Annotated in this window: 109 protein-coding genes, 1 tRNA gene, 1 other RNA gene, 1 pseudogene and 1 riboswitch (2 of these 113 cut by a window edge); of the genes and pseudogenes, 85 read left to right on the top strand and 27 right to left on the bottom strand. The window is 51.6% G+C overall.

Annotated elements, in window-relative coordinates; all coding sequences use genetic code 11:
* The 10 genes from DPQ25_RS03785 to DPQ25_RS03740 all read left to right on the top strand — a co-directional run.
* Positions 1 to 23, top strand: partial view of an IspD/TarI family cytidylyltransferase gene (locus DPQ25_RS03785; RefSeq protein WP_112331813.1) — the final stretch only. The gene continues 694 nt to the left of window position 1, outside the view; 23 of the gene's 717 nt are visible here — the last part of the coding sequence; its start codon lies off the left edge, out of view; its stop codon occupies positions 21 to 23.
* Complete coding sequence (locus DPQ25_RS03780) at positions 16 to 1,029, top strand: alcohol dehydrogenase catalytic domain-containing protein (RefSeq protein ID WP_112331812.1); 1,014 nt, start codon at positions 16 to 18, stop codon at positions 1,027 to 1,029. Before DPQ25_RS03785 ends, DPQ25_RS03780 begins: the two co-directional genes overlap by 8 nt.
* 76 nt (positions 1,030 to 1,105) lie before the next feature.
* A complete protein-coding gene (locus DPQ25_RS03775) occupies positions 1,106 to 2,566 on the top strand; it encodes an O-antigen polysaccharide polymerase Wzy family protein (protein WP_177576821.1) in 1,461 nt (486 codons plus the stop codon).
* Between the two features lie 10 nt (positions 2,567 to 2,576).
* Positions 2,577 to 3,338: a GumC domain-containing protein gene (locus DPQ25_RS03770; protein WP_146740519.1), complete on the top strand. Its 762-nt coding sequence runs from the start codon at positions 2,577 to 2,579 to the stop codon at positions 3,336 to 3,338.
* Entirely contained in the window at positions 3,331 to 3,726 is a 396-nt protein-coding gene (locus DPQ25_RS03765; protein WP_112331809.1) for a hypothetical protein, read from the top strand. The genes DPQ25_RS03770 and DPQ25_RS03765 overlap by 8 nt, the downstream gene beginning before the upstream one ends.
* A gap of 29 nt (positions 3,727 to 3,755) precedes the next feature.
* Positions 3,756 to 4,661: a LicD family protein gene (locus DPQ25_RS03760; protein WP_112332035.1), complete on the top strand. Its 906-nt coding sequence runs from the start codon at positions 3,756 to 3,758 to the stop codon at positions 4,659 to 4,661.
* A gap of 6 nt (positions 4,662 to 4,667) precedes the next feature.
* Positions 4,668 to 5,864, top strand: coding sequence for a DegT/DnrJ/EryC1/StrS family aminotransferase (locus DPQ25_RS03755; RefSeq protein ID WP_112331808.1), 1,197 nt, complete (start codon positions 4,668 to 4,670; stop codon positions 5,862 to 5,864).
* Positions 5,865 to 6,297: 433 nt separating this feature from the next.
* Complete coding sequence (gene secA / locus DPQ25_RS03750) at positions 6,298 to 9,051, top strand: preprotein translocase subunit SecA (protein WP_112331807.1); 2,754 nt, start codon at positions 6,298 to 6,300, stop codon at positions 9,049 to 9,051.
* A gap of 609 nt (positions 9,052 to 9,660) precedes the next feature.
* Positions 9,661 to 10,713 carry an inorganic phosphate transporter gene (locus DPQ25_RS03745; protein ID WP_112331806.1) on the top strand — a complete coding sequence of 351 codons (1,053 nt, stop codon included), beginning with the start codon at positions 9,661 to 9,663 and terminating at the stop codon, positions 10,711 to 10,713.
* A 56-nt stretch (positions 10,714 to 10,769) separates the two neighbouring features.
* Positions 10,770 to 11,393: a DUF47 domain-containing protein gene (locus tag DPQ25_RS03740; protein ID WP_112331805.1), complete on the top strand. Its 624-nt coding sequence runs from the start codon at positions 10,770 to 10,772 to the stop codon at positions 11,391 to 11,393.
* A 93-nt stretch (positions 11,394 to 11,486) separates the two neighbouring features.
* On the opposite strand, the gene DPQ25_RS03735 is transcribed toward DPQ25_RS03740, so the two are convergent.
* Both DPQ25_RS03735 and DPQ25_RS03730 read right to left on the bottom strand, forming a co-directional pair.
* Entirely contained in the window at positions 11,487 to 12,533 is a 1,047-nt protein-coding gene (locus DPQ25_RS03735; protein WP_112331804.1) for an alcohol dehydrogenase, read from the bottom strand.
* Positions 12,534 to 13,815: 1,282 nt separating this feature from the next.
* Positions 13,816 to 13,891, bottom strand: a tRNA-Pro gene (locus DPQ25_RS03730).
* A gap of 234 nt (positions 13,892 to 14,125) precedes the next feature.
* Between DPQ25_RS03730 and DPQ25_RS03725 the strand changes: the two genes are divergently transcribed.
* The 3 genes from DPQ25_RS03725 (at position 14,126) to DPQ25_RS03715 (ending at position 18,289) form a co-directional block, all read left to right on the top strand.
* Positions 14,126 to 15,505 (top strand): glycine--tRNA ligase, encoded by a 1,380-nt coding sequence (locus DPQ25_RS03725; RefSeq protein ID WP_112331803.1) that lies wholly within the window; start codon positions 14,126 to 14,128, stop codon positions 15,503 to 15,505.
* Positions 15,506 to 16,237: 732 nt separating this feature from the next.
* Positions 16,238 to 16,471, top strand: a complete 234-nt coding sequence (locus DPQ25_RS03720) for a hypothetical protein (RefSeq protein WP_112331802.1) — start codon at positions 16,238 to 16,240, stop codon at positions 16,469 to 16,471.
* Positions 16,472 to 16,489: 18 nt separating this feature from the next.
* Positions 16,490 to 18,289, top strand: a complete 1,800-nt coding sequence (locus DPQ25_RS03715) for a leucine-rich repeat domain-containing protein (protein ID WP_112331801.1) — start codon at positions 16,490 to 16,492, stop codon at positions 18,287 to 18,289.
* 480 nt (positions 18,290 to 18,769) lie between these two features.
* On the opposite strand, the gene DPQ25_RS03710 is transcribed toward DPQ25_RS03715, so the two are convergent.
* A complete protein-coding gene (locus DPQ25_RS03710) occupies positions 18,770 to 19,654 on the bottom strand; it encodes a phosphotransferase (protein ID WP_177576820.1) in 885 nt (294 codons plus the stop codon).
* Positions 19,655 to 20,079: 425 nt separating this feature from the next.
* On the opposite strand from DPQ25_RS03710, the gene DPQ25_RS03705 reads away from it, so the two are divergent.
* Complete coding sequence (locus DPQ25_RS03705) at positions 20,080 to 20,526, top strand: zinc ribbon domain-containing protein (RefSeq protein WP_112331799.1); 447 nt, start codon at positions 20,080 to 20,082, stop codon at positions 20,524 to 20,526.
* Between the two features lie 157 nt (positions 20,527 to 20,683).
* Here the strand turns inward: DPQ25_RS03705 and DPQ25_RS03700 are convergent, their stop codons facing one another.
* A complete protein-coding gene (locus DPQ25_RS03700; RefSeq protein ID WP_112331798.1) occupies positions 20,684 to 21,721 on the bottom strand; it encodes a hypothetical protein in 1,038 nt (345 codons plus the stop codon).
* A gap of 167 nt (positions 21,722 to 21,888) precedes the next feature.
* On the opposite strand from DPQ25_RS03700, the gene DPQ25_RS03695 reads away from it, so the two are divergent.
* Both DPQ25_RS03695 and DPQ25_RS03690 read left to right on the top strand, forming a co-directional pair.
* A complete protein-coding gene (locus DPQ25_RS03695; protein ID WP_146740518.1) occupies positions 21,889 to 22,218 on the top strand; it encodes a GNAT family N-acetyltransferase in 330 nt (109 codons plus the stop codon).
* Positions 22,161 to 22,361, top strand: a complete 201-nt coding sequence (locus tag DPQ25_RS03690) for a GNAT family N-acetyltransferase (RefSeq protein ID WP_112331796.1) — start codon at positions 22,161 to 22,163, stop codon at positions 22,359 to 22,361. The genes DPQ25_RS03695 and DPQ25_RS03690 overlap by 58 nt, the downstream gene beginning before the upstream one ends.
* 25 nt (positions 22,362 to 22,386) lie before the next feature.
* Here DPQ25_RS03690 and DPQ25_RS03685 read toward each other — a convergent pair whose 3' ends face one another.
* Positions 22,387 to 22,824 (bottom strand): hypothetical protein, encoded by a 438-nt coding sequence (locus DPQ25_RS03685; protein WP_112331795.1) that lies wholly within the window; start codon positions 22,822 to 22,824, stop codon positions 22,387 to 22,389.
* A gap of 275 nt (positions 22,825 to 23,099) precedes the next feature.
* On the opposite strand from DPQ25_RS03685, the gene DPQ25_RS15205 reads away from it, so the two are divergent.
* The 6 genes from DPQ25_RS15205 (at position 23,100) to DPQ25_RS03660 (ending at position 31,760) form a co-directional block, all read left to right on the top strand.
* Complete coding sequence (locus DPQ25_RS15205; RefSeq protein ID WP_262510502.1) at positions 23,100 to 23,489, top strand: helix-turn-helix domain-containing protein; 390 nt, start codon at positions 23,100 to 23,102, stop codon at positions 23,487 to 23,489.
* Positions 23,474 to 25,285 (top strand): Dam family site-specific DNA-(adenine-N6)-methyltransferase, encoded by a 1,812-nt coding sequence (locus tag DPQ25_RS15200; RefSeq protein WP_262510501.1) that lies wholly within the window; start codon positions 23,474 to 23,476, stop codon positions 25,283 to 25,285. Before DPQ25_RS15205 ends, DPQ25_RS15200 begins: the two co-directional genes overlap by 16 nt.
* A gap of 238 nt (positions 25,286 to 25,523) precedes the next feature.
* On the top strand, positions 25,524 to 27,083 hold the full coding sequence (locus DPQ25_RS03675; protein ID WP_112331794.1) for a hypothetical protein: 1,560 nt from the start codon (positions 25,524 to 25,526) through the stop codon (positions 27,081 to 27,083).
* Positions 27,084 to 27,418: 335 nt separating this feature from the next.
* Positions 27,419 to 29,278: an ABC transporter ATP-binding protein gene (locus tag DPQ25_RS03670; protein WP_242978209.1), complete on the top strand. Its 1,860-nt coding sequence runs from the start codon at positions 27,419 to 27,421 to the stop codon at positions 29,276 to 29,278.
* Positions 29,256 to 31,184, top strand: coding sequence for an ABC transporter ATP-binding protein (locus DPQ25_RS03665; protein WP_242978208.1), 1,929 nt, complete (start codon positions 29,256 to 29,258; stop codon positions 31,182 to 31,184). Before DPQ25_RS03670 ends, DPQ25_RS03665 begins: the two co-directional genes overlap by 23 nt.
* A gap of 102 nt (positions 31,185 to 31,286) precedes the next feature.
* Entirely contained in the window at positions 31,287 to 31,760 is a 474-nt protein-coding gene (locus tag DPQ25_RS03660) for a TspO/MBR family protein (protein ID WP_112331792.1), read from the top strand.
* Positions 31,761 to 32,148: 388 nt separating this feature from the next.
* On the opposite strand, the gene DPQ25_RS03655 is transcribed toward DPQ25_RS03660, so the two are convergent.
* The 3 genes from DPQ25_RS03655 to DPQ25_RS15195 form a co-directional block, all read right to left on the bottom strand.
* On the bottom strand, positions 32,149 to 32,523 hold the full coding sequence (locus tag DPQ25_RS03655) for a hypothetical protein (RefSeq protein WP_112331791.1): 375 nt from the start codon (positions 32,521 to 32,523) through the stop codon (positions 32,149 to 32,151).
* Positions 32,524 to 32,570: 47 nt separating this feature from the next.
* Positions 32,571 to 32,900 carry a cupin domain-containing protein gene (locus tag DPQ25_RS03650; protein ID WP_112331790.1) on the bottom strand — a complete coding sequence of 110 codons (330 nt, stop codon included), beginning with the start codon at positions 32,898 to 32,900 and terminating at the stop codon, positions 32,571 to 32,573.
* Positions 32,901 to 33,018: 118 nt separating this feature from the next.
* Positions 33,019 to 33,213: a helix-turn-helix domain-containing protein gene (locus tag DPQ25_RS15195; protein ID WP_262510500.1), complete on the bottom strand. Its 195-nt coding sequence runs from the start codon at positions 33,211 to 33,213 to the stop codon at positions 33,019 to 33,021.
* Here DPQ25_RS15195 and DPQ25_RS03640 point away from each other — a divergent pair.
* A pseudogene (locus DPQ25_RS03640) lies at positions 33,188 to 33,379 on the top strand (transposase); the annotation flags it as partial. The gene DPQ25_RS15195 and the pseudogene DPQ25_RS03640 sit on opposite strands and share 26 nt — an antisense overlap.
* Before the next feature lie 1,365 nt (positions 33,380 to 34,744).
* Here the strand turns inward: DPQ25_RS03640 and DPQ25_RS14895 are convergent.
* Positions 34,745 to 35,362, bottom strand: coding sequence for a hypothetical protein (locus tag DPQ25_RS14895; protein ID WP_207657289.1), 618 nt, complete (start codon positions 35,360 to 35,362; stop codon positions 34,745 to 34,747).
* Positions 35,363 to 35,534: 172 nt separating this feature from the next.
* Between DPQ25_RS14895 and DPQ25_RS03630 the strand changes: the two genes are divergently transcribed.
* From DPQ25_RS03630 to DPQ25_RS03600, 7 genes are all read left to right on the top strand, one after another.
* Positions 35,535 to 36,089: a hypothetical protein gene (locus DPQ25_RS03630; RefSeq protein WP_112331789.1), complete on the top strand. Its 555-nt coding sequence runs from the start codon at positions 35,535 to 35,537 to the stop codon at positions 36,087 to 36,089.
* A gap of 323 nt (positions 36,090 to 36,412) precedes the next feature.
* Positions 36,413 to 37,549, top strand: a complete 1,137-nt coding sequence (locus tag DPQ25_RS03625; protein ID WP_112331788.1) for an efflux RND transporter periplasmic adaptor subunit — start codon at positions 36,413 to 36,415, stop codon at positions 37,547 to 37,549.
* Positions 37,533 to 38,636, top strand: a complete 1,104-nt coding sequence (locus DPQ25_RS03620; protein ID WP_112331787.1) for an efflux RND transporter periplasmic adaptor subunit — start codon at positions 37,533 to 37,535, stop codon at positions 38,634 to 38,636. Before DPQ25_RS03625 ends, DPQ25_RS03620 begins: the two co-directional genes overlap by 17 nt.
* A complete protein-coding gene (locus DPQ25_RS03615) occupies positions 38,623 to 39,717 on the top strand; it encodes an efflux RND transporter periplasmic adaptor subunit (protein WP_112331786.1) in 1,095 nt (364 codons plus the stop codon). The genes DPQ25_RS03620 and DPQ25_RS03615 overlap by 14 nt, the downstream gene beginning before the upstream one ends.
* A 13-nt stretch (positions 39,718 to 39,730) precedes the next feature.
* Positions 39,731 to 42,559, top strand: coding sequence for an FtsX-like permease family protein (locus DPQ25_RS03610; protein WP_112331785.1), 2,829 nt, complete (start codon positions 39,731 to 39,733; stop codon positions 42,557 to 42,559).
* 2 nt (positions 42,560 to 42,561) lie between these two features.
* On the top strand, positions 42,562 to 43,239 hold the full coding sequence (locus tag DPQ25_RS03605) for an ABC transporter ATP-binding protein (protein WP_112331784.1): 678 nt from the start codon (positions 42,562 to 42,564) through the stop codon (positions 43,237 to 43,239).
* On the top strand, positions 43,232 to 44,149 hold the full coding sequence (locus DPQ25_RS03600; RefSeq protein ID WP_112331783.1) for an ABC transporter ATP-binding protein: 918 nt from the start codon (positions 43,232 to 43,234) through the stop codon (positions 44,147 to 44,149). The genes DPQ25_RS03605 and DPQ25_RS03600 overlap by 8 nt, the downstream gene beginning before the upstream one ends.
* 89 nt (positions 44,150 to 44,238) lie before the next feature.
* Here the strand turns inward: DPQ25_RS03600 and DPQ25_RS03595 are convergent, their stop codons facing one another.
* The gene (locus tag DPQ25_RS03595; RefSeq protein WP_177576818.1) at positions 44,239 to 48,945 is read right to left on the bottom strand and encodes an EAL domain-containing protein; all 4,707 of its coding nucleotides are present in this window, start codon (positions 48,943 to 48,945) and stop codon (positions 44,239 to 44,241) included.
* Positions 48,938 to 49,189, bottom strand: a complete 252-nt coding sequence (locus DPQ25_RS14510) for a hypothetical protein (protein WP_146740517.1) — start codon at positions 49,187 to 49,189, stop codon at positions 48,938 to 48,940. The genes DPQ25_RS03595 and DPQ25_RS14510 overlap by 8 nt, the downstream gene beginning before the upstream one ends.
* A 109-nt stretch (positions 49,190 to 49,298) precedes the next feature.
* Positions 49,299 to 49,382: riboswitch (cyclic di-GMP riboswitch) on the bottom strand.
* A 377-nt stretch (positions 49,383 to 49,759) separates the two neighbouring features.
* Here DPQ25_RS14510 and DPQ25_RS03590 point away from each other — a divergent pair.
* Positions 49,760 to 50,371 (top strand): YczE/YyaS/YitT family protein, encoded by a 612-nt coding sequence (locus DPQ25_RS03590; protein WP_242978206.1) that lies wholly within the window; start codon positions 49,760 to 49,762, stop codon positions 50,369 to 50,371.
* 90 nt (positions 50,372 to 50,461) lie between these two features.
* Here DPQ25_RS03590 and DPQ25_RS03585 read toward each other — a convergent pair whose 3' ends face one another.
* Both DPQ25_RS03585 and DPQ25_RS03580 read right to left on the bottom strand, forming a co-directional pair.
* Positions 50,462 to 50,773: a helix-turn-helix domain-containing protein gene (locus DPQ25_RS03585; RefSeq protein WP_112331781.1), complete on the bottom strand. Its 312-nt coding sequence runs from the start codon at positions 50,771 to 50,773 to the stop codon at positions 50,462 to 50,464.
* Positions 50,766 to 51,083: a helix-turn-helix domain-containing protein gene (locus DPQ25_RS03580; protein ID WP_177576817.1), complete on the bottom strand. Its 318-nt coding sequence runs from the start codon at positions 51,081 to 51,083 to the stop codon at positions 50,766 to 50,768. Before DPQ25_RS03580 ends, DPQ25_RS03585 begins: the two co-directional genes overlap by 8 nt.
* A gap of 266 nt (positions 51,084 to 51,349) precedes the next feature.
* Between DPQ25_RS03580 and DPQ25_RS03575 the strand changes: the two genes are divergently transcribed.
* From DPQ25_RS03575 to DPQ25_RS03525, 11 genes are all read left to right on the top strand, one after another.
* Positions 51,350 to 51,571 carry a sporulation initiation factor Spo0A C-terminal domain-containing protein gene (locus tag DPQ25_RS03575; RefSeq protein ID WP_112331779.1) on the top strand — a complete coding sequence of 74 codons (222 nt, stop codon included), beginning with the start codon at positions 51,350 to 51,352 and terminating at the stop codon, positions 51,569 to 51,571.
* Between the two features lie 366 nt (positions 51,572 to 51,937).
* A complete protein-coding gene (locus tag DPQ25_RS03570) occupies positions 51,938 to 52,615 on the top strand; it encodes a Crp/Fnr family transcriptional regulator (RefSeq protein WP_112331778.1) in 678 nt (225 codons plus the stop codon).
* A gap of 131 nt (positions 52,616 to 52,746) precedes the next feature.
* Complete coding sequence (locus DPQ25_RS03565) at positions 52,747 to 53,088, top strand: cupin domain-containing protein (RefSeq protein WP_112331777.1); 342 nt, start codon at positions 52,747 to 52,749, stop codon at positions 53,086 to 53,088.
* Positions 53,089 to 53,103: 15 nt separating this feature from the next.
* On the top strand, positions 53,104 to 53,808 hold the full coding sequence (locus DPQ25_RS03560) for an ATP-binding protein (protein ID WP_112331776.1): 705 nt from the start codon (positions 53,104 to 53,106) through the stop codon (positions 53,806 to 53,808).
* A 336-nt stretch (positions 53,809 to 54,144) separates the two neighbouring features.
* The gene (locus DPQ25_RS03555; RefSeq protein ID WP_112332031.1) at positions 54,145 to 55,026 is read left to right on the top strand and encodes a phosphate ABC transporter substrate-binding protein; all 882 of its coding nucleotides are present in this window, start codon (positions 54,145 to 54,147) and stop codon (positions 55,024 to 55,026) included.
* A 128-nt stretch (positions 55,027 to 55,154) separates the two neighbouring features.
* The gene (gene pstC / locus DPQ25_RS03550; RefSeq protein ID WP_112331775.1) at positions 55,155 to 56,069 is read left to right on the top strand and encodes a phosphate ABC transporter permease subunit PstC; all 915 of its coding nucleotides are present in this window, start codon (positions 55,155 to 55,157) and stop codon (positions 56,067 to 56,069) included.
* On the top strand, positions 56,066 to 56,944 hold the full coding sequence (gene pstA / locus DPQ25_RS03545; RefSeq protein ID WP_112331774.1) for a phosphate ABC transporter permease PstA: 879 nt from the start codon (positions 56,066 to 56,068) through the stop codon (positions 56,942 to 56,944). The genes pstC and pstA overlap by 4 nt, the downstream gene beginning before the upstream one ends.
* 12 nt (positions 56,945 to 56,956) lie before the next feature.
* The gene (pstB, locus tag DPQ25_RS03540) at positions 56,957 to 57,712 is read left to right on the top strand and encodes a phosphate ABC transporter ATP-binding protein PstB (RefSeq protein WP_112331773.1); all 756 of its coding nucleotides are present in this window, start codon (positions 56,957 to 56,959) and stop codon (positions 57,710 to 57,712) included.
* Positions 57,712 to 58,356, top strand: coding sequence for a phosphate signaling complex protein PhoU (gene phoU / locus DPQ25_RS03535; protein ID WP_112331772.1), 645 nt, complete (start codon positions 57,712 to 57,714; stop codon positions 58,354 to 58,356). The genes pstB and phoU overlap by 1 nt, the downstream gene beginning before the upstream one ends.
* Before the next feature lie 168 nt (positions 58,357 to 58,524).
* Complete coding sequence (locus DPQ25_RS03530) at positions 58,525 to 59,205, top strand: response regulator transcription factor (RefSeq protein WP_112331771.1); 681 nt, start codon at positions 58,525 to 58,527, stop codon at positions 59,203 to 59,205.
* Positions 59,202 to 60,863 carry a sensor histidine kinase gene (locus DPQ25_RS03525; protein ID WP_112331770.1) on the top strand — a complete coding sequence of 554 codons (1,662 nt, stop codon included), beginning with the start codon at positions 59,202 to 59,204 and terminating at the stop codon, positions 60,861 to 60,863. The genes DPQ25_RS03530 and DPQ25_RS03525 overlap by 4 nt, the downstream gene beginning before the upstream one ends.
* Before the next feature lie 147 nt (positions 60,864 to 61,010).
* On the opposite strand, the gene DPQ25_RS03520 is transcribed toward DPQ25_RS03525, so the two are convergent.
* On the bottom strand, positions 61,011 to 62,051 hold the full coding sequence (locus DPQ25_RS03520; protein WP_242978205.1) for a polysaccharide deacetylase family protein: 1,041 nt from the start codon (positions 62,049 to 62,051) through the stop codon (positions 61,011 to 61,013).
* 246 nt (positions 62,052 to 62,297) lie between these two features.
* Between DPQ25_RS03520 and ffs the strand changes: the two genes are divergently transcribed.
* The 6 genes from ffs to DPQ25_RS03495 all read left to right on the top strand — a co-directional run bounded on the left by ffs (position 62,298) and on the right by DPQ25_RS03495 (position 65,595).
* Positions 62,298 to 62,396: signal recognition particle sRNA small type (ffs, locus tag DPQ25_RS03515), an RNA gene on the top strand.
* A 132-nt stretch (positions 62,397 to 62,528) separates the two neighbouring features.
* Positions 62,529 to 63,755, top strand: coding sequence for a DNA polymerase III subunit gamma/tau (gene dnaX, locus DPQ25_RS03510; RefSeq protein ID WP_242978204.1), 1,227 nt, complete (start codon positions 62,529 to 62,531; stop codon positions 63,753 to 63,755).
* The gene (locus DPQ25_RS14985; protein WP_242978203.1) at positions 63,682 to 64,149 is read left to right on the top strand and encodes a hypothetical protein; all 468 of its coding nucleotides are present in this window, start codon (positions 63,682 to 63,684) and stop codon (positions 64,147 to 64,149) included. The genes dnaX and DPQ25_RS14985 overlap by 74 nt, the downstream gene beginning before the upstream one ends.
* A gap of 84 nt (positions 64,150 to 64,233) precedes the next feature.
* Positions 64,234 to 64,584 carry a YbaB/EbfC family nucleoid-associated protein gene (locus DPQ25_RS03505; protein ID WP_112331769.1) on the top strand — a complete coding sequence of 117 codons (351 nt, stop codon included), beginning with the start codon at positions 64,234 to 64,236 and terminating at the stop codon, positions 64,582 to 64,584.
* A 5-nt stretch (positions 64,585 to 64,589) separates the two neighbouring features.
* Positions 64,590 to 65,192: a recombination mediator RecR gene (gene recR, locus DPQ25_RS03500; RefSeq protein ID WP_112331768.1), complete on the top strand. Its 603-nt coding sequence runs from the start codon at positions 64,590 to 64,592 to the stop codon at positions 65,190 to 65,192.
* Entirely contained in the window at positions 65,182 to 65,595 is a 414-nt protein-coding gene (locus DPQ25_RS03495) for a DUF2752 domain-containing protein (RefSeq protein ID WP_112331767.1), read from the top strand. Before recR ends, DPQ25_RS03495 begins: the two co-directional genes overlap by 11 nt.
* A gap of 190 nt (positions 65,596 to 65,785) precedes the next feature.
* Here the strand turns inward: DPQ25_RS03495 and DPQ25_RS03490 are convergent, their stop codons facing one another.
* Positions 65,786 to 67,009: an MFS transporter gene (locus DPQ25_RS03490; protein WP_242978202.1), complete on the bottom strand. Its 1,224-nt coding sequence runs from the start codon at positions 67,007 to 67,009 to the stop codon at positions 65,786 to 65,788.
* A gap of 61 nt (positions 67,010 to 67,070) precedes the next feature.
* On the bottom strand, positions 67,071 to 68,084 hold the full coding sequence (locus tag DPQ25_RS03485) for a glycoside hydrolase family protein (protein WP_112331766.1): 1,014 nt from the start codon (positions 68,082 to 68,084) through the stop codon (positions 67,071 to 67,073).
* Positions 68,085 to 68,356: 272 nt separating this feature from the next.
* On the opposite strand from DPQ25_RS03485, the gene DPQ25_RS03480 reads away from it, so the two are divergent.
* From DPQ25_RS03480 to DPQ25_RS03445, 8 genes are all read left to right on the top strand, one after another.
* The gene (locus tag DPQ25_RS03480; protein ID WP_112331765.1) at positions 68,357 to 69,205 is read left to right on the top strand and encodes an amino acid ABC transporter substrate-binding protein; all 849 of its coding nucleotides are present in this window, start codon (positions 68,357 to 68,359) and stop codon (positions 69,203 to 69,205) included.
* A 90-nt stretch (positions 69,206 to 69,295) separates the two neighbouring features.
* A complete protein-coding gene (locus tag DPQ25_RS03475) occupies positions 69,296 to 69,937 on the top strand; it encodes an amino acid ABC transporter permease (protein ID WP_112331764.1) in 642 nt (213 codons plus the stop codon).
* A gap of 14 nt (positions 69,938 to 69,951) precedes the next feature.
* Positions 69,952 to 70,716, top strand: a complete 765-nt coding sequence (locus DPQ25_RS03470; protein ID WP_276527370.1) for an amino acid ABC transporter ATP-binding protein — start codon at positions 69,952 to 69,954, stop codon at positions 70,714 to 70,716.
* Positions 70,717 to 70,961: 245 nt separating this feature from the next.
* Positions 70,962 to 71,318 carry an ArsR/SmtB family transcription factor gene (locus DPQ25_RS03465; RefSeq protein WP_242978201.1) on the top strand — a complete coding sequence of 119 codons (357 nt, stop codon included), beginning with the start codon at positions 70,962 to 70,964 and terminating at the stop codon, positions 71,316 to 71,318.
* 157 nt (positions 71,319 to 71,475) lie between these two features.
* Positions 71,476 to 71,694, top strand: coding sequence for a cation transporter (locus tag DPQ25_RS03460; protein ID WP_112331763.1), 219 nt, complete (start codon positions 71,476 to 71,478; stop codon positions 71,692 to 71,694).
* A gap of 30 nt (positions 71,695 to 71,724) precedes the next feature.
* Positions 71,725 to 73,575 (top strand): heavy metal translocating P-type ATPase, encoded by a 1,851-nt coding sequence (locus DPQ25_RS03455; protein ID WP_112331762.1) that lies wholly within the window; start codon positions 71,725 to 71,727, stop codon positions 73,573 to 73,575.
* Positions 73,576 to 73,604: 29 nt separating this feature from the next.
* Positions 73,605 to 74,327 carry an ABC transporter ATP-binding protein gene (locus tag DPQ25_RS03450; protein WP_112331761.1) on the top strand — a complete coding sequence of 241 codons (723 nt, stop codon included), beginning with the start codon at positions 73,605 to 73,607 and terminating at the stop codon, positions 74,325 to 74,327.
* 2 nt (positions 74,328 to 74,329) lie between these two features.
* Positions 74,330 to 75,247 carry a SufB/SufD family protein gene (locus tag DPQ25_RS03445; protein WP_112331760.1) on the top strand — a complete coding sequence of 306 codons (918 nt, stop codon included), beginning with the start codon at positions 74,330 to 74,332 and terminating at the stop codon, positions 75,245 to 75,247.
* A gap of 93 nt (positions 75,248 to 75,340) precedes the next feature.
* Here DPQ25_RS03445 and DPQ25_RS03440 read toward each other — a convergent pair whose 3' ends face one another.
* Positions 75,341 to 75,709, bottom strand: coding sequence for a metal-dependent transcriptional regulator (locus DPQ25_RS03440; RefSeq protein WP_112331759.1), 369 nt, complete (start codon positions 75,707 to 75,709; stop codon positions 75,341 to 75,343).
* A gap of 403 nt (positions 75,710 to 76,112) precedes the next feature.
* Here DPQ25_RS03440 and DPQ25_RS03430 point away from each other — a divergent pair, with 403 nt between their 5' ends.
* The 7 genes from DPQ25_RS03430 (at position 76,113) to DPQ25_RS03400 (ending at position 82,467) form a co-directional block, all read left to right on the top strand.
* Entirely contained in the window at positions 76,113 to 76,325 is a 213-nt protein-coding gene (locus tag DPQ25_RS03430; RefSeq protein ID WP_112331757.1) for a FeoA family protein, read from the top strand.
* A 101-nt stretch (positions 76,326 to 76,426) separates the two neighbouring features.
* Positions 76,427 to 76,648: a FeoA family protein gene (locus DPQ25_RS03425; RefSeq protein ID WP_112331756.1), complete on the top strand. Its 222-nt coding sequence runs from the start codon at positions 76,427 to 76,429 to the stop codon at positions 76,646 to 76,648.
* 246 nt (positions 76,649 to 76,894) lie between these two features.
* The gene (feoB, locus tag DPQ25_RS03420; protein ID WP_112331755.1) at positions 76,895 to 79,369 is read left to right on the top strand and encodes a ferrous iron transport protein B; all 2,475 of its coding nucleotides are present in this window, start codon (positions 76,895 to 76,897) and stop codon (positions 79,367 to 79,369) included.
* 37 nt (positions 79,370 to 79,406) lie between these two features.
* Complete coding sequence (locus DPQ25_RS03415) at positions 79,407 to 79,577, top strand: FeoB-associated Cys-rich membrane protein (RefSeq protein ID WP_112331754.1); 171 nt, start codon at positions 79,407 to 79,409, stop codon at positions 79,575 to 79,577.
* 51 nt (positions 79,578 to 79,628) lie between these two features.
* Positions 79,629 to 80,009, top strand: a complete 381-nt coding sequence (locus DPQ25_RS03410) for a helix-turn-helix domain-containing protein (protein WP_177576816.1) — start codon at positions 79,629 to 79,631, stop codon at positions 80,007 to 80,009.
* Positions 80,010 to 80,332: 323 nt separating this feature from the next.
* A complete protein-coding gene (cysK, locus tag DPQ25_RS03405) occupies positions 80,333 to 81,271 on the top strand; it encodes a cysteine synthase A (RefSeq protein ID WP_112331752.1) in 939 nt (312 codons plus the stop codon).
* Between the two features lie 23 nt (positions 81,272 to 81,294).
* Complete coding sequence (locus DPQ25_RS03400) at positions 81,295 to 82,467, top strand: MalY/PatB family protein (RefSeq protein ID WP_112331751.1); 1,173 nt, start codon at positions 81,295 to 81,297, stop codon at positions 82,465 to 82,467.
* 155 nt (positions 82,468 to 82,622) lie between these two features.
* Here DPQ25_RS03400 and DPQ25_RS03395 read toward each other — a convergent pair whose 3' ends face one another.
* From DPQ25_RS03395 to DPQ25_RS03385, 3 genes are all read right to left on the bottom strand, one after another.
* The gene (locus DPQ25_RS03395) at positions 82,623 to 84,206 is read right to left on the bottom strand and encodes an ASKHA domain-containing protein (protein ID WP_112331750.1); all 1,584 of its coding nucleotides are present in this window, start codon (positions 84,204 to 84,206) and stop codon (positions 82,623 to 82,625) included.
* A 142-nt stretch (positions 84,207 to 84,348) separates the two neighbouring features.
* Positions 84,349 to 84,987 carry a corrinoid protein gene (locus DPQ25_RS03390; RefSeq protein WP_112331749.1) on the bottom strand — a complete coding sequence of 213 codons (639 nt, stop codon included), beginning with the start codon at positions 84,985 to 84,987 and terminating at the stop codon, positions 84,349 to 84,351.
* Positions 84,988 to 85,095: 108 nt separating this feature from the next.
* The gene (locus DPQ25_RS03385; RefSeq protein ID WP_112331748.1) at positions 85,096 to 86,304 is read right to left on the bottom strand and encodes an AraC family transcriptional regulator; all 1,209 of its coding nucleotides are present in this window, start codon (positions 86,302 to 86,304) and stop codon (positions 85,096 to 85,098) included.
* A 333-nt stretch (positions 86,305 to 86,637) separates the two neighbouring features.
* Here DPQ25_RS03385 and DPQ25_RS03380 point away from each other — a divergent pair, with 333 nt between their 5' ends.
* The 15 genes from DPQ25_RS03380 to DPQ25_RS03305 all read left to right on the top strand — a co-directional run bounded on the left by DPQ25_RS03380 (position 86,638) and on the right by DPQ25_RS03305 (position 103,249).
* Positions 86,638 to 89,223 (top strand): alpha-L-rhamnosidase, encoded by a 2,586-nt coding sequence (locus tag DPQ25_RS03380; RefSeq protein WP_177576815.1) that lies wholly within the window; start codon positions 86,638 to 86,640, stop codon positions 89,221 to 89,223.
* 570 nt (positions 89,224 to 89,793) lie between these two features.
* Positions 89,794 to 91,542 (top strand): ABC transporter ATP-binding protein, encoded by a 1,749-nt coding sequence (locus DPQ25_RS03370; protein WP_112331745.1) that lies wholly within the window; start codon positions 89,794 to 89,796, stop codon positions 91,540 to 91,542.
* Positions 91,532 to 93,316: an ABC transporter ATP-binding protein gene (locus tag DPQ25_RS03365; protein WP_112331744.1), complete on the top strand. Its 1,785-nt coding sequence runs from the start codon at positions 91,532 to 91,534 to the stop codon at positions 93,314 to 93,316. The genes DPQ25_RS03370 and DPQ25_RS03365 overlap by 11 nt, the downstream gene beginning before the upstream one ends.
* Before the next feature lie 153 nt (positions 93,317 to 93,469).
* On the top strand, positions 93,470 to 95,212 hold the full coding sequence (locus DPQ25_RS03360) for a putative polysaccharide biosynthesis protein (RefSeq protein WP_112331743.1): 1,743 nt from the start codon (positions 93,470 to 93,472) through the stop codon (positions 95,210 to 95,212).
* A gap of 169 nt (positions 95,213 to 95,381) precedes the next feature.
* Positions 95,382 to 96,047: a MazG family protein gene (locus DPQ25_RS03355; protein WP_407928149.1), complete on the top strand. Its 666-nt coding sequence runs from the start codon at positions 95,382 to 95,384 to the stop codon at positions 96,045 to 96,047.
* A gap of 66 nt (positions 96,048 to 96,113) precedes the next feature.
* Complete coding sequence (locus tag DPQ25_RS03350) at positions 96,114 to 96,389, top strand: HU family DNA-binding protein (RefSeq protein ID WP_112331741.1); 276 nt, start codon at positions 96,114 to 96,116, stop codon at positions 96,387 to 96,389.
* Positions 96,390 to 96,518: 129 nt separating this feature from the next.
* Positions 96,519 to 96,770, top strand: coding sequence for an RNA-binding S4 domain-containing protein (locus DPQ25_RS03345; protein WP_112331740.1), 252 nt, complete (start codon positions 96,519 to 96,521; stop codon positions 96,768 to 96,770).
* 67 nt (positions 96,771 to 96,837) lie between these two features.
* Positions 96,838 to 97,116, top strand: a complete 279-nt coding sequence (gene yabP / locus DPQ25_RS03340) for a sporulation protein YabP (RefSeq protein ID WP_112331739.1) — start codon at positions 96,838 to 96,840, stop codon at positions 97,114 to 97,116.
* Positions 97,117 to 97,129: 13 nt separating this feature from the next.
* Positions 97,130 to 97,699, top strand: coding sequence for a spore cortex biosynthesis protein YabQ (yabQ, locus tag DPQ25_RS03335; RefSeq protein WP_177576814.1), 570 nt, complete (start codon positions 97,130 to 97,132; stop codon positions 97,697 to 97,699).
* Between the two features lie 4 nt (positions 97,700 to 97,703).
* Positions 97,704 to 97,967: an FtsB family cell division protein gene (locus DPQ25_RS03330; protein WP_177576813.1), complete on the top strand. Its 264-nt coding sequence runs from the start codon at positions 97,704 to 97,706 to the stop codon at positions 97,965 to 97,967.
* Positions 97,968 to 97,999: 32 nt separating this feature from the next.
* Positions 98,000 to 98,443, top strand: coding sequence for a S1 RNA-binding domain-containing protein (locus DPQ25_RS03325; protein WP_112331736.1), 444 nt, complete (start codon positions 98,000 to 98,002; stop codon positions 98,441 to 98,443).
* A gap of 139 nt (positions 98,444 to 98,582) precedes the next feature.
* Positions 98,583 to 99,740: an amidohydrolase gene (locus tag DPQ25_RS03320; protein ID WP_112331735.1), complete on the top strand. Its 1,158-nt coding sequence runs from the start codon at positions 98,583 to 98,585 to the stop codon at positions 99,738 to 99,740.
* A 13-nt stretch (positions 99,741 to 99,753) separates the two neighbouring features.
* Positions 99,754 to 100,593, top strand: coding sequence for a fumarate hydratase (locus tag DPQ25_RS03315; RefSeq protein WP_112331734.1), 840 nt, complete (start codon positions 99,754 to 99,756; stop codon positions 100,591 to 100,593).
* Positions 100,594 to 100,888: 295 nt separating this feature from the next.
* Entirely contained in the window at positions 100,889 to 101,440 is a 552-nt protein-coding gene (hpf, locus tag DPQ25_RS03310; RefSeq protein ID WP_112332027.1) for a ribosome hibernation-promoting factor, HPF/YfiA family, read from the top strand.
* A 120-nt stretch (positions 101,441 to 101,560) separates the two neighbouring features.
* Positions 101,561 to 103,249 carry a M3 family oligoendopeptidase gene (locus tag DPQ25_RS03305; protein ID WP_112331733.1) on the top strand — a complete coding sequence of 563 codons (1,689 nt, stop codon included), beginning with the start codon at positions 101,561 to 101,563 and terminating at the stop codon, positions 103,247 to 103,249.
* Positions 103,250 to 103,315: 66 nt separating this feature from the next.
* Here the strand turns inward: DPQ25_RS03305 and DPQ25_RS03300 are convergent, their stop codons facing one another.
* Entirely contained in the window at positions 103,316 to 103,828 is a 513-nt protein-coding gene (locus DPQ25_RS03300; RefSeq protein ID WP_112331732.1) for a ferritin, read from the bottom strand.
* Positions 103,829 to 104,128: 300 nt separating this feature from the next.
* Between DPQ25_RS03300 and DPQ25_RS03295 the strand changes: the two genes are divergently transcribed.
* The 5 genes from DPQ25_RS03295 (at position 104,129) to DPQ25_RS03275 (ending at position 109,763) form a co-directional block, all read left to right on the top strand.
* Positions 104,129 to 104,611, top strand: coding sequence for a MarR family winged helix-turn-helix transcriptional regulator (locus DPQ25_RS03295; RefSeq protein WP_112331731.1), 483 nt, complete (start codon positions 104,129 to 104,131; stop codon positions 104,609 to 104,611).
* Positions 104,608 to 106,320, top strand: coding sequence for an ABC transporter ATP-binding protein (locus tag DPQ25_RS03290; protein ID WP_207657288.1), 1,713 nt, complete (start codon positions 104,608 to 104,610; stop codon positions 106,318 to 106,320). The genes DPQ25_RS03295 and DPQ25_RS03290 overlap by 4 nt, the downstream gene beginning before the upstream one ends.
* Complete coding sequence (locus DPQ25_RS03285) at positions 106,317 to 108,104, top strand: ABC transporter ATP-binding protein (RefSeq protein ID WP_112331730.1); 1,788 nt, start codon at positions 106,317 to 106,319, stop codon at positions 108,102 to 108,104. Before DPQ25_RS03290 ends, DPQ25_RS03285 begins: the two co-directional genes overlap by 4 nt.
* A gap of 79 nt (positions 108,105 to 108,183) precedes the next feature.
* Entirely contained in the window at positions 108,184 to 109,566 is a 1,383-nt protein-coding gene (locus tag DPQ25_RS03280) for a carboxylesterase family protein (protein WP_112331729.1), read from the top strand.
* On the top strand, positions 109,491 to 109,763 hold the full coding sequence (locus DPQ25_RS03275) for a carboxylesterase family protein (protein WP_112331728.1): 273 nt from the start codon (positions 109,491 to 109,493) through the stop codon (positions 109,761 to 109,763). The genes DPQ25_RS03280 and DPQ25_RS03275 overlap by 76 nt, the downstream gene beginning before the upstream one ends.
* 459 nt (positions 109,764 to 110,222) lie before the next feature.
* Here DPQ25_RS03275 and DPQ25_RS03270 read toward each other — a convergent pair whose 3' ends face one another.
* The 6 genes from DPQ25_RS03270 to DPQ25_RS03245 form a co-directional block, all read right to left on the bottom strand.
* Positions 110,223 to 110,462 carry a helix-turn-helix domain-containing protein gene (locus tag DPQ25_RS03270; protein WP_112331727.1) on the bottom strand — a complete coding sequence of 80 codons (240 nt, stop codon included), beginning with the start codon at positions 110,460 to 110,462 and terminating at the stop codon, positions 110,223 to 110,225.
* A gap of 4 nt (positions 110,463 to 110,466) precedes the next feature.
* Positions 110,467 to 110,886, bottom strand: a complete 420-nt coding sequence (locus DPQ25_RS03265) for an RNA polymerase sigma factor (protein WP_177576812.1) — start codon at positions 110,884 to 110,886, stop codon at positions 110,467 to 110,469.
* Positions 110,887 to 111,161: 275 nt separating this feature from the next.
* Positions 111,162 to 111,935 carry an ABC transporter permease gene (locus DPQ25_RS03260; protein WP_112331725.1) on the bottom strand — a complete coding sequence of 258 codons (774 nt, stop codon included), beginning with the start codon at positions 111,933 to 111,935 and terminating at the stop codon, positions 111,162 to 111,164.
* Positions 111,919 to 112,875 carry an ATP-binding cassette domain-containing protein gene (locus tag DPQ25_RS03255; RefSeq protein ID WP_112331724.1) on the bottom strand — a complete coding sequence of 319 codons (957 nt, stop codon included), beginning with the start codon at positions 112,873 to 112,875 and terminating at the stop codon, positions 111,919 to 111,921. Before DPQ25_RS03255 ends, DPQ25_RS03260 begins: the two co-directional genes overlap by 17 nt.
* Before the next feature lie 87 nt (positions 112,876 to 112,962).
* Positions 112,963 to 113,595 carry a TetR/AcrR family transcriptional regulator gene (locus DPQ25_RS03250; RefSeq protein ID WP_021421296.1) on the bottom strand — a complete coding sequence of 211 codons (633 nt, stop codon included), beginning with the start codon at positions 113,593 to 113,595 and terminating at the stop codon, positions 112,963 to 112,965.
* 341 nt (positions 113,596 to 113,936) lie between these two features.
* Positions 113,937 to 114,557: a helix-turn-helix domain-containing protein gene (locus tag DPQ25_RS03245; RefSeq protein ID WP_456237270.1), complete on the bottom strand. Its 621-nt coding sequence runs from the start codon at positions 114,555 to 114,557 to the stop codon at positions 113,937 to 113,939.
* A gap of 208 nt (positions 114,558 to 114,765) precedes the next feature.
* Between DPQ25_RS03245 and DPQ25_RS15190 the strand changes: the two genes are divergently transcribed.
* Together DPQ25_RS15190 and DPQ25_RS03240 are read left to right on the top strand one after the other, a co-directional pair.
* A complete protein-coding gene (locus tag DPQ25_RS15190; protein ID WP_262510499.1) occupies positions 114,766 to 114,900 on the top strand; it encodes a hypothetical protein in 135 nt (44 codons plus the stop codon).
* Between the two features lie 180 nt (positions 114,901 to 115,080).
* Positions 115,081 to 115,343, top strand: the start of a protein-coding gene (locus DPQ25_RS03240) for a replication initiation factor domain-containing protein (RefSeq protein ID WP_112331722.1). Its footprint extends 880 nt past the window's final position; the window shows 263 of its 1,143 coding nt (coding positions 1-263); its start codon is at positions 115,081 to 115,083; its stop codon lies beyond the right edge, outside the window.

Raw genomic sequence — 115,343 nt, 5'->3', positions numbered from 1 at the left:
TAGGAGGAATTGCCATTGATTAATTATGTATATCAATTGGTGAGCCCTCATGTTTTCTCCCTGAAGTATGAGGAGGTCGACTTCAAAAAAGAGGTCATCATCCGCCCGAAATGTATGGCGGTTTGCCATGCGGACCAGCGCTATTTCCTGGGGCGGCGGGATGCGAAGATCCTGCGGCAAAAGCTGCCCATGGCGCTGATTCATGAGTGCTGCGGGCAGGTTGTATGGGATGGCACAGGCTCCTTTCAAAGAGGCCAGAAAGTCGTGCTCATCCCCAACGTTCCCGGCAGGGATGACGGTGTTACCTATGAAAATTATGCTGAGGGCAGCCGCTTTCTTTCCAGCGGCTGTGACGGCTTTATGCGCGAATATGTCAACCTTTCGCCCGACCGCGTGGTGCCGTTTGAGCAGGTGCCTCTGCCGGTGGCAGCCATCACGGAATTTGTCAGCGTAGCAGTCCATGCCGCCGGCCGTTTTATGCGGGCGGCGCACACCCGGCGTGAGACCATCGGCGTTTGGGGCGACGGCAGCCTCGCTTATGTGGTGTGCTGTGTGCTGCGCCAGCTCCTGCCGGAAAGCCGCATTTTCGTGGTGGGAAAGCACGAGCGCAAGCTGCTTCAGTTTTCTTTTGCAGACAGAACCTTCCTCTTTGACAGCTTGCCGGAGGGTTTTCATATTGACCATGCCTTTGAGTGCACGGGCGGCGAGGGCAGCTATTATGCAATTGACGACATTATAACGGCCGTCAGGCCGCAGGGGGCGGTCATGCTCATGGGCGTGAGCGAAAACCGCGTTCCCGTTCGTACCCGCGATATTTTGGAGAAGGGGCTGACCTTTACCGGCTGCAGCCGGTCCGGGCGCGAGGATTTTGTCAAGGCGGTGGAGCTGATGGAGCAGCCCCAGTTTCAAAAAAGGCTCAGCGCCATCATTTATGAGGATCGGCCCGTCCATACGGTTGCGGACCTTTCCCGTGTGTTTGAGACGGATTTGAACACACCCTTTAAAACGGTTTTTCGCTGGGAGATTTAAGGCCTGTGAAATGTTCTGACCAATACGAATGATAACAGCAGATAATCTTATCGCAGTAGATAAAAAGGAGATGTCAATGGCGAGATACTTACGATATTGTTGTTTGATACTTTCCTGGATGCTTTTTGGGATAGGACTTTGCCTCGGCAATTTTAATATATTACTTTGTGCTAATTTATGCTTGCTGATAAGTAATTTATTGTTTGCAGCTGAGAATATAAGAGATCGCATTTTTTTTCTGTTTTTTAATTTGACGTTTTTTGTTTTTCTTTTGTCCAGACCCGTTATTAGCATGTTTCGTAATGTTAAGTGGTGGAATTTTGAAGTTTCAGCCGTATATTTTGCTTTGATAGCTATTTTTGTTTCTTTGTTCTGTATACAGATTGGGGGCATTGCGGCTGATAGATTTATAGCAAAAAAAATAGCGATAGTTCCCAAATGGTTCTCAATGGATGAGTTTGATTTTCAGCGTGCTTTGCGTATTGTTTCTTTTGGGTTCTGGATAATTACAATGTTATGCTTTTTGATTGAAGAAGCGGATAAGTTAGTTTTTATGCAGGGGAAAGCGTATGAAGATTACTATATTTTATATCACAACTCTTTACCGTTTTATATTCATATTCCAGCTTCCTTGATGATCTATGCCTTATGTATTTATTTGGCCACGCTTCCGCAAAAGCATTGGGCTTTTTTTGTCTTGTCAGTATATGTGTTATCTGCTGTGCCTTCCCTTATTATTGGTATAAGGAATCCGATAGTGGAGAATGCAATTTTTGCATTTCTGTATTTTTTTGTTCGTGATACTCTTGGTGATGAAAAAAAATGGATTGGCAAATTAGAAAAGGCGTTATTAATTTGTATAATACCCGTTTCTTTGGTGTTTTTATCAGCATATAATTATATTCGGCAAGGCGAAGCAGTTGCCACTTCGGGTTTATGGGGATCAATTGTTGATTTGTTTTATAAACAAGGGGTTTCTTTTGAGGTTTTGTGTATAGGCTTCCAGTCAATTCCTAGTTTGCCTAATTCTGCTTTCAAAAATTATACTTTTGGCCCTTTTATTGATTATTTTACGCATAGTGGCTTATCAAGTAAATTGTTCGGGACTATGGATCTAAGTGGCAACAGTGTTGAGCATGCTGTCTATGGGAACTCTTTTGCGCACAGCATGTCATACACTGCTCGTAGTGATTATTTACAAGGACACGGTTGGGGTTCTTCTTTTATTTTAGAAGTTTTTACAGATGGCGGAATATGTGGGGTAATTTTATTTAGCCTTCTTTTAGGACTAGGCCTTCTTTTTTTAATGAGGTTGTTAAGAGGAAAAACTTTCGCAAGAATAGTTGCTCTAACATCATTATTATCGCTGTTTTTTATGCCTAGAGGGGAAGCAACTGGGAGCTTCTTGTTCATCGTGTCCGTGCAGTTTTGGATTACATTTATTATTTGCTTTTTTGGTGCTGGCCTATGTAAAAGGCCTTACACGCGATTTAATTGCCAGCGCTTATTTAATAAAAGGTATATAAACGTCAAATGATGATAAGGAGATGGATTATTTGTTTGAAAAATGTGGATTCCGAGATGTAATGGCGAGAATATGGAGATATAAAATATTTATCCTAATAGTTACCGCGCTCTTCGTGATACTGGGAATAGGTATCAGTGCGATGAAATCTTCGGGCCAATCAACGCTGGAGCGTGAGGGAAATTGGATTGCCACCGCTTCTTATTTAACAGAGGATCAAGCCGCGACAGCGGAGGGTGATCGGTCAATCCAGTTTGCTGCTACGGTTGCGGGCGTATTAGGGTCCGATTATGCACGCTATCAAATTAACGAGATTTTGCTGCAAGCTTTTACCAAGGAAGATATTATCAAATATGCAGGCCTTTCTGTGCCGGCTGACGAATATAGCTCTTCTTCCTTAACTGATTTATACGAAGTGAAGACAACTTCAAACACTCCTATATTTACAATTACGATTAAGGCAAAGGATGAACAGTTTGTCAATGCAGCATTGAAGGCCTGCACGGCGACTTTGGAACAATCCGTGCAAAGTCTTTCAGAGGCTTCCATTAAGCTGATCGGTGAAACGACAGAACAAACTATGGAGACGGTCAGCGCCGCTTATACTCCGAAGAAGATGATTATTGCCGCATTTGGCATTCTGGGACTGGGACTTAGCTTACTTGTTACATTATTTATGGCGATGTTTTTCCCAACAGTTAATAGAAAAGAGGATTTTGCACTTTATGGGGTACCGGTTTTAGGTGAGCTCCCGATTGCAAAAGGAGGAGAAAATCATGGCTAAAAATAGAACAATGTCCGCTGCTTTTTGTGCGCGTATGCTTCTGGATTTGCAGCAGAAGCATAATGCCCACCGCATCGTTGTAACATCCAGCATCCGAGATTCTCAAAGACAGGAGCAGATACTTCGCGGCCTTGCCGTAGTACTGGGTGAACAAGGGAAAAGAGTGGAAGTAACAAAAAGCTTTGAAAAATTGCCTGAGGGCACGGACTTTACGCTTTGCTTGGCTCCCTGTGCCCAGGAGGATTTTTCTGCGTTTGAAACCTGCCGTTCAGGAGATATTACTATTTGTCTTGAACGATTAGGGAAGACGAGGCACAAAGCCTTTGAGGCGCTGATGGATTATCTCAGAGAAGGCGGCATATTGGTCGGCGGCGTCATTACGTATTGAATTTGATTATCTATCAAGGGGTGTCTGGCTTGGAAAATGGGCAGCAGCTTGAGTACCATGAAGTCTCTATAAAAGACCTTCAAAAAAAGTGTCTTGAGATCCTGGTCTATTTCAAAGAATTTTGTGAAAAGCACAATTTGCTCTTTTATTTTTGCGGCGGCTGTTGTATCGGCGCAATTCGCCATCAGGGGTTTGTGCCATGGGATGACGATATCGACGTCTTTATGCCCCGCGCGGATTATGAAAGGCTGAAAAAGCTTTGGGCGGAAGAAGCTGACACTGAGAAGTATGCATATTGCCGTTCTGACCAGGGACATTATTTACGCTCGCTGCTGACAGCAATAACAGATGAGGACACAACCTTTATTAAAGAGCGGCAAAGGGATCTTGATATTCAGCATGGCGTCCGCCTGGAGATTCTCCCCTTGGACGGCTGTCCAAAATCCCGTTGGGCGAGAAAATTCCAGATTATGTGGGCTTTACTGTATTCTATGTTTAATAATAATGAGGCGCCGACGAGTAAGGGAAAAGGTTTTTACATTTTAGGAAAGTTCCTTCTGGCATTGGCGCCGTCCCAGAAGATGCGCTATCGGGTTTGGCGTTTCGCGGAAAAGAAGATGTCTCAATATCCGATCACACCCGAGACTCAATATATCACCGAACTTTGCGCACGTTATAAATACATGGTCAATCAATACCCAGCTGAAATTTTTGCAAAAGCGGAATGGGTGGATTTTGAAGGCTTGAAGATGCCGGTTCCGGCTGGGTATGATACTTATTTAAAGATGGCCTTTGGCGACTATATGCAGCTGCCGCCCGAGGAGGACCGCGTCCCGGCCCATGAAGCCGTCAAAATAGACCTGGACCACAGCTATAAAATCTACAAGGGCAAATATTACTGTGTTGCCGGCGAAGAGAAAAACGCCAAGGAGTGATTGAATATGAAAATACCATTTTCCCCACCGGATATTGGCGAAGAGGAAATCGCGGAGGTTGTCGATACGCTGAAATCCGGTTGGATTACCACCGGGCCGAAGACGAAACGGTTTGAAGAGGCGCTCTCTGTCTATTGCGGCACAAAACGGACCGCCTGCCTAAATTCGGCGACCGCGGCCGCGGAGATGACGCTGCGCCTGCTTGGCATAGGCCCGGGTGATGAGGTCATCACCTGCGCTTACACTTATACTGCCTCCGCCAGTGTGGTGTGCCATGTGGGTGCTCAGCTGGTGATGGTGGACACGGCAAAGGATTCGTTTCAGATGGACTATGACCGGCTGGAAGCTGCAATCACGGAAAAAACTAAGGCGATTGTGCCGGTGGACCTCGGCGGTGTTCCCTGTGATTATGACCGGATTTATGAGATCGTGGAGAGGAAAAGGGCGCTGTTTCGCCCGGCGAACGCACTTCAAGAGGCCATTGGGCGTGTCATTATTCTGGCGGATGCCGCGCATGCGCTCGGCGCAGAATATCACGGCAAGCGGGTAGGCTCCATTGCGGATTTCACCACCTTTTCCTTCCATGCCGTCAAAAATTTGACGACGGGTGAGGGCGGCGCGGCAACGTGGCGGGAGATTCCCGGTGTTGACAGCGATTCGCTTTATCAGCAATATATGCTGCTTTCGCTGCATGGGCAGAATAAGGATGCCCTGGCAAAAACAAAGCTTGGCGCCTGGGAATACGATATTGTCGAGCCCTATTTTAAGTGCAATATGACGGATATTATGGCCTCTCTGGGGCTGGTACAGCTCCGGCGCTATCCGGGGCTGCTGGCCCGCCGCCAGGAGTTGATTGCACGCTATGACGCGGCTTTTGCCGGGGAGGCAGTGCAGAGCCTGGCGCACCGGGGCGAGGGCTTCCTCAGCAGCGGCCATCTTTATCTGATGAGGCTGCTGGGAAAGGACGCGGCATACCGGAACCGCTTTATTGAGCGGCTGGCAGAGCGGAATATCGCGGCCAATGTACATTATAAGCCCATGCCGTTGCTTTCCGCTTACCGCAAGCGCGGCTTCCGCATCGAAGATTATCCCAATGCCTATGCGATGTTTGAAAACGAGGTTTCTCTGCCGCTGCATACCTGCTTGACGGATGAACAGGCAGATTATCTACTGCATACCTGCCTGGAGCTTCTGCACGAATGAGCGGCTGCGGCAAGGCCATAAAGCGGACGCACTCTGCCTGGAGCTGCGTCCGCTTTTTGGCTTTGCAGGCAGGAGCAGCTTTCGTCCGGCTGTGCGGGCCGGGGTTCGGGGAAAAGTGCTTTCTTTTTCAGAGATGATGTGATATAATGACTACAAAATCATGTGGCCGTTTATTATTGCGGGCGCATGCTTGCGTTTTAACCGGAAGCCCTCTTTATAAAAATTTGGGGTTATTAGCATCAGCGGCGGAGCCCGGCGGTTTTTGCGGGCGACAGGCCGCATTTCATGAAAAGCCGGCTTTGCGGCTTTTTAATAGTCAGCGGTACAATTTTCTTAAATCTCAAAGCTTTATGGGAAAATTAGCCGCCGGCCTCGGTTGCCGCTGCCTGACGGCAAGGCCCGGCGGAATGAGGAAAGGTATGGTAAGTGACACATGGCGAATATTTTAACCGCGTTTTTCGGCAATTACAGTAAGCGCGAGCTGAAGCGCATCCAGCCGGTTTGTAATAAGGTGCTGGCGCTGGAGGATAAGTATAAGGCGATGACGGAGGGTGAGCTCAAGGCTCAGACCCCGGCGCTGAAAAAACGTCTTGAAAACGGCGAAACCTTGGACGATATCCTGCCGGATGCCTTTGCTGTCTGCCGCGAGGTTTCAGACCGTGTATTGGGAACCCGCCATTACCCGGTCCAGATTATCGGCGGCATCGTGCTCCACCAGGGACGGATTGCGGAGATGAAAACCGGCGAGGGAAAAACGCAGACGGCTGTGCTGGCGGCGTATTTAAACGCGCTTTCCGGGAAGGGCGTCCACATTGTTACTGTTAACGATTACCTGGCCCGCCGCGACTCAGAGTGGATGGGCAAGGTTTACCGCTTCCTGGGCCTCACGGTCGGCCTGATTGTGCATGATATGGACAATGCCGGGCGCAAGGCCGCCTATGCCGCCGATATTACCTACGGCACCAACAATGAGTTCGGGTTCGACTATCTGCGCGACAACATGGTGATTTACAAGGAAAACAAGGTGCAGCGCGGGCATAACTTCGCCGTCGTGGACGAGGTCGACTCAATCCTCATCGACGAGGCACGGACCCCGCTGATTATATCCGGCCAGGGCGACAAATCGACAGACCTGTACAACAAGGCCGACCATTTTGCCAAAACCTTGCGTTTGGTAAAGGTGGCGGAGCTCAATGACAAGGAAGATAATGACGAGCTTTACAAGGATGCCGATTATATTGTGGACGAGAAGGCCAAGACGGCGACGCTGACCCCATCCGGCGTGAAAAAGGCAGAGGCGTATTTCGGCCTGGAGAACCTGACCGACGCCGCCAATATTACGCTTCAGCACCATATTAACCAGGCGATTAAAGCGCGCGGCGTTATGCAGAAGGATATTGATTACGTCGTTAAGGACGGCGAGGTCATTATTGTCGATGAATTTACCGGGCGCCTGATGTACGGCCGCCGCTATAACGAGGGCCTGCACCAGGCCATTGAGGCCAAGGAGGGGGTCAAGGTTGCCCGCGAGAGCAAGACCCTGGCGACAATTACCTTCCAGAATTTCTTCCGTTTATATAACAAGCTGTCCGGTATGACCGGTACGGCAATGACGGAGGAGGCCGAATTCCGTGAGATTTATAAGTTGGATGTCATAGAGATTCCCACCAACCGCCCCATGGTACGGAAGGACATGCCGGATGTCGTCTATAAGACGGAGAAGGGCAAGTTTAACGCGGTCATTGAAGACATTGCCGCCCACCACCAAAAGGGCCAGCCTATTTTGGTCGGCACCATTTCCATTGAAAAGTCGGAACAGCTGTCGGCATTGCTGCGTAAGCGCGGCATTAAGCATGAGGTGCTGAACGCAAAATACCATGATAAGGAAGCGGAGATTGTCGCGCAGGCCGGTAAGCTCGGCGCCGTAACCATAGCTACCAATATGGCCGGGCGTGGTACCGACATTAAGCTGGGCGGCAACGCCGAATTTATGGCCAAGGCTGAGATGCGCCGCATGCAGTTTTCAGAGGAGCTGATTGGCGAGGCCACCGCTTATTCGGAGACGGACGATGAGGAAATTTTAAACGCGCGGAAGACCTTCCGGGAGCTGAACGAGAAATACGAGCATGAGATAGAGCGGGAGAAGGACCGGGTCCGCGAGGCGGGCGGCCTGTATATCATCGGCACGGAGCGCCATGAATCCCGCCGGATTGACAACCAGCTGCGCGGCCGCTCCGGCCGTCAGGGCGACCCCGGCATGAGCCGGTTCTATATTTCGCTGGAGGATGACCTCATGCGCCTGTTCGGCGGCGAGCGCATCACCATGCTGATGGACCGCCTGAATGTGGATGAGGATACGCCGATTGAGACGAAGATGCTCAGCAATACCATTGAGGGCGCCCAGCGGAAGATAGAGGGCCGGAACTTTGGCATTCGTAAAAACGTGCTTCAATATGACGATGTCATGAACCGCCAGCGTGAAATTATCTACACGCAGCGCGACCAGGTGCTCAACGGTGAAAATATCCATGACCAGGTCATGAAGATGATCGAGCAGGCCATTGAGAACCAGGTTGCGCAATATATCCCGAAGAGTACGCTCAAGGACGACTGGAATATTGAGGGCCTGCGGGACCACTATATGGGCTGGATGCTGACGCCGCAGGACTTAGTTTATACGCCCGATGAGCTGGAACGCCTGGAGCCGGAGTTCCTTGTTGAGGAGCTGACAAAGCGTGCCAAGATGATTTATGAAAAGCGTGAGGAGGCTTTTGGCGAACCGCTGATGCGGGAGCTTGAGCGGGTGGTTCTGCTCAAAAACGTCGATACAGAGTGGATGGACCACATCGATGCAATGGAGGAGCTGAAAAAGGGAATCCGGCTGCGCGCCTATGGCCAGCATGACCCGGTGGTGGAATACCGGGTTGAGGGCTTCGACATGTTTGACCAGATGATTGCCACGATTCGAGAGAACACGGCCCGGATGATGCTGACCGTTCAGATCCGCACCAAGGAGGAGCCCCAGCGCGAGCAGGTGGCAAAGCCCACAGCGACAAGCGCCGACCAGACAGATGAAAAGCGCCCGATGCGCAAGGGCAAGAAAATAGGTCCCAACGACCCATGCCCGTGCGGCAGCGGTAAAAAGTTTAAAAAGTGTACCTGTGCGGAATATCACCCCAATAATTAAACCCATCAATAAATGAAGGCCTGTGCCATGGGCGGCGCAGGCCCTTATTATTTGGCAAAGGCTCCAGCGGCGCGGGCGTGGGAAATACCCCATCAGGCCGGAGAAAAGGAAAAGCGGTTGGCGAAGATTCAGTGCCTAAGGGGGCAGAAATATGGGTTTTATGCGGAGAGAAAGCACGGCCGTTTGCCTTAAAAGCGCGGAGGTGGCTTACAGTCAAACCGTGCCGCATAGAACACGCTGCTTGTAGGATATTGCTTTTTAATTGTAAAACAATATAAACTACATTTTTATTGTTTACTATAAATAAAATATTTATTTTACAAAAATTTTTGCTGCAAAAAATAGAAGCGAATCACATAATAGCATTGACGGAATGCGAATTTGGTGTTATTTTATATCTATGTGTTAAATGCATGTAAAAGCTGGAATAAGTGGTGGAGTCTGTCATAGAGCGCGCGAGCGGCTTTATTTATTCACAGTTATTGGTATGCCGGGTTGACCCAGCCGGATATTCTTTAGCACCGTGGAGGCAGGACTTCTTCTTTGAGAGGTTCTGCCTTTTTGGACTGCCGGGCTGTTTCCGTAATAAAGAGCAGGAGTGTAAAATTTATGGATGTATCATTTAATCACTTTCTTCAGGAGATGGCGGGCAATCCGATTCTCCTCATCACGGTGGTGCTTACGCTGGGCGTCATTTTCGTCAACGGTTGGACGGATGCGCCCAACGCCATTGCAACCTGTGTGACAACACGCTGCATGGGGGTGCGTTCGGCAATTCTCATGAGCGCGGCCTTTAACTTTTTAGGCGTGTTTATCATGACGCAGATCAACAGCTCGGTGGCTACAACCATCAGCAATATGGTGGATTTCGGCGGAAATACCCACCAGGCGCTGATTGCGCTTTGCGCGGCGCTGTTTTCCATTGTCGTTTACAGCACAGGGGCTTCTTTTCTGGGTATTCCCACCAGTGAAAGCCACAGCCTGATTGCCGGCCTTTCCGGCGCTGCAATTGCCATACAGGACGGAATCGGCGGCATCAACCTGGGCGAGTGGGTAAAGGTGCTCTATGGCTTGGTGCTGAGCCTGGTGCTGGGCTTTGTCACCGGTTGGGTGGTTTGCAAGCTGGTGACCATTGTTTGCCGCCGCATGGACCGCCGGAAAACAAATCCGTTTTTCAAAGCTGCTCAGATTTTCGGCGCTGCCGCGATGAGCTTTATGCATGGGGCGCAGGACGGCCAGAAGTTTATCGGCGTTTTATTTTTGGGGCTGGCCTTTGCCACCGGTCAGGACGGCGCCGGCGGGGTGGCTATTCCCGTGTGGCTAATGCTGCTGTGCAGCATTGTCATGGCGCTGGGAACAAGCGTCGGCGGAGAGAAAATTATTAAATCAGTTGGCATGGATATGGTCAAGCTGGAAAAATACCAGGGTTTTTCCGCCGACCTCGCCGCCTCCTTCTGCCTTTTATATTCGAGCCTGTTTGGCATTCCTGTGTCCACAACCCACACTAAGACGACTGCTATTATGGGTGTCGGCGCTGTCAAGCGCTTGTCCGCCATTAACTTTGGCGTGGTTAAAGACATGGTATTGACCTGGATTTTCACTTTCCCGGGCTGCGGCCTGATCAGCTTTATCATGGCAAAACTCTTTATGGCCATTTTTTAAAAATACCCGGTGTCTGTCCTCTGCAACTGAAAACAGATGAAAAGGAGCTTATAAACATGTCAAAAAAACAGGACTCATTTTATTTTGAAAATTTTATTTCCTGTACGGATTATGCCTGCCAGGCCGCCCACCTGCTGGCGGCTGAAATGGAAAATTTTGACCCCAACAACCTGCGCCGCAGCTTAGACGAAATCCATGCCGTGGAGCATGCCGCCGATGAAAAAAAGCATGACCTGCTGAACGTGCTGGCAAAGGCTTTCATGACGCCCATAGAACGGGAGGATATCCTACAGCTCAGCCAGAATATTGACGAGGTCACGGATAAAATCGAGGATGTGCTGCTACGGATATACTATAATGATATCAAGTCCATTCAGCCGGATTCCCTGGCTCTGGCGCAGGTGGTTATCCGCTGCTGTGAGGCCGTGAAGACCATGATGGCGGAGTTCTCCGATTTTAAGCATTCGAAAAGCCTGCACGAGCATATTGTACGAATCAATACAATGGAGGAGGAGGCCGACCGGCTGTTTATTGACAGCATGTACCATCTTCACACCTCCTGCAAGGACCCCCTCACTGTCATTGCCTGGCGGGAGATTTACAGCTACCTGGAGAAATGCGCGGATGCCTGTGAGCATGTAGCGAACGTGGTGGAAAGCATCGTGATGAAAAATTCCTGAGCGCTTGGCGCGCCAGCTAATAAGCCGCCGGAGTATCCCCTTACAGGGCGTCCTCCGGCGGCTTATTTTTGCGTGGTGGGGCCTTTCCCGAGCTTATGGGGTAACGACCCATTTTATACAGTGCTCCAGGCGCTTCTCAAAAACACGGTAGCCCTCCAGAATATCCCGAAGAGGGGCGCGGTGAGTAATGAGGAACGAGGTGTCCAGCTTCCCCTGCTCAATGAGGTGCAGCAGCTCGCCGCAGCGGCAGGCATCGACCCCTCCGGTCTTGAAGATGAGGTTTTTTCCATACATCTCCGGCAGGGGCAGCGTCTGTGGGGCCTCATACATGGCAACCAGTACGACGACGGCGTTGGGGCGGGCAATCCTCCAGGCGGTTTCAAAGCTGGAGGCAGAACCGGCGGCCTCTATCACGGAATCCGCGCCGCGTCCATGGCTTTGGGCACGGATTTTTTCTGAAAGCTCCGGGTCGGCAGGGTCCAGCGCAAGGCCGGCAAGCCTGTTTGTCAGGGCTACCGTGCGCCGGAAGGGGTCCGGCTCTATGCAAATAACCGTTCCCGCGCCAAGCAGGCGGGCGCACGCCATGGAACAAAGGCCGACGGGGCCTGCGCCCAGAACGGCGACGGTATCGCCGGTGTGAATTTCCGCAAGCTGAGCGCCCCAATAGGCGCTGGAAAGAATATCGCCGGTAAAGAGCGCGGCCTCGTCGCTGACGCTGTCCGGCAGTTTGACCAAGCCGGTGTGCGCGAAAGGCACGCGCACATATTCAGCCTGGCAGCCGTCGATGCGGCAGCCGAGCTCCCAGCCGCCCCGTTCACAATTATTAACATAGCCATGCCGGCAGTACCAGCATTCCCCGCAGAAGGTCTCGCAGTTGGCGGCTACGCGGTCACCGGGCTGGAGTTGTGTAATTCCGGATCCTACGGAGACGACCTCCCCAACAAATTCATGGCCGAGCACCACCCCGGGCCGCGCACGGGGAACGGCGCCGTTGAGGATGTGCAGGTCGCTGGTGCAGATGGTGGACCTGGTAACCTGGACGATGGCATCCAAGGGATCGCGCAGCACCGGAACCGGGCGCGGCTCCAGACGGATATCGCCGGCGCCGTGATAGACGACGCTCATCATGTTCTTTTTCAAAGCTGGTCAGCTCCTTTACAGATTTTTATCTAAAAATTTTTATCTAAAAACGCGTTATTTCTAAAATTTATTTATTGGTATTTAAACGCTTGAAAGGCGTTATAAAAAAGGTTTGCACATAAAGGAGGGACGGGATTTTTATGCTGAACGACATGCCCTACGAAACATTAAAGGAAAACAAAAGGGCAGATGAAATGCTGCTGCCCCACGACCAGAATAAGCTTATGCTGCCATTGCACGAAGGCTTGGCCTAGCGTATACCTAGCCTCCCATAGTCCGGGCTTGCGCTCGCGGATAGAGCCGGACCCCTGGGCGTTTCTCTTCGCCATAGCTCCACCTCCTTATTGATTTTATGGATTGGATATGATATATTAGCCGTGGGTACTGTCACGAACGGCAGGCGGTTAGCCACTCCCCTATTGAAAGGGGGTGGTGCTTATGGTTACATATGAGGGTCTTTTTGCCTTCTGCATGGTAATCATCAGTATTATTGCTCTTTTTCTGAGCAAAAAGAAATAACCGCCCCATCGTCCAAATGCAGCGGTTATTCTTTAATCACTCTTCTGGGCTAACCGTCGGCTGACAGTACCCTTCCTGTATTTTAAGTATAGCCGCTTTCCACACACTTGTCAATATTCTATTTAGGCCTTTACGGTTTTATTAGCCGTAAGGTTTTTTATTTTATCCTAGTGAAGATCGTATTTGCTACAGCGCTTTGGGTAACGGTATCACACGACAAAATTTATGGGCAATTAGAACGGATTCCCCTGGAACAGGGAATATAGGGGTGTGCTGCCGTAAAAAGCCGCAGACCTCATCAAGAAAGCGCACCTTGCCTCGGTTTTCTCCTATCAGGTCGGTAACCGTTGTGCGGGCGTTTATAAGCGAGCAGGGGAACTGGTAATGTGTTGCATTTTTACCCTATTTTGATAGATTTTTACCATATCATTTTCCTGCTCAAGGTATCAAAAAACCCGCATGGTTACTGAATAAATCAGCACTTATGCGGGTTCCGTTATTGGTACCGATGTTCATAACGAAACTGGAGAAATAAAAATCCGAGTGTCCATATAGACACTCGGACTGGAAGGGTACTACGAAAAAGATGCACTGCCCTGCGTCCCCGCAAAAGGTTGGTAGTGAGCCAAAGCCGTCGTGAGCGCGTTTACAAGCGAACAGGCGACGCGAACGCGACCTTTTGCGGAAAAGGAGGAGCAGCGGAATGAGTATGCTCTGACTTTTGAAAAAAGTCAGAGCAAGCGATATACAGCTTGCTCCGACGTGGTCGAGGTGACAGGACTCGAACCTGCGACATCCTGCTCCCAAAGCAGGCGCGCTACCAACTGCGCTACACCTCGATATAATTTATATAAGATCTTTTTTATTATAAGGAAAAAGCGGCATGAAGTCAAGTTTTTTTAAATTAATCTTGCAAGGAATGTTAGATGATGGTAAACTTATCTAAAAGATGTCTGGCTGGGGTTGAGGGAGTAAAACAGCTTTTTACCAGGTATCTGCCGCCCCAAGGGCAGGCAGTCATTGTGTTGTCCCAATCCATGGATATAAATGAATGATTGACGGAGGAACTAGCTATGAAAGCAACTGAAAAAACGATGGAAAAGATCGTCGCACTCTGTAAAAACCGCGGGTTTGTGTACTCGGGATCCGAGATTTACGGCGGACTGTCTAACACATGGGATTATGGCCCTCTGGGCGTTGAATTTAAGAATAATGTCAAACGGGCTTGGCATAAAAAGTTTGTTCAGGAAAGCCCCTGGAACGTCGGCCTTGATGCTGCAATCCTGATGAACCCCCAGGTGTGGGTAGCGTCCGGCCATGTGGGTGGTTTTTCCGACCCGCTGATGGATTGTAAGGACTGTAAAACGCGCCACCGTGCGGATAAGCTGATTGAGGATGACGGCGCGGATGCCAATGGCATGACCTTTGAGCAGATGAACGCTTACATCAAAGAGCATAACGTCAAATGCCCGGCCTGCGGATCTGCGAATTTTACGGATATCCGCAAATTTAACTTAATGTTTAAGACCTTCCAGGGCGTGACGGAGGATACCAAAAATGAAATTTTTCTTCGCCCTGAAACCGCGCAGGGGATCTTTGTGAACTTTTCCAATATCCAGCGCTCTACACGGAAAAAGCTGCCCTTTGGTGTGGCGCAGATTGGAAAAAGCTTCCGCAATGAGATTACCCCCGGTAACTTCACCTTCCGCACCCGTGAATTTGAACAGATGGAGCTGGAATTTTTCTGTAAGCCGGGGACAGACCTGGAGTGGTTTGATTACTGGAGAGGCTTCTGCCGCGACTGGCTGCTGAACCTCGGCATGACAGAGGAGAATATGCGTCTGCGCGACCACGAAAAGGAAGAACTGGCCTTCTATTCCAAGGCAACTACAGACATTGAATTTCTCTTCCCGTTTGGCTGGGGCGAGCTTTGGGGGGTTGCCGACCGGACGGACTATGACCTCAAGCAGCATATTGACCATTCTGGGAAGGATTTGACCTATTTTGACCAGGAGGCCAACGAGCACTATATTCCTTATGTAATTGAGCCGTCTTTGGGCGCCGACCGTGTGGCGCTGGCTTTCCTCTGCGACGCCTATGACGAGGAGGTCATCGATGCTGAAAAGAATGACACACGCGTTGTCCTGCGCCTTCATCCATACCTGGCGCCCTTCAAAGCTGCTGTTCTGCCGCTTTCTAAAAAGCTGAATGATAAAGCGCAGGCTGTTTTTCAGGAGCTTTCTAAATTCTTTATGGTGGACTATGACGACGCGGGTTCCATCGGCAAGCGTTACCGCCGCCAGGATGAAATCGGCACACCGTTCTGCATCACCTATGATTTCGACAGTGAAAACGATCAATGCGTGACCATTCGTGAACGCGATTCCATGAAGCAGGAGCGTGTTTCCATCGAGAGCCTTGCCCATTGGCTCACTGAAAAGGTGCAGTTCTAACCCCCTTCCGGCTGTTCCTGTCGGCCCACCTCAGGGCGGTATGGCGTTTTACGGGGTTGGATCCAGTGGAATGCTTAAAGGGTTGATCCCTTCAGCATAGGCTTAAGGCCCGCAGGAAAAGCTGCCGGTATCCTGTATGTGGAATATGGATATAAAAATGTGCCGTTTGGCGAAGCGTAAAACCGGCAGTTTCAGCGTTTAGCTGGCTCCGCACACAATAAGTCCCCCGGAACCGTTTATTTGCGCGGATGTTCTACGGTATCGAAGAGGATATCGTCAAGCTTGCCGGTATCTTGGGTCACAGCAGTATTGACACTACTCGTATTTATATCATTTCCACAGGTTTGGAACACCACAGACGTATGGAAAATATGCGGCTGATTCTATAAAAAACTACTGTAAACGGCGGCAATAGCATACTCTGCATTATGTTATATTGAGTAATCAAATTTTTGGCGCACAAAAGCAAGCCTTTTCTGCATTCTAATTTTACAATGTCAGAAAGGGCTTTATTTTTATACGATTTTCAACAATTTCAACGATCTTCATGTTTTTGGGAGCAGAATTCCTTTACAATTCAGCTTTTTCGTAGTAACATTTATCTGAATAATCGGGTAAATTTTGCCGATTTACAAATCTAATATCATAATGCGGATTATGGTTGCTAAATGGATTTGGCGGGAGAAATTTGAATATGGCACTCGCAAAAAAAGGATTGAAAGGGAATAAGATATGTATACTGTATATTATGATAAAAACGCTCAATATGCTGACCAGTCAAGTGATTATGTAAAAATACATAAGGGCGGCTGTGGACATTATACCAAAAACGGTACTGCTGTAGATAATCACTCCGGCGAACGGCAAACGTTTACAACACTTATTAAAGCGTGCGAATATGTTGAAGAAAAAACCGGTAAATTATCTTCAAAGTTCTTCTGTAAGCATTGTTTTGGTAAAGACTGAAAATGAGGAGGTTAGAACGTGTTTTGTGAAAAATGTGACGCACAAATAGATGAGAATTCTGTTTTTTGCCCAAAGTGCGGCAAAAAACAAACGAAAGCTATTGATATAAGCGGTAATAATGAGGCCTTAGATAAGAAGCGATCTAAAAAAAACAAAACTATAATTGCTGTTATAATATTATTTTTGACTGCTGCAATAGTTGCCATTGTGTTCATTGTTAATGGTGGAAATAATAGCTATGGTGAGAATAACAATCCTCCAATAGGTTTGGCCGAAGCTTCAGCAAGTGATTTTGAGTATGAGTATGATGCGGATTTAGGCGGCGTTGTTATTACAAAATATCTTAGAATTGCTCCAAAAGTACGGATACCTAAAAAAATAGAGGGCAGGCCTGTTGTAGGAATTGACGGTGCATTTTCAGGAACAGATGTTACGGAAGTTTATATTCCAAACAGCGTAACAAAAATAGGGGGCAGCGCGTTCGCCCATTGCAAAGACCTTACAAATCTCACGATACCCGACAGCGTGACTGAAATAGGAGCCTTTGCATTCGAGGGCTGCACTGCGCTGACGAATATCGCAATGTCCGATAACAGCGTGACCGAAATATGGCAATACGCATTTAAGGATTGCATAAGTCTGACAAGTATAACCTTACCCGACGGCTTATTGCAAATAGGGAGCAATGTATTCAACGGCACAGGGTTGACAAGTATTACCTTGCCCGACAGTGTGACTATAATAGACAGCGGAGCCTTCCAAGGATTTACAAATTTGATAAGAATCACCATGCCCAAAAGCTTGAAAGAAATAAGAAGTTATGCATTTAAAGATTGTATCGGTCTGACAAGCATCACAATACCTAACGGTGTGACAGAAATAGGACCCGAGGCGTTCATGGGCTGCACAGGTCTAACAAGTATCATAATACCCGACAGCGTAACTGAAATAGGAAACAGTGCGTTCTCCTACTGCGAAAACCTGACAAGTATTACGCTACCGGAAAACATGAATAATATTATTGACTTTTGTACGTTCAAAGGTTGCATAAATCTGACAAACATCACAATACCTAATGGTGTGACTACAATAGGAAGCGGTGCATTCTCTGACTGCACAAGCCTAACAAATATTACCTTACCATACAGCTTGACCGCAATAGAAGATGAAGCGTTCAGGAATTGCACAGGTCTGACAAGTATTACCATGCCCGACGGCGTAACTACAATCGAAGAGTACGCATTTTACGAGTGTAGAGGTTTGACAAGCGTTATAATGCCCAACAATGTGACTGAAATAGAGCAAAAGGTGTTTTTTGGTTGCACAAATCTGACAAGTGTTACAATACCTAATGGAGTGAAAAGAATTGATTTTAGTGCGTTCGCTGAAACAAGTTTGGAAAGCATTGCATTGCCAGATAGTGCGGAAAGCTTTGATGTGGGTTATGGCGACGGATTGCCAGACGTTATTACCTATAAAGGTAAAATTTACACAGGCTATGAATTTTACGATATAGTTACAAGGGGGAGATCGTTTGATAATTCGGGTGGACAAGCCTCTTCTCAAAATCCGAATCATTTAAACGATCCCTTATCTGACTCGACTTGCCCTCGTTGCGGCAGGGAAATAACTTATGGGAACTCGTGTGACTGTACTTGGTGTGATATATGCAACGCATGGATGCTTGGACATGGGCATGGAGAAGGAGAAGAGCCTGTTGACGGGCAAGTTCTTTCCCAAAATTCAGATTATTCAATCGGCAATTATATTCGAGTAGTTCCGGAGCTTAACGGAATGATGCTTGAAGACGCAAAATAGAAACTTATAGGTTACGATCTTTTCTATGGTGGATGTACGGAAGAAGAAAGCTCTGCACCAAAAGGAACGGTATGCGGTAGTCTCCCAAATCTGGTACAGAAGTTACCAATGGAACAACGGTCACTTTAGTCATAAGTTCAGGTTCATAACCGGCAAGCGCGAGCCAAGTGCAAAACGGTACTGATTCAACGGAGAATTTTGTCCCGCTTGCGCCAGAAGTATTGTCCGTAACACAACGTATGAATGTAGCTGGCAATACTTTCTATATTGCTTGATATTATTGTCTCTGATTTATCCCTCGGAGAGGGAAATCTTTATGCTACCTACAACGAAAATAGTCGAGATAAAATTTCGACAAACAAACTGTCCTCAACCAAAAGGTTGAGGACAGTTTGTTTGTATCCTATTCAGTTGTTCTGGTAATCTCCCTTAAGGATACCACACTTTATGCTCCGGGGGACTTATTGTGTGCGGAAGGGGTTAGAAGTGGTTCTGGTCTTTTTCTAAAAGGCTGACAACAAAATGGGCAAATTCTGTGTAATTAAAGGAGTCGCTGTGGCAGCCGTCCTGTAGGGCAGAGTGGAAAAAGGCCCACACGGCCTCAGAGACGACGCCGACATATTTCATTTGCTGAAGGCTGTTCCACATTTCCATTTCAAAGAACCCGAAATACTCCGTCAGCATCAATTTTTCCTCATCAAAAGAGGTAACCTCCAAATAGGGGATTCGGGCTAAGTCAAAATAAGCATCGCCGTAACCGCAGAGCTCCCAGTCAATGATGACCATTTGCTCGCCGTTTAATAGCAGGTTGTTTTTCCAGACATCATTGTGGCAGAAAACGTGGCTGTATTTCCGGTCCCGGCTGCGCTGATAACGAATTTTTTCCACCTTATCCAGAATGCGGTGGTAAGAGTCCGGCACAGGCACCTTGAATTCCTTGATCTGACGCACATAGCCGTCAATGAGGTCAAACGCACTGAAGCTGCGGTCAACCGCCATTTTCTCATGGATGGTTTTAACAATGGCGACCACTTTCTTTAGATTATCCGGATCGTGAATATTCCTTTCGTCCAGTGGTTTGCCGGCGAAAAAGTCCGTCACCAAATAGCCGGCAGAATCCCCGCCGGTTTCATAGACATACGGTGAAATTCCCAGCTGCCCTGCTTTTTTACAGGCCTCTACTTCAAGAGAACGGTCCAGCCCCAAATAGTCCGCCTGAGTGCCGTGAACCCGCACATAGTAGTCCTTGGAAGTGTCCATTACGCGATAGGAACGATTGACCAGGCCGCCTTCAAGCGTTTTGTATGGCGCCTGCTTATTTTGGAATATGGCTTCCCGCTGAATAATCTCCTCAATATTTATCAATTTATTGTCCCCCATCTATCTTCAAAGATTTGTTTCATTATAGGAGGGAATGAAATGGATGTCAATGGAAATAGATTGGTAGAGCCAAAGAACTTTCTCCTTTGGCTCTAGTGGACTGCCGGCTTTTACCTTATTTCAATAGCTCGATGATGCTTATACGGTAATGGAATTTGGATTGCTTGGTTTCACTTGCGGAAATCTGTATTTTTGTATCAATCAAAGATCATATGCGTAATTTTACATTGCCATCTTACTGCTCAGGAAATTCTTTGTCAACTACGGAAACACTCCGCTCTTGCCGTTTTTAAGTTAGGGCTGGACAAACGAAGGCAGCTATGACTCCGGGACGCGGAAGCTTTCGCAACAGCGTGTTGCTTGTAATCGCGACCGTGTACGGTATAATAAAAGAAAAGGAGGGGTATATCATGGAAACAAAAGAGGTTTTGGTTTTACTGCGCAATGCCCACGGCCTGACACAGGATGAGCTGGCGGAAAAGCTGTTTGTAACGCGGCAGGCGGTCTCACGCTGGGAGACCGGTGAAACCATCCCCAACACAGAGACATTAAAGCTTCTTTCAAGGCTTTTTGACGTGTCGATCAATACCTTGCTGGGGTCACCGAGAAAGCTGGTTTGTCAGTGCTGCGGCATGCCGCTGGAGGATGAATCCATCAGCCGTGAACCGGATAGTTCTTTTAATGAAGAATATTGTAAGTGGTGCTATGCCGATGGAAAGTTTGTTTACCAGTCCCTGGAGCAGCTGACCGATTACCTGGCGGAGCATCTCTCCAATGAAGGCTGGCCCAAGGCACAGGCGCGTGCTTTTTTTGAAAAACAATTGCCGGAGCTGCATTATTGGAAGCAGAAAATATAGAACCGGCCCCGGAACAAAGCCCGTCCTGCCGCACAAGCTTGTGCGGCAGGACGGGCTTTGTTGTTCTTTGAAAATTCGTCAATGCAATGGGCGATATATGACCCAAAAGATAAGCGCTGCAATACGTGGCAGGCGAGAGCCTGCGTTCGCCTAGAAGCTAGAAGATTGCCTGCAGCAGATGGATTTTCTGTGCTTCAATTACGTCCTCATCCAGCGGGTACAGGTAAGTGCGCTGGAATGCGTCCATGTGGCCGATGGCCTTTCGCAAAAACTCCGTGGCAACGCGGACCTCCGCCTTGTACTCACCGGCGGCATCCGTAAGCCGGGCGGCATATTTTTCGTCCGTACCGGGGACAACAGCGGCCTTGTAGATGTCGATGATTTCATCGCCCGTGCGGGAGGGGAAGTACTCATGGGGAGATGTGCTGTCAAAGATGCAGAAGTCCAGCTCCCGTACCACCACCATGTCAAAGCTGTTGGGGTCGAGCGCACAGCGGTAGGCCTCGGTGTCATAGCCGCGTTTTCTGGCCTGCGCGGCAATTTTTTTCAAGAAGGTTGACTTTCCGGTACCCGGACGTCCCTTGAGAAAATAGCGCCTGGAAAGGGTTTGTGTCAGGTTTTGGATGTAATCAAAAGAGCCGTCAACGGTAGCGGCGCCAAAGAAGCGCTCCACATAGGCGGCCTCCTTATCGAGCTTCTTATCCTGAAACAAGAGCTCCGTGACCTCGTCTGTCAGGGCATCGGCTGCCAGGATATCCAGGTTGGCGATGTAGATTTTCTCCCAGCGGTCATGAATGATTTTTGCCCGCTCAAAGCCCTCCCAGGCGGCTCTCAGCGCTTCTTTCACGGCATTGAGTTCAGGGTGGTCAAGTGCTGCCGTCACGCTGAGCGTACCGGGATACCAGGGCTCCTGAAACACGATACCGGCGGAAAGCTCCGGCAGGACTACCCCTTTAAGCTTATTGGAAAGGCAGTTATGTATGTGTTCTACCTCAAGCCCCTTTTCAAGCGCATAGGAGGAAACAGCGGAAAGTATTTCATCGACAGCCGGCTGTGGATAGTCGTTCAGCCGAATCAATTGCTCCAGGCTGCCAAGGCTGGCTTCAGAGAGGTCCGCATACCCCTGCGAGCTGTTGGAATCCACAAAATAGTGGCGGATCATACGGTCGTTCATGCCCATCAAACCTTTCTTCATCAAAAATACCTGCTCTATCTCTTACGGTTATTTATATGCCGCGTTTATATGCCGCATGCCCGGTAAAAGCGGCAGTCACGCTAAATATTTCTATTAGCCGGCGCTTTCTTTCGCCGGCTGACATCTGGTATAATAAAGAAAAATCGGATGAAGGATGGCGCTTAAAAATGGATTTAAAGCTTGATTATCGTGAAATCCCTTGGCGGAGCGCGGCATACCAGGCAGAACTGGAGCTGCGGCAGGATATTCTGCGGCGTCCGCTGGGACTGGACCTGTACCAGGAGAACCTGGCGGCCGAGGAACAGGACACGCACATCGGCGCGTTCTGCGCAGGGACCCTGGTGGGGACGCTGCTGGTGAAGGCGCCGCATGACGGCCGGGTGCAGCTGCGGCAGGCCGCCGTACGGGCGGACTGCCGCGGGCGGGCATCGGCGCAGGGATGTTTCGGTTTGCCGAGACGCTTTGCAGAGCGCGCGGCCATCGACTGCTCTGGCTGAATGCTCGCCGTACGGCGGAGGGGTTTTATCTGCGCCTGGGCTACCGGCGTACAGGAGAAGAATTTTTAGAGCTGGGTATTCCGCATATCCGTATGGAGAAAAGGCTGCTGCCAGGCGCATGCCGGGTGGACGGTGCGCAATAAAATGGGCCGAATGGAGCAGCGGGCATCAATCCTCGGAGCCCAGCCTTAGAAACAATGGAATCGCGGCAGAGATGCAGATCCGCCCCTCTTCACCGGGTTCTATGCTGAGCGCATCGCAGGAGGTGAGCAGATCCATGATCACCAGCTTTACACTGTCGCTGCGCAGGGAGAGGCGTTCGCTCTGCCAGCAGATGGCACAGGTGAATTTTTTGACATCGATTTTCAGCGTTACCCGCCCGTAGAATATTTTTGCAAGCCATATAAAGCTTTTCCACGCAGCCCGGAGTGTTTTTTGGCCCTCGGGGTCGATTATATAAATGGTCCGGCGATCTTGCAGATGCTCCTGCTGAGCCACCTCGTCAAGAATTTGCTGGACGAGGTGGGCGATCGGTGAAGCGCTTTCCTCTTCCGCCGGGCTGGGGTAATAAACCTCATGGATGTAAAACTCGCTGGCCTGTTCCATTATGTGCTGCCCCCTTCTGTGGCCGGGCGCTGACAGCCGGCCGGAAAAATAAAGCCTGCGCGCAGGCGCTGGAGTCACGCTGGAACGGGCTCCCAATGGTTATTTTATGCCGGCGCTTTTTTGGGCGTGCATGGCTTTTTACTGTCTGCCGCCGTAGAAGTGCAGCCGTCCTTTCAGCTGAAAATTTTCCCATTTTATTCTCGTTGTAATTCCCCCGGCTTCATGGTACAATGTACAAAGATGAAAAATTTTGTTGCATTGAGGATGTGTAGGGGATGGCTTTATTGACAACGGTTCAGGTCTGCCGGAAATTGGGTATCCCGCGGTCGACGCTTTACTACATGCTGCGTTCCGGTGTGCTTGAGGCCCCGGAAAAAAGCGCCAACCGCTGCCGCTGGAGTGAGGAAGAGGTTGCCAACCTGAAAAAGCTGCTGAGGCAAAAAGCCTTGAAAAAGGCCGAAAAAATAAAAAAGGCCGGACAAAAGCGCGAAAAAGCGCCCTACAAGACGGTTTCCATCAACAATAGGCGTTTCCTCGGCAGCAAATATAAGCTGACCCCCTTTATCCGCAAAATTGTTCAGGAGCACTGCCGGGGCATATGTACCGTGGCAGATATTTTCGCGGGTACCGGCGCGGTGGCGCGGCCTTTATGGATAAGGATTTGATTGTCAATGACAATCTGTACAGCAATTATGTCTGCCACCTGGCATGGTTTGGCACGCAAAGGGTGTCCCGGCGCAAAATAATTGAGCAGGTGCAGGCCTATAACCGTCTGGAGGCCACGGAGGAAAATTATATGTCGCAGAATTTCGGCGGCGCCTATTTCAGCCGGGCTGTTTGCAGGAAAATTGGCTTTATCCGGGAGAATATTGAGCAGAGCTATGCCCAGGGCCTGTTCAATGAACGGGAACGCGCTGTTTTGCTCACCTCTCTTTTATATGCGATGGACAAAATTGCAAATACCTGTGGACATTATGATGCCTACAGAAAAAATGGAGATTTAACGGCGGAGCTGGAGCTGGCGGTGCCGGATGTGAGCAACGGGAACCATCCGGCAAACCGCTGCTGCCACCGGGATGCCAATGAATTGGTGCGCGAAATACAGGCCGACCTGGTCTACATTGACCCGCCGTATAACTCCCGCCAATACTGTGACAGCTACCATCTGCTGGAGAATGTGGCCCGCTGGGAGCAGCCGGAGGTCAGCGGAGTGGCGCGCAAGATGCCGCGCGGCGAGCTAAAAAGCGCTTATTGCACCCAAAAGGCCGCGCAGGCGTTTGAGGACCTGGTGCAGCACATCGATGCAAAGTACATCCTGCTGTCCTACAACAATATGGCGGAGAAGGGCGATGGGCGCTCCAATGCAAAAATCAGCGACGAAGACATCTACCGTATTTTATCGCAAAAGGGAAGGGTCTCTGTCTATTCCATGGATTATAAGGCCTTTTCCGCAGGGAAATCCAATATTACCGGCAACGAGGAACGACTGTTTTTATGCTCATGCCGTAAAAAAAAATCTGTAAAAAAAGAAAAATATTTGCAATCGCCGCTGAATTATACGGGCGGCAAGTACCAGCTGCTGCCGCAGCTGCTGCCGTATTTTCCCAAGAACGTACACACGCTGGTGGATCTTTTCTGCGGCGGCGGCAATGTGGGCGTAAATTTTCCCGCGGAGAAGGTGGTGCTCAACGACAGCAGCAAGCCGCTGCTGGAGCTGCTGGAGCTGTTTTGCAGCACCGGGGTGGAGGAACTGCTTCACCGTATAGACGCGGTTATCGGCCGCTATGGGCTCTCTAAAAGTGCAGAGCGGGGCTATGCTTATTACGGCTGCAGCGGCTCCTCAGGGCTGGCAGGCTATAACCGGGAGCCCTATTTGAAGCTGCGCGGCGATTTCAATGCGCTGCCTCCGCGGCACGCGGACTATGCGCTTTTGCTCTATGTCCTGGTGGTCTACTCCTTTAATAATCAGATTCGCTTTAACCGTGAGGGCGCGTTTAACCTGCCTGTGGGCAAACGTGATTTTAATCCCCGTATGCGGGCCAAGCTGGAGGCCTTTGTCAAGCGTCTGCAAAGCGGGCGCTTTGAGCTCAGCTGCAAGGATTTCCGGCAAGTGGATCTGTCCGCGCTGGGGCGGGACAGCCTGGTGTATTGCGACCCGCCCTACCTGATCACCTGCGCCACCTACAATGAGCAGGGCGGCTGGAATGAGGACTGCGAGCGGGACCTGCTGGCATTTTTAGACGGCCTGCACCGGCGGGGCATCCGTTTTGCCCTCTCCAATGTCTTGCGCAGCAAGGGCCGCGAGAACCGGATTTTGATGGGCTGGCTGGCGGCGCACGCGGAGGAATACCGGGCCATCCGGCTGAATTACCACTATGCCAACTGTAATTACCACACCAAGGATCGTTCGGAAAAAACGGAAGAAGTCCTCATTGTCAATTATAGCGAGGATGGAACATGAGCGGCAAACCCTTCCTTAAGGGGCTCCGCCGGCGCCCATGCGCCGCGCCCCCTGCTGCGGAAGGCAGGCGCAGCGGGAAATGAAGCCGCTCCCTGCCTGGCGCTAATTTTGTGCTGCCGGGTGGGTTTTACAGGGCGGTGGGAACTTTATTTCAGATTGACGGAGCGCAGGGATTATGGTATAAAGGGCTTGATAAAATCTTCCCGGACAGTGGGGCCGGGCTAAAGGGGGAGCTGCTGTGAAAAACATAGTCAACATCATTCATTTTGTCCGCGCGGTCGAACCGCGCGAGGGGCGGGAGATCGACCTGCCCGGCACCTTAAGGGAAGAGCTGGAGCTAGGCCGGAAATATGGGTTCCCGGCGACGGTTTTGCTGCAGTACGATGCCCTGATCCTGCCGGAATACATCGCGCTGCTGGAGGAGTACCGCGATCAGATAGAGGCCGGCCTGTGGCTGGAGGTGGTCCAGCCCATGGCGGAGGAAGCCGGCATACCGTGGAGGGGCCGCTGGGCCTGGGATTGGCACACAGATGTCGGGTTCCTGGTCGGCTACCTGCCTGAGGAGCGCAAAAGGCTGATTGACGTTGCCTTTCAGCGCTTTCGGGAGATTTTGGGGTATTTTCCGCAGGTTGCGGGCTCGTGGCACATCGACGCGCTTTCTCTGGCCTATATGAAGGAACGGTATGGTATTGCCGCCAGTTGCAACTGCAAGGACCAATACGGCACCGACGGCTATACCATGTGGGGCGGCTACTACAACGGCGCCTATTATCCGTCGAGGATGAACATGCTCTGTCCCGCGCAGACGCGGGAAAACCAGATTGACGTGCCGGTTTTTCGCATGCTGGGCGCCGACCCCATCCATCAGTACGACCTGGGCCTGGGCGAGCCGGGCGGCTATAACCCCAGCAATTGCCAGGGTGTGGCGTCGATGGAGCCGGTATATGCCGGTTCCGGCGGCAGCAAGGACTGGGTGCGGTGGTATTTGGATGAAAATTTCAACGGCAAGAGCCTGTCCTTGGCTTATACGCAGGTTGGGCAGGAAAATTCCTTCGGTTGGCAGGAGATTGAAAAAGGGCTGTGCATGCAGTATGAGTTATTGAAGGAATATGCCGCCGGGGGGAAAATTGAGCTGATGACGCTCGGGGAGAGCGGACGCTGGTTTTCCGGGCATTATGCCCAGACGCCGCCCGCCGCAATGTGCATCGACCGGGACCACGGGGCGGCGGGCAATAAAACCGTGTGGTATAATGATCGTTTTTACCGCCTGAACCTGCTCTACCAGGATGGCATGCTCTGGGTTCGGGATCTCTACCTGTTCGACGAGCATTTTGCGGAAAAATATTTGGATCAGCGTGAGCCGAAGAATCAGTGCGCCTTTTACAATCTGCCGGTAATGGACGGCTTCCGCTTCAGCCTCGGCTCCATTCGGGCCGGCCTCTACCCCTGCCAGAACGGGCAAAAGCTGGCCTTCTCGGAGGAGCCCTATTGGAGCCGCGCGGAGGGGAACGACACGGTGTGCGCGGGCTTGGGAGAGCGGCTGTGCTATTGCGCGCAGCCGGGGCAGGTCGGCATCCGCTGTACAGAGCAGGACTGGTACCTGGCCTTTGCGTTCGCGGAGACGGCGCAGACGCCGTACCGGGAGGTTCTGCCCAAGGAGCTGCGCCTGTCTTTTGCCGGGGGAACCGAGAACCCGTACGCCTACAGCCTGCGGCTGAAAAAGGGCCGCTTTGTCAGGGACGGACAGGGCCTGCGCTGTTTGCCGGAGGACGGCGAAATCATCCTGCTGGCCCGGTGACAGGAGCGGGGAATGTTCTCGCTGTGCCATATGTTCCGCAGCCTGTAAACAGCCGCGCCGGTTACAGCCGTCTGCACGCTGGATGGATTTACAATTCTGCTGATTTTGTGACTGCTTGGTATGCACCTCCCAAAGTGTCTAGCTTTCGGAGGTGCATACCATTTAATCGGGGGCTTCGGCCTGGAGAACGAACCAGGAGCAGGCGGTATTTTTGTAGGCTTGTATGGCGCTGTGAACATAATTTTTACCATTTGCGCTCAAAAACATACCGTTCGTGCAGAAATGCACGATTGTATGTCTGCCTATGCTAAAATGACGGCAGGAGGTGTGGAGATTTGAAAAAGGAAGCAAAACAAAAGCAACCGCCCAAAGAGCGGCCGCGCTATAATCTCTGGCAGAATACCGCTTACATGGCCGGGCTGGCTTGGCAGGAACAGAAGAGCGTTTTAGCGCTCTGCCTGCTGCAGGCGCTATTCTTTGTGGGCCTGAACCTGGTCAACCTGTTTATTGCCCCGTCCATCCTCGGCGCGGTTGAGGACCGGGTACCGCTGGAGGGGGTGCTCGGCACCATTGCGTTTTTTGTGCTGGCGCTGCTGGTTCTCAATATACTGAAAACCTGGGTGGCGACCAATACGCTTTTCGGGCGCATCGCCGTGCGGCTCAAAATCTTGGCAGAGATCAATAAGAAGTTTGCGCGGACCTCATATCCGAATACGGAAGACCCGGCCGTGCTGAAAAAAAGGGACAAGGCGGGCGAAGCGGTTGGAGGAAATTCCCAGGCAACAGAGGCCGTATGGGACACGCTGGCGGAGCTGCTGCAAAGCACGGCGGGCTTTGTCATTTATCTGCTGCTGCTCTCCGCGCTGGATCCTGTCCTCATTGTTATTACGGCTGTTACCACCCTGGCCGGCTATTTTGCCGGAAAGCGCATCAACGGCTGGGGCTGGCGCCACCGTGAGGAAGAGGCGCAATATATACACAAATTAAATTATGTGGGCGTAAAGGCGGACGACCGTGCGCTGGCCAAGGATGTACGTATTTTCGGCATGCGCGGCTGGCTGGAGGAGATCCACCAAAAATACGATAGGCTGTACCAGGACTTTATCGGTCGCCGTGAGCGGGTTTATCTGTGGGCGGATGTTGTGGACGTCCTGATGACGCTGCTGCGCAACGGCGCGGCCTACGCCTATTTGCTGGGCATTACGCTGACGCAGGGGTTGACGGCGGCGGAGTTTTTGCTCTATTTTACGGCGGTAGGCGGTTTTACCGCCTGGGTGACCGGTATTCTCTCAGGCTTTACTACTCTGTATAAGCAATCGCTGGACATTTCGACCGTCCGCGAATTTTTGGAGCTGCAGGAACCGTTCCGCTTTGAGGACGGCGAAGCCCTGGAGCCCGAAGCCGACAAGCCCTATGAAATCGAACTGAAAGACGTGCGCTTCCGCTACCCCGGTGCGGAGGCCGACACGCTCAAGGGCATCAACCTGAAAATCCGAGCCGGGGAAAAGCTGGCGGTTGTCGGGCTGAACGGAGCCGGGAAAACGACCCTGATTAAGCTGATCTGTGGGTTTTACGACCCAACGGAGGGCGAGGTCCTCATGAATGGGGAGAATATCAAACGGTGGAACCGGCGGGATTATTACCGCCATTTTTCCGCGGTCTTTCAAAGCTTTTCCATACTGGCAGGCACCTTGGCGGAAAATATTGCCCAAACGGATGAGGGTATAGACCCGCACAGGCTGGACGGCTGCGTGCGCAAAGCAGGCCTGGCCGAGAAGCTTCAGGCACTGCCGCGGGGGGCCGAAACCCACATCGGCAAGGAGGTGTATGAGGATGGAGTAGAGCTTTCCGGCGGTGAAAAGCAGCGCCTGATGCTGGCCAGGGCCCTCTATAAGGATGCGCCGGTCATTGTACTGGATGAACCGACCGCCGCGCTCGACCCCCTTGCGGAGAGCGAGCTCTATCAAAAATATAACGAGCTGACAGAGGGGCGCACCTCCGTCTATATCTCTCACCGGCTGGCCTCCACACAGTTCTGCGACCGGATTGTTTACCTGGAGGACGGAAAGATTATGGAAGAGGGAACCCATCGTGAATTGCTTGGAAGAAACGGGGCCTATGCCCGCCTGTTCGAGCTTCAAAGCCGCTATTACCGGAAGGGAGGAGTACCGGATGCCGAAACGGTCAGCCCATAAAAAACAAACAGACAAAGTCCCCCTAAAGGAAGCGGCTGCGCTGAACTGGCGTGCCTTTCAAATCTGGTGGGAGCTGTCTCCTAGATTTTTTATTTCCACAACACTGTTTGCCCTGGTCAGCGTGCTGGCGCCTTATGCGGAGCTTTACCTTTCCGCGCTGATCCTCAATGAGCTGAGCGGTGCGCGCGACCCACAGGCTCTGCTGCGCCTGGCGGCGGTTACGCTGGCGCTTGCGGCCGGCCTAGCATTACTGAAGGCCGGACTGAGCCGCTGGAAAAACGCTTGCAGCGATTGGGGGATTCAATGGTTTCAACGAAGAAGCGTTTACACCCAAAAGCTGCTGTCGATGGATTTCAGTAAAATGGATGATGCCCATACCCATGACCTCCTCTCACAAATCAGACAGAATGACCAGTGGAGCGGCTGGGGGCTGGCGAGGTTCCTCTGGAACTTCGAGGAGGGCCTCACGGCTGTGCTCAAGGTCGGCGGCGGCATTGCGCTGACCGTCAGCCTGTTTACGCTGCCGGTTCCGGCACATGCGGGGGAATTGACGGCGCTGAACCATCCCCTCTTTGTGGTGCTGGTTATCGGCCTGTTATTGGCAGTGACCTTTTTGGCGCCACTGCTTGCCAATAAGGCGGAGCGCTATTGGGTCGAGGCCGCCGGCCAGGCCAAGTTTGGCAACCGCTGCTTTAATTTTTTCGGGATGTTTCCCTTTGACCGCGAGCGGGCGCTGGATCTGCGCATCTACCGGCAGGAGCGCTTCTGCATAAAAAAGCTGATGACGGAAAGCGTCTTTTGCCCAGGGTCGCCGATTGCCCGCGTCGCCAAAGGGCCCATGAGCGCGTACCGGGCGCTGGGGGCCGCTGTTTCCGTGCTTTTTACCGGGCTTGTCTATGTGTTTGTCTGCCTCAAGGCTTGGGCGGGCGCCTTCGGCGTTGGGTCCATAGCGCAGTATGTAGGGGCCGTTACTGCCCTGTCCGGCGGCCTTTCCGACTTGGTTTCCGCCCTCGGCTCCATGCGCAATAACGCGGCTTTTCTGCGCACTACGTTTGAATTTCTCGATATTCCCAACGAGATGTACCGCGGATCTCTTCCAGTGGAAAAACGGGCATTCTGCGAGAAGGGCGACAATGAGTATGAAATTGAATTTCGCAATGTCGGCTTTCAATACCCGGGCAGCAGCCAATGGGCGCTGCGGCATGTTTCATTAAAATTCACCGCCGGCGAGCGCTTGGCGGTGGTTGGGCGGAACGGATCTGGCAAAACCACGTTTATCAAGCTGCTTTGCCGCCTGTATGATCCGACGGAGGGTGAAATCCTGCTCAATGGCATCGATATCCGAAAATACCAGTATGACGAATATCAATCGATCTTTTCCGTTGTATTCCAGGATTTTCAGCTGCTTTCTGTGCCGCTTGGCGAAAACGTGGCGGCCCGGGCGGCTTATGACCTGGCCCGGGCTGAGGCCTGCTTGGAAAAAGCCGGGTTTGACGGGCGGCTGGCTGAGCTGCCCGAGGGGCTGGACACCTGCCTTTACAAGGATTTTGACGAACAGGGCGTAGAAATTTCCGGGGGCGAGGCACAGAAAATAGCGCTGGCACGCGCACTCTATAAGGAGGCGCCCTACATCGTGCTGGATGAACCGACCGCCGCGCTCGACCCGGTGGCCGAATTTGAAGTGTACGCTAAATTCGATGAGATCGTCGAGGATAAAACCGCAATTTATATCAGCCATCGCCTTTCCTCCTGCCGCTTCTGCAGCCGGATTCTGGTTTTTGACCAGGGAGGAATTGTTCAGCAGGGCAGCCATGAACAGCTTGTTGCCGAAGCGGGCGGTAAATACCACGCACTTTGGCATGCACAGGCGCAGTATTATGCCAAGCCGGAGGCGGAGCCTGTCTAGCGGGCGCCTTCGCCGGGCTTTCCCCGATTCTGCCTGTCTGGCCCCCACGGATACATAATTGACGGTGTGTCAACATATAGTAACAAAAATGGGGGTGGTTTATTGAAGAAAATCAATTGGTTTGAGCTGTTGACCAGCATCGTCCTTGCGGAGCTGGTTGGTGCCCTGTCGGCTTTGCTGTCGGGCAATTCGGGGGGACTCTATCCGGAGCTCAATAACCCGCCGCTTTCTCCGCCGGGGTGGCTGTTCCCTGTTGTATGGGGAATTTTGTACGCACTGATGGGCATTGCGGCCTATCTTGTCTATGCCTCCGACGCGGATGGGGACAAAAAGCGGGAGGCGCTGAAGTATTATGCCGCCCAGCTGGCGGTGAACTTTTTGTGGAGCATCGTGTTTTTTCGCTTTCAGGCTTTTTGGGCTGCGGTTGCGGTCATTGTGGTGCTGGATCTGCTGATTGTGGCGACCATGCTGAAGATGCGCCGCGTTCGGAAGGCGGCGGTTTACCTGATGGTTCCGTACCTGATCTGGACCTTATTTGCCACTTATCTCGCCGCCGGTGTGGCGGTTTTAAATTAACAAGCAACAAGGAGCGCTCTATGGCGCTCCTTGTTGTTTGTTATACTTGCCTTTAACCCTTTACCAGAGGGAGCAGAAAAACAGGCAGACGAATGAGTGAGCAACCGGCGGAATCAAGCGGGGCCGTCCCATTGCCCGTAAAGAAGGGGGCGGGTGGATGATAACGCTGTCCCAAACGGGTAATATACCAGTTATGCCGGCCTTTACGGCAGGCTGCGAACGTGCTCGCCGCAGGCTCGCTCACAGCCGAAGTGAAACAGACGTTTGACAGCTTCGCTGTCATGGCTCGATGTCTTCGACCGCCACCACGTCTGGATCACTGTGTCTGTCTGAAAGATTTTGAACTTATCTACGCATAAACTGTGATTTGCTGATTTATTTCAGTAAGTCACTCCGCACTTTCTACTACGAATTTAACGCTTCCTTTTGTTTTTTCTCCTGTTACTGTTACTGTATATGTTCCGCTTTCTTCTACCTCAACATCATAGTCTACTGAAAAGAAAATGCCTTCACTTTCAGCGATAGGTTCATCATCATTTTTCTGAATTTTATATGATAACTGACCGTCCTCAATTACAATTTCCGTATGAATAATATCCCCAGCTTCAACAACTAAATCTTGAGAATCAGTAGTATTAAACGCTGTATATTCCATAATTAGTTGCTTGTCATTTCCTGTTCTGCTTCCATTGAAGTCTGGCGAACAGGCTGTTAGTGATGTAATAAGAACTATAACACTAAAAATAGTTATAATTTTTTTCATTGTTTTCTCCTTTCAAATTCTAATTTTTCTTTCAGTTAAACTAGGATTTATCGTTCTACCACTACTGTAATAAGAAGTAAATCTTCACTGCCAGTATTGATGATACTGTGTTCAGAGCCTTTCTTACAAATATGGCAGGTTCCTTTTTCCAATATTTCTTCTTTTCCATCACAAATTGCTTTCCCAGTTCCAGATAATACATAGTTAATATCATCACTTGTTTCGTGTTTATGCAAACCAATAGAATCACCTGCATGAATGGCACAAGGAATGATTTTTCCTTGTTCGTCCATATACATTTTTGCTGTCATCATACCTGTTCCACTATTCATACCTGGAATTGTGATTTCTTTTATATCGTTAAAATCTAATAACATATTTGTGCCTCCGAATTCTAATTTGTTTTCACACTTATTATATCATTCCTCTTCAAGAATTGTCATTTCTTTTCTGCTTAATTCTTTTATTCGCAAGCAGGTAAACACAGGTTATTCCTTAATATCCTTTTGTTTGGGAAAATCCGTTTTCCCATTTAGAGATGGCCTGCGGGGAGACGTTGAGCGCCTCCGCCGGTTCGTCCTGCATCATGCCCTGCGCCTTTCGGAGCTCTGCAATCTTTTTTTGCCGATCAATAGATCCATAACCTTCACTCCTTTGTTTTGGTATAGCACAGTTCGTGGGGACACTCAAGAGTAAAAGCGCACTGATGATCTTCGACAGACACGCAAACCTGAAGTATAAATATGGAAGCCGAAATTTTTGGAGCAGGGGATCCTTTGTAGATACGGTAGGAAAGAATGCGAAGATGATCCAGGAGTATATCCAAAACCAGTTGGAGGACGATTTGGCAAGTGAGGGTATTGCAGAATATCCAAATAACTTTGCGTTATTGAATAAACTGATGCATGCATTATTTATTGCAGGAGATGATGACGGCAATATTCCGGAATGGAAAGAAAACCTGGAAAAATATGATGCGGAAATCACTGCCTTGGGCGAAAGGATTATGAAATATTGCCCTGATCAGAACATTCGTCTTGAAGCAACAGCTAGACTTGCTTTTAATCACTGTGAAATGGGAAGAAAAGAAAAGGGCAGAAGGATCTATGAATCCCTGCCGTCGGCTGAATTCTGTAAAGAAAATCAAATGTGGTGGAGTTTGACTGACAACGAAAAGCTTCCTTATTTAAGAAAGAAAATAAAGCGTGACTATGAAGCGTTAAGAAGCTCCATATGGTTATTGGCAAATTCCAGCTGTATTTCAGATGAGCAGTCCATTGTTGTAATAAATAAAGTATGGGAACTTGAAAAAATTGTGTACGACAACGCCATCACACCGGATGGTTGGGGTGCCGCCAAGTTGCAACTGGATATAGCAAAACTATTTGCAAGACTCGATAACAACTTGGCGGCTCTTGAGCACCTAAAAATTGGAGCAACAGCAGCCAGACTGTTTGACAGACGACCGGAAGAACAAACTTTTTCCAGTATATTACTGGGAGATATTACAGCAAGAAAAATCGATTTTGAAACATCGGACACAAGGACACTTTGTGAAATCATGCGCGACAAATGGTTATTATCTCCGGAGTTTGATAAACTTCGCGATACGGGTGAATTCAAAGAAATCATAGAGATTCTATACTAAATCTAAGGAGAGTTCAACCCCACCAGCCGAATTGCGAAAAATATCTTTTTCATAGTCCTTTGGCATATCGGAACGAGTTACGCTCGTTCCGATTTTTTATTTCATAAAAAGTCAGTCACCGCTTCATTGCTTCTCCCTTTTCGCAAAAAGTCACGCTGCGCCTGCGCTGTTCGCTTGTAAACACGCTCACAACGCTTCGGCTTGCTACCAACCTCTTGCGGGTTGGTACTACGGTCCCTTACTGGCATCTTTTTTGTAGCGTAAACTCAAATTAAAAGCTACATCTTGAAACATTAAGATGTAGCTTTTTCTGTTGTTATGCGATTCTTTGCTGAAAATCAAAAAACGGGACATTCGAATTTTGACTTCTTTTGTTCTATTGAAACTTGGAATCTATGCCGGCTTTTCGAAGAGGTCCTCTTCTCGTAGTAATGGAATATTAAAAGCTTATAAATTTTTTTACCAGAAAGACTGCGTGCTGAAAAGTTAGTATGCAGCCTTTTGAAGAATATGCACCTTTATTTGAAATTAGCGCCTGGTGGATTATATATGTCAATTGAAGCCTATGGCATGCTAAAGCGGCCGGTTCAGGCGCAGTATAGTCAGGTTAATATCTCCTGCTCTAGCTTCGCTGGAGCCGGAATAGGTTAGCGTAAACACGGTCTGGGCAGGAGCGCGGATGATAATGAAAGCCGAACCGCTGGCACTTGTTCCGCCGGTTGATGTGGCAAAATAGATCCCTGCATCCAAATGAGCTGTACCGTTGTATGAAGGAGTAATTTGCATATAGCTTGCCGCTTGAAATAACACCGATGCCTTGTAGGATACAAGATAATAGCCGGGAGCCAGCATAATGTGCGTGGGGTCTGCTGCAACAATACTCCCTGTAGGATCGCTGATATCGGGGTATAGAGAAATAAGGGACCCGACAGGTAGTAGGGCCTGAAAGGTATTAAAGGAGGCGAAAATATCGTTGGGAGCCTCTCCGGTTGCGCCAGTGGGCCCAGCCGGGCCAGTAATGCCCTGAGGCCCCTGAGGCCCGATGGCTCCGGCCTCGCCTGCAGGTCCTGTAGCGCCAGTGGGTCCGGTTGGACCGGTTGGACCGGCCAATCCGATCCAACAAGTGTTTTGGCAACAATAGTACGGATAGTAGGGACAGCCTTTGTTATTACAAAAAAAGTTTTGCTTCATGGAGTAATTCCAGCTTTCCTACTGTTTTTATACTATTATATTTTAGGAGCCGGTAAAAGGTTCTAAAATTTCATTTAATGGAAAAATTGCTAACATTTAAATAGCTTCAATTATGACTTTGTGATAATATAATCGGCATAAGCTTATTAAGACAGGAGAGAGGGAGAGAAAGATGAATATAATGCTGGTAAATTACAGACATCCAAGCAGCCGGCCATATCGCAGTATTATGCACCTACCTCGAGAAAGGGCTTTTGAAATAGCCGATCAATTGTACAAATCAAGTCAATGCCGGGCACATAAACGCTTTGGGCCGGATTTTGAGTTTTATTATGCGTACCGCCTGCAAGTAGAGCAAGCATTATATAACGAGTTTATGGAGTTGGGCGGCAAACCGCAGCTGAAACATCCATTTTATTTTGTTCTGGAATATTGCGATGCTTTTTACGAGAATTTCGATCACGGCGTATGTGTGAAGCTGCCGTTAAATGAAATCGATCCCTTCGACATCAGCTTTACCTTTGGCGACAGTATGGCTCAGTTTGAAAGTGATGATAGGCAGCCGGTGTTTTTAGTAGATACGCTATATTCATACATTAAAAATTATAATCAGGATATACGCCTGTTTTTAAATAAAATCATACCTAAATATAAATGCATAGAGGCTCAGCTATGGACGAATAAATATTTTCCATGTGAGAGCCGTGATAGCAACGAAAGCCAGTAGGCAGGCCGTTCCGGTGTCAGGCCATGCTTCACAGGTGCCTGCTTGTGATTCTGTGCGCATCTCTATGCGCGCTTACCCCCATTTATGCCTTTGAAGACGGGCGCGCATAATCTCGGCCTGTAATTGATGCGCGGTGCTTTTACAGGGTACCTAAGGGTACAGATGGTTTTATAGCTGATATAAAAACCAGTTTTATTTTTGTGTATTATGATGAGAATGCAAAAAAATTATAGAATATTTTTAAATAAAATTGCGATTAAATGATTGTGCAAACAAAATGAGTATGCTAAAATAAATAAATCTTGTGAAAATGAGGTGGGGTTATGAGGAAAAAGTGGCTGCCGATTTTGGCAGGAATCGTCCTATTATCCTGCACATCCTGCGCCATTTTGCCCGAAGAGGAGGAGCTGCCTGCGGCCCCTGTAGTCCGAGACTACGAGGTGGAGGAATATGAGCAGACACCGGTGCTGCGGGGGGACCTACAGCTGAGCCAGAAGGTGAGCTGCACCTACCGGCCGGCTAAAGCCGAGGATTTGAGCTTTGCGCTTGGCGGCGAGTACATCTCAGCGGTCTATGTGGAGACAGGGCAGACGGTGAAAAAAGGCCAGCTGCTGGCGGAGCTGGAGCAGGGGAATATTGACGAGCAGATAGAAGCGCAGGAATATACCCTATCTCAGTCCCAGGTAAAGCTGAAGCATGCCAAAGAGGACAAGGCGCTGGACCTGCAAAAGCAGGAGCTGCTGTGCCAATCACTGGAAGAACAGCTTCAGGCGGCAGGGCAGGATACAGACACGGCCGCACTGAAGAGCCAGCTGGAGGCTCAGCGCATAGAGAAAAGCCGTTTGACGGTTCAATATGATAATCAGATAGAAGCTTTGAACGACGATATTTATATCCAAAATAAAAAGCTCAGCCAGCTGCGGCAGGAGAAGAGCCGCCGGCAGATTTACGCCTCCATCGACGGAACAGCCACCTATGTCCAACAGGTGGAAGAAGGCGAGCGTTCCGTGAAGGATGAGCGCTTTATCACCATTTCAGACATGGAAACATCGGTGTTCGTTGTAAAAGGTGAGGACTGTGAATATTTTAAAACGGGCGATGAGGTAGATGTCGTCTATAAAAAGGAGGCTTACCCGGCCCGGGTGGTGGACGCAGCCAGTCTGGGCCTGACGGAGCAGGAGGAGGGCGAGGCCCGCTGCTATTTACAGCTGCTGCATCCGAACCCAGAGCTGGAGAGCGGGAACGCCGGCGCGGTAAACGTGGTTTTGGATGAGCGGAAGGGCGTTTTGTACACCTTGGCTGAAGCGGTTAAGACGGCCAACGGGCAAAAGATTGTATATTGTCTGGACGAAAATGGCATGAAGATTATGAAAAATGTGGAGACCGGCCTGAAAGCGGGCGAGTGGATTGAAATTGTAAGCGGTTTGGAAGAAGGTGACAGCGTTGTATTGGACTCTTAAAAGAACAGCGGCGCTGTTTTTAGCTCTGGCGGGAATCCTGCTGCTGCCCGGCTGTCAGGGAACGGCGGAGCAGCAGGCCCCCGAGCTGCTGGAGCCGGTCGGGGTGCAGATGGATACAGCCGCCGTAACCCGGGGTGAAATCTATAATATCCAGTATCTGGACGGGGAGATAAAGCCTGCGGTGGAGGCGCTTTATTTCAAAACCGAGGGAACACTGGAAAAGAAAAACGTCAATGTCGGAGACTTGGTTACCAAGGGCCAGGTACTGGCGCAGCTGGACGAATCCGCCTTGCTGGAGCAGATTGACGCCTTGCAAAAACAGCTGGATTATCAGAAAAATGATGCTCAATTCAGCGTTCAGCAGCAACAGCTGGACATCGGCATCGCAAAGCTTGAACTGGAGCAAATGCGGGAGCAAGGGGCTTCTGCCGCGCAGATACAGGTAAAGGAGCTGGATATTGACAAGCTTGAGACCGCGTTGAGCCATAGCAGGGAACTGCAGGCTATGGAGCAAAAGCGTCTGTCGGACCAGCTGGCGGAGCTACAGGCTAAAGCTGGCGACAACCAGCTTGTCGCCCCCTATGACGGGCGTGTTGTCTATATCGGCGGGTTGTCCGAGGGGGCGGCGGTACAGGGCTACACGCCGGTTCTCTATCTTGTAAATGAGTCGGAGCTGGTCATCAGCGCTGAATATATCAGTGAGGCGGACCTGCGTGACGCAACTCGGATTTATGCCAGCGTCGGCGATCAGATTTATGATGTTGCCTATGAGCCCTATGACCAGGAGGAATATGTCTCCCGCGTTCTGTATGGCGAGGATATGGATACACGCTTTTCAATAGATGCTGCCGGCGCCGCGCTGGAAAGCGGGCAGTATGTATGCATTTACATCCAAAGCGGCTATAAGGAAGATGTGCTGACGGTTCCCGTCAACGCGCTGTACAGGGATGAGACCGGGCAGTATGTCTACCGTATGGAGGACGGAAAGCGGGTGCGCTGCGAAGTGGAGGTCGGCATGACGTCGGACGTTAAGGCGGAGATCCTTGAGGGCCTGCAGGAAGGGGATGAAGTCTATGTCAAGGAGTAAGGCCGCAGCGGTGCTGTTGGCGGCTGCCGTCCTGCTTGGCGGCTGCAGCCGCCAAGCAGGCTCCCAGCAGAATGAAATGATTCTGGAGGAGACCCTGGAAGCCCCTGAAAAGGCCAATTATAAGACCGCCGTGGTAGAGCGGGGAAACTTTACGAAAGAGGTTGCCGGAAGCGGGAGCGTCGTCTATCCGGTGCAGGCGGAGCTCCGCTGGACGGAGGGCTCGGTGCGGTTCGACGAATTTTATGTTACCAGCGGGACAGAGGTTTCTAAAGGCGATGTGCTGGCCCGCTTTACCACGGAAGAGAACCAGGTGGCGCTGGAGGAAAAACAGCTGGCGCTGGAGCGGGCGCAGCGGGATTTTACCTTGGGCAAGCAGCAGCGCCAGGACCAAATAAAGCAGGCCGAAGCAGCCTTGAACGGGCTGAGCTCCTATGAGGCCCGCATTCAGGCGCTGAACATTCAAAAGCTTCAATCCCAATATGACCAGTATGTGTACCAGACGGAATATAGCCTGGCGGCTCAGCAGGAGGAGATTCAGAAGCTTCAGTCTCAAATCAGCGAGACCGTACTGGTAGCACCGTTTGACGGTATTGTGGACAGTGTCGTCAGCTTCAACCAGGGCGATAAGGTAGACCAATCGCAGGTGCTGGTTACGATGTACGCTTCTGACAGGCTGTTGATCTCGGCCGAGGATGCGGAGGGGGCTTACCGCTATAACATGCCGGTTACGGTGCAGATCGGCAACAACGACGAGGTTGAGACTTACACGGGCAGGGTGATTAGCGCCTCCAACATCCTTCCGGCTGCCCTGAAGCAGGGGCAGGCCCTTATTGAACTAGACGGCAAATTGGACCCCGCGCTGGCAAAGCGGAAGGTAGCGGTTACCGGCAACGATGTGGACTTACATAATGTACTGTTGGTGAACCGTTCGGCGATAAAAAAGGATGAGAGCAGGCGCTATGTCTACGTCCTGGACGGTGAAACGGTAAAAAAACGCTATGTGGTCGAAGGCGAGAATAATATGAGCACGACATGGATTCTGGACGGGCTCACCGAAGGCCAGACGCTGATCTTGGATTAAGGGAGAGACTGTGATGCTGGAATTTGTAAAGCGAAAGCTATTGAACAAAAAGTGGATGGCCGTCAGCCTTTTGATTGGCAATATTCTTCTGGTTGCCATTGCCTCCAGCGGCCCCATGTATTCCCAGGCGGCCTTGCAGCGCATGCTGAACCGGGATCTGAACCAGTATATTGTGGAAGAGGATGCCTACCCGGGAGCAGTGGTGCTGCGCACGGCGTTTGTTGGGACCAGTACCGGCGCAAAGGGGATAGAGGCCGTTGCCAATGCAGAGGAGCGGATGCGCCAGCTGCCGGAAGAGATGAACGTCCCGGCGCTGGAGCAGGTGACGCATTATTATGTGACCAACACGAAGGCCGTCCCCAAGCCTGCGGTGGAGGAACAGGAGGAGGACCTCAACGTCGACCTCGGATTTTACTCCAATATAGAGGAGCATATCAACGTTACCGCCGGGCAGATGTATGCACAGGAGCCGGTGGACGGCGGCATCGTCGAGGTGATGGTAACCGAACGGACGCTGGTGGAGAAAAACCTGATGCTGGGGCAGGAGCTGGAAATGTCCCGCGTAGAGGGCGAGAACGGCGCCCCCATGACGGTGCGTATTGTGGGCGTGTTTGAAAACAGCCTGGAGGAGGACCCCTACTGGCAGGATGCGCCTACGGCCTGGAACGACACGCTGATTATGAGCGAAAATAATTTTAGAACTCTGATTGCCGACTACGAGGCGCCGCGGTGTAATTTTCAGGCCGAATTCTATACGGTGCTGGACCACAACAGGATGCGCGGTGATGAGAGCAAGGAGATGCTGGCGGTTATTCAGCGCTATGAGGAGGAATTTGAAGGCCTTTCCAACAAGGGCATTCAATTCTACTGCCAGGAGCTGCTGGAGGAGTATATTCCGCAGGCAGATAAACTGAATGTGACGCTGTGGGTGCTGCAGGTGCCCATTTTTGTGCTGCTGGGCGCGTTCATTTTTATGGTTTCCCAGCAAATGCTTTCCATGGAGCAGAATGAAATCTCTATTTTGAAAAGCCGCGGCGCGGCTAAAAAGCAGATTTTGTGGATTTATCTGCTGCAAAGCGCCGTCATCGCCGTCATCAGCCTGCTGCTGGGCATCCCGCTGGCAATTCTTATCTGTCAGCTGCTGGGCTCCTCCAACGCTTTTCTGGAGTTTGTGCGCCGTACGGCGCTTCAGGTTGAAATCAACCCGCTGTCCCTGCTGTTTGCGGGGTTGGCAGCGTTGTTCTCCATCGGCGCAATGGTTCTGCCCGCCGTTCGCTACGCAAATGTGACCATTGTCGCACATAAGCAGCGGAAAAACAAAAAGGGCCGGGCTCCGTGGTGGCAGAAAATTTTTCTTGACGTGGTGCTGCTGGCTGTGTCGGTTTACGGCTTATACAGCTTTAACGGCCAAAAGGATTTTCTGGCTCAAAAGGTGGCAGATGGGGCCGCTCTGGATCCGCTGCTGTATTTTTGTTCCTCTTTGTTCATCATTGGTTCCGGGCTGTTTATCCTCCGGATTTTTCCGTTGCTGGTACGTCTGATTTTTACCATTGGGAAAAGGTGGTGGCCGCCGTCGCTTTATGCCTCGTTTTTGCGCATCCTCCGCACCCGGAACAACCAGGGCTTTATTATGATTTTTTTAATTTTGACCATGGCGATGGGAATTTTCAGCGCGCAGGCCGCACGGACCATCAATGCCAATGCGGAGGAAAAGATTCGCTATGCCACCGGCGCGGATATCGTTTTCCAGGAGAAATGGACCAGTAACGAGCAGGCGGTGGCGAACGATGCCACCGGGACGCTGGAGCTGACCTATTATGAGCCGGACTTCAGCCGTTATATGCAGATTGACGGGGTCGGCAGCGTAACCAAGGTGCTGCGCAACAACAGCGTGTCGGTTTCTGTAAACGAGGGAAGCATCTCCGGTGCGACCCTAATGGGAATTAATACCAAGGAATTTGGGGAGACCGCCTGGTTTAAGGAGCAGCTCCTGCCCACTCATTGGTATGCTTACCTTAACGCTATGTCGCAGGATGCCAGAGGCGTTCTGGTTTCCTCTAATTTTAAAGAGCTTTACGGCTACAAGGTGGGCGATATCATCACCTATAAAAATGAGTATGGGGAATCTGCCAGAGGGGTCATTTACGGGTTTGTGGATTACTGGCCCACCTATGCGCCCGTTACCCGTGAGATTTCCAAGGAGGGCGCCGTCAAGGAGACGGACAATTTCCTAATTGTGGCGCACCTGCAGCAGGTGCAGTCTGCCTGGGGGGTAACGCCCTATGAGGTTTGGATGAAGATGGAGGGATCCTCTCAGCCTGTTTATGATTTTGTAAAGGACACGGGCGCCTGGCTGGTACTCTTTAAGGATGCCAACGCGCAGCTCATCGACCTGAAAAACGACCCCATGTTCCAGGGGACCAACGGGGTACTGACCGTAGGGTTCATCGTGGTTTTAATCCTATGTACGACAGGCTTTTTGATTTACTGGATTCTTTCCATTCAGTCCCGGGCGCTGCAATTTGGCATATTCCGCGCTATGGGCATGTCAATGCGGGAGATTCTGGCCATGCTGCTCAATGAACAGCTCTTTATTTCCGGCGTTTCCATCGGGGCGGGCGTTTTGGTCGGCAACCTGGCCGCAAGGCTGTTTGTGCCCCTGATTCAAATTGCCTATTCAGCGGCGGACCAGGTGATTCCGTTGGAGGTTGTCAGTGCGCAGAGCGACTCTGTCCGGCTGTTTGCCGTTATTGCGGGCATGATGATTTTGTGCATGGTCATTCTTGGGTGGTTGATTTCCAAGATTAAGATTTCGCAGGCGTTGAAGCTGGGGGAGGATTAACGGTGGAAAATATTATTGAGACCAAAAATGTCAGGCAGGGCTTCCCCGTTGCCGGCGGCGAGCTGTTTTGGGCGCTCAAAGGCATCAATATCACCGTCCCCCGGGGAAAACTAACCATGCTGAAGGGCCGTTCCGGTTCCGGTAAGACGACGTTGATGAATATTCTGGGGGCGCTGGATTATCCGCTGGAGGGCGAGGTGCTTTTTCAGGGCCAGGATATCACAAAGCTTTCAGAGCAGCAGCGGGGAACCCTGCGCCGCACCGAGATTGGCTTTGTCTTTCAGTCCGTGGCATTGATCCCGATGCTCAATGCCTTTGAAAACGTCGATTTTTCGCTGCGGCTGGCAAAGTATAAGGGCGGCCACAAGGAGCGGGTGGAGGAGTGCCTGCGGATGGTCGGCCTGGGCAGCCGTATGAACCATATGCCGCAGGAGATGTCGGGCGGTGAGCAGCAGCGCGTTGCCATTGCCAGGGCGATTGCCCACAAGCCTAAGGTGTTGTTTGCCGACGAGCCGACGGCTGAACTGGATACAACAACGGGCCTGCAGGTAGTCAAAATTTTCAAGGAGCTGACCCAAAGCGAAGGCGTGACCATTATCATGACAACCCACGACACGGGACTGATGGAAATCGGCGACGTGGCCTATGAATTGGAGGACGGTGAGATCATCCATGGCTGAAGACATCATCGTATGCGAAAACCTGGTCAAGATTTATAAGACCAAGGATATTGAGGTGCTGGCCCTGCAGGGGTTGGAGATCAATATTGCCGAGGGCGAGCTTATGGCGATTATCGGCAACAGCGGCAGCGGAAAATCCACCTTTCTCAATATGATCGGCGGCCTGGACCGTCCGTCCGCGGGCAAGCTGTTTGTAGACGGCAAGGACCTTTTTAAGCTCAGCGAGGCGGAGCTGGTGGAATATAAACGCAGTACAGTCGGCTTTGTGTGGCAGAATAATGCCAGAAACCTGCTGCCCTATCTGACGGCCTTGCAGAATATTCAGCTGCCTATGATGATCAGCGGCGGCAAGCAGCGAAAGGAGCGTGCGCTGGAGCTTTTAGACCTGGTGGGCATGAGTCATAAAAAGAATAACCGGCTCAGCCAAATGTCCGGCGGCGAGCAGCAGCGCATCGCCATTGCCATCGCTCTAGCGAATAACCCGAAAATCCTCCTGGCCGACGAGCCCACCGGTTCGGTGGATGTAAAAACCGGCAGCTATATTCTGGATGCTTTTCGCAAGCTGAACCAGGAGAAGGGCCTGACGGTCGTTATTGTCACACATGACCGCCTGCTGTCCAAAAAGGTGAACAGGGTGGTGGCCATCCGGGATGGAAAGACCAGCAGTGAGATGATTGTCAAGCAAAGCTATGCCGACAAGCTCAGCTCGCTGAACCTTTTTGAGGAGGAGGTTCAGGCCCATGAGGAGTTTGCAGTGCTCGACAAAGCAGGGCGCGTGCAAATCCCCAGGGAAATGCTGGAGCAGCTCGGCGTTGCCGGCAATAAGGTCAAGATGGAGTATGCGAATGGTAAAATAATGATTGAAGCGCCCCGGCAGCCGGCGGCTCAGGAACAGCCCCCGGCTGAATAGCAAACGGAAAAATGGGAGCCTCTCCCGGCTGAAATGCCTTCATCATCATAAGACAAGATAAGTGCAGCCCCCGGCGCCGGGGGCTGCACTTATCTTGATAGAAACGACACCATATGTGAGGAGTAGTCCAGATATTCCTGCTCGAACTCCTGAACGGAAAGGGGCGGGCTGAACAGGTACCCCTGCGCATAGGTACAGCCGATCGCCTGCAAAATCTTAAGCTGTTCCTCTTCTTCAACGCCCTCCGCGGTGCTGTCGATGCCCATTTCATGGCAGGCTTGAATCAGGCTTTTAACCAAAATATGTGTGGAGGGGTTGGCGTAGAGGTCCTGAATGAGGCTTTTATCCAGCTTCAGCCCGCTGAGCGGCAGCGTGGAAAGAATGGAAAGGTTGCTGTATTCCGAGCCGAAGTCGTCCAGAGAGATTCGGTAGCCAGCACAAACAAGGCTCTCGCTGATTTCTCGGAGCATATGGCGGTCGATTTCTCGGATGTTTTCGGTGATCTCAATCTCAAAAAGGGCATGATCCAGGTGGTAGCGGTCTGTCACAGCGGAGATTTTTTCCACGATGCAGTCCTCCATCAGTGTTCGGCGGGAAAAATTAATCGAGATTGGACAGCTTGGGAAATCACGCCTTGTCCAGTCCTGTAAAATTGCGCAGACCTTTTCCAGCATGAAGAAGTCAATATAGCGTACAATATTTTCAGTCTCAAGCTGTGGAATGAATTTGGCCGGCGGCACAACCCCGTGCACCTCGTCCACATAGCGCACCAGCGCCTCGGCGCCCCTGAGCCTGCCGGTGGAAAGCTCGGCCTTTGGCTGTAGGTAAACCCGGAACTTGCCCTCCTGAATGGTGTTCTGAAGCCGCTGCAGGCGGATGGCCTGCACACGGCTGTCCTGATGTGCGGCGCCCTTTTTTTCGGCCTTGGACACAGACAAAAATTCCTGGGCACGGTTAAAAATACGGTCGGGGCTGATATCGGCATCGTCCCAAGACCAGCCGAAGGCCACACACCCGGGGTACTGCCGGTTGACTTCAGCAAGCAGGCGGTGGATGTGTGAAAGGAAAGACTTGTAGGTAATATCCTGGCAGAATGCAAGAAAGGAGTCGCCGTCCAGCCGGAACACATAGGCCGGTGAAAATTCCTTTTTCATGGCAGAGGCAAGGGAATGAAGCAGCTGGTCGCCATAGCCGTGCCCATATTCCTGGTTGAGTACGCGCAGGCGGTTGATGTCCGCGACCAAAAGTCCAAGGGAGGAGAGCGTCTCCGGCTTTAATTGGGCCAAAAGGTTGCTATAGCTCTGCCAGTTTAAAAGCCCGGTCATTCTGTCGTGTTCAGCCATATAGAGCTGTTGCTGCTGCAACCGGCGTTTACTAATCTCATGGTTTAAAAAGTGGGTCAGAGATTGTATTAAGGTGGTGTTGTCAAGATTGTCACGCGGGTTTTCAAGGCCGATATATCCAATGGGGAGGCAGTCGTCCAGCAGGATTGCCGCGGCAAAAGCGGAAACGCCGTGTTCCCGGAGGAGCGCGTGTTTTTCGGGGAACAGCGGCTGCATCTGTTCTATCTGCCGGTATACAAGCAGGGGCTTGGCCTGCGGGTCGCCATGCCAAATGGACAGAAACCCTTGCTCAATGCGGCCGGTCCCGCCGCGCGGGGAGCAAATGCCGGGTGCACGCCACTCCTGTGGGGCAATCTGAAGGCTGTGCGCGAGCTGTACCCTGGTAAAGTACGCGCGGTCCGCTCGGTAGAATTTGCCCAGCTTTTCCAAAATATCCCGTACAGCGGTCCCAAGCGTACTGGAGGTAAGCAAAAGCGAGGCCGATTCCAGCAGCATCCGATCCGCCTTGACGTTAGAATGGAGGCGTGATTCCTGCATGCTGAGGTCTGTGAAAATCTCCAGGCGTGCTCGTTTGCCGTCCCAGCGGATAATTTTGTCGCGGATAATAAAACGTTTGTGCAGGCGCGCGTTGGTATTTTCCCAGCTCTTGAAGCCGTGTTCTTCAGGCAGATGTGTCTGGCAAAAAACACAGATTTGAGAAAAACCCTGTAGGATGTCGTAGCATTTACGGCCGGCATAGCTGTCAATGTTAAACGTCTGCCGTGCCACTTGGTTCATAAAGAGGACGTCGTGGCTTTCTTCGTCGATGACAAAGATGGAGTCGTCCATTTCGTCCAGCATGCAGCGTTCTCCCAGGTGTTGCTTGGCAACGCACCCGTCGCTGAGCAGCTGCAGCTCGTCAGGCTGCCCCAGTTGGCTGTTAAAACAGCTGTACTGCGCCTTTCCGTGAGATTTGGCACTGTACAGCGCCAGGTCAGCCTGCTGGAACATGCGTTGGAAATCGGCGCCTTGAAAGCGGTCGATGACGATACCGACGGAGGCGGAAACCTGCAGCTTCTCACCGTTGACGCCAAAGCTGAGCGTCAGCTTTTTACACAGCCGGGCGGCAATTTCAGTAACCCACTGTTTGCCGGGAATATCCTCAAAGAAAACGGCAAATTCATCACCGCCAAGCCGCCCGGTCAGGCTGCTGCCGTTGAAATCCGTCCGCAGTATGCGCCCGATTTCCTGCAATAGCTGGTCGCCGTAATAATGGCCATAGGTGTCGTTGACCTGTTTAAAGTCGTCGACATCTATCATGAGAAAAGCATATTGCGCGCCCTTGCGCCGCCTTTGGTGAATCAGCTGGTCAATCAGGGACTCCATGGTCTGGCGGTTGTAAAGGCCGGTGAGCGCATCCCGTTCCGCGCGTTCACGCAGCACCAGCTCGGCCTTTTTTCGCTCGTTGATGTCGCGGATATAGCCAAAGGCAAACAGCTCGGCGCTGTCCGGGTCATACATAATTGTCCAATGAAAAGCGCACCAGATGATGTGCCCGGCGGTGTCCATGCAGCGGTATTCTCCGTACAGGCTTTTCCGCCCGTTTTCGGCGGCCTTCATCAGTACGGCGGGGGCAAATAGTCCAGCAAAGCGCTTTTTGTCGCTGGAATTGGCGATGTGGCTGATAACCTCTGCGTAGAGCTGTGTGTAAGAGATAACGTCCTGAAAGGCATAGGGGTGGTAGCTGTCGCTCCAAATACGCAGCACTTTGTTTTGCGACAGATTAATTTTTGTGGAAACCAGCACGTCGGCTGAGAGCATTTCCCGCAGGTGCTCCTCCTGAAAGGAACGCTGCTCGGCCTCCTTTTGAGCGGTAATATCCTCCGATACGGCCACCGCCCGTATGGGGGCGCCGGTTTCGTCGAATATATTGGTGTAGTTTATTTTAATCCAATAAAACTGGCTATCCGTAGCCCGGATGCGGATAACGGCGCTCGCGGTTTTAGCGCCGTTGTGCAGCTTGTCATAAAGCGCTATATACTTTTTGGCATCGTCCGGATGAATGGATTTTTTTTCAATCAGGCTGTAAGGGACTTGATGAATGACCTTGCCGATGCCAAAGGTCTGGTAGGATTTATCCGTCTGTAGAATAGACCTGGTTTTCAGGTCGTATTCCCACACGTTGATCGAGGTTTGCTCAATGGCAATCTGAAAACGCTTTTCGCTCCACAGCAGCTGCTGTTCAAAATTTTTGCGCTCATCAATATTAATGACCATGCCGCTGAGGTAATAGCAGCCGTTCGCCTCGCTGAGGCCGGCGCTGGCATGCAGCCAGGCGGTTGTTCCATCCTTGCGGACGATCCGGTACTCCAAAGCAATGGACTCCCTCTTTTCCCGAATGGCCTGCTCAATTTGCGCGGAAACCCCGGCGAGGTCATCGGGGTAAACCAGGTGGACGGCTTGGTCGTGCAGCAGCTCCTTCATTTCCCGGCGGGTGTAGCCGTGCATGCGGTAGTAATATTCATTGGCGTAAAGCAGTGAAAAGCCCTCGTCCATACGGGCCTTAAAAAGGCCCCCGATTTGGCTTTGCGCAATGAACCCGAGCTCATTTTGTGCGGCGACCTGGCTGGTGATGTCAAAGCAGACGCTGATAATTGCCTTGCGGCCGTCCTCCGTCGGAATGCAGCGGCCCTTATTATAAACCCAGATATATTCCCCATCGCTTTTGAGCATGCGATGCGTCACCGAGTAGGCGCCGCCCTTCTGAAGGGCTCCGGTAACAGCCGACTCCACCTGAAGGCGCTCACTGTCGGGCACGCTGTTGAGCAGCCGGCCGTTTATGGCTTTTTGAAAAGCTTCAAAGCTGGGGTAGTTTAAATATTCCAGCATGCGGTTATTGATGAAATAGAGCGGAAAGCCAGGCTCGTTATATCCCCCGAAAATACCGCCGGGCATGGTCTCGTTGAGCAGGCTCAGCACGTTTCTTTCCAGTTTTTCGTGCTGCTGCCGAAGGGTCTGCTCGCCAAAATAAATGGGGTAGTATTCATTTTCCTGCTGCTGTATGGCAGGAATGGAGGCATGGACTAGACGGATGTAGTATTCGCCGCCGATGTTGCACAGATGTGCGGTCTGCCGCATGTTGACACAAAGGGGAACGCCGGTGGAAAGGCTTTTTTTTACCTGAAGCAGGGCATAAATGGAGACGGTTCCGTTGTTTTCCCCGCCTGCGGCGGAAACCTCCTTGTAGGCAATTTGAAACGGCAGCGGGTCGTGGTGAATTTCGTCCTCAAATAAAGTCCGCAGCCCGGCCTTATTCAGCGCAATTTCCTGCACGCCCGTTCCAATACTATGCGTGTTCTCGGTAAAAAAGGAGAGCGCCTTTTCCGTGTCGCGCTCTACCAGGTAGGCCTGCATCATAGCCCGAAGCCGTGTAAACGCCTGCCGCTGTGCCGGGGTTAATACATGTTCATTCATAGAAGCGTCCTCCGGCAGGTTGGCTTGTACAGCCTGCGAACATCTCGGGGGCATCCAAAAAGTCGGCCACAACACCGGGCAGTTGAAGCACATCCAGCTTTTCCTGGTTACATAGCGCGATGAGACCCTCAACCTCAGCCTGCTCCATGGAAATATCCTCAATCATAATATTCCCATATTGAATGCCGAATGAGAGATATGTCTCGCCTTCTAAAGAATAGGCGCCGCTTATTAGTCGATACATCTGAACCAAAACTCATTTCTGTTTTTTAATTATAAAAAGCCTGCGAGCGTAAAGCTTGCAGGCGGACAGTACAAAACAAAAGCCACTGCTCCTTAAAACAGTGTACTGATGCTGCAACTGGCTGTCATGTCCAAAGGACGAAGACCCTATAGCTTTGCGTCACCGGTTTTCATCGGGTTTGCCAAAATATTCAATTTGTTAATAAAGTATCATGCTTTTGTTTACTTGTCAATAAATTTATTCCAATTAATTCCATTTTTGCAAAATGTTGACAATGAATTATGAACTTTTTATTTTTTACAGAACGTAAAACAACTTAAATAAACATAAATTTTAGTGATATTGATAGAAGGATGCCGCTGAAAATCGTGCGTTGTTACAAATCTCTGCCTGTATATTCTTTCAAGAAGGCTGCAAAGCGCTTTTAAGCCCCCTTTACTTTGTTTTTATAAAAAAGTATGGTCATTTTCTATGGTTTGCTATATAATTTATAACGCAGAGGGGGAAATGAACGTGCAACACAATTTTTCGGCCTATTTTAAGGGGATTTCATTCAGAAGGTACCTGCTTATGCTGGCAGGAAATTTGCTGATTGGCGTAGGCATCAGCATCTTTAAGCTGTCGGGCCTTGGCAACGACCCGTTCAGCGGCATGACCATGGCGTTGTCTGATTTTCTGCATATTCCGTATGCGCATTTTTGGCTTTTGCTGAATATTGTACTGTTTGCAATTGAGTTTTTTGCGGGACGGTCTTTTGTTGGTATTGGTACCATCATCAATGCCTGCCTGCTCGGGTACGTTTCCAGCTTTTTTTACGAGGTTTGGCTGCAAATGGGGCTGCTTCCGGTTGAATTTTGGCAGCAGCTCGTCATTGTATGCATCGGGGTGCTTGTGTCGAGCATGGGGGTGTCGTTTTATCAGACCTCCAATATCGGCATTTCGCCCTATGACAGTTTGTCGCTCATTATAAACCGCCGGCTGCCGCGGGTTCCATATTTCTGGTGCCGCATGTCAACAGATGTGCTTTGCGCGGCAATCTGCTATGCGGCGGGGGGAATTGTCAGCTTGGGCACGCTGATCAGCGCCTTCGGCCTGGCGCCGCTGATCCACCTTTCCAATAAGCTGGTTGCGGTTCCTCTGCTTGCTCAGAAGCAGACGGGCGCGGCCGAGGCTGCTGAATAGCTGGGCTTTCAATAAAAAAGCGGGCAGCCGTCATGCTGCCCGCTTTTTTATTTGAGGCTCAGCCCGGGAAATATCCGGGTACAGTGGGTGTCAGTTCCCTTCATAGAGGGTTTGCAGGAGGTTCAGCAACGCCTTCAGCTCAGCCGTTTTCAGCAGGCTGAGCGCCTCGAATTGCCGGCAGGAGAGGACGGGCACGGGGTGCCGTTCGCTGAAAAAGCAATCGGAGGGAACATTCAGCTGCTTGCAGATTTCTATATGCAGCGACAGGGATGGATTTTTGCACATGCTTTCAATCTTGGAGAAATGCTCGGAGCTGATGCTGATTTTTTCTGAAAAGCTTTGCTGGGTTAATTTATGTGCTTTACGAAAGGTGGATAATCGTGTGACATAAAGTTCATTCATCTTTCTTTTCCTCTTCTAAAATCGACAAAAAATACTCCAGCGATTTTTGGGCCCGGCTGCGGTCAATAAGATTTAAATAGTCGTCTATGGCATATAAAAGGAAGCGCTTATCAATATCCTGAAGCAGGACGTCTGTAGGGACTTTCAGTATCTCTGCCATTGTCTCAAGGGTGGTCACGGTTGACATGCTTTTTCCGCGGAGAATAGCATGCAGCTGCTGAACGGTAATTCCAATTTTGTCAGCAAAGGCGGCCTTTGAAATGTTTCTCTTAACCAGTAAAAGCTCGATTTGTCTTCCGTAGTCATTCATGTCGGCACCACTCTTTATCCCCATATTTTAAAAATTATATTATAAGATTTATTATACAAAAAACCTAAAACTTCAAAAATGTTCCTGTAGTTTACATATTAAATTAAAAGGGCGGTTTGGCTTCATAAAGTGACATGTTTCATGTTTTTATTATGCTAAAATTAACTCACATTAACAGGTTGGTTGAATGAGGTAAATATCGGCAGGAACAAAAGGGATTTTATAAAAAAGGGCTGAAAAGGGATCAGCGAAAAGGAGGAGCTCATATGGCGATGAGAAAGATCTATCGTGAACTGGCAAAAAAATATGGGGTGCCGGTAAAAGAGATCCAGCGGGATATGCAGGCGGCAATTGAGATGGCCTGGCACGCCTGCCCGGCTGACGGCGTTACAAGTGCTTATCAAAGGCGGGTGCCCAGCAAAAGCACGGTGCCGAGCGTAGAGGAATTTATCTGCTATGCCTCCGGGCAGGCGGTTAAACGAGTTTGATGAAGGGCCTTACGGCCTGCCTGGTGAGCGGAATCCAAACGGACGGATTCCGCTCATTTTTTATACAAATCTTTTTTCAGTATAGCGAACAGAGGGGCAGGCGGCTGGTTCAACTATCCATTGGTAGTATATCCCCCTGTGCGGCCTCTTCCCGGGCTCCGTCCGTTTTATCACGGGGCTGTTCGCTGAAGCGGACATATGGTATAATAGCAGCGGGGTTTTAGCTTATGTAAAGCCGGTGCGCGGTGATGGCCGCGGCGGCGAAACGGCGGGCTGAGATGAAAAGGCTTTTATCTTTGCTGCTCCGGTGGTTTCTGCTGGTGCAGAGCCGGGATATTTTGCATAAAAACGAGGGGGAGTAAGAAAGTGGATAGGCAGGCTTTGCCGGCGCTGCGGCACTGCTATTTGTGCAGCGGAATGACGGATGAACAAATTTTGCAATTTATGGACCTGGCGCCCGGCACGATAAAGCTCTATGAAAAAGGAAGCCTGGTGTTTCAGCAGGGAGACAAGCCGGAAAGATTATTTGTATTAATTAAGGGGAAGGCCTGCATTTCCCGAGATACGCTGGCGGGAAAAAGGCTGCTGATCGCAACCATTGACAGACCGGGGGATGTTTTTGGGGAAGTTTATTTATTCATTGAAGAGCCTTATGAAGTGCAGGCAGAGGCAGAGGAAAGGTCCGTGGTGCTGGAGCTGCCGGGAACAGCCTTTACCGCGGGCACAGCGGCCCCCGCGGCGCTGGGAAACCTGTTAAAAAATAATCTTCTGCGCGTCTTTGCGGGCAAAGCCTATACGCTGAGCAACCGGGTTCGTGTGCTTGGCTGCGGCTCCATACGGGAAAAAATTGCCCAATACCTGCTTCAGCGGCATAGCGATGGCCCCGGCGGCGTCCCTTCGCGCGAGCAAATGGCGGAATACATGAACGTAGCCCGGCCTTCTCTGTCACGGGAGCTAAGCCGTATGCAGGAGGAGGGGATCATTGAGCTGTCCGGACGGGAAATTACGGTCAAGGACCAGGAGCGCCTGGAAAGTTATTTATAGGGCGCCATTATTTTTTATTTTGTAAAAATTTAGTATTTCTATTTTTCGTAACCAATGTTACGGAGTGAAGCCGCGGTTTATGCTATGATAAAAACATCAGAAGCAAGGGTTCAGGAAAGGAGTTTTCATAGATGCAGGAGATTATGAAAAATATTCGTAAGGCAGAGGCGCTCAAGCTGAAGGATGAGCTGCAATATCAGGAGGGCCAGGTGGTCAGCAAGACGCTCATACAAAATGAAGCTGTCAGCATCACCCTGTTTTCCTTTGCTAAAGGGGAGGAGATCAGCACACATGAATCCGGCGGCGATGCGTTGGTGCTGTGCCTGGACGGCGAAGGGCTTATTACGATTGACGGAGACCCGCATGTACTGCGAGCGGGGGAATCCATTGTCATGCCCGCCCGCCACCCGCACGCCGTGTTTGCCAAGGAACCGTTTAAAATGCTGCTGGTGGTAGCGTTCGTTCACTCATAAAAGGAGGAGTAGCTGATGCTTCGCAAGATCATTCGCATAGATGAGGAAAAATGCAACGGCTGCGGTGCGTGCGCGGCGGCCTGCCATGAGGGGGCCATCGGCATGGTCAACGGCAAGGCCCGGCTTCTGCGCGACGATTATTGTGACGGCCTAGGCGATTGCCTGCCTGTGTGCCCAACGGCGGCCATCACGTTTGAAGAGCGGGAAGCGGATGCCTATGATGAGGCGGCGGTAAAGAAAAACCGGGAAAAACAGCATGCTGCCGGTTTTTCCGGGTGCCCTGGCAGCCGGGCCGGGGTTATCCGGCGGCCGGCGGCAGAGCAGGCCGCCGCGCCTGCCGGATACGGCGGGGCATTCTCATACCTCGCGCAATGGCCGGTGCAAATAAAGCTGGCGCCGGTGAATGCGCCCTATTTTAATGGCGCCAGGCTGCTGGTAGCCGCCGACTGCTCCGCCTATGCCTGCGGGGACTTTCACCAAAGGTTCATGAAAAACCATGTGACACTAATCGGCTGCCCCAAGCTGGACGAGGGCGACTACAGCGAAAAGCTCGGCGATATTATCCGCAGCAACGATATTAAAAGCGTCACGGTGGTCCGCATGGAGGTTCCCTGCTGCGGTGGGCTGGAAAACGCCGTAAAGAAAGCGCTGCAAAACAGCGGCAAGTTTATTCCATGGCAGGTGGTAACCCTGGCCAGAGACGGCAGCCTGCTGGACTGACGGAAAACGTTCAAACCCCGCGTACCCGATTATTCGGGTACGCGGGGTTTTTTACATCCCGGCGGAGTGGCGTATAACCGGTTTGTTTTGAGGAAAAATGATGCTGGCTATGTAAAATATTCTCTGAAAATTATGAAGAGCTTCAGCGGCTGTCATGGGGAACGGCGCTTATTAAGGGCGGAATCGGTCAATTTTGCACTGGTTTTGCCGGAAATAAGCGCGGGGCGGACAAAAGCGGCTTTACATAGTTTTAACATAGCCTGGATTTTAGATTTTACACAGGCGCAGTATACTCAAAGCAGACTTAAGAAAAGAAAATGTAAAGGAGTTTTCATGATGAAAAAGATTTTGGCTGTGCTTTTAGCCGGCGTAATGCTCTGCGGCTTTGCGGCTTGCTCCTCCAGCGGGGAAACCTCCTCCACGGGAAGCGCCTCCTCAGGCAATACCGCTGCTGGCTCTACCGCTCCTTCTAACGAGGCGCTCAGCGGCATTGTCAAGACCGGCGGCTCCACCTCGGTTGAAAAGGTGATGAACGCGCTGATCTACCAGTTCCAGGATGAAAACCGGGATGTCACCGTCAACTATGAGATGAATGGCTCCGGCGACGGCATTCAGGGTGTAATCGACGGCAAGTATGAAATCGGCCACTCCAGCCGTGACCTGAAGGATGAGGAAAAGGAGGCCGGCTTGGAGGGGACCGCTTACGCAATTGACGGCATCGCGGTTGTGGTAAACGCCCAGAACGGCGTTACCAACCTGACCAAGGACCAGCTGCTCAAGATTTACAGCGGCGAAATTACCAACTGGAGCGAGGTCGGCGGCTCCGACGCCCCGATTACGGTTGTGACCCGTGAGTCCGGTTCCGGTACGCGCAGCGCCTTCACAGAGATCATCGGCATTGAGGATATTGTCTCTACCGCGACAGAATGCAAGGACACTGGCTCGGTTCAGACCACGGTTTCTCAGAACGCCAACGCAATTGGCTATATGTCCTTCTCCGACATGGATGAATCCATGGTAAAAGCGGTTGAATATGAGGGTGTTGCCATCAGCACGGATGCGCTGAAGGACGGCAGCTATGCGTTACAGCGCTCTTTCCTGCTGGTCACCAAAGAGGGTGCGGAGCTTTCCCCCGCCGCGCAGGCTTTCATTGACTTTGTGCTGAGCGACGCGGGCCAGAAGCTGGTCACGGACAACAGCTTGATCTCCGTTAAATAACAGTTTTCTTCCTTTAAGACAGCAACGGGAACTCGGGCTCGCAGCGCGCGTGGAGGCGCAAGGCTTGTCCGGGTTTTCGGCGTGCTGAAGCGGGATGTTGAATTTCAGATTAGAAAGGTGGAAATCGGATGCGGACGAAAGAGAACGCCGGCAATTCCATCAAAAGAGCGGCAAAAAGAAAAGCGCTGACAGAGCGTGTCATGAATATTCTCTTTTTTACGTGCGGCCTGCTGGCGGTCGTCAGCGTCGTGTTTATTACGCTGTATATGGTGGTTACGGGAGGGCCTGCTATTTTAAAAATCGGCGTCGCCGATTTTTTGCTCGGCAGCGAATGGTCCCCGGAAAATAATGTCTTTGGCATTCTTCCCATGATTCTGGCTTCCCTGGTGGCAACGCTGGTTTCGGTGCTGATTGCCGTTCCAATCGGCGTGTTTGTGGCGGTGTTCCTTTCGCACATTGCCCAGAAGCGCCTCGCGGCAATTGTAAGGCCGATGATTGACCTGCTTTCCGGTATTCCCTCGGTGGTGTACGGCCTGCTGGGCGCTATTTTGATTGTCCCTATGATTTTCCGCCTGCAAGAGAGCCTTTCCATGCCGACGGGCGGCTGCCTGCTTTCTGCCATCATTGTACTGGTCATCATGATTCTGCCTACAATTATCAGCGTGAGCGAGACGGCCCTGCGCGCGGTGCCGCGTTCCTATTATGAGGCTTCCATGGGGTTGGGGGGCTCAAAAATTCAGAGTATTTTCCGCGTGGTGGTCCCGGCTGCGAGAAGCGGAATTGTAGCGGGTATGGTGCTGGGGACAGGTCGTGCGATTGGTGAAACCATGGCGGTCATGATGGTGGCCGGCAACGCGGTTATTCTGCCGGAGCTGCTCAAGCCTGTTCGCCTGCTGACGGTCAGCATACCGTTTGAATGGGCCTATTCTAGCGGAATACATAGAGAGGCCCTGTTTGGAATCGGCCTGGTTCTCTTTGTATTCATCATGATTATTAACTTTACCCTCAACGGAATTTTGAAAAAGGGAGGAAAGACGGAATGAAGCCTGTTTCCTCTTTAATGAAAAAAAAGCGCCGTTTAAGCGACATCATTCTTTATGGGCTGATTTATTTTTTCTCAGCCGCGATTTTGCTGATGGTCCTTTACTTCATCGCCTATATTCTCTGGAATGGCATACCCATGCTGACGGGCGCGTTTTTGACAACGGCGCCGAACCCCATTGAAAAGACCGTCGGTATTTTGCCGGCAATTATCAATACGGCTTATATCATCGTGCTGTCTCTGCTCATCTCGGTGCCGGTGGGCGTTGGCGGGGCCATTTACCTGAACGAGTACGCAAAAAACAAGCGGCTTATCCGGGTCATTGAGTTTACAACCGAAACGCTGGCGGGCATTCCCTCCATTATTTTCGGGGTGTTCGGCTATGTCTTTTTCTGCACGGCGCTGAACCTGAAGGTTTCCCTGCTGTCCGGTGCGCTGACGCTGACAATTATGGTGCTGCCGACCATCATCCGCAATATGCAGGAGGCCCTCAAGGCCGTGCCGAAGAGCTACCGCGAGGGCGCGGCCGGCCTGGGCGCCTCCAAGTGGTACACCATTCGCACTATTTTGCTGCCGGCTGCGATGCCGGGGCTGATTACCTCTATTATCCTGGCAACCGGGCGCATTGTGGGCGAGTCGGCGGCGTTAATCCTGGTAGCGGGCGGCAGCGCAATCTATATGCCGCGCGGCAATATCCTTGAGCAGATGATGGGGTCCGGCGCCACGCTTTCGGTGGAGCTGTACCGCTATGCCTATTCGCAGGGTAAAAATGACGTGGGCTTCGGCATTGCCGCGGTGCTGCTGATTATTGTACTGGTTTTGAACCTGCTCACGCGCTGGATCAGCCGGCGGCTGGAAAAGAAAAATCAGAAATAGGAGGGGAATGCTGTGGAGAGTAAATTATATGCTAGGGATTTAAACCTCTACTATGGCGACAACCATGCGCTGAAGGGGATTAATCTGGATATAGAGGAAAAACAGATCACCGCTTTTATCGGCCCCAGCGGCTGCGGAAAGTCAACCTTTTTAAAGACGCTCAATCGTATGAACGACCTGGTCCCGGGGGTTAAAATTACCGGACAGGTTGTTCTGGACGGCGAAAATATATATGCGCGGGAAGTGGACGTAACCCTGCTGCGCAAGAAGGTGGGCATGGTGTTTCAATCACCGAATCCATTCCCAATGAGCATTTACGACAATATTGCCTACGGCCCGCGGCTGCACGGCATTCGCCGCCGTCTACAGCTGGATGAGATTGTAGAGAGAAGCCTGCGCGGCGCGGCTATTTGGGACGAGGTCAAGGACCGTTTGAAAAAATCGGCGCTGGGGCTTTCGGGCGGCCAGCAGCAGCGCCTCTGTATTGCCCGTGCGCTGGCGGTGGAGCCGGAGGTTCTGCTGATGGACGAGCCGACCTCCGCGCTGGACCCGATTTCCACCATGAAAATTGAGGAACTGATGAGCGAGCTGAAAAAGAACTACACGGTGGCTATTGTGACACATAATATGCAGCAGGCGGCAAGAATTTCCGATAAGACGGTGTTCTTCCTGCTGGGTGAAATGATTGAATGCGGAAAAACAGAGGAGCTTTTCTCCATGCCGAAGGATAAGCGTACCGAGGACTACATCACGGGGAGGTTTGGTTAATGAGAATCCAGTTCGACCAGCAAATGGAACGGCTCCATGTTGAGCTTATCCGCATGGGGAGCCTGTGCGAGGAAGGCATCGCGCTTTCCGCCAAGGCTTTACAGGAGAAAAATCCGGCTTTTTTGCAGCGGATAGCCGCCGTGGAGGTGGAGATCGACGACAAGGAACGCGAAATTGAGGACCTTTGCATGCGGTTGATTTTACAGCAGCAACCGGTCGCCCGGGATCTGCGCTTTATCTCCGCGGCAATGAAGATGATCTCGGATATGGAGCGCATTGGCGACCAGGCGGCAGATATTGCCGATCTGGCCCCGTATATTGTGGAAAATAATTCCCAGAGCAAGGTGCACATCGGCGACATGGCGCTGGCAACCGTGAAAATGGTGACCGACAGCGTAGAGGCCTTCGTCAAAACGGATGCCGGGCTGGCAGAACAGGTTATTGCCGCGGACGACGAGGTGGACGGGCTGTTTAACCAGATAAAGGAGGAATTGATGCAGCTCATCTACAGCCGTGAAATCGACGCCAAGGCCTCCATGGATCTGCTGATGGCAGCCAAGTATTTTGAGCGCATCGGCGACCACGCCGTCAATATTGCGGAGTGGGTGGAATTTTCCATCAGCGGGCAGCATAGAAAATTGTGATTTACCCCTGTTTTATGGTACAATGGCTACAAGCTGCGGGCTTGCAGCACAGCAGCGCTCTGTCAGGGACGCCCTCCCTGCGCGTTGCGCGCTTCTGACTCTTCTGCTTGGCGGCCTGCAAGCCGGGCTGAACCGCAATTTTATTTTACTGTAAGAGAGGTGAGCCGCGTGATCTATCTGCTTGAGGATGACGATAATATCCGCGAGCTGGTCATTTATACATTAAACAGCCAGGGACTCGAGGCGGAGGGGTTTTCAAAGCCTGCTGATTTCTGGGCAGCTATGGAAAAAAAACTGCCGGCGCTGGTCCTGCTGGACATCATGCTGCCGGAGGAAGACGGCATTCATATTTTAAAACGCCTGCGCGGCGCTCCGCCCACCCAGCGGCTGCCCGTTATTCTGCTGACGGCAAAGGGCAGCGAGTATGACACGGTGCTGGGCCTGGACAGCGGCGCGGACGATTACATTCCTAAACCGTTCCGAATGATGGAACTGCTCTCGCGCGTGCGCGCGCTGCTGCGGCGGACGAAGGAGCCGGCGGAGCGCACGGTGGAGTACCGGCTGGGCAGCCTTTATGTTTCTCCCGCGCGCCATGTCGTACAGGTTGGCGGCGAAGAGGTTGCGCTGACCCTGAAGGAGTTTGAGCTGCTCTGCCTGCTGCTGGCGGAACAGGGGACGGTTCTGACCCGCGCGCAGCTGCTTGACCGTATTTGGGGCTATGAGTTCGACGGCGAGAGCCGTACGGTGGATGTACACATCCGCACCCTGCGGCAAAAGCTCGGGGATGCCGGCAAGTATATTGAGACCATCCGGGGGCTCGGGTATAAGATCGGTGGTGAGAAGAAATGACCAAACGGATATTTCGCGCTGTATTTTTGGTTTCAGCGCTTGCGCTGGCAGTAGGCCTGGCGTTTCTGATGGTGGTCCTCTATCAGTTTTTCGGCGGACAATTGGAGACGGAGCTGAAAAACGAAGCCTCTTATTTGTCTATTGCGGTTGAAAACGATGGTGCGAAGGCCCTGGAGGAGCTGCCGGAGCATGCGGAGCGCGTTACCCTGATATCAAAGGATGGGGATGTTCTGTTTGATAACCGTGCGGATGCCTCCGAAATGGAAAATCACGCGGAGCGTGAAGAAATCCGGGAGGCTAGGGAACGGGGCTACGGCCAGGCGGTGCGTACCTCCAACACGCTGGCGGAAAAGACAGTTTATTACGCGCTGCGGCTGGAAAATGGGGATGTTCTGAGAATATCCAGCACGCAATATACGGTTGCCGCACTGCTGGGCGGTTTGCTGCAGCCGGTGCTCCTGGTTTTGATTATGGTGCTGATTCTGTCCGGCATTTTTGCCTCACGGGCTTCCAAGAAAATTGTTAAGCCGCTCAACGAGCTGGATTTAGACGACCCGGAGGCAAACGAGACCTACGATGAGGTCGCGCCGCTTTTAGGAAAAATCCGCAATCAGCAGCGTACCATTCAGCAGCAGCTTTCGGCGGCAAAGCGGCAGCAGCAGGAGTTTTCAATTATTACGGAAAATATGAGCGAGGGCCTGCTGGTCATTGATAAGCAGACGGATCTGCTCTCCTTTAACAGCAGCGCGCTGCGCATTTTAGGGGCAAAGGCGGCGCCGCAGAACCAGAGTGTACTCACCCTGAACCGCAGCGAACCCTTCCGGCGGACGATTGATGCCGTTTTGGCTGGGGGACACCGGACCGAGCTGCTGCAAGTACAGGACGGCTTCTGCCAATTGATTGCCAACCCGGTTCTGCGCCGGGGAGAGGTGGCCGGCGCGGTTTTGCTGCTGGTGGATGTCACCGAGCGCATTCAGCGTGAGAACCTGCGCCGGGAGTTTACCGCTAATGTGTCCCATGAGCTGAAAACGCCGCTGACGTCGATTTCCGGCTTCGCGGAAATTATTCAGGACGGCTTTGTCAAGCAGGAAGACATTAAAAAATTCGCGGGCAAAATCTTTGACGAGGCTCAGCGCTTGATTGTATTGGTGGGGGACGTTATTAAGATCTCCCAGCTTGACGAGGGCTGCCTGCCCTACGAAGAGGAGGAGGTCGATCTGTTCCAGGCTGCTGGCGAGATTCTGCAGCGGCTGCATGACCCGGCCCAGGAGAGGGGCGTTTCATTGCACCTGGAGGGGGGCCATATAATTCACCAGACCGTAAAACCAATCCTGGAGGAGATCCTTTATAACCTCTGCGAAAATGGAATCAAATATAACCGCGAGGGCGGCTCGGTTACAGTTACAGTCCGCCGGGGCGAGGACGGCGCGGAGATTTCTGTGAAGGACACGGGAATCGGTATTCCGAAGCCGCAGCAGGAGCGCATCTTTGAACGCTTCTACCGGGTGGATAAAAGCCATTCTAAAGAGGTCGGCGGCACCGGCCTGGGGCTGTCGATTGTCAAGCATGGCGCTGCCTACCTGGGGGCTGGCGTGAGCGTGCACAGCGAACCGGGCCAGGGCAGCGAGTTTATCCTTGCCTGGAGAGGTAAAAAATAATATGGAACAAAAAAACGCGGGCATAGCCGAAAGGCAGTCCGCGTTTTCCTATTGTCTTGAGGCATAATGAATATTCCGGGCCGTATCAGGGCAGTGCCTAAATATCAAAAGAGAAAGCCTAGTGGGCTTTCTCTTTTGACGCGCCGCTTAGTCCCGCCATTTAAAATTAGTCGGTTTTACCGTGTTGTCAAGCTTATCAAAACGGTAGCCTTCCTTCTTTAAGCCCTCAATAATCCGCGGCATAACGTCGAGCGTTGTCTTTTTCGCAGAGGTATTGTGGAAAAGGATGATGACCTTATCCTTGCCCTGCACGCCGTTCATCACATTTTGATACAGCTTGTCCGGCGGCACATTGTTGGCATCCGCGTCGCCGGAAGAGACGTTCCAATCGTAATAGGTATAGCCTCGGCGGTTCATCTCGGTAATAATTTCCTTATAGGTCGCTTTATTATAGGAATTGATGCTGCCGCCGGGATAGCGGTAGATGGTGGGCTCCACACCGGTGGCGTTATAGATGAGGTCGCGCTCACGCTGAAAGTCTGCCAGGTAGGCGTTGGGCGATTGGTAAATGTCCTTATATTGGTGAGAATAGCTGTGAACGGCCAGCGTGTGCCCGCGCTTGACGGTCTCCTGCAGGGCGGTAATGTCCTCCGGCGAAGATTTGCCGATGACGAAAAAGGAAGCCTTGACGCCGTATTGGTCCAATACGTCCAGCAGTGGGACCGTGTAGCAGGAGGGGCCGTCGTCAAAGGTCAGGTAAGCGACCTTGTCTCCTTCAGCATGCGGCGTGTATTCAGGCTTGTCCACATACAGGCCCGGGAAGGGATCCTCCCCGCTGGCAGGGGGCTTTGAGGCCGGCGGGGAGGCGGGCTCCGCGGCACTGGAGCCGGTTGGTGGAATAGCGGAGGCGGGCTCGGAAGAAGCTGTGGAGGATGCTGAAGGGGAAGAAAGCGCGCTTTCCGGCGCTTTGCTCTCTGGCAGGGAAGAAAGCGCGGAGTCCCTGCTCTCGCTGACGCCGCCGGAGGCAGCGGAAGAGCTGTCCCCCAATATTCCGCCCAGCGCGCCGATTCCACTGTCCATAATTCCGTAAACAATCAAAATCGCTGCCGTAAGGCAGACTACAGCCAGCGCGCCGCGCAAAATATTTTTGTGGGGCGGCGGCGAGCCGTATTGGCGCTGATATTTCATAAAGTCCCTCCCTGAAAATATTTTGCCGTTTTATAAATTTATTATAGTGGAATCCGGCGAATTTTGACAGTTAAATCTTTGTAACCTGCGCACGAGTGTTTTTCTTGATTTAAGCCTTGTGTTTTACCGGCAAATAGGGTATAATACTTAACGGGCAATTTTGTTGCCCCATTGGATGGCCGGGGACACTGTTTTATTTCAGCTTTTAAAAAGCAAGGCAGAAATCGTGTCATAGGATATGCAGACGGGCGGGCTCTGTGCGACGAGATGCCGCGAACCATGTCAGGCGGGGAACCGAGCAGCATTAAACGGATTATTTTGTGCGATGCAGGTTGTCTGTCCGTCTGTATATCCTACTACATGAAAGCCGAAAGGCGCTCTGTCTTGTTTTTTTCTTGGTTTTTGCAAATGGCGGGGCGCTTTTTTTAACAGCTGGCGATTTCCGGCCGATTTCCGGTTTGAAACGAGGTGAAGTCGATGTACCAAGTGTTGTACCGCAAATGGCGGCCCAAGGTTTTTGCCGATGTCGTCGGGCAGCCGCAGGTTACAGTTACCCTGAAAAACGAGTTGATGTCCGGGCGGATTTCCCACGCCTATCTATTTACAGGGTCGCGCGGAACGGGAAAGACCACCTGTGCCAAAATTCTGGCAAAGGCGGTCAACTGCCTGAATCCGCGGGATGGCGACCCGTGCGGGGAATGCGAGATTTGCCGCGGAATTGAAAGCGGCTCCATCATGGACATTGTGGAGATTGACGCCGCCAGCAACAACGGCGTGGACAATATCCGTTCCCTGCGTGAAGAGGCCAATTATACGCCTTCGGCGGCAAAATACCGCGCTTTCATCATTGACGAGGTACACATGCTCTCCATCGGCGCGTTCAATGCGCTGCTGAAAACGCTGGAGGAACCGCCCCAGCACGTGATTTTTATTCTGGCGACGACGGAGGTTCATAAAATACCGGCAACCATCCTGTCGCGCTGCCAGCGCTTTGATTTCCAGCGGATACCGCCGCAGGAAATTGCCGGGCGCTTGTCCGAAATTGCCGGGCGGGAAGGGGCGGCGCTGGAGGATCAGGCGGCGCTGCTGCTTGCCAAGCTCTCAGACGGCGCGATGCGGGATGCGCTTTCCCTGCTGGATCAATGTCTGGGCCGCAGTTCGGACGTCACCGTCGATGTCGTTACAGAGACGGTGGGCCTGGTGGGCCACGATTATCTGTTTAAGCTGGTAGATGCGGTGAATGGGGAGGACGCTCCCACAGCACTGAATCTGTTGGATCAGATGTACCGGGGCTCCAAGGATATGACAAGGCTCTGTGAGGAGCTGTCATCCCATTATCGGGGGTTAATGCTGGTAAAGACAATGAAAAATGCGGCGGAAATTCTCACCGTAACCGCGGAGGAGTACGCGGCTATGCAGAAGCAGGCGGGCGAGGTTTCGCTGTCGGCTGTTCTGCACTGTATGGCGTTGCTGCAAAGCACGCTGGAACGCCTTTACCATGGCGGGGACAAACGGATTGAAATGGAGATGACGCTGCTCAAGCTGTGTACCCCTGCGCTGGATGCCTCGGCGGATGCCCTTTTGCGCCGGATTGAGGCGTTGGAGCGCGGTGGGGCCAGGGGGGCGCCCCATGAAAGCGGCCGTACAGCAGCGGGCGGATGCGGTGGAGGCCCCTGTGGCTGCGGCGCAAAATGCGGCGCCTGAAGCGGTATTTGAAACGGCGCCGGGGTCCGAACGTGAAGAACCGCCGGTTCGGGCGGGGAACGTGATGGCTGCTGCCGAGCCGTTTCAGGAGTGGCCTGAAATCCTACAGCTGCTCAAGGAGCAATTCCCTTCCGTTTCAGCGGCTTTTCAGGGGTCAAAGGCCTACATGAGCGGTGAGTATATCCTTATTGAGGCCAAGGATATGGCCTTTGAGCTGCTCCGCCGCCCCAATCAGCGCATGAAAATGCGTGAGGCCATTCAGCAGGTCACGGGCCGGGTTTATAAGCTGGGGCCCTATCGGCCGCCGCAGGCCGAAAAGGAAACGGAGCGGGACCCCCTGCTGGAGCTGGCAGACCTCGCGGCGCAGGCCGGTATTGATGTCATTCAAAAATGAGGCGGCCTTCCCTCTTTAAAGCAGGGGGGAGAACAGGCCCCAATATGGATTCAGTTTTAACGACGGAGAAAGGATGTTGAACAGATGAAAGCAAGATTACCACAGGGATACGGCGGTGGAGGCCCTTCTAATATCCAGCAGCTGGCAAAGCAGGCGCAGAAAATGCAGGAGGAGATGGACCGTGTAACAACCGAGCTGGAAGAAAAGGAGTATAAGGCTACTTCCGGCGGCGATGCGGTAGAAGCCGTTGTAACCGGCAAGATGGAGCTCAAAACACTGACCGTTAAGCCGGAGGTCGTTGACCCCGAGGATGTGGAGATGCTCAGCGACCTGATTATTGCGGCGGCCAATGAGGCCCTGCGCGCAGCGGCGGCCGATAAGTCGGAGCAGATGGAAAGGCTCTCCGGCGGACTGAATGTACCGGGCTTATTCTGATTATAATGGGTACATATAATGTTGCGCCGCTTTCTAGGCTGGTAGAGCAGTTTGAGCAGCTGCCAGGCATTGGGCATAAAAGCGCCCAACGGCTTGCCTACCATGTCCTGGGCCTGTCCCAGGAGGGGGTGCAGGCACTGACTTCGGCCATTCAGGAAGCGCATGATAAAATTCATTACTGCAAAATTTGCTGCAACCTGACGGACCAGGAGCTTTGCCCGGTGTGCAGAAATGAAAGCCGCGACAAAAGCATTATCTGTGTGGTGGAGGACCCGCGCGATGTAACGGCGCTTGAGCGCACGCAGGAGTTTAACGCCACCTACCATGTGCTGCATGGCGTGATTTCGCCGCTCAATGGCATGGGGCCGGACCAGCTCTGCATCAAAGAGCTGCTTGCCCGGGTGCATGCCGGCGGGGTGCAGGAGGTCATCATGGCGACGAACCCCACTGTGGAGGGAGAGGCGACCGCAATGTATATTTCCCGCCTGATTAAACCGCTGGGGGTAAAGGTAACGCGCCTTGCCTACGGGATTCCGGTGGGCGGCGACCTGGAGTATGCCGACGAGGTAACGCTTTCCCGCGCGATTGAGGGCCGCAATGAGCTGTGACGGCAGAAAACGGAGAATCTGGCAGGTTGGCTTGCTCAGCCTGCCGGTTTTGGGGCTGCTGGCCTGGCTGTTTTTAACGCCGCTCTTGCTGGAGTGGGCGGCGGCGTTCCCGCGGTGCCCCGTCAAGGAGCTGACAGGGCTTCTCTGCCCCGCCTGCGGCAATACGCATTGCGTCATGGCAATGCTGAAGCTGGATCTTTTGACGGCCCTGCGCGCCAACCTTTTCCTTCCTTGCCTGGGGGTGTTTCTGCTGGCGGGCTATGTGGAGCTTGTGATGCGTGCATTTGGCCGTCCGGTACGGCTGTTGCCGCGCAGGCCTGCCTTCTACTGGTGTGCACTGGGCTTTTTTCTGCTATACTGGATTCTGCGCAATTTCCCGGCGTTTGATTTTTTACGGCTGTAATATTCATCGCCGGACAAAAGTGCCTCGGTTGAAAGCTTTCAACCGAGGCACTTTTACGCTTGAGGACAGAGGAAAATCAGGGGAAGCCCGCGCCGCTAGGAATTCCTATCCTGTGTGCTTTGCTGCTCAGCCTGGCGGATTTTCGCCCGTCCAAAGAAGAGGATGCCGGCCCCGGCGGCAAACAGCAGGATCAAGCTGAGAATGCAAGGGAGGAGCGCCCGGTGGCCGCGGTGATGACCGAGATCAGAAGAGGGCCCATCACAGTGGCGAATTTGCCGAAAATATCAAAAAAGCCAAAGTACTCGTTGCTCTTCGCCGGCGGTACCAGCTTGCCGAAGTGCGAGCGGGAAAGCGCCTGAATGCCGCCCTGCACGGTGCCGACCAGAAAGGCCATAATCCAGAATAAAATCTGCGCATTGGCAATGGATTCAGCGCTGCCGCCGGCGTTTTCGACACTGAAGCCCATGTAAAAGCCCAGCACACAGATGCAGAAATACAGCACAATAGCAGAGAGAATCATCGGCAGCGAGCCAAACCGTTTAGAGAGGCGGCCGAAGAGAATAGAGCAGGGGACGGCGACCACCTGCGTGACAAGCAGGGCAAGAATCATGCCGGTCTGGTCCAGGTTCAGCGTTTCTCCGTAGGAGGTCGACATGTGAATAACGGTGTTTACGCCGTCTATATAAAAGAAATAGGCGATCATGAACAGGAAAATGCCCTTGTTTTTAAAAATATCGCGAAAGGTGGAGCCGATATTGCGGAACGCATCGGAGACAACGTGCGCCTTCTTTTTTTCAATATAATATTTCTGTTTGACGTTTTTTAGCATAGGAATGCTGAAGATTCCCCACCACACGGAGGTTAATACCACGCAGAGCTTGACGGCGGCCGGGTTGCTCATACCCATTGCCAGCAGGATGCCGATTGAAATCAGGAAAGGAATGGTGCTTCCGCCGATATATCCCATCGCATACCCCCAGGAGGATACCTTATCCATCCGGCCGCGGGTGGTGACATCCGTCAGGAAGGAGTCGTAAAACAGACAGGACCCGGCAAAACCAATATAGGAAAGAATGTAGCCGGTAAGCAGCAGCTGCCAGATATCAAAGACAGCCATCAGCAGGGTAAACAGCACGCCGAACAGCACAAAAAAGCTGAACAGCTTCTTTTTCATACCCTTATAGTCTCCCAGGGCCCCGAGCAGCGGAGCCAGCAAGGCGACCACAAGCGTGGCAATGGAGGTGCCGTAGCCCCACCACTGCAGGCCGGTTGTATCCTGCCCGCAGACGGAAGTGAAATAGATGGGGAAAATAGCCGCCATGATGTTGGTTGCGTAAACGGAGTTGGCCCAGTCATACAGAATCCAGCTTTTCTCCGTCCGGGTAAATCTCCCTTCTCGCGCCTGTCCTTTCATTTTAAAACAACCTTTCTTGTGTTTCTGTTATTTCTTATTTTTGTTGCAACGGCGGTGAAAATCATTGGAATGGAGCCGAGGCGGCAACTGTGATGCAGCGAAATTCCCCGCCGCAGTTGGTGGCATCGCCCTCCTGCCAGGGCCGCACTGCACAGTAAAAATGGTAAAGCACGCCGTTGTGGCGCAGCACACAGGCCTTATGGGCGTGTGTGCCGTCCAGCTCACCCGCTTGGCCATGGGAAAGGAGGGGGCCTTCGCATTTTTGCCAATGCAGCAGGTCCTCCGAGACGGCGAGGCCATCCTGTGCGTGCCTGCCGTCAAAGCCGTAGTAGAAGTTCAGCCATTGGTTCCCGCTGTGTACCACCCAGGGATCGGAGACAAATATACTGTCCCAGCAGCCTGGCGACACGGGGAGCAGTGGGTTGCGCGGGCAGCGCTCCCAGTGCAGCAGGTCCTCCGAAAAAGCCGCTCCGGTCTGCTCCAGCCAAGGCTCTCCCTCGGTTTTCGCATTGTAAAACATATAATAACGGTTGTTATGCGTGACAACACAGGACTTATACAGGCCGCCCTTTTCCCAGTCCGCGCCGTCCTTCCAGGAGAAGACAGGCTGCTCCAGCCGGGTCCAGTTCATCAGGGTTTCATCCTCTGTCCAGGCCAAGCCGATCTCCGCCGGGCCGGCTTCGTAGCCAGTTTGGGGGTAGGAGTGGTAGACCATCCAATATTTCCCGTCGATTTTTTTCAGACGGGGCAAGGTGTCCAGTTCATTGTCCTCCAAAATAATCCAAACACCGGCGGCGCCGATGCTGTCCCAGGCACCGGGCGTTTTCCGGCTGAGAATTACGCCCTTTCGCTCCCAGTGCAGCAGGTCGCCACTGGTGGCCAGCGCGGTTTGGTACCCTTCGCCGTCAAAGCCGATATAAGTCATGTGGAACTGCCCGTTGTGGAAAAAGACAAAGGGCGCGTCTACCGCCAGTGCGTCGAAGCTGCCCGGCTTTCCAGACCCGGCCAGCACGGGGGCCCCGTATTTGTAAGGGGTCCGGTATGTTTGCAGGTAAGCGTTTGCAGCAAAATCCATCTAACAGCCCTTCCCTTTCACTTTATAAAAGTTATTACACTATTATGAATTATAAGCGGCGGCTGTGTAAATGGCAAGCAAAATTATGGTAAAGCCGCCGTTTTATTCCCGCAGCTCCGGCGGCGGAGGGAGGCGCTGCCCTCCAAATAAGAAAAAGAGCGCATTTTGTCTTTACTTTATTACAATAATGTGTTAATATAATACCTGTTTATTAGAACAAATTTGCTTGAACAGCAGGGCTGTTTGACTATCTTGAAGGAGGAACCCCTTTTATGAAAAAGTTATTAGCGTTAGCGCTGGCGGGCGCGATGATGCTCTGTGCCGGCTGCTCACAGGGAGAGGCCGGCAGCTCCGGCACGGCTGTCGATGATTCCTGGACCAAAATCGAAGAGGCCGGAAAAATCAAACTGGGCATGGACGACGCCTTCCCCCCTATGGGCTATACAGACCCTGAAACCGGTGACATTATCGGCTTTGACGTGGATGTTGCCAAAGAGGTTTTTAAGCGCCTGGATGTGGAACTGGAGCTTTGCCCCATTGAGTGGACCCAAAAGGAAACAGAGCTTAACAACGGTGAGGTTGACCTGCTGTGGAATGGTTACAGCTCTACCCCCGAGCGTGCTGAAAAGGTAAACCTGAGCGTACCCTATATGAAGAATAACCAGATCATCCTGGTTAAGGACGACTCCAGCTATCAGTCGTTTGCGGACCTGGCAGGCAAGACGGTTGGCGTTCAGGCGGATTCCTCCGCAGAGGTGGCGTTGGACAGCGACGAGGCGAAGGCGTTTAAGGATTCGCTGAAGGAAATTGTGCCGATTGACGACTACAGCAAGGCGATTTTGGAAATTAAGAACGGTACGATTGACGCGATTGCCATCGACGAGGTGGTGGCCCGCTTCTATATCAATAACGAACCCGGCGCTTACCGCATTCTGATGAAGGACAGCGATAATGTGGAGTCTCTGGCGGTCGAGGACTACGTCATTGGCTTCCGCAAGGGAGACGATGCCCTGAAGAGCAAGGTCGAGGAAACGCTGAAAGCCATGGCAAAGGACGGCAAACTGGCCGAGATTTCCGAAAAATGGTTCGGCGAGGATGTCACCACAATTTCCAAGGACTGATTTTCAAGGTTCATGGGGCGGCGGACAAAGCTATTGTGTACCGCCCTCTTTTTATACAGGCGATGAAGTGCAAAGGAGTGTAACGCCGCTGTGAACTTACAAGTGCTGCTGGAAAATATGCTGGAGGCCAGCGGAGCAACGCTGGGAATCTTTTTTCTAACGCTGCTGTTTTCCCTGCCCCTGGGCCTGCTGCTGGCTTTTGGCCGGATGAGTAAGCTGAAGGTCGTTAATATCCCGGTCAAGATCTACATATTGGTTATGCGTGGTACACCGCTGATGCTGCAACTGATGTTTGTGTTTTATGCGCTTAATCCGCTGATTGGTATTCAGCTGCCCCGCTTCGAATCGGCGGTGGTGGCCTTTACCCTGAACTATGCCGCGTACTTCGCGGAAATTTACCGGGGTGGGATTGAGAGCATGCCTGTAGGGCAGCATGAGGCCGGGAAGGTTCTTGGCTTTACAAAGGCGCAAACCTTCATCCATGTGATTCTGCCGCAGGTGGTAAAGCGTATTTTGCCGCCGATGGGCAATGAATTTATCACGCTGGTCAAGGACACCTCTCTGGCACAAACTATCAACGTCATTGAGATTATGCGGGTGACGGAGAAGTTCGCCTCCTCCGCGGTTTCTGTGGTGCCCTTTGTTGTGGCGGCTGTATTTTACCTGGTAATGAACGGTGTGGTAAGCCTGTGTTTCTCACGGGCGGAGAAGCATTATGACTATTACCATTAAGGAGGGGCCCGGCGGTGGATATGCTATCGGTTGAAAATGTACGGAAGAGCTTTGGCGGGCTGCCAGTGCTGAAGGGGATTTCCCTGGAGGTCAGGCAGGGGGAGGTTCTGGCTGTCATCGGCCCCTCCGGTTCCGGCAAAAGCACCCTGCTGCGCTGTATTACTCAGCTCGAGCGCGTTGATTCCGGTAAAATTACAATTTGCGGAGAGACGCTGGTCTCAAATAATGAGCAGGAAAAGGCAGTTTATGCGGATAAGCAAACCCGTGTGAAAATTGGGCTCCATTTGGGCCTGGTGTTCCAGAATTTTAATTTGTTCCCGCATTTTTCTGTTCTTCGGAATGTTACGGAGGCGCCGGTTCGCGTGCTGAAGAAGAATAAGGCAGAGGCGGAGAGAACGGCCCGCGCCCTGCTGGAAAAGATGGGGCTGGCTGACAAGGCGGACGCTTACCCGTGCCAGCTGTCCGGCGGGCAGCAGCAGCGGGTTTCCATAGCGCGTGCGCTGGCAATGAACCCGGATATTCTGTTTTTTGATGAGCCCACCAGCGCGCTGGACCCGGAGCTGACTGGCGAAATTCTCAAGGTCATCCGTGAACTGGCGGCTGAGCACATGACAATGGTGGTCGTTACGCATGAGATGAAGTTCGCGCGCGATGTGGCGGATCAGGTCATCTTCATGGACGGTGGCAATATTGTGGAGCAGGGAACGGCGTCAGACGTGTTCGGCTCCACCAAAGAAGAACGCACAAAGGCCTTTCTGTCCCGCTTTAATGAGGATTAATAAGGGCCCTGGTCAATTAGCTTACGATCTTTATATTGTAATAGGGCAGGCGAGCTTTCCTGGGGAGGGGCTCGTCTGTTTTTTTATGCTGTGCCGTATATTTGGCTGTCTTTAAACCGGCGCCGGGCGTGGCACTACCCTGGTTATTTTTATGAAGCCCTCGAAAATAAGGGAATAAATACTTGACAAACAGAATACAATATATTAATATATGAACAGATAATCATATGAAAGGGTGAGAAAACGTGGAAGATGCATTTGACCGCTGCGAATATTTATTTGTTCACGAGGACGTGGTCAAACGGGTGAAAAGTGAAATGCCGCCGGATTCGGCGCTGTATATGCTGTCGGAGCTGTTTAAGGTCTTCGGCGACCCTACCAGGGTCAAAATACTTTATGTATTGCTGGAGAGCGAGCTGTGTGTTTGTGACATTGCCCAGCTTCTAGGGCTTACGCAAACGGCGGTTTCCCATCAGCTGCGGGTGCTGAAGAATAGTAAGCTGGTGAAATTCCGGCGGGAGGGCAAAAGTGTGTTTTACTCCCTTGCAGACGATCATGTCCACAGCATCATCGCCCAGGGGCTGGAACACGTAAACGAGTGATCGGGTTTTTCTTAAGCTTATCGATTTTGCCTTATTTCCGCTAACGGTAAAAAGCAATATTAGGCGGATGAAGGCGGCCCATGAAGCGTGCAGAGGGCCAGTGTTCTGCCGTTGCCAAAGCGTTAATAATTATATAATTTTGAGAGGGGTCTTTAAAATGAAAAAAACGTATAAGCTCAGAGATTTGGATTGCGCCAACTGTGCACAGAAGATGGAGGAAGCTATTCGCAAAGTGGAGGGCGTCGAGGATGCAAGCGTTAATTTTATGCTGCAAAAAATGACGGTTACAGCGGATGAAGCCAAGATGGATGAAATTATGAAGAAAATTGTCAAGGTCTGTAAGAAGGTAGAGCCTGATTGTGAGATTTTATTATAAACGGCTGCAAGAGGAAAGGAGAGGGTTTCGGTGACGAAAAAGCAAAAGAAAATGCTGCTTCGCGTGCTGGTAAGCTTGGTTCTGCTGGTTGCCGCCGCATTGCTTCCGTTCTCCGGCTGGCTGCGGCTGACGGCCTTTTTGGTTCCCTACATCCTCATCGGCTGGGACGTTTTGTGGAAGGCGGTGCGGAACATCGCGCACGGCCAGGTGTTCGATGAAAATTTTTTAATGGCGCTTGCTACGGTCGGGGCCTTCTGCACCGGCGAGTTCCCCGAGGGGGTCGCCGTAATGCTGTTCTACCAGGTCGGCGAGCTGTTTCAGAGCTACGCGGTGGGCAAATCCCGGCAGTCCATCGCCTCCCTGATGGATATACGCCCGGATTACGCCAATATTGAGCGCGGCGGCGAGCTGGTTCAGGTAGACCCGGACGAGGTGGCTGTCGGCGATACGATTGTCATCAAATCGGGAGAGAAGGTCCCGCTGGACGGCGTGGTTCTGGAAGGGGCCTCCACCTTGAATACGGCGGCTTTGACGGGTGAATCCCTGCCAAGGGATGTGGAGCCCGGCGACGATGTTATCAGCGGCTGCATAAACCAAAGCGGGCTGTTGAAGGTCCGGGTGACCAAGGTGTTTGGCGAGTCGACGGTGGCTCGAATTTTGGATTTGGTCGAAAATTCAAGCGCCCAAAAGGCAAAGGCAGAAAACTTTATTACCAAGTTTGCCCGTTACTATACGCCGGTGGTCGTAATAGCCGCCTTGATTTTGGGCATCGTTCCGCCTTTGTTTGTAGGCGATTGGTCCAACTGGATTCACCGTGCGTTGATCTTCCTGGTCATTTCCTGCCCCTGTGCGCTGGTCATTTCGGTGCCGCTCAGCTTTTTCGGCGGCATCGGCGGCGCCTCAAAATGCGGCATTTTGGTGAAGGGCGGCAATTACATGGAAGCGCTGGCACATGCGGAGCTCGTGGTTTTTGATAAGACCGGCACGCTGACACGCGGTGTGTTCAATGTTACGGCGGTTCATCCGGATGAGTGCTCCGAAAAGGATTTATTGGAAATTGCCGCGCTTGCAGAGGCCTATTCCGATCACCCTATCTCCCGCTCGCTGCGGGAGGCCTACGGTATGGAGCTTGACCGCAGCCGAGTGGCCGAAGTGGAGGAGCTCTCCGGCAGGGGGATCCGCGCCCGGATTGACGGCAGGGGAGTCTGTGTCGGCAACAACAAGCTGATGGATGAAATCGGCGTGGCCTGGCATCCCTGCCACCATGTGGGAACAACGGTGCATGTCGCCATTGAGGGAAAATACGCCGGGCATATCGTGATCTCCGACGAGGTCAAGGAGGACGCGAAAGCGGCCGTCCAGGCCCTGAAGGCTCAGGGGGTCAAAAAAACCGTCATGCTGACGGGGGACTCCCGCCCGGTCGGCGAAAGTGTGGCAAAGGAGCTGGAGCTGGACGAGGCGTGCACGGAACTTTTACCGGCGGATAAGGTAGAACAGGTGGAACGCCTGTTGAAAGAAAAGTCACAAAATGGTAAACTGGTATTTGTAGGAGATGGAATCAACGATGCACCGGTTCTCTCTCGTGCGGACATCGGCATTGCAATGGGCGCGATGGGGTCGGATGCAGCGATCGAGGCGGCGGACATTGTCCTGATGGACGATAAGCCCTCCAAAATCGCCACCGCGATCCGTCTCTCGAAAAAGACGCTGCGCATCGTGCGGCAGAACATTATTTTTGCATTGGCGGTTAAGGCTGCGGTGCTGCTGCTGGGCGCGCTGGGCATTGCCACCATGTGGGAGGCTGTTTTTGCAGATGTAGGCGTCTCGGTAATCGCCATATTAAATGCAATGCGGATGTTGAGAGTAAAGAGTCTTCAATAACGTTTGTGGCGGAAAGAGAAGGAATGTGTATGCTGAAACTCGAACATTTAGTGTGGAATCTCTCCAGCGGCGAAGGAATTATCAACGGTATTGACCTGACAATCAAGGAAGGCCGGCTCGTCGTGGTCACCGGGCCAAATGGCGGCGGCAAGACTACGCTGGCAAAGCTGATTGCCGGGCTGGAGTCTCCGGCCTCCGGCAAAATCCTGTTTGAGGGAAAAGACATTGCCTCTATGAATATTACAGACAGGGCCAGGCTCGGCATTGCCTATGCCTTTCAGCAGCCTGTCCGGTTTAAGGGGCTGACTGTGCGCGATATTCTGGAGCTTGCCGCGGGCCAAAAGCTGAGCGAGGACCGGCTTTGTGATTTGATGGGAAAGGTCGGCCTGTGTGCCAATGAATATATTGACCGTGAACTGAACGCCAGCCTCTCCGGTGGTGAGATTAAACGGATTGAGATAGCCTCTGTTTTAGCACGCAATGCAAAGCTTTCTATTTTTGACGAGCCAGAGGCGGGAATTGACCTTTGGAGCTTCTCGCGTTTGGTAGAGGCCTTTCAGGACCTGCGCAGCCAGGGTCATGGAACCCTGCTCATTATTTCACATCAGGAGCGTATTCTGAGTATAGCGGACGAAATTGTAGTGGTGGCAAACGGCCGGGTCCGTGCCGCCGGCCCAAAGCATGAGATCCTGCCGACATTGCTTGCCGACGAAAGGTCGGCGCGCTGTCCGCTTGGCAAGGAGGGGGTATAAGGATGAATAAGATTACAGCGGAATTTCTGCGTGTTGTTTCGGATTTTAAGGGCTCGTTTCAGGGGGCGTTTAATATCCGTGAAAACGGGGAATGTGCAGGGCGCCAATCCAGTAAAAATATTAAAATAGACACGAAAAAGGATCTTCCGGGCATTGATATTCACATCCAGCCCGGCACACTGGGCGAAACGGTGTATATCCCGGCCTGTGTTACCCACACCGGCGTGGACGACTTGGTCTATAACGATTTTTTTGTGGGGGCGGGCGCCGACGTGGTTATTGTAGCGGGCTGTGGGGTTCACAATGACGGCGAGGGGGAAGCGCGCCATAATGGGATTCACCGCTTTTTCCTAGAAAAAGGCGCGCATGTTGTCTACCGTGAAAAGCACCTGGCCAATGGCTCCGGCGCCGGGGCAAAACGGATTGACCCGGTCACGGAGGTGCACCTGGCGGAGGACGCCTGCCTGGAAATGGACACGGTTCAGCTAGGCGGTGTGGACTCCACACTGCGTAAAACTACAGCAGAGCTGGATGCACGGGCCCGGCTTTTGGTGCGCGAGCGAATTATGACGGACGGTGCGGAGGTGGCTAAAACAGACTTTGAGGTCACGCTGACGGGGGAGGACTCCGGCGTGGATCTGATCTCACGCTCCGTTGCAAAGGGAACCTCACATCAGGAGTTTTTGTCCTGCATTCGCGGCCGTAACCGTTGCAGCGGGCATTCGGAGTGCGATGCAATCCTGGTAGGGAACGGCACGGTCACGGCTTCTCCGGCGCTGGAGGCATCGCACATTGATGCTGCGCTTATTCATGAGGCGGCGATAGGAAAAATTGCCGGGGAGCAGATTTTAAAGCTCCAAACGCTGGGTCTGAGCGAAGAGGAAGCGGAGCAGCAGATTATTTCCGGCTTCTTAAAATAACGCCCTTGCCCGCAAGGGAACGGGCAAAACACAGGCGCCCTTTTCTTTAGGAAAAGGGCGCCTGTGTTTTGTGAAAACCGAAAAATTTTAAACCTATTTTTGTGTTTGCACGTGGCTTTTAATCGCCTCAAAGCTTTCGGCACTAATGACATGCTCAATCCGGCAGGCGTCTTCAATGGCGGTCTTTTTTTCCACGCCCAGCGTTACCAGCCAGCTGGAAATCAGCGTGTGGCGCTCGTAAATCATTTCTGCAATCTCCCGGCCCTTTTCCGTAAGCGTAATATAACCATCTGCATCCATGTGAATATAGCCGTTTTCACGCAGATTTTTCATGGCGACGCTGACGCTGGGTTTGGAAAAGTCCAATTCATTGGCAATGTCGATGGAGCGTACGGCCCCGTTTCTCTGCTTTAAAATTAAAATGGTTTCCAAATAATTTTCAGCGGACTCTTGAATTTTCAATAGTTTCACTCCTGTTCCCAGGGCTTAAATGGAGCTAAGCCCTCGTATTTAAGACATGAATAGACCTCGCCGCTTTGACAAATTTCTGCCGGCCCTTACAAAACGATGTGCCGGCGGTTTCAGCGACGGGCTGCGAAGGTCTACTATGCCACGCTGCCTTTCAGCGGCCCGCACGGCAAAATGTATGAAATAAAAGAAAACGCCGCCCTTGAAGAAATCCCTTACAATAAATTGAAGCTTTATAGTCATTATAACACAAATTTTGTGCAGATTGCAACTTTATGAAAAAATCGTGAATTTCACCTTGACTTTGAAGTTAGTTCGTACTAATATATGTATTGGGTTAGAAAATGCTAACTAAAATATGTGTTCGTATCGGGACCTTTTGAAAAAGGAGTGGATTATGATGCCGCTGACAATGGCCAAAGAAGGGGAAGTAAATTTGATTAAGAAAATTGGAGGCCGTGAGGATACCCGCCGCTTTTTGGAAAACCTCGGCTTTGTTGTAGGCGGGGGCGTGACGGTTGTTTCCCAGATCAGTGGGAACGTCATCGTCAATGTGAAGGACTCCAGAGTCGCAATCAGCCGTGAAATGGCCAATAAGATTATGATCTGAGGCAGAAGAGTCCGGCCCGTTCATTTTTAAAGTAGCGGACAGCCTTCCCTAAAAGGCCTTGTCCCTTCTATAGATATTACCGAAAGGAGCAATAAAGATCTATGCAGACATTGAGGGAAGCAAAAGTAGGGCAGACAGTTGCGGTTGTAAAGCTGCACGGCGAAGGCGCCGTTAAGCGCCGTATTATGGATATGGGAATTACAAAGGGCGTTCAGGTTCATGTGCGAAAGGTAGCGCCGCTGGGCGACCCGATCGAGGTGACGGTTCGGGGGTATGAGCTCTCCATTCGTAAAGCAGATGCTGAAATGATAGAGGTTCAATAATTACGCTGAGGATATAGAGCTTTTTCAGCGGGCATGGTCCCTTAAAAGTGGAAAAGCGCCCTCGCCTTCGGCTGATGCCGGTCCGGGGCGGTAAAATGGCTTGCGGGTCCTGCGGCCCGCCGTACGAGCTGCGCGGCACGGAGCATTGACGGTGCAGCTCAATCGTCCTAAAATTTTTTTATTACCAAAAGGTTAGCTGAAGCTAATTGCTTTAATGCAAGCTGATTTACGCAAGGAGGAAATGATATGTCGATTAAAATTGCCTTGGCGGGCAATCCGAACAGCGGTAAAACGACGCTGTTCAACGCTTTGACGGGAGCGAACCAATTTGTGGGAAACTGGCCCGGCGTTACCGTGGAGAAAAAAGAAGGCAAACTAAAGAACCATAAAGATGTGATTATTACGGACCTTCCGGGCATCTACTCGCTGTCCCCCTACACCCTGGAGGAAGTGGTCGCCAGAAATTACCTGCTTCAGGACAGGCCCGACGTAATTCTTAATATCGTTGACGGTACCAACCTGGAACGTAACCTCTATTTGAGCACGCAGCTTCTGGAGCTGGGCGTCCCGGTTGTCATGGCTATTAACATGACGGACGTCGTCAAGAAAAATGGGGATCAGATTAACGTTCAGCAGCTGAAAAAGGTGATGGGCTGCGAGGTCGTGGAAATCTCCGCGCTGAAGGGCGCCGGCATCAAGGAAGCGGCTGACCTTGCGGTTGCGGTTGCCGAGAACCACATTCCCCAGCCCCAGGTGCATAAATTCAGCAGCCGTATAGAGGACACGCTGACGGCGATTGAAGGGATGCTGGCAGGGGTTCCGGCGGAGCAGAAGCGCTTTTATGCCATTAAGCTCTTCGAGCGCGACGACAAAATCAAGGCCCTGCTTGAAAAAGTACCAGATGTTGAGGGCCTTGTTAAAACAGTTGAAAACCAATTGGACGACGACGCGGAAAGCATCATTACAAACGAGCGCTATACATATATTTCGTCCATTATCAAAAAATGTTATACAAAGAAAAATACAAAGTCTAAGCTGACTACCTCTGATAAAATTGACCGGGTTGTCACCAACCGCTGGCTGGCGCTGCCGATTTTTGCGATTGTCATGGTTATTGTTTATTATGTCTCTGTAACCACAGTGGGCACCATTGCAACAGATTGGGCCAACGACGGGGTATTTGGAGACGGCTGGCATCTGTTCGGCATCGGCGCTTCTTCCTATGAGGAGGCGACCGGAGAGTACGACGCGGAGGTGACGAAGCGGGATGCCTTTATCGAGGCTGCCGAAACCGCCGGTGTCGATGTGGCGGCGCTGAATGAGACGCTGGAGTCTGAAACACCGGATGCGTCTGTTATCAGCGCGTTTGAGGATGCCGCCGCCGCAAAAAATGTCACGGGCACGGCGGAATTTCTCGATGATAACGGTGAGGTAGAGGAGACGGTGCCTGTTTCGTTGGAGGACTTCAAGACGGCTGTTGCCGCAGAGGAGCCGGATCCCGCCGCCTATGGACCCTGGATTACGGGTATTCCGGTGCTGGTTGAAAATGGCCTGACGGCGATTAACTGCGCGGATTGGCTGCAGGACCTGATTTTGAACGGTATTATCGCCGGTGTAGGCGCGGTTCTCGGCTTTGTGCCGCAGATGCTGGTGCTGTTCTTGTTCTTGGCCTTCTTGGAGGGCTGCGGTTATATGGCGCGTATTGCGTTTATCATGGACCGGATTTTCCGTAAATTCGGCCTTTCCGGTAAATCCTTTATCCCGATGTTGATCGGCACCGGTTGCGGCGTTCCCGGCATCATGGCCTCGCGTACCATTGAAAATGACCGCGACCGCAAAATGACGATTATGACGACTACCTTTATTCCGTGCGGCGCGAAGCTGCCAATTATTGCCCTGATTGCCGGCGCACTGTTCAATGGCGCCTGGTGGGTCAGCCCGAGCGCCTATTTTGTAGGTGTGGCTGCTATTGTTGTTTCCGGCATCATCCTGAAGAAAACAAAGATGTTCGCCGGGGATCCCGCTCCGTTTGTCATGGAGCTGCCTGCGTACCACCTGCCGACGGTCGGCAACGTGTTGCGCAGCATGTGGGAGCGCGGCTGGTCCTTTATTAAAAAGGCCGGTACCATTATTCTGCTTGCAACAATCCTAGTGTGGTTCACTTCAAACTACGGATTTACAGACGGAGGCTTCGGCAAGGTTGAAATCAGCGGCAGTATTCTGGCGGTCATCGGCAATGCCATTGCCTGGATCTTCGCTCCGCTGGGCTGGGGCCACTGGGAGGCTGCGGTTGCGGCAATTACCGGCCTGATTGCGAAGGAAAACGTCGTTGGCACCTTTGGCGTACTCTATGGCGGCTTTGATGAGGTTGCTGAGAACGGCTGGCAGATCTGGACCAATATGCAGGCCTCCTTTACGGCGCTGTCCGCATATTCGTTCCTGGTCTTCAACCTTCTGTGCGCACCTTGCTTTGCGGCTATCGGCGCCATTAAGAGAGAGATGAACAGTGCAAAATGGACTTGGTTCGCAATTGGCTACCAATGTGTTTTCGCCTATGCGACTTCCCTGTGCATTTTCCAGCTCGGCACCTTGTTCACCGGCGGCGGTTTCGGTGTGTTTACCGCCATTGCAATTTTGGTTCTGGCCGTCATTATTTTCCTGTTGGTACGGCCTTATAAAGAGAGCAATACCCTGAAAGTAAAGGTTCGGGTGTCGAAGTAAGAAACAGCGGCGGCCGAACGGGAAGGGAGCAATTTAAATGTGGGAATTTTTCGTGAATAACCTGGCGACAATCATAATCAGCCTGCTGCTTTTGCTTGTGGTTGTTCTGATTATACGCAAGATGGTGAAGGACCGGAAAAAGGGCCGCTCCTCCTGCGGCTGCGGCTGTAAGGACTGCCCCAGCTCATCCATGTGCCATAAGCATTAAAGTTAGGAGAACGGGAATGTATGATTTCCAAGCCGCATGGGGTTGCCATGTATGAATTTGACAACTGCACAGCTGCGTTATTTGATTATGATTTATCAATTGCAGAAAAACGGGCGGGTTCGCCTGCTGGATGTGGCCGGTAAACTCGGTGTGGCAAAGCCGAGCGTTCACCGCATGGCGGTGCAGCTGGTACGTCTGGAGCTGCTTGAGGAAGGGCGTTTTTCCGTGCTGCAGATGACGGCCCGCGGCCTGGAGGTGGCTGAGGCGTACGAGCATGGCTGCATATTGCTCCATTCTTTTTTACAGAGTGAGCTGCAGCTTTCCTCTACCGATGCGCAGGAGGGTGCGTTAGCCCTGCTGGGCGCTTATCCGCTGGAAAAGCTTCGGGCGCTTTGCAGCAAATTGGAAGGCCCTTTGAGTATGATCACTTAATAACAAAACCGGTTCCGTTTTCAGGCGGAGCCGGTTTTGTTGCATCGTGTTCTTGGGCGTAAACCGTTTTACTCCGGGGGCTTCACCTGACGGCTGTGTGTGCCGTTGGGGTTTCATGGAAAATTTTCCCCGTGACTGATTTTAGCAATTGACTTTTTATTTTCGCAGGGTATACTTAATTTAAAAAGCCCGCTCATCCTGGCCCGGCGCTATGCCGGTTGCCGTTTGGCCAATTAGGCGGCGCGGGCTTTTTTGCCGTTTTTCCGCGGAAAGAGGCAATTAGGGTAAAACAGGCCCGACCATAATGGAGAAGAGGAAAGGCAATGAAGATTTATAACAGACTGACAGACCTAGTGGGCAACACGCCGCTGCTTGAGCTGGCGCGTTATGCGCAGGCCCGGAATATCCCGGCCCGGCTGATCGGAAAGCTGGAATATTTGAACCCGGCAGGCAGTGTAAAGGACCGCGTAGCCAAGGCGATGGTTGAGGATGCAGAACAGAGGGGGCTGCTGAAGCCCGGAAATGTAATCATTGAGCCGACAAGCGGCAATACAGGCATTGGACTGGCCAGTGTGGCGGCCTCCCACGGCTACCGGGTCATTTTGACAATGCCGGAGACTATGAGCGTTGAAAGGAGAAATCTGCTGAAGGCCTATGGCGCGGAGCTGGTGCTGACGGAAGGCGCCAAGGGAATGCAGGGCGCAATTGACAAGGCGCAGGAGCTGGCGGCCGCCATGCCGGAAACAAGCTTTATCCCGGGCCAATTTGTCAACCCTGTCAACCCGGAGGCGCACCGCACGTCAACAGGGCCTGAAATATGGCGGGACACCGATGGAACCGTGGATGTTTTTGTGGCAGGTGTGGGAACGGGCGGTACGCTGACCGGCGCCGGGGAATACCTGAAAGGTAAGAACCCGGCTATTCGGGTGGTGGCGGTAGAGCCTGCAAAATCACCGGTTCTTTCCAAGGACCAGGCTGGGCCGCATGGCCTTCAGGGCATTGGCGCGGGCTTTGTGCCGAAAATCCTGAATACGGGTATTTATGACGAGATTGCCGCGGTGCAGGAGAAAGAGGCCTACGAAGCAAGCCGCCTGGTCGCCGGAACGGAAGGGCTGCTTGTCGGCATTTCATCGGGCGCCGCGCTTGCTGCCGCCGCGAGGCTGGCTGAAAGAGAGGCCTACCGCGGCAAAAATATCGTGGTGCTTCTGCCCGACTCTGGGGAGCGCTACCTTTCCACCCCGCTGTTTCAGGATGCGGATTAGAGATTTGAGAGGAGCCTAAAAGAATGTATCAGTTTGACGAAGTGATAGACCGCCGGCATACCAATGCGGTAAAATACGATTTAATCCGGGCCAGGGGACTGCCGGAGGACGTGATTCCGCTTTGGGTAGCGGATATGGATTTCCGTATCCCAAAGGAGGTTTCGCAGGCGCTGGAAAAAAGCAGCCGGCATGGTATTTTCGGCTATTCTGAGAGCGGTGAAAGCTACTACGAGGCAGTCGCCGGCTGGTTTCACGATTATTTTGGCTGGGAGACCCGGCGGGATTGGATGGTAAAGACGCCGGGCGTGGTCTTTGCGCTGGCAACAGCGGTGCGGGCGCTCACACGGGAAGGCGACGCAGTTTTGATCCAGCAGCCGGTTTACGACCCCTATGCGGGGGTGGTAAAGTCCAATAAGCGGGAACTGGTGGTGAACCCGCTTCAATGCACAGATGGAATCTACACGGTGGATTATGCGGATTTTGAGAAAAAAATTATTGAGCATGAGGTCAAGCTGTTCCTGCTTTGCAGTCCCCACAACCCGGTTGGCCGGGTATGGACGGAAGAGGAGCTCCGTAAAATGGGAGAGATTTGCCTGAAGCATAATGTGCTGGTAGTCAGTGATGAGATCCATTGCGACTTTACCTATCCGGGCCACCGGCACACCGTGTTCGCAAGCCTGGGGGCGGAGCACGCCTTTAACTCCATCATCTGTACAGCGCCAAGCAAGACCTTTAACCTTGCGGGCCTGGAGGCCTCCAACATCTTTATCCCAGATTATACGGTGCGCAAAAGGTTCCAGGAAGAGATGGGCAGGGTCGCGGTTAGCGGTGTCAACGCCATGGGACTGGTTGCCTGTGAAGCGGCCTACCGTTACGGCAGGCAATGGCTGGACGAGCTGCTTGCCTATCTGGCGGGAAATATCGATTTTATTGAGCGCTATTTAAAAACGCAAATACCACAGGTTCGCTTCCAGCGGCCCGAAGGCACCTATTTGCTGTGGCTGGATTTCCGGGCTTTAGGGCTGTCCGATGAGGAACTGGAGCATTTTCTGGGGCATAGGGCAAAGATCTGGCTGATCCAGGGCGCCGCATTCGGTGAGGGCGGCAGCGGGTTCGCGCGGCTGAATGCCGCCTGCCCACGCTCTGTTTTGGAGGAGGCCATGGATCGGTTGAACAACGCGGTAAAAAGCCTGTAAGCCGCCGCTTGGTTTGCACTGAAAAAACGGCGCGCCGGAAACGAACCGCGCGCCGTTTTTTTGTTATTGTTTCCAGGGGATGAGCTCCCGCCTTCGCCGGGGACGAACAAAGGGGCCCGGTAAAAGCTGAAGGCTGCCCAGACAATGCTTTCGGGTCAGCTTTCCGGGAACATCATGCAGTCCATATAATGGTCCATAAAGATAGGACTGGAGGAAAGGTCGGCTGTTTGGGCCGCCTCCGCCAGGGAATAGGAGGCCCCGGCGTTGGATTCCTGAAGCAGGGTGGCGATGGCGCCTGCTGCTGCTGCGTTGCCGAGAATTTTTGCTTTCTCAGCCAGCGGGCCCGGTATGAGGCCGATGCGGACGGCGCTGGGAATGGAGATATAGTTACCGAAGCCCCCCGCAATAAAAAAGGAGGCAACCTCGTCAGGCTGAATGCCGGCGGTGTCCAGCAGGGTCAGGATTCCGGCACAGATTGCGCTTTTAGCAAGCTGAATGGCGCGGATATCCTTTTGCGTCAGGATAACGGGGCCAATGGCTACAGCGGGCTGGTCATCCTTCTCCGTAATCATGTTGAGGAAGTCGTGGTCCTCCTCCAGAATAACGCCGGTTTCATCCAGCATGCCCGCATCGAGCAGGACAGCGGCAGCATCCAGAATACCGGAGCCGCAGATGCCCTTTGCCTCCGCACCGCCGATGGTGGTATAGGTAATTTTACCGCCGGTCAGGTAAACATGGTCGATGGCGCCCGGCAGCGCGGTCATCCCCATATAGATCCCCGCGCCCTCCAGAGCCGGGCCGGCGGCGGTGGAGCAGCAGAGCAGCCGCCCGTCATGGCAGAGCGCAATCTCGCCGTTGGTGCCGATGTCCAGCAGCAGCTCGGGTCTGTCTGCCTGCCATAGTCCGCAGGAGAGGATAGCGGTGGTAATATCTGCGCCGACAAACGCGGAGATGCAGCGCGGCAGATAGAGAAGGCCGTCCGGGCAGATGTCAATGGACAATTCCGCCGGTGAGAGCCTCTCGCCGAAAAGGCAGCCGGCGTCAAAGGGAGCATGTGAAAGGCAGTCGGGGTCCTGCGCCGTCAGCAGGTACAGCATGGTGGTGTTTCCTGTAATGACAACACAGTCAATTTCCCGGTTAGAAATGCCGGTTTCCTGAGCAAGCCTTTTGAGCAGCGTGTTGATGCAGTCCACAATCTTTTCCGAGAGCGGGCCTCTGTTTCCAGCAAGAGACTGCTCGATGCGGGAGATGACGTCCGCGCCGAAAACAGCTTGCGGGTTGGGCGCCCCGCCTTTGGCCCAGCACCGGCCGGACGCCAGGTCATACAGGTAGGCGGCGACGGTGGTGGTACCAATATCAATGGCGGCGCCATAGCGGCCGTTGTTTCCGCCTAGGGGGGAAAGCGAGATTTCCGGCAGGATAACACCTGATTCAATGGCCAGGGCCCCTTGCTCCTGTAGCGGGGCCACGGTGATGTCGCCCAACGCATGAGCCATACAGGCCAGCCGGATTCCGTTTTGCAGCGCTTCTTCGCCCAGCAGGGACCGTTCCTGGCCGGTGGGGGCGGAGAGCTCTCCGGTTACCTGAACCCGGCACTTTCCGCAGCGTCCGGTTCCGGCACAGGGTTTATTGATGGAAACCCCGGCGCTTTCAAGAAGATCCGAAAGCGGAAGGGCGGCATCGGGCTCATAGGGGATTTCCCGGAGCATATGGTCCATTTGAAGTTTAATGAATGGCATAAGTTGTCACCTGGCTTTTTAAAATATGAGGGTATCGGTGAGGTTATTATAAGGGAATCCCTCCTGCGGGTCAATCCTGAATTGAAAAGAATAATAAAAAAGGCTCCCGGCATCATTCCGGGAGCCTTCGATTCGCTTATTCTCAGGAAGCAGTACAAAAATCCAACGCGGCATCCGCGGCGGATGCGGCATCCGGGGTATAGCAGTCCGCCTTGATCGCCTGGCAGAAGCTCTCGGTTACAGGAGCGCCGCCGATCATGATCTTGACGGCATCGCGCATGCCCTTTTCCTCGAAGATCTCTACGACATTTTTCATCTCGTTCATGGTGGTGGTCAGCAGTGCAGAGCAGCATACAAGCTGCGCCTTATTTTCAACGGCGGCATCATAGAACTGCTCGGGGGAAACGTCTACACCAAGGTCAATGACGGTGATGCCCTTGCCTTCCATCATCATTTTTACCAGGTTCTTGCCAATGTCATGCAGGTCGCCGCGCACGGTGCCAATAACTGCCGTGCCCTTGGACTCTACGCCGGCGGAAACAAGGTGAGGCTTCAAAATGGTGATGCCGGCGTTCATTGCGCGGGCGGCAATCAGAACCTCTGGCACGAAAACCTCGTTGTTCTTGAACTTTTCGCCGATGATGGTCATACCGCTGAGCAGGCCCTGCTCAAGGATATCCTTTGCGGGCAGCCCTTCGTCAATGGCCTGCTGGACAAGCTCCTTTACCTTTGGAGCGCGGCCCTTTTGCAGAAAGCTGCAAATATCTTCCAATATTGCCATAACAATTTCTCCTTCACAATGTGTTTGTTTTCATGTCCTTATTTTATTGTGTTGAGAAACGTTTTTATAGAATTTTATTGCCAATTATAAAATTTTATTGCGGTTTCTTCAAATGTGCCCGCGGCTGTCCCGATATTTTTTAGGCGAGACGCCCACCAGCTTTTTAAAAACGCGGATAAAATAGCTCTGGTCCTCAAACCCGCAGAGGTTTGCAATGTCGGCCAGATTTACATTGCTGTCCATCAGCATGATTTTGCTTTTGTCAATGCGCACGGAATTGATGTATGCAGAGAGGTTCTGGCCCGTTTCCTCCTTGAAAACCCGGCTTAGATAGGAGCGGCTCAGGTAGACGTTGCGGGCAATTTCATCGAGCGTCAGCTTTTTGTCAAAATTATCCCGCACATATTCCATCACCTTATAGACGGAGTCCGCATGCTTAATCTGGCGGAAATCGAAGGAATAGTTGATGAAGCGGTGCATAATCCCGGTGAGCCAGACGCTGAGCTCCTCAATAGAATGAAACTGTTCAATATCGTGGAAGTAATTTTTACTGAAGCGGAAAATTTCATTGATGTCGGCGCCAGCATCGATTGTCGCACGCGAGAGCAGCACCACAAGCTCAATGACGCGCGCCTTGATCTCGTCCAACTCAAAGTCGCTGGCCAAAAAAATGTGGCTCAGCAGTTGGTTTATCATCTTTTGAGAGCCGGCCTTGTCCCGGTTGCGAATCATGGCCTGCAGCTTTTTTTCATCCTCAATGGGGTATGGGTTGCGGGCCTCGCTGAGGCTTCGCTCCCGCACGGAATAAATATCCTTGAGCAGCTGCTCCTGCTCATAGACAAAATTCCCCATGCGGCTGTGCGGCAGCCCGCTAATGGAGGAGGTGACCAGTGAGAGCGTCTCCGCGATATGGTTGGTCTTACGGGTGGAGAAAACCGGCAGGGCCTGAATGCTTTTGTGTAAATCCTGCGGCAGCTCTGAGAGGGTGTCCTGCGGTTCCCCCATTACGATGGGGCCGGCAACAATGCCCCCGGCGAGCTCTCCGGTCGCATCTGAGAGGGGCGAGGCAATAAATACAAGCCCGGCGGGGCAATAATAGATATATTTGCCGTTCCAGCGGTAGGCCTCGTGGCAGCCGTACAGGTAACTGTACTGGGCCTGGCAGTGTGAGCAGTTGTCGCAGAAGCCTGCGCCGCCGGGGCATTGAAAGAGCGTTTTTACTTCCCCCACGTCGAACACGGCGCATGCCGCCCCGCACAGGCTTTCAAAGCATTCGCAGTACTTTTCACTTTTTTCCCTTAAATCTCCAGTTATCATGCCTACAACCTTTTACCTTTTATCATAATTTCGTCTATTAGTCCGCCCAGCAGGCTCACAAGGTTTTAAGCGCCGCGGGAAATGCCGTGCTGTACCGAATATTTTAGCATCGGCGTTGCTTAAAAATAAGTATAGCCTTTAAAACGGCGGATTTCAATAGGAGCGCTGCAGGAAAATAAATACTTCAGGGAATAAGAAAACCGCTTTTCTTTTCTGTATAAAAAAACATATCATTTCTTGTGATTTTGGGTTGAAATCCCGGTGGGAAATGGGTAAAATGGGACATATAGAAAGGGGTTGTTTTGACCAATGGCATTGAGGTCTGGAGAGAACATGCAGTTAACTTGTGAATATTTGAAAGAGCCGCTTGGCGTGCAGAACCCGAAGCCGCGTTTTGCATGGCGGGTGAACGGGGAATGGGAAAATACGGTTCAGGTTTCCTACCGTGTCCATGTTTGGCGCGGGGAGCAGGAGGTCTGGGACAGCGGCGAGGTCTTTTCAAACCGCTCCTGTGCGGTGGAATACGACGGATTGCCGCTTGCTGGCCGGCAGCGCTACCGGTGGCAGGTGCAGGTTTCTCTGAGAAGGTGGTCAGAGCCGGAGCCGTGCGCCCGTTTGCAGGGCGAGTCCTGCTTTGAAACAGGACTGCTGGATGCCGCGGCTTGGCAGGGGAGCTGGATTCAGATGCCCTGTGCGCAGCAGGGGGTTTCAACCCTGGTGCGTAAAACCTTCACGGTGGCGGATTTGCCGAAGCTGGCCAGAATTTACATCAGCGGGCTCGGCTATTTTGAGGCCTATTTAAACGGAAAAAAGATTGGGTCCAGCGTTTTGGACCCAGGCTGGACGGATTACCGGAAAACGGTGCTCTACCGCTGCTTTGATGTTACCGCGCTGTTGGAAAAAGGAGAAAACGTGCTGGCTGTGGAGCTGGGCGAGGGCTGGTATGGGCACCGGCATGAAGGAATGAAAAAGCTGGTCAACCGTTACCCGGCCTGGCTGGGGACGCCGCGGCTTTTATGCAAGGTGGCCCTGGATGATACCTGCTTTTCAACCGGTGCAGACGGTTCATGGCTTTGCAGCGCGGGCGCCGTCAGAGAGAACAGTATTTATGACGGCGAACTGTATGATGCCCGGTTGGAAAAGGCAGGCTGGCGCGACCGGGGCTACCGGCCCCAGCCGCAGGAATGGTCTCCGGCTGTGGAGGCCGGCGCCCCTGCAGGAAGGCTCGTGTGCCAGCTTATGCCGTCCATTGAGGTGGTGCGGGAGCTGAAGCCGGCCTACCTGGCTTATACGGAGGATGAGGACTACAAGCTGGTTGCGGATTTTGGTGAAAATATCGCCGGCTGGGTACAGATCCGGGTAAAAGGGAGCGCGGGCGGCAGCGTAACGCTGCGTTACGGTGAGGTACTGAATGCCGACGGCACGGTGAACCAGAAAAATCTGCGCTATGCGCGCGCGACAGACACCTATATTCTGGGGGAACAGGAGGCGGCTGTTTACCACCCGCGTTTTACCTACCATGGTTTCCGCTATGTTCAGATTGAGATGACGGCAGGGGTGATGATCGAAGAGGTGCGGGCGCATTGCGTGCACACGGCCGTAAAGCGGGCCTCCGCCTTTGACTGTGATAATGAACTGCTCAATAAAATTTACGATGCGATGCTGCGCACGGAACAGAACAATCTGCACAGTGTGCCGACGGATTGCCCGCAGCGTGACGAGCGCCTGGGCTGGATCAATGACATGACGGTCCGTTTTGAGGAAGGCCTTTATAATTTTGACATGGCGCTTTTTTATGAAAAATGGCTCAATGACCTGGCGGATGCCCAGGACCCGGACACCGGTGCCATCCCGGATACGGCCCCGTATTTCTTCGGCGACCTTCCGGCTTCCCATATCTCAAGCGTGCTGGTGCTGCTCCCCTGGTTCTACTACCAGTTTTATGGCGACCTGCAGCCGCTGCGCCGCCATTATGAGGCCATGAAAAAATATGTGGCCTTCAAGGCCTCGCAGCGCGACGGCGCGGGACTGATTATCGACCGTTTCTGCGGGGAATGGGCCCCGCCAATGACTCAGGCGCTGCTGATGCGGGGTGTGGATGCCCTGCCTGCCAATATCCCGGCGCCAATTATTACAACTGGTTATTTATACTATGATTATTACATAATGGAGAAAGCGGCCGGCGTGCTGGGGCTCCCGGAGGAAGCCGCATGCTTTGCCGCGGAGAAGGAACAGGTGAAGGAGGCGGTGAACCGCGCTTACCTTAATCGAGAAGAGGGCTGCTATGGCACCAACGTGCAGGCCTGCAATATTTTCCCGCTTTTCCTTGATATCGTGCCGCCAGATCAGAAAGAGCGGGTACTGAGAAACCTGCTGCTCAATATTGTGGATGAAAACCAGTACCATACGACAACGGGAAACCAGATGACCAAGTACCTTTATGAACTGCTGAACCGAGAAGGGCTGGACGATATTGCCTACCGTCTGGCCGGGCAGACGACTTACCCCAGCCTCGGCTTTATGCTTGAAAACGGCGCGACCACCATTTGGGAGCGCTGGGAGAACCTGACAGGCAATTACATGAACTCGCATGACCACCCGATGCTGGGGGCCTTTACCATCTGGTTCCTGAAAGCGCTGGGCGGCATACGCGATGAAAGCGGCCTGGCTGTCGGCGGGATAGAGCTGAGGCCCTCTGTGCCTGAAGGCTTAAACCGGGTGACGGCAGCTTATGAGACGACCCGCGGCACGGTTCGCTGCAGCTGGAAAAAGGAGGCGGATCGCCTTTTGATGACGGTGCAGGTGCCATGGAATGCCGAGGCGCGTGTCCGGGTGCCAGACGGCTATGCCTGCGCAGGCGGCGAGCGTACATTATTGATGGGCCCCGGCTGCTGCGAGGTGTTTTTAACCAGGGAGTAATTTTATTTTACATTCGGGCGAGATATAGCAAAAAATTGAAATAACGAGTTTATTTGCTTATTTTTACATCCTGTTTGTATATAAAATTAGAATATATACAGATAGGAATTGAATTTTATGTCTTTGTCTGGAACAGCAGGAAGAAATTTGGCCGGCCCGGCCGCGCCTTGAAGAATTTTGAGCAGGCACTACCCAAATAAAAAGGAAGTGGTGATTCTGCTGTGAATGTGGAACTGCGGAGAAAAACGGCCCCCGGGGCCTCTAGGGTGAGGGCGGCGTTTGCGGTATTTTTCGGTGGGATAGGCCTGCGAGGGCCGGGGCCCTGTTTTCGCGCGCACTTTTCGTTTTTGGACAAAAGCCCAGCGTTCGTCTATGATGAACGTTGGGCTTTTATGCTGAAAATAAGAAGAAAGAGAAAGGAGATTTAAACAAGCTGTAGAATGAATTTAGGCGGTTTTTATGCATTGTTACAAATTATTCAAAATTTCAAATTAGGGGTAGAAAAAAGAAAACAAAAGGTTTATCATTTCGTGGTACCTAAAAAGAGCTTGTGTGGAGGGGGTATGCTTTTTGTTACAATTGAAATGGCTCTGGAAGTACATGGGCAGCAAACGCAAGCTGTTTGTTGTGGGATTGGTTCTTTCAGCGATTACTTCGGCTATGCTGGTGGTCAACCCGAGGCTTTCACAAATGCTGATCGACAACGTCATTACGCCGCAGGACACGACCCTGCTGCTTCCCATTTTGGGGGCAATGCTCCTTGTTCAGATTATTCGGCTGACGCTGCGTTACCTCATGGTCGTTTGTCTTGAAAAAAACAGCCAGACGTTGATTGACGACGTAAGAAGGCAAATGTTTAAGGTAATTCAGGAACAGGATTATCATTTTCTGGGCCGTTTTCGTACCGGCGACCTGATGACCCGTATGACGAACGACCTGGATTTACTGCGCCACTGCACGGCGTGGATTTCCTACATGACGGTGGACTCGGTCGTAATTTTCCTGGTCACCTTTATTTTTCTGCTTTCCGTCAATGTTAAGCTGACGCTCTGCCTGGTAATCATTACGCCTATTATTATGATTATCACCCGGATGTTTTCAAAAATCATCCATCCAATGTTTATTCAGGTGCGCCACAAGCTTTCTTTGCTGAACACCGTGGCGCAGGAGAATATTGCCGGCAATCGTGTGGTCAAGGCTTTTGCGGCCGAGGAGTTTGAAAAGGAAAAGTTTGAAGAGCGGAACGAGGAGTTCCGTGACATCAACTTAAAGACAACCTATGTCAGCGTTAAGTTTAACCCGTTGATAAGCCTGCTGTCACAGTCGCTTACGATTACGACCTTGCTGGTAGGCGGTATTTTCATGATTAATGGGGAGCTGACGCCGGGCGAAATGCTGCTGTTTAACTCCCTGACCTGGGCGCTCTCCAACCCGCTGACCAACCTTGCGATGATCATCAACGATATTCAGCGCTTTTTCGCCTCCTGCCAAATGGTTATGGAAATTTTCTATGCCCAGCCCAGCATTATTGACCGCAGCGCGGCGCACGCGCTTCCGGAACGCTGTAAGGGCGACGTAGAGTTTAGAAATGTTTCATTTCAAATCGACGGCAATGTTATTCTGGATGACATCAGCTTTCACATCAAGCCCGGGCAGACACTCGGTATTATGGGCCCTACCGGATCCGGAAAAACCAGCGTGGTTAATATGCTGGAGCGCTTTTATGAGCCGACAAGCGGCGAGGTATTGCTGGATGGTGAAAATATACAGAATATGTATCTGTCCGACCTACATAGAACGGTAAACCCCGCCATGCAGGATGTTTTCCTGTTTTCCGACACGGTCGAAGGCAACATCGCCTATGGCGCGGAAAATATTTCCTTTGAGGATGTGCAGAAGTTTGCCAGGATTGCCGATGCCGACGGCTTTATCAAAAAGATGGAGGAGGGCTACGACACGCTGATTGGCGAACGCGGCGTGGGCCTTTCCGGCGGGCAGCGGCAGAGAATCTCTCTGGCAAGGGCGCTGGCAATGCAGCCTTCAGTCTTGGTTTTAGACGACACAACCTCTGCGGTCGACATGGAGACGGAGCAGTATATTCAGGACCAGCTGCGCCACTTGGATTTTCTGTGCACAAAGGTAATTATTGCACAGCGGATTTCTTCTGTTCAGGATGCAGATTGGATTATTATTCTGGACGAGGGCAAAATCCGGGAGCAGGGCCCGCATGCCCAGCTGCTGGAAAACCATGACTACTATTACCATATTTGGGCCTTGCAGAACAATGTGGACGAAGGAGGCGATGACGTTGGCGCGTAACCGTTTTGACGTGGACGAGGAGCTGGAATCCCCATTTAATTTTGACAACCTGAAAAAAGTAATGGTCTATGTGGTGCGGTATAAGTGGAGCATGATTTTTGCGCTGCTGCTGAGCGCTGTGGGCAGTGTCGTCGGCCTGACGGGGCCGTTGCTGGTACAGCGGGCGTTGGATGTCGCCATTCCGGAGAAAAATGTGCCCTATCTGGTTCAACTGGCGCTACTGTTGACGTTGACCATCATTGTCAATATCGGCTTTAATACGATCCGTATGGTAATTGTCGCCAAAGTAGGCCAGAACATTATTCATGATATTCGTAAGGATTTGTTTGACCATTTGCAGGCGCTGCCGTTTGCTTATTATGACAACCGGCCGCACGGTAAAATTCTGGTGCGTGTTGTGCATTATGTGAATAATGTGTCAGACGCACTGAGCAACGGTATTCTGAACTTTATCATTGAAATCATCAACATCATTTTTATTATTGTCTTTATGTTCCAGGTCAACGTGCTGCTGGCGGCTGTTACCGTGGCGGGGTTGCCGGTTGTCGCAGGCTTTATCCTGCTGATCAAGCCGCGCCAGCGCAAGGCCTGGCAGCTGGTTTCCAATAAAAATTCCAATGTGAACGCCTTTGTGCAGGAGTCTATCGAGGGGCAGCGGGTTACCCAGGCGTTCGACCGTCAAAAGACCAATATGGGTATTTTAAATAAGCTGCTGACAGAGCGTTATAATTCCTGGATGGGCGCGGTCTATGTTTCCAACACCGTCTGGTATACGACGGAGACGGTTTCCCAAATTGCTTTTTCGCTGGTCTATATTGCCGGTGCCTTCTGGCTGCAGCCGATGGCAACCTTCGGCGTGCTGCTGACCATGGGCACTTATTCTTCACGCTTGTGGCAGCCGATTATCAACCTGGCCAACATTTATAATAACTTTGTCAATGCCATCGCTTACCTTGAGCGTGTCTGCGAAACCATGAACGAGCCGCCCGTCATTGAGGATGCGCCGAATGCCTATGAGCTGCCGCCGATTGTTGGCAACGTCAAGTTTGACCATGTGAATTTCGGCTATGAGCCGGGGCAGAAGATTTTGAAGGATGTCTGCTTTGAAGCCAAGCCCGGTGAAAGCATCGCCTTTGTAGGCCCTACCGGCGCTGGCAAGACCACCATTGTAAACCTGATTAGCCGCTTTTATAATATTGAAGAGGGCAAGGTGCTTATTGACGGCAACAGCGTTATGGATGTGACGATTCACTCCCTGCGCAGCCAGATGGGGATTATGCTTCAAGACAGCTTCATCTTTTCCGGCACCATTGCGGACAATATCCGCTACGGCAAACGGGATGCGACCGACGCCGAGGTGGTGCGCGCTGCAAAGCTGCTGCAGGCGGATGAGTTCATCAGCCGGATGCGCGACGGCTACAATACCGAGGTGAAGGAGCGCGGCGGCGGCCTTTCGCAGGGCCAGAAGCAGCTGATCGCCTTTGCTAGAACGCTGCTCTCAGATCCGAAAATCCTCGTTCTGGATGAGGCGACCTCATCCATCGACACCAGTACCGAGCAGCTGGTACAGCGGGGAATTAACATCCTGCTCAAGGGCAGGACCAGCTTTATCATTGCGCACCGCCTGTCTACCATCAAGAGCTGCAGCCGCATCATGTATATTGACGATGGGCGCATTATGGAGAGCGGCACCCATGAGGAATTGATGGCGAAAAAGGGCAACTATTACAAGCTTTACATGTCCCAGTACCGTGAAAATCAAGAGAACGCATAAAACAGGCTGTTTTATTTGTTGAGGACTTTTGCCCGCCCTGCTTCCGTTTTTGCCGGAGGCAGGGCGGGCTTTTTATCCGCTCGAATAAAGTCCTTTTCCGCTTCGTATAAATAGGACAAAGGAGACTCACTTTTACGGAACGGATGTGGTCTTATCAAAAAAGTTGCGAAAAACGGAAAGCAAAGCTTTATTCACGGGGCCTTTCTGCTGCTGCTTTCACTGGCGGTTGTCAAGGTGATCGGCGCCTTTTTCAAAATACCGCTGAACCAAATTATCGGTAATGTGGGCATGGGGTATTTCGGTACGGCCTACACAATTTACAACCCCATATTCAGCCTGGCGACGGCAGGCTTTCCGGTGGCAATTTCCCGTTTGGTGTCGGAGGCCTGCGCCCGGGGGCAGTATCGTGAGGCCAGGCGGGTTCACCACCTCTCCATTCCCATCTTCCTAGCGCTGGGGACATTGTCGTGCCTGGTCATGGCGTTTGGGGCCCGGCCCTATCTGGAATATGCGAACCGGTCCGACATGAACGCGCTGCCCGCGGTTTACGTGCTGGCGCCGGCGGTGCTGTTCAGCGCGCTGGCGGCGATTTACCGCGGCTATTACGAGGGCCTGCGCAATATGGCGCCGACGGCGGTCTCTCAGGTTGTGGAGGCGCTGTTCAAGCTGTTTTTAGGGCTTGGCTGCTCCTCCTGGGTGCTTCAAAGGGCTTCGGAGGAATATCTGCTTTCCGGCACAGTGTTCGGTGCGGCGGTGGAATCCGCGGACTATGCGCAGGCTGCCGCGCTGCCCTATGCCGCCGCGGGCGCCATCCTGGGGGTGACGGTTGGCTCCTTGTTCAGCCTGCTCTACCTGGTGCTCTATTACTGGAGAAAACGGGACGGCATCACGCAGGCGATGCTGGAGCGTTCCCCTCTGCCGCACAGTAACCGGGAGCTGGTTCGCCTTTTGCTGAAAACGGCGGTACCGGTGGCAGTTGGGGCTTTGGCGGTAAACCTCTCCAGCTTAGTGGACACCACGTTTCTGCAAAACCGCCTCAATGACCTGATGGCACAGAACCCCGGCGGCCTTGTTCAGCAGTACGGGGCCTACCTGGACCCCGTGGATGTGGAACAGGGGAGGGTGCCGACCGCCCTCTTCGGCTGCTATACCAATGCCGTGACGCTGTTCATGTTGATTCCGGCGGTTACACAGGCCTTCGGCATATCGGCGCTGCCAAACATCACGGCAGCCTGGGCCTCCGGCAACCGAGAGCGTCTTAAGTCGGGGATGGAGCGTGTGCTGCGGGTAGCCTCTCTGGTGACTATTCCGGCGGGCCTGGCGCTCTCCGTATTTGCCGGCCCTACAGCCGCGCTGCTGGGATATAACCCTATAACAGGCAGAATTTTGGTGCTGCTGGGCCTGGGCGCCATCTTTGCCGCATATAACACGCCGTTGAACAGCCTTTTGCAGGCGGTGGGGCGGGTGGACCTCCCGGTTAAATTCATGGGGATCGGGTTGGTGCTGAAAATTGTCCTAAACTATGTCCTGGTTGGGGTTCCGGAAATCAATGTGCTGGGCGCGGGCATCGGCACCCTGGCGTGCTATTTCTTTTTGACCTTCTGCTCGCTCTATTTCCTTGCAAGGGAAACAAAAATCTCGTTTTCGCTGTTTCCGTTGTTTGTCAAGCCCTTTTTGGCCGCTGTGCTGGCAAGCGTGGCCGGATATTGGTGCAGAAAGGGCTGCCTGTTTTTCTTTTCAGAGACGGCCGGTACATTAATCGCCTTTTTGATTTTCTTTTTGGTCTATGCGGCGGGGGTTTTGATGCTCCGAATTTTGAAGAAATCCGATGTTACGGGCCTTCCCGGCGGACAAAAAATTGCGAAAACACTTGAAAATCATCACTGGATAGGGTAAAATGAATCATGCACCGCATCAAATAGATCAATGGGAGCAGGAATAATCGTGGATTTTTGCAAAAAGACAGGTATGATATAAATGATCTGCTGCTGATTATGCAGAAGCTGCGCGCGCGGACGGGTGCCCCTGGGACAGGGAGCAGACCCATGAGAGCCTTCGCAACGGCCTGATAGAGGAAACCTACGAAGCTGTAGAGGCGATTGATACTGCAAACAGGGATTTGCTTGAAGAAGAATTGGGCGATGTTCTGCTGCAAGTGGTTTTCCACGCGCAGCTGGAACAGGAGGCGGGTTCCTTTTCATTTGCAGATGTGGTGGACGGCATAGCCAAGAAGATGGTGTACCGACATCCGCATGTTTTCGGGCAGGCGCATGTAAACAACTCGCAGGATGTTTTAGAAAATTGGGATGCCCTGAAGAAAAAATCAAAGGGCCAGGAGACCCAGTCGGAGGTACTGAAGAGTGTTTCTCCCAGCCTGCCGGCGCTGATGCGTGCAGCTAAGCTGCAGAAAAAGGCGTTTAAGGCGGGAGCCGGTGCGGAAACGGCGCTGCGGGCCATTGAACAAACCGAGTGTGCTCTGGCGGCCTTGCGCGGCCGTTTGCTTCAGGAGGAAGACTGCGGCGCTGCGTACGGCGACTTCTTATTTGCTGCGGCCGGCCTGTCCCGTTTTGTGGAGGAAGAACCCGAAGAGGCGTTGGCTAAGGCCTGCGGCCGTTTTTTGGCGGCGTTTTGCAAAATGGAGCGTTTAGCGGAGCAGGAGGGCGTGCCGCTTTTGCCGGATCAGAGAGAGGCCCTGGCCCGCTTATGGGAGGCTGTGGCGGTTCAGTTGTAATTCTCGGCCCTTCTCAGGACGGGCCGATGATTAATATTGATTATAAAAACTGGAGGTTAAAAACTTATGAACAAGACAGAATTGATTGCTGCTGTAGCTGAAAAAGCAGGAATTTCGAAGAAGGACGCCGACAATTCGGTTAACGCCGTATTGGATGTCATTGTTGAGACCCTCGCCAGCGACGAGAAGGTTCAGCTGGTTGGCTTTGGTACGTTTGAAGTGCGCAGCCGCAGTGCAAGACAGGGCCGTGATCCCAGAACAAATTCCCCGATCACGATCCCGGCTTCCAAGGTACCGGCTTTTAAAGCAGGTAAGGCATTTAAGGATTCCGTAGCGGAATAAGAACATTTTCTTTTTCGTATTACAGCTTGCTTTTAAGGTTGCGATGTGCCGCTTTCTGTTTTGCCGCGGCAGGTTGCAGCCTTTTTGTTTTCATCGGACCCCAGTTTTTTGGAAGGAGAGGAAAGTCCCATGCGTTTGGATAAATATTTGAAGATTTCCCGGATCATCAAGCGCCGCACGGTCGCCAACGAAGCCTGCGATGCAGGGCGCGTTTTGGTGAACGGAAAAATTGCCCGTGCCTCCTATGATGTGAAGGTGGGCGATGTGCTGGAGCTGCAGCTTGGCGCCCGTGCGGTCAAGGCGGAGGTGCTCAGCGTCAGCGAGTATGCAAAAAAGGAAGAGGCGGCCGCGATGTACCGCATTTTAGAGGAAGCCGTATAATCTCAGCCCTCCGCGAATACATATGAGCATAAGGAAAAATCTCATATAGTATATGGAGGGGAAAAGGATGGCAGAAGAGAAAAAAACAGTCAAACTGCCGCACAGCGTCATTTTGGAAAACCGAAAGTCCCTCACGGCCACGGGAGTTTCTAATGTGGACAGCTTTGACGAGCAGGTGATTGTTGCATATACCGACCTGGGTGAGCTGACCATTAAGGGAAAGGGGCTGAACATCAGCCGCCTGAACATAGAAACCGGGGAGCTTAATGTGACGGGGGATATCAGCTCCCTGAATTATGCCGAAAGCCAGGCCTCCGGGGGAATATTCAGCCGGCTGTTCCGCTGAGGGGTGGGCGCTGGTGGATATTTCGCTTTCAGAGCATCTTAGGGGGTTTTTGCTGGCGGTGGGGGCCGGGGTGCTGCTCGGCGCCCTCTATGATGTGATCCGGCTGTTCCGCATCGCCTTTCAGCCTCCAAAGGCGCATGTGTTTTTTTTAGACCTTGTCTATTGTGCCGTTTGTGCGTTCGTCACCTTTTTAACGGCGCTGGCCGCCTGCAAGGGGGACCTGCGGTTCTATGTTTTTGCCGGTGAGGGTATGGGCTGGTGCGTGTATTACCTCACGCTGGGAATGGTAACCGCCCGCTTTTTTCGCTGGCTTTTTAATAAACTTAACCGTTTTATCTGGTCCCCGCTCAAACGGCTGCTGTGTTGGGTTAAAAGGAAAATATTGGGATGCCTGCGCCGGTTTGGGGCAATTCTCAAAAAAATTATGCGGAAACTAAAAAAGAACTTGAAACCCCGCCGCACAATGGTGTATAATCAAACCAATATGGAGAAGCCGGCTAAAAAGACCAGGAGTAAACAAAGGATGGGAAGGGTGAAACAAAAACGTGAGGCTCATCAAGCAAAAGAAAAAGCAACGCTCTAGTTTTTTGCTGAAAATCGCAGTGCTTGCCTTGATGGGTTCCGTTGTGATTGCACTTGTCAACCAGCAAATTCAAATTAGCCGGAAAGCACAGGAGCTGGATAATATCGAGCAGCAAATCCGCGTGCAGGATGTGGAAAACGACCAGCTCCGGAAAATTCTGGAGGATGAGTCCGGACAGGACAGCGATTATATGGAGCGCTATGCCCGCGAGAACCTTGGCTATGCGAAGGCCGGCGAACGGGTGTTTATAACCTATGAAGGAAATTAAGAGGCAAATTTTAAGGAGGACAAAGCTTACATATGCAGCTTGAGGTAGGAACAGTTGTAGAGGGGAAAGTTACGGGTATTACAAATTTCGGCGCGTTTGTGGAGCTGCCGGGCGGAAAGACCGGCATGGTGCACATCTCAGAGGTAGCGCCCACTTTTGTGAAGGAAATTCGCGACTTTGTTTCGGAGGGGCAGGTTGTCAAGGTTAAGGTGCTAAGCGTCAGCGAAGACGGCAAGGTCAGCCTTTCCATAAAAAAGGCTCTTCCCCCGGCCCCGAGGGTCAACAGTACGCCGGCTCCCAGGGCAAACCGGCCCGGTAATTACGAGTGGCAGGCCAACAAAAGAAACGAGAGCGACAGCTTTGAGGATATGCTCTCCCGTTTTAAGCAGACCAGCGACGAGAAAATTTCCGACCTTAAAAAGGGCCTGGAGAGTAAGCGCGGCGGTTTTTCCCGGCACACGGGTCAACAAAAGTAAGAAAAGCGGAGTGAGAAGCTCCGCTTTTTTATTGTTGCGGAGGCGGGCTCGAATGCCGCTCAGATTATCCGGCGCGTGGCTTGTGGTTTGAATAGCGGGGCGTTGGAAGCGCAATCATCATTTCCAAGGAGGAAACCGGATGTTATATAAAAATGGTGTAATACATACAATGGCCGGCACGGTTTTGCAGCACGGCTATTTCAGGGAGAAGGACGGGCTGATCGAGGAGGTAGGCGCCATGCCGCCGGTTCCCCGGGAGGGGGAGGAGAGCTTTGACCTGGCGGGGGCGCATGTTTACCCCGGCCTAATCGATGCGCACACGCATCTTGGCATGTGGGAGGACGGGCTGGCCTTTGAGGGGGACGACGGCAACGAGGAAACGGAGCCCTTGACCCCGCAGCTGCGCGCCATTGATGCCATTAACCCGATGGACCGCTGCTTCAGCGAGGCGCTCGATGCCGGCGTGACCACAGTGGTGACGGGCCCCGGCAGCGCCAACCCCATCGGCGGCCAGTTGGCAGCGATTAAAACGGCAGGCTTCTGCATCGACGATATGATTGTCAAAGCGCCGGTTGCCATGAAGATGGCATTGGGCGAGAACCCGAAAACGGTTTACCACGACAAAGGCCAGACGCCTTATACAAGAATGGCGACGGCAGCGCTGATTCGAGAACAGCTTTTTAAAGCGAGGCGTTATTGGCAGGAGCTGAAGCGGGCGGAAGAGGATGAGGACTGCGACCCGCCTGAATATGACATCAAATGTGAAGCGCTGCTGCCGGTGCTCAAAAGGGAACTAAAGGTGCATTTTCACGCGCATCGAAGCGACGATATTTATACAGCGCTCCGGCTGGGGCGGGAATTTGACTTGGACTTTGTCGTTGTGCACGGAACCGAGGCGCATCTGACAGCGGATTATTTGGCCCAGCAGGGCGTCTCGGTGTTATCCGGCCCGTCTCTTTGCGACCGTTCTAAGCCGGAGCTGAGGAACCTCACGCCCAAATCAACGGGAATTCTGTCGCGTGCCGGGATTCCGGTTGCGATTATAACGGATCACCCGGTCATTCCCATCCAATACCTGCCTGTATGTGCGGCGCTGGTGGTCCGGGAGGGGATGGACCGCGAGGAGGCTTTGAAGGCGGTGACCTGCAGCCCGGCGCAGATCTGCGGAATCAGCGACAGGGTCGGTTCTTTGGAGGCCGGAAAAGATGCGGATTTCATCGTTTACCGTGATCAGGACCCGCTGTGCTTCGAGGCAAAGCCGGAGATGGTTTTCGTCAGGGGCAGGCGTGTCAAATAAGAGAGGTTGAAATATGAGAGAGCTTGAGGCGCGGAAAATTACAGAGGTAGTCGCCCGCTTGTGTGTGGAGGCAAACCGGGTTTTGCCACAGGATTTGGAGCGCCGGATTCAGCAGGGCCTGGATCAGGAGCAATCGGAGCTGGGCCGTGCGGTGTTCCAGGATCTTTGCTGGAACATGGACGCGGCACGGGAGATGAATATTCCTGTTTGCCAGGATACGGGCATGGCGGTTATTTTTGCAGAGGTCGGGCAGGAGGTTCACATCAACGGTTCCTTTGAGGAGGCTGTGCAGGAAGGGGTAAGACGCGGGTATACAGAGGGCCTGCTCCGCTGCTCGGTGGTGAAGGACCCCATCCGCCGCGGCAATACGGGAGATAATACCCCGGCAATTCTGCATGTGCGCTTGGTACCCGGCGACCGGGTTTCGCTGACGGTGGCGCCAAAGGGGTTTGGCAGTGAAAACATGAGCCGTATCAACATGTTTACACCCTCCGCCACAGAGCAGGACATTATTGGCTTTGTGACGGAGACCGCCCGGCTGGCGGGGGGGAATGCCTGCCCGCCGATGGTGCTGGGCGTAGGAATCGGCGGGGATTTTGAAAAATGCGCGCTGTTGGCCAAGCAGGCGCTTTGCCGCGCGGTGTCTGAACGGAATGCCGATCCTTATTATGCTGGGCTGGAGCGGCGGATGCTTGAGGCAGTCAATGCTCTTGGAATTGGGCCTCAAGGTTTTGGCGGGACCGTGACGGCCCTACAGGTGAACATCTGCGAGTTCCCTACGCATATTGCCGGGCTGCCGGTGGCTGTCAACGTCGGCTGCCATGTAACCCGCCATCAGCAATATATTCTGTGAGCTTCAGCGTCCGCCTTTGGCGGGCGCTTTTTGATGAGGGTACCGGCTTTTACCGCCTTGGCGGATAAGGACATGCCGTCTGGGCAGGCTAAGCCTATGAGAAGAGCGCGCGCCAAAAGCAGGTTCATGGTTTGTTTAAAAGATTTTAGTTGTTTGGTCATTGTTTATGTAGTATAATATTCTTAGGAGCTTACAGAGAATTTAGGATTCTATGCTGCAAAAAAGCTTTGGTGGCGTCTTTTGCAGTATGGGGCCGGTGAGTATCCGATCATCAAAGGATAAGGAGCTGAATGGTATGAAGATCACAACAACGGGAAGAAAAGTTAATTTGCGGGATAATTTTAAAAATCTTGCACAGAAAAAGCTCTCGCGGTTTGACCGCATTTTTGATGAGGATGCAGAGGCGAATGTAGTGGTTACGGTGGAGAAAAACCGCCAGACGGTGGAGGTTACCATCCGTCAGCCCGGTATGATCTGCCGGGCCGAGGCGACGGAGCCGGAAATGAACGATGCCCTGGATAGGGTTGTGAGCGCGCTGGGCAGGCAGATCCGCAAAAATAAAACGCGTCTTGAAAAGCGGGTCCATTCCGGAGCCATTGACCAGTATGTCGTGGATTACCCGGAGCAGGAAGAAGCCGGGCTGCCGGAGGATGGAGCCTATGAGGTCGTGCGCAGAAAGCATTTTTATGTGAAGCCGATGGCTGTGGAGGAGGCCATTTTGCAGATGAATATGCTCGGGCACCAGTTCTTTATGTTCCGCAGTGAGGAGACCGGGGAGATCAGCGTGGTCTATCGCCGCAAGGACGGCGCATATGGCTTGCTGGAGCCCAGCGAGGCAGAGGAATAAGGCAAAATCAGAATATCAATTAAGGGGCGCGCTGCGCCCCTTAATTTTTAATAGGCTGTTGATAAAGCAGCCTTTCTGTGTTTATAATAAACTGTCTATGAAAAAGGAGTTGAAAGGAAAATGAAATTTTCAGAAATGCAATATGAACGGCCGGACTTGGAGGCCCTGCAAAAGCGTTACCGGGAAATTACCAGGCAGCTGGCGTCTTGCCGGTCCGCCGACGGGCAGCTGGCGCTGCTGTATGAGCATGAGGCGATGAACCGGGCGTTTTCCACCATGTCGTCACTGGCAATGATCCGCCACTCGGTCGATACCGCGGATGCGTTCTATGCGGAAGAGATGGCGTTCTATGACCGCAACGCGCCTGCCTTTGAAGCGTATGTGAAAGCGTTCCAGGAGGCGCTGCTGAGCTCAAAATTCCGCAAGGAGCTTGAAAGGACGACGGGCGCGCTCTTCTTTCAGAATATGGAACTGTCGGTTAAAACCTTTTCGCCGGAAATTATCCCGCTTTGCCAGGAGGAAAATGAGCTTGTCACCGCTTATGAGAAGCTGCTGGCCTCGGCTGAGATTCCCTTTGACGGGAAGGTATTGAACCTGTCGGAGATCCATGTCTACCAGGTTTCTCAGGACAGGGAGATCCGCAAAAGAGCCTGGGAAAAGACAGGGGCTTTTTTTCAGGAGCATGCGCAGGAGCTGGATGCAATGTACGATAAATTGGTTAAAAACCGGACGGAGCAGGCTAAAAAGCTTGGCTATGAGAATTTTGTGCAGCTGGGCTACGACCGGTTAGGCCGTAACTGCTACGGGCCCAAAGAGGTACGAGCGTTCCGTGACCAGGTTGTAAACGAGCTGGTACCGGCAATTGCGGAGGTAAAAGCGCGCCAGGCCCAGCGGCTGGGCATTGACCATACCTGTTTTTACGATAACGGCAATGTGTTCGCCGATGGAAATCCCGCGCCCAAGGGAGATATGCACGCTATTTTAAAAGCTGCACAGAAAATGTACCGGGAGATGAGCCCGGAGACCGGCGAATTTTTTGATTTTATGCTGGAGAATGAGCTCTTTGACCTGGCCAGCAAAAAGGGAAAGCAGGGGGGCGGCTACTGTACGGAGATTGCCGCTTACCGCAGCCCCTTCATTTTCTCAAATTTCAACGGCACTGTGGAGGATGTCAATGTCATCACCCATGAAGCAGGCCATGCCTTTGCCTATTACCTTGCGCGGAATATGGAGATTATGGAGAACATCAGTCCGACAATGGAATGCTGCGAGACCCACTCCATGAGTATGGAGCTGCTGACGCGCCCATGGGACCGTCTCTTTTTTGAAGAGGAGCTGGAGAAGTTCCAGGTTTTCCAATTGGAAGAGGCGATTTCTTTTATCCCCTATGGTTGCCTGGTAGACGAATTTCAGGAGCGGATGTATGAGGATCCGAGCCATACGCCGGCTCAGCGGCGAAAGGTTTGGCTGGAGCTGGAAAAGAAGTACCGCCCTTGGATTGATTTTACAGGAACGGTATATTTTGAGGACGGCGGCGGCTACCAGCGCCAGCATCATATTTATTCGTTTCCCTTTTACTACATTGATTACTGCCTTGCACAAACCGCCGCGCTGGAGTTCTGGGGCGCTTCTGAGGAAAACTGGCGGGATGCGTTCCGGCGCTATCTTGATTTTACCAAACAGGCGGGTACAAAGACCTTTGTCGAGCTGCTGCGCCGCGCCAAACTGAAAACACCCTTTGAACAGGGCTGTATTAAGGCTGTATGTGAAAAGGTAATGGATTGGATTGACGGGAAAGCCGCAAATTAATTTTCTGAATATAAACAGGGAACCGGCTGCTTTAGCAGCCGGTTCCCTGTTTATATTCAGAAAGGTTTACAGAATAAGAGAGGGCGCTGCGTAAACGCGGGCAGCCATCTCCTGGTCCAGCATATAGAGGCTCTTGGGGTCGGAACCAAAGAGCTCCATTTTTTTAACCAGATCGCTGGCGTTGGTTTCCTCCTCGCCCTGCTCTTTGACGAACCAGTCCAGGTACTGCATGGTGCGGAAATCCTTCGCCTGATAGGCGGCGTCATAGATCGTATGAATCAGGCCGGTGACATACTGCTCGTGCACCAGCCCGGCCTTCAGCGGATCCATTACGGTTTGAAGGCTGGCATCCGGCTTATCAATGGCCTCAAAGGTTACCGGCATGTCGTTGTTTTGCAGATACTGGATCATCAGTGTTGCATGGTCGCGTTCTTCCTGCGCTTGAACCCGGTACCAGTTGGCGAACCCATTCAGGCCCTTTTCTACATAAAAGTTCGCAAATTGCAGGTAAAGGTAGGCGGAATAGAACTCTTTATTGACTTGTGTGTTGAGCAAATCGGCTACTTTTTTATCCAGCATTATACATCTCTCCTTTTATAAAGGGGGGTTACCCCTATATTCTTCTTAAATTATACACCATATGGAAAAAATTACAACATTCACAGGGGGGAAGATGTAACATATTCATTAATTTTTTTATTACTTGCTATGCTCTCCGCATGCTTGAGATTAAGCTCATAGCCGCTCAATTTATATAGAAAATAATCTCATAAAAATAAATTTTTGTTGAACAGGCCTTGACTTCCTGGGGTAAAAATGTTAGATTAAAGTTAAATGTTGCACACGCAACTAAATTTCCTGCAAAGGGGGCGTACCTGAATGGCGAAGGAGGGCATGATAACCCCGCAGCCCCTAATGGGGCGGATTAACCGTATTTCCCGCTGCTTTACGCTGTACCGGAATAACCAGCTGGAGCAGGAGGGGCTCAACGGTTACCAGCACCTTTACATCCTATGGGTCTGCCGGAGGCCGGGAATCTCACAGGAGCAGCTGGTGAAGGAAATCTATGTCCACAAAAGCAGTGTGGCGCGCCAGCTGGCGCTGCTGGAGCAAAACGGATTTATCACGCGCTCGGCCTGCCCGTCAGACCGCCGGCAGCTCCTTGTTTATCCGACGGAAAAGGCGCTGCGTGTGCTGCCGCTTGTACGCGAGGTGATCGGCCGCTGGAATGCCTGCCTGCTGGAGGGATTTTCACTGGATGAAAAAGCCTGCCTGTTAGCCATGCTGGAACGGCTTGAAGAAAAAGCCGAGGGCATAGTCAACGGAGAGGCTGACGGAGAGGGGGAGGTGGAACAGCCGTGAAAAAGGTGCTGGCCTATCTGCGCCCTCATGCTCCGCGGATGGCGCTGGGGTTTATCATTAAATTTACCGGCACGATTATGGACTTGTTTCTGCCGTGGATTCTCTCGTATTTAATCGATGTGATTGTGCCGAGGGAGCAGATTTCGGAAATTATTTTTTTCGGCGTGCTGATGCTGCTCTGTTCTCTGGCGGCATGGGGCGGCAATGTGCTCGCTAACCGTATGGCGTCGCGGGTTGCACGTGACACGACGCAGGCGCTGCGCCACGATCTGTTTGCTAAAGTCTTCTCCCTTTCCTGCCGGCAGGTGGATGCGTTCACGGTGGCCTCTCTGGAGTCCAGGCTGACGTCGGATACCTACAACATCCACCAGATGATCGGCATGATGCAGCGGCTGGGAATCCGTGCGCCGATTTTGCTCTTAGGCGGCATGGCGATGACGTTGTTCCTGGAGCCGGTTTTAGCCTTGGTGCTGCTGGCCGCCCTGCCGTTTGTCGGCTTTGTGGTATTCTATATTTCCCGCAAAGGCATTCCGTTGTACTCGCAGCTTCAGCGTGCGGTGGACAGTATGGTGCGGGTAGTACGCGAAAATACCTCCGGCATCCGCGTGGTCAAGGCGCTGTCCAAAGCAGACTATGAAAAGGGCCGTTTTGCCGGCGTAAACCGGGCTGTCGCTGCCCGTGAGACCAAGGCCTCGGTGACGATGGCCGCCAGCAATCCGCTGATGAATTTCTTTTTGAACCTGGGCTTGACACTGGTAGTGGTGGCCGGCGCCTTCCGCGTGTATGGCGGGGAGACGAAGACAGGGGCCATTTTGGCCTTTCTGACCTATTTTACCATTATTTTAAACGCGCTGCTGTCTATTAACCGCATGTTTATGCTTTATTCCAAGGGTGCGGCTTCCGCCCGCCGGATCGGCGAAGTGCTGGATGCGCCCGAGGATTTAAAGCTTTACCCGCCGGACCATAAGGAAACAGGCTTCCATATTCTTTTTGATAGGGTTAATTTTTCCTATCATGCCGGGCGCGATACTGTAAGGGACATTTCCTTTGCGCTGAAAAAAGGAGAGACGCTAGGGATTATCGGGGCCACAGGCTGCGGGAAAACCACCGTTCTAAACCTGCTGCTGCGGCTATATGATCCGGACGGCGGCTCCATCCGCATCGATGGGGATGACATCCGTTCCATCCCTTTTGCGGAGCTGTATGCCCGCTTTGGTATTGTCTTTCAGAACGACACGCTGTTTGCGGATTCGCTGGAGGAGAATATCAGTTTTGGACGGGAGCTGGAGCGCCGGGCGGTCGAGGAGGCTGTAGCGTGTGCCCAGGCGCGCTGGTTCATCGACGAACTGGAGGAGGGGCTGGATTACCGGCTGACGATCCGCGGCGCCAACCTCAGCGGCGGGCAGAAGCAGCGGGTGTTGATTTCACGCGCGCTGGCGGCTCGTCCGGAGATTCTGATTTTAGACGATGCCTCCAGCGCGCTGGATTACCAGACAGACGCCAGGCTTCGCCGGGCGCTCCACACCCGCTTTCAGGGGACCACAACGCTGATTGTGGCCCAGCGGGTCAGTTCCATCCGGCATGCCGACCATATCATGATGCTGGAAAACGGCAGAATCATCGGTTACGGCGCCCATGAGGAGCTGCTGAAAACCTGCGCGCCTTATCGGGAGATCAGCGAGGCGCAGATGGGGGGCGAGGCCGTATGAAGGAGGCCAAAGGAACACCTCGAGACGCCTCAGTGGGAGCTGCCCGGCCTAAAAACCGCAAATATGTGCTGCTGCGCCTGTGGCGGTATTTGGCACGTTACCGCTGGCTGCTCGCTTTAGCGCTGCTGCTGACGCTGGCCAGCAACCTGTTCGGCCTGGTGGGGCCCATGCTGTCAGGCTATGCCATCGATGCCATTCATGGGCCGGGCGATGTGGACTTTTCCGCCGTCTTTCTCTATGCCGGGCTGATGGCCGGATTTTACCTGCTTGCTTCCCTGCTGGCTTATATTCTGAGCCGTCTAATGATTCGTCTGAGCCAGAAAGTCGCCTTTCAGATGCGCAAGGATGTATTCGACCATCTGGCGGAGCTGCCGGTCTCCTTTTTTGACCGGACACAGACAGGGGATATTGTCAGCCGGATTTCCTATGATATTGACACGGTCAACGCGTCTCTTTCAAACGATCTGCTGCAAATCTGTACCAGCCTAATCACGGTGGTTGGCTCTCTTGCGATGATGCTGCTTATTGCTCCCGTGCTGGTGACGGTTTTTGCGGTGACAATTCCCGCGGCAATCCTGTTTACCCGCTACATGACGCGCCGTGTGCGCCCGCTGTTCCGCCGCCGCTCAGCCAGACTGGGCGAGCTCAACGGTTATGTGGAGGAGGTCGTCAGCGGGCACAAGACCATCAGGGTTTACCATCAGGAGAATACGGTTATCAGCCGGTTTGACGGAAAGAACACGGAGGCGGTGGAGGCCTACTATAATGCCGACTATTACGGCAGTATGACGGGGCCCTCGGTCAATTTTATCAACAATCTGTCGCTTTCTCTTGTCAGCGTCATGGGGGCTGTTTTATACCTTTTTAGAAGCATCTCGCTGGGGGATCTGTCCTCCTTTGTGCTGTATTCAAGAAAGTTTTCCGGGCCCATCAATGAGGCAGCCAATATTCTCAGCGAGCTACAGTCTGCCTGTGCGGCGGCAGAGCGTGTTTTTCACCTGATTGACGAGGAGCCGGAACCCGCGGATGCACCGGGGGCAGAAGAGCTGGCCGATGTGCTGGGAGATGTGCGGATGGAGCATGTGCGCTTTGGCTATCTGCCGGGGCAGACGGTCATTCACGGACTGAGCCTTCACGCGGAGCCGGGAAGCCTGACTGCCATTGTGGGGCCGACCGGGGCGGGCAAGACTACGCTCATCAACCTGCTCATGCGTTTTTACGACCCACAGGCCGGAACAATTTTGGTGGACGGCAAGGATATTTCCACATTGACGCGCAGGAGCCTGCGCCGGGCCTATACGATGGTTTTGCAGGACACTTGGCTGTTTACCGGAACGGTCTATGAAAACATTGCTTATGGCAAAGAAGACGCGACGCTTGAGGAGGTTCAGCGTGCCTGCCGGGCCGCGTATATTCATGAGGCGATCCTGCGGCTGCCGCAGGGGTACGACACTGTTCTAACCGGCGACGGATCGGGGCTGTCAAAGGGGCAGAAGCAAATGCTCACCATTGCCCGCGCAATGCTGCTGGATTCCAGGATGCTCATCCTTGACGAGGCAACCTCAAATGTCGACACGCAGACAGAGCAAAAAATCCAGCGTGCCATGCGAGAACTGATGCGGGGAAAGACCTGCTTTGTCATTGCACATCGCCTGTCCACCATACAAAACGCAGACCACATCCTGGTGGTGCGGGGCGGCGATATTGTAGAGCAGGGGACGCATGAAGCGCTGCTGCAAAGGGGCGGGTTCTACGCACAGCTTTACCATTCCCAATTTCAATAGCGCACAGGAGCGTGGCTTGGTTTACCGGGAATGCTCCGGTACAAATTGACAACTTACTTAAAGAAAAGGAGAGGTATGCATGAAGCAGTATGGAATGCCTGTATTTGGCACAGTTCAGGAGGCGAATCCAGCCGCCCAGACAACCCATGGCGCGGTACGGGGAGAAAACAGGCAGGGGATCGCGATTTTCAGAGGGATTCCCTACGGCGGCGCTTGTGAGGGTGCGGGCCGCTTCCTGCCGCCAGTTCCGGCAGAGGATTGGAGCGGTGTTCGGGACTGTACCCGGAACGGGTACTGCGCGGTACAGAATGGCGGCAGTATCTCCGGCAGCGAGGGCCTTGGCGCTTATTTCAGCGGCGGTAGGCCTGAGCTTTTTGGGGTGGCAGAGGAGAAGCAGGGTGAAAATTGTCTGGTGCTGAATGTACTCACGCCGGGAGTGGATGACAGACGCCGGCCGGTTGTGGTGTATATACACGGCGGCGGCTTTGCAACCGGGTCGGGCACCCTGGTCTTGGGAGCCGACCGGTGGGCCAGAGAGGAAGATTTGGTGATTGTCGGCGTTAACCACCGTTTGAATGTATTTGGATATTTATACCTCGGCGCCTTTGATGAAAGCTATGCACAGTCGGGAATGGCAGGCATGCTGGACTTGGTACTGGCGCTGGAATGGGTGCGCGATAATATCGCGGCTTTCGGCGGGGACCCGGATCGGGTCACGATCATGGGGGAATCCGGCGGAGGGATGAAGGTCAGTACGCTGCTGGCGATGGATAAGGCTGCCGGTCTATTTCACCGCGCGATTGTCGAAAGCGGATCCGATATTGTAGGCAGAAAATCCACACAGGAGGCGGCGGCCTTCGCAGAAAAGGTTTTAGAAAGGCTTTCCATTCCGACGGACAATATCCGCGGGCTTGCTGAGGTACCGGCGGAGCAGCTGCTGGCGGTGGCGGCAGAGCTCAGCGAGACAAATTTAATGCAGCTTGCCCCCGTGGCGGATACGGTCAACTTGGCTTACCATGCTGCGCCATGCTATTATGCGCCGGTACAGTCGGCACAGGTACCGCTGCTGGTAGGGGCTTCGGAGGATGAATTGGCTGTTTTTGTCGCACCTGTAATAGAAAACGGCAGTTTGGAGGATACGCTGGTTCGCTGTATACGCGGTATGGACGAGCGGCTTCCATTTGTTTCGGTGGCCGATGCCGGCCAGGCAAGGCGTGTGGTGGAGGCCTTTAAAAGGGCGGATCGAAAAGGTGTTTCGCAGGAACATCTGCTGTTGCGGATGCTTTCGACCGCCGGAATACTGGGCGGGGGCGCTTATTATCAGGCGCTGGCAAAGGCGGAGCAGGGCGCGCGCCGGTCTACCACTATGTTGTCGCTTATGATTCCATTCTGCCCGGTACGGCAGACAAGCGCTGTGCCTGGCATACGGCGGACCTGCCGCTGCAAATGCGTATTGTGCTGAACCCGGAGTCAGAGCGCCTGTCACGCATAATGGCACATGCATGGGCGGCGTTTATCAGGACCGGTGATCCGTCGGCGGAGGAGCTGCCCTGGCCGGCTTTTACGGCGGCTGAAAAGCAGGTTATGGTGTTTGATGAAAGCTGCCGTGTGGAAACCGATCCCTGGAAGGAGCTGCGCGAGGCCCTGGAGGGAAAATGAACCTATGGCGGCCCGGTATAAAGGCAGGCTTACCTGAACATTTATAACGTTCATCAGCTTTACCTGGAGGTAGGCCGGGGCTGTATAATAGGCCCCGGGCCTTCTTGAGATTAGCCGCTTGCGTACGATAAACCCGGGCGGCTGATTCTCCCTATACCAGGTGCAGTCAGGGACTTCCCCGGGCGTGATTTGCTTCCGGGCAGCCGGCCGTGGAGGAGTTTTGCTTGTTCATTTTCTGGGTACCCAAAGGAAAGAAGGAGGTTAAAATGATAAAAGTATTATTTGTGTGCCACGGCAGGAGTTTCTCTTTTACCTAAATCTCCTTATTTTATGCGGTTTTTTCATAGTGGGAGAGGGCATTACAACGATTTTACAACTTTTGAAAAGTATTCCGATATGACTGAAATGGGAGATAGCACAATACCGTGTATCCCCCATTTTCTTATTTTTTAATTATGATTACTTCACTCTGATTTCAAATTTCAAGATTGCTTTCATCATTTCTGTATGAATTTGACCTTTTAATTCTTCATCAACCTGCATAGTGATTTTACCACTTTCAGAGTAGTAAAACGGACGCAAACATAATTTACAGATATAAGCGTCATAGAATTTCAAAATTTCCTTTATTGCAGTTTCATTTCCAGCAGACGCTTGGTATATTACTTCTAATGTAGGATAGCCATACTCTTTTTTCATTGGTTCAATTCCTTTCTTTCAATATTGATTTTAATTTCTTTAATCCGTTACTTCTTCTGCGATAAATAGCAGAACGTGATACATGGTATAAGTCTGCAATTTCTTGGTCGCTTATGCCTTGAAAATAGCGTAATAGAATTACATCACGTTCTTTATTTGATAACTTACATAAAGCAACAGAAAGTTTCTCATTTGATACTTGAATTGTGTAATTCAAGACTTCAAAAGAAATATAATTACAAGAATAGTTATCCTTTGTTCCATGCTCAAGATTTTTCATATCTGATAATTCACAGAATAAAATTTCACGCTTAGAACGTCTTACAAACTGTCTGTTTCTGCTTTTTACTGTGCATTTAATAACTGTCATCATCAAAGCATTAAATTGTATTCTAACGATATGCTCGAAAGAAGATGTGTTCATAATTTCACCCCCTTTCCGCATACGCTGAAATATATAAACGGAAATACCGTCTATACCTTTTGGATATAGGAAAAAAGGTAATAAAAAAGCCCACACAAAACATATAGTTTGCATGAGCTAAGACATTAAAGTATTTAGTTGTAGTAGTGTATGCTTCGCCATCTGGTCGTCGATTTTTTGGTAAAATGCTTAAAGTGTTTCATAAAGCAATCGTCCTTAAAATGATTTTTCCATTCTAACCGCTTCCCGTTTGGAAATGATATAAATACATATCCTCAATTACAAAAACGCTTTTTAAATAAAACGAAAGATAAGATATAAAATAGTATCGTTAAGCCGATACACCATGTCAAAGCAATAATAAACACTTGAATATCTAATGCATTTCCTAAAAAAGCATTTCGCATAGTATCTATAATTGAAGTCATAGGTTGATATTCTGCAAAGACTTTCAGAATTGAGGGTAATGTTTCGGTTGGCACAAAACCAGAACTTAAATAAGGTAGTATGATTGCTAATGCAGATAATGAACTTGCTCCCTCTGCACTATTTGTTATTACCCCGACAATAACTGCCAGCCATGATAATACGGATATTATCCCAACTAATAATATGAGTACAATTCCTATGTCTGTTATATGGAATGATGGACGAAAGCCGAGTAACATTGCTATCAATACAACAACAACAGTACTCATAATACTTCTTATGAAAGCCTCTAAAATATGACCATTCAATATTGAAATTTTATTGATAGGCAGTGTACTAAACCTTGTAACAATACCACTTGTTACGTCTTTATTTACCATAATTGCAGTTGTAGAAGAACCTTGAGCAATGCATTGTAATAAAATTCCCGGAACAATAAAATCTACATAAGAAATACCCTCAATCTGAATGAGATTTCCGAAAAGAGAAATAAATAGTAACATCATTAGTGCTGGTAGAATAATGCTGGTTAAAAAAGTATCTGGGTTTCTTTTCGATAAAAGTAAACAACGTCCTGCCATTGTAAAAGTATCATTGTATCTTTTAGTCTTTGACTTCATTTGATTTTCCCTCTCTTTCTTCAATCATGGATAAAAACACATCTTCTAATGTAGGAGCAAGTTCTTTAAAGTTTTGAATAGAAATTTTATTCGTATATAATATATTAAATATTTTAGACAATGTATCTGCTTTTCCGTCAGTAAACACAATAATACTATATTTCTCTGGCTCTATGGAAACTTTATAATCTTTCATCAACAATATAGCGCTCTCAAATTCTTCTGAATTTCCAAATGTAAATTGTACTGCTCCTTGTGGGAGATATGCTTTTAATTCTTCTGGCGTTCCCTCTGCGATGATTTTTCCATTGTCTAATATGCCGATTATATCTGCCAGTTGCTCTGCTTCTTCTAAATATTGAGTAGTTAGAAATATCGTTACACCAGACTTGTTTAAATCTCTAATTATATTCCACATACTATGACGACTTTGCGGGTCTAATCCAGTCGTTGGTTCATCTAAAAAAATGACTTTAGGATTTCCGATTAAGCTCATTGCTATATCTAGTTTTCTCTTCATTCCACCAGAATAAGTAGATACAATACGGTTTGAAGCCTTTGCTAATTCAAAATATTCTAACAAATTTTCAGCCGTTTCCTCTGGCTTTGATAAGTGGCGTAATTTCCCCATAATAATTAGATTTTCTTTACCTGTCAAACATTCATCAACAGCGGAAAACTGCCCTGTCAAACTAATCACTTCATGCACTTTTTGCGGATTATCAAAAACATTATATCCCTCAATTTGAACCGTACCATTGTCTGCTTTGATTTGTGTTGTTAATATACGAATAGTTGTTGTTTTTCCAGCACCGTTTGACCCTAATAAAGTATAAATAGAGCCTTTAGGTACAGAGAAAGTTACATTGCTCAAGACCTCTTTATCTTTATACTTTTTCTTCAATGCCGATACACATATTGAGTACTTAAATTCTTCCATGATAATATCTCCTTTACATTATAATACCGAACAAATGTATGTATATATGCTTTTTAAATTGCCTATCTCTAGGCAATTTATTTGTAACTATTCAAAATAAGGTAATGCTGTTATCTTTTCGCTTATTTCTTCATTCAATAAAGGCAGACCCATATTTTCAAGCATTTCTTTTATGCAATGAAATCTGTTTAGTAACTCTTCTCTATTAGCTGGAAAGATAGAAGGTATTAACCAAATATCCATTAACACTAAAAATTCTGCAAGTTCTTTCTTATATTGTGTTTTAATAGACCCGTCATTTATTCCTTCTTCTATAAATAATTCCCAATAGGGACATAAACGACGACGGTTTGTTTCAATCATACGAGCTAATACATGAGGGTTTTTCAACATGGGAATAGCTTGTTTCGTCAATTCTATCTGTTTTTCGTCAGATTGATTTAATAGGATTGCCATTCTCATTTTTTGAAGTCCGTTTAAATCTGTTCGAGCTTTTACTTTCTCAAATGGATTATTGTTAAAAAACATCTTATCTCCCAGAGCGTCCATAATTTCTTCTTTGGACTTAAAATGATGATAGATTGCCCCTTTGCTTAATCCGCCTAATTCATCGACAATATCTTGAATTGTTGTTTTATCATATCCTTTTTCAAGAAACAAGCGTTGAGATACATCTAATATTTTCTCAACCGTTATTTCAGGATATTTATTTCTCGCCATATATACACCTCTTTTACATTCGTTCTGTATGTTTATTATATATCGCCATAAAATGATTGTCAACACTTTCATACTATTCGTATGTAAACGGTATTTACTTGTAGCGTGGCTTTTTAAAATCTTCCAGTTACTATCCTTATGTAGCACAAGCTCATACTGTAAAACTAAAGTCGTCTTTGTCTGATTGTCGATAAATTAAGCAATATTCTATCCCTTTCTTCCTCTTGATTATCTCAAAACAGTAAAGAAAAAGCCCTGTCAAGAGCTTGCCACCATTGGTGGTGCTTTGCACTCTTGATCGGGCTTTTTGTTTGCTGTATCTTCTCGCAAGAGGGAAAAGGTTACTCGTCCTCATCATCAAAATGGTTATTCCTTAATACTTCCCGTAACAGTTCCATATCCTCTTTTGAGTTCGGGTTTATCATTTTCACGACTTGATAAGGCGTTTTATACTTGTGTCCCTCTATACTTTCCCCAAACATATCCATACTGTATAAATCATCATAGCGGTCTAACAGTCTTTGAAACTTCAAATGCTGGATAAATTCTTTGATTGGATAAAGGTCGGACGCTTCAATGCTCTTTCCGTTGATGTAATCGCTAATATATTCCCGTAACTTTTCTAACTCATACTCCAGCCATTCTTCCTCGCTGTCAAAGAAGTTATCATAATGTCCATGCTTCAATTCTGCATTTAGACGTTCCTCTGCTCTTAAAAACTGACAGACTTCTTTTTCGGATTGGTTAATATATTTCCATTCCCCCGACAACAATTCATTGGGTGTTACGTCCAGCACTTCCATTATCTTTTCCAGCGTTTCATAAGCAGGATAGTTCAACCCTCTTTCAATCTTGGAAAGGCTCTGCATATTGATACCGATTTTGTCCGCAAGTTCCTGTTGTTTCATTCCCCTAAATTTTCTTATGGTCTGTATATTATTTCCTAAATGGCTTATTTTCATTGCATAACCCTCCATATCTCGTTATATCTTCACTATTATAAGTCTATCATGCTTAATATGATTTGTAAAGGTAAAAAAGATGTTGACAAATAAGCGTATAAGAATTACTATGTTCTTGTAAACGAATAAGCACAATAGAATGAAATGTAAAAACATTCAAAAAGAAATGCCTATCTGATTAAACCCGTAGATATGAATAATGGTTGGAATGGAACTTGTTGGAAAGGGCAAAAACAGGACTGGCAGACAACGCATTGCAGGACTGCTGGCGTGCGTCAGCAACAACGCCATGACGGCTTGCCGTCAAAGGACGGAAATGCTTTGTCTGCTGGCGAGCCTGTGAGCCTTGTCTGTGCCCCGTTATCTAACAGGGGGGCACTATTTCACAAAAGACAAGTCAAAAACCATACAACCCCAAAGCTGTAAGGAGTAAAGAGGAGTTTTAAGAAGATAGTACACTTCACACTTTTTTGAAAGGCGGTTTACAGGTATTTCAAGGCTATTGTGGGATTGGAGGAATACAATGAACAACTTAGAATTTGCACTTGAAATGAAAAACAAACGTCTTGCCAGCGGTCTTTCACAAGGAGAGCTTGCAAGTCTTACCCATGTATCAAGATATAGTATCAACCGATTTGAGAACGGAAAAGCCAACGCCAGTAAGGAAACACAAAATATTATCCTGCGTTGTCTGAATTACTATATCTGTGATAAGCCTTTTTATCTACTGATTGATTATCTGTCTGTCCGTTTTCCAACGACTGACGCATTGGAAGTTATCCGAAA

Origin of the sequence: Hydrogeniiclostridium mannosilyticum, from assembly GCF_003268275.1 — a bacterium.
In the GTDB taxonomy this organism is placed as follows: domain Bacteria; phylum Bacillota; class Clostridia; order Oscillospirales; family Acutalibacteraceae; genus Hydrogeniiclostridium; species Hydrogeniiclostridium mannosilyticum.
The sequence above is the reverse complement of the archived record's forward strand: the minus strand, read 5'-3'. Positions and strand labels throughout refer to the sequence as shown.

Bases quoted from the DNA above. Each gene is read 5' to 3' on its own strand.
- DPQ25_RS03245 (WP_456237270.1), bottom strand. From the start codon at position 114,557: ATGAAAATAAGCCATTTAGGAAATAATATACAGACCATAAGAAAATTT.
- DPQ25_RS03575 (WP_112331779.1), top strand. From the start codon at position 51,350: ATGGCGATGAGAAAGATCTATCGTGAACTGGCAAAAAAATATGGGGTG.
- DPQ25_RS15205 (WP_262510502.1), top strand. From the start codon at position 23,100: ATGGCTTTATTGACAACGGTTCAGGTCTGCCGGAAATTGGGTATCCCG.
- phoU (WP_112331772.1), top strand. From the start codon at position 57,712: ATGAGAATCCAGTTCGACCAGCAAATGGAACGGCTCCATGTTGAGCTT.
- DPQ25_RS03425 (WP_112331756.1), top strand. From the start codon at position 76,427: ATGCAGACATTGAGGGAAGCAAAAGTAGGGCAGACAGTTGCGGTTGTA.
- DPQ25_RS03445 (WP_112331760.1), top strand. From the start codon at position 74,330: ATGAATAAGATTACAGCGGAATTTCTGCGTGTTGTTTCGGATTTTAAG.
- DPQ25_RS03415 (WP_112331754.1), top strand. From the start codon at position 79,407: ATGTGGGAATTTTTCGTGAATAACCTGGCGACAATCATAATCAGCCTG.
- DPQ25_RS03265 (WP_177576812.1), bottom strand. From the start codon at position 110,886: ATGAACACATCTTCTTTCGAGCATATCGTTAGAATACAATTTAATGCT.
- DPQ25_RS03590 (WP_242978206.1), top strand. From the start codon at position 49,760: ATGCTGGCAGGAAATTTGCTGATTGGCGTAGGCATCAGCATCTTTAAG.
- DPQ25_RS03705 (WP_112331799.1), top strand. From the start codon at position 20,080: ATGGAAACAAAAGAGGTTTTGGTTTTACTGCGCAATGCCCACGGCCTG.
- DPQ25_RS03630 (WP_112331789.1), top strand. From the start codon at position 35,535: ATGAATATAATGCTGGTAAATTACAGACATCCAAGCAGCCGGCCATAT.
- DPQ25_RS03250 (WP_021421296.1), bottom strand. From the start codon at position 113,595: ATGGCGAGAAATAAATATCCTGAAATAACGGTTGAGAAAATATTAGAT.
- DPQ25_RS14895 (WP_207657289.1), bottom strand. From the start codon at position 35,362: ATGAAGCAAAACTTTTTTTGTAATAACAAAGGCTGTCCCTACTATCCG.
- DPQ25_RS03665 (WP_242978208.1), top strand. From the start codon at position 29,256: ATGCCGAAACGGTCAGCCCATAAAAAACAAACAGACAAAGTCCCCCTA.
- DPQ25_RS03525 (WP_112331770.1), top strand. From the start codon at position 59,202: ATGACCAAACGGATATTTCGCGCTGTATTTTTGGTTTCAGCGCTTGCG.
- DPQ25_RS03280 (WP_112331729.1), top strand. From the start codon at position 108,184: ATGAAGCAGTATGGAATGCCTGTATTTGGCACAGTTCAGGAGGCGAAT.
- DPQ25_RS03695 (WP_146740518.1), top strand. From the start codon at position 21,889: ATGGATTTAAAGCTTGATTATCGTGAAATCCCTTGGCGGAGCGCGGCA.
- DPQ25_RS03260 (WP_112331725.1), bottom strand. From the start codon at position 111,935: ATGAAGTCAAAGACTAAAAGATACAATGATACTTTTACAATGGCAGGA.
- DPQ25_RS03610 (WP_112331785.1), top strand. From the start codon at position 39,731: ATGCTGGAATTTGTAAAGCGAAAGCTATTGAACAAAAAGTGGATGGCC.
- DPQ25_RS03755 (WP_112331808.1), top strand. From the start codon at position 4,668: ATGAAAATACCATTTTCCCCACCGGATATTGGCGAAGAGGAAATCGCG.
- DPQ25_RS03520 (WP_242978205.1), bottom strand. From the start codon at position 62,051: ATGAAATATCAGCGCCAATACGGCTCGCCGCCGCCCCACAAAAATATT.
- DPQ25_RS03295 (WP_112331731.1), top strand. From the start codon at position 104,129: ATGGCGAAGGAGGGCATGATAACCCCGCAGCCCCTAATGGGGCGGATT.
- DPQ25_RS03485 (WP_112331766.1), bottom strand. From the start codon at position 68,084: ATGGATTTTGCTGCAAACGCTTACCTGCAAACATACCGGACCCCTTAC.
- DPQ25_RS03305 (WP_112331733.1), top strand. From the start codon at position 101,561: ATGAAATTTTCAGAAATGCAATATGAACGGCCGGACTTGGAGGCCCTG.
- DPQ25_RS03395 (WP_112331750.1), bottom strand. From the start codon at position 84,206: ATGCCATTCATTAAACTTCAAATGGACCATATGCTCCGGGAAATCCCC.
- DPQ25_RS03410 (WP_177576816.1), top strand. From the start codon at position 79,629: ATGAATTTGACAACTGCACAGCTGCGTTATTTGATTATGATTTATCAA.
- DPQ25_RS03655 (WP_112331791.1), bottom strand. From the start codon at position 32,523: ATGAAAAAAATTATAACTATTTTTAGTGTTATAGTTCTTATTACATCA.
- DPQ25_RS03495 (WP_112331767.1), top strand. From the start codon at position 65,182: ATGAGCTGTGACGGCAGAAAACGGAGAATCTGGCAGGTTGGCTTGCTC.
- DPQ25_RS03385 (WP_112331748.1), bottom strand. From the start codon at position 86,304: ATGATAACTGGAGATTTAAGGGAAAAAAGTGAAAAGTACTGCGAATGC.
- DPQ25_RS03625 (WP_112331788.1), top strand. From the start codon at position 36,413: ATGAGGAAAAAGTGGCTGCCGATTTTGGCAGGAATCGTCCTATTATCC.
- DPQ25_RS03315 (WP_112331734.1), top strand. From the start codon at position 99,754: ATGAGAGAGCTTGAGGCGCGGAAAATTACAGAGGTAGTCGCCCGCTTG.
- DPQ25_RS03380 (WP_177576815.1), top strand. From the start codon at position 86,638: ATGCAGTTAACTTGTGAATATTTGAAAGAGCCGCTTGGCGTGCAGAAC.
- DPQ25_RS03255 (WP_112331724.1), bottom strand. From the start codon at position 112,875: ATGGAAGAATTTAAGTACTCAATATGTGTATCGGCATTGAAGAAAAAG.
- DPQ25_RS03345 (WP_112331740.1), top strand. From the start codon at position 96,519: ATGCGTTTGGATAAATATTTGAAGATTTCCCGGATCATCAAGCGCCGC.
- DPQ25_RS03350 (WP_112331741.1), top strand. From the start codon at position 96,114: ATGAACAAGACAGAATTGATTGCTGCTGTAGCTGAAAAAGCAGGAATT.
- pstA (WP_112331774.1), top strand. From the start codon at position 56,066: ATGAAGCCTGTTTCCTCTTTAATGAAAAAAAAGCGCCGTTTAAGCGAC.
- DPQ25_RS03580 (WP_177576817.1), bottom strand. From the start codon at position 51,083: ATGAATGACTACGGAAGACAAATCGAGCTTTTACTGGTTAAGAGAAAC.
- DPQ25_RS03400 (WP_112331751.1), top strand. From the start codon at position 81,295: ATGTATCAGTTTGACGAAGTGATAGACCGCCGGCATACCAATGCGGTA.
- DPQ25_RS03320 (WP_112331735.1), top strand. From the start codon at position 98,583: ATGTTATATAAAAATGGTGTAATACATACAATGGCCGGCACGGTTTTG.
- secA (WP_112331807.1), top strand. From the start codon at position 6,298: ATGGCGAATATTTTAACCGCGTTTTTCGGCAATTACAGTAAGCGCGAG.
- feoB (WP_112331755.1), top strand. From the start codon at position 76,895: ATGTCGATTAAAATTGCCTTGGCGGGCAATCCGAACAGCGGTAAAACG.
- DPQ25_RS15200 (WP_262510501.1), top strand. From the start codon at position 23,474: ATGGATAAGGATTTGATTGTCAATGACAATCTGTACAGCAATTATGTC.
- DPQ25_RS15190 (WP_262510499.1), top strand. From the start codon at position 114,766: ATGGAACTTGTTGGAAAGGGCAAAAACAGGACTGGCAGACAACGCATT.
- DPQ25_RS03480 (WP_112331765.1), top strand. From the start codon at position 68,357: ATGAAAAAGTTATTAGCGTTAGCGCTGGCGGGCGCGATGATGCTCTGT.
- DPQ25_RS03300 (WP_112331732.1), bottom strand. From the start codon at position 103,828: ATGCTGGATAAAAAAGTAGCCGATTTGCTCAACACACAAGTCAATAAA.
- DPQ25_RS03585 (WP_112331781.1), bottom strand. From the start codon at position 50,773: ATGAATGAACTTTATGTCACACGATTATCCACCTTTCGTAAAGCACAT.
- DPQ25_RS03740 (WP_112331805.1), top strand. From the start codon at position 10,770: ATGTCAAAAAAACAGGACTCATTTTATTTTGAAAATTTTATTTCCTGT.
- DPQ25_RS03390 (WP_112331749.1), bottom strand. From the start codon at position 84,987: ATGGCAATATTGGAAGATATTTGCAGCTTTCTGCAAAAGGGCCGCGCT.
- DPQ25_RS03600 (WP_112331783.1), top strand. From the start codon at position 43,232: ATGGCTGAAGACATCATCGTATGCGAAAACCTGGTCAAGATTTATAAG.
- DPQ25_RS03325 (WP_112331736.1), top strand. From the start codon at position 98,000: ATGCAGCTTGAGGTAGGAACAGTTGTAGAGGGGAAAGTTACGGGTATT.
- DPQ25_RS03460 (WP_112331763.1), top strand. From the start codon at position 71,476: ATGAAAAAAACGTATAAGCTCAGAGATTTGGATTGCGCCAACTGTGCA.
- DPQ25_RS03725 (WP_112331803.1), top strand. From the start codon at position 14,126: ATGAAAGCAACTGAAAAAACGATGGAAAAGATCGTCGCACTCTGTAAA.
- DPQ25_RS03490 (WP_242978202.1), bottom strand. From the start codon at position 67,009: ATGAAAGGACAGGCGCGAGAAGGGAGATTTACCCGGACGGAGAAAAGC.
- DPQ25_RS03560 (WP_112331776.1), top strand. From the start codon at position 53,104: ATGCTTCGCAAGATCATTCGCATAGATGAGGAAAAATGCAACGGCTGC.
- DPQ25_RS03685 (WP_112331795.1), bottom strand. From the start codon at position 22,824: ATGGAACAGGCCAGCGAGTTTTACATCCATGAGGTTTATTACCCCAGC.
- DPQ25_RS03770 (WP_146740519.1), top strand. From the start codon at position 2,577: ATGGATTATTTGTTTGAAAAATGTGGATTCCGAGATGTAATGGCGAGA.
- DPQ25_RS03615 (WP_112331786.1), top strand. From the start codon at position 38,623: ATGTCAAGGAGTAAGGCCGCAGCGGTGCTGTTGGCGGCTGCCGTCCTG.
- DPQ25_RS03555 (WP_112332031.1), top strand. From the start codon at position 54,145: ATGAAAAAGATTTTGGCTGTGCTTTTAGCCGGCGTAATGCTCTGCGGC.
- DPQ25_RS03650 (WP_112331790.1), bottom strand. From the start codon at position 32,900: ATGTTATTAGATTTTAACGATATAAAAGAAATCACAATTCCAGGTATG.
- yabP (WP_112331739.1), top strand. From the start codon at position 96,838: ATGGCAGAAGAGAAAAAAACAGTCAAACTGCCGCACAGCGTCATTTTG.
- DPQ25_RS14510 (WP_146740517.1), bottom strand. From the start codon at position 49,189: ATGTATCGACTAATAAGCGGCGCCTATTCTTTAGAAGGCGAGACATAT.
- DPQ25_RS03745 (WP_112331806.1), top strand. From the start codon at position 9,661: ATGGATGTATCATTTAATCACTTTCTTCAGGAGATGGCGGGCAATCCG.
- DPQ25_RS03720 (WP_112331802.1), top strand. From the start codon at position 16,238: ATGTATACTGTATATTATGATAAAAACGCTCAATATGCTGACCAGTCA.
- recR (WP_112331768.1), top strand. From the start codon at position 64,590: ATGGGTACATATAATGTTGCGCCGCTTTCTAGGCTGGTAGAGCAGTTT.
- DPQ25_RS03450 (WP_112331761.1), top strand. From the start codon at position 73,605: ATGCTGAAACTCGAACATTTAGTGTGGAATCTCTCCAGCGGCGAAGGA.
- DPQ25_RS03505 (WP_112331769.1), top strand. From the start codon at position 64,234: ATGAAAGCAAGATTACCACAGGGATACGGCGGTGGAGGCCCTTCTAAT.
- DPQ25_RS14985 (WP_242978203.1), top strand. From the start codon at position 63,682: ATGAAAGCGGCCGTACAGCAGCGGGCGGATGCGGTGGAGGCCCCTGTG.
- dnaX (WP_242978204.1), top strand. From the start codon at position 62,529: ATGTACCAAGTGTTGTACCGCAAATGGCGGCCCAAGGTTTTTGCCGAT.
- DPQ25_RS03430 (WP_112331757.1), top strand. From the start codon at position 76,113: ATGATGCCGCTGACAATGGCCAAAGAAGGGGAAGTAAATTTGATTAAG.
- hpf (WP_112332027.1), top strand. From the start codon at position 100,889: ATGAAGATCACAACAACGGGAAGAAAAGTTAATTTGCGGGATAATTTT.
- DPQ25_RS03690 (WP_112331796.1), top strand. From the start codon at position 22,161: ATGTTTCGGTTTGCCGAGACGCTTTGCAGAGCGCGCGGCCATCGACTG.
- pstC (WP_112331775.1), top strand. From the start codon at position 55,155: ATGCGGACGAAAGAGAACGCCGGCAATTCCATCAAAAGAGCGGCAAAA.
- DPQ25_RS03700 (WP_112331798.1), bottom strand. From the start codon at position 21,721: ATGAAGAAAGGTTTGATGGGCATGAACGACCGTATGATCCGCCACTAT.
- DPQ25_RS03775 (WP_177576821.1), top strand. From the start codon at position 1,106: ATGGCGAGATACTTACGATATTGTTGTTTGATACTTTCCTGGATGCTT.
- cysK (WP_112331752.1), top strand. From the start codon at position 80,333: ATGAAGATTTATAACAGACTGACAGACCTAGTGGGCAACACGCCGCTG.
- DPQ25_RS03285 (WP_112331730.1), top strand. From the start codon at position 106,317: ATGAAGGAGGCCAAAGGAACACCTCGAGACGCCTCAGTGGGAGCTGCC.
- DPQ25_RS03595 (WP_177576818.1), bottom strand. From the start codon at position 48,945: ATGAATGAACATGTATTAACCCCGGCACAGCGGCAGGCGTTTACACGG.
- DPQ25_RS03765 (WP_112331809.1), top strand. From the start codon at position 3,331: ATGGCTAAAAATAGAACAATGTCCGCTGCTTTTTGTGCGCGTATGCTT.
- DPQ25_RS03270 (WP_112331727.1), bottom strand. From the start codon at position 110,462: ATGAAAAAAGAGTATGGCTATCCTACATTAGAAGTAATATACCAAGCG.
- DPQ25_RS03565 (WP_112331777.1), top strand. From the start codon at position 52,747: ATGCAGGAGATTATGAAAAATATTCGTAAGGCAGAGGCGCTCAAGCTG.